This window comes from Pseudomonas sp. BP8 (genome assembly GCF_017875955.1).
Taxonomy (GTDB): domain Bacteria; phylum Pseudomonadota; class Gammaproteobacteria; order Pseudomonadales; family Pseudomonadaceae; genus Aquipseudomonas.
Genome location: NZ_JAGINK010000001.1, coordinates 4862443 through 4977785, shown reverse-complemented (window position 1 = coordinate 4977785; position 115343 = coordinate 4862443). Strand labels below are relative to the sequence as shown.

Genomic DNA, 115343 nt, shown 5'->3' with positions numbered 1-115343 from the left:
GGCCGAGTGGAGGTCTTGCGCAGGGAGGTGGAGGCCATGGATGGCCGGAAAGCGCTGAGGCCCAGGATGGGCCGTACAGCGCGGTCCTCCCGGAGCAAGACCGGAGCGAGGGGACCCGCAGCGCAGCGAAGGGCCGGATGCAGGAGCAAGCGGTTTTTGGTTACTTTTTTCCAAGAAAAAAAGTGACCCGCCGTAAGGGCGGAAGGGGCCAGCAGCTACACCCCATCAAATGGATAAGCCCCCAACCTACAAGCCCCAGCCCCCAGCCAATCCGTGAAGAAACTTGGTCGTCTGCGCACATCGCGGCACCCGCGTTCTGGCGCTTCAGTCAAACCGATAGATATCCATCCCCAGCGCCCCCAGGGTAAACCCCTGATGCACGATCCCCAGCTTGCCCCCCGCACCCAAAGCAAAAAACAGCGGCAACAGGTGCTCGTCACTCGGATGATTACGCGCCGCGTGTGGCGCCTGCCGGCGATAGTCGAGCAGGGCCTCACGGTCATCCGCCTGCAACCGCTCCACCACCCAATCACGAAACGCCAGCGCCCACGGCTCGATCGCATCCGGCCCGGCATGCCAGTCCAGCTCACCGAGGTTGTGGGTGATGCTACCCGAGCCAATCAGCAGCACCTGCTCTGCACGCAGTGACGCCAGTGCCTGACCCACCTGCAACTGCAAAGCAGGCCCGGCCTGGCTGGGCAGCGACACCTGGATCACCGGGATGGCGGCGTCGCGGTACATCAACGACAACGGCACCCAGGCCCCATGGTCGAACGGACGCTGCGGGTCAAGCCGTGCCGGCAGGCCGGCCGCGGTCAATTGCTCACTGACGCGCTGGGCCAGCTCAGGCGCACCCGGTGCGGGATACTCGACGGCATACAGCGCCGGCGGAAAACCGTGGAAGTCATGCCAGGTCTGTGGGTGCGGGTTGCTCATCACCAGCAGCTCACGGCTTTCCCAGTGCGCCGACACCACCACGATCGCTTTGGGCCGGGGCAGGGCGTTGACCAGCCCGGCCAGTGCCGGCCCGCTGGCGCCGGGTTGCAGGGCAAGCATGGGCGATCCATGGGAAATGAACAGGCTGGGCAGCATGGCGGGGTCCTGACAGTTAAGATGCAATCATCTTCGATCAGATCTAGATCGACATCCAGACCAAGTTTTCCCACTGAACCATCGAAAAATCGGGAGTGAACATGCAGCCGGCGTTCTGGCACAAGAAGTGGGCGGATAACCAGATCGGTTTCCATCAGGCCCGGGTCAACCCCTATCTGCAGGCGCACTGGCCCGCGCTCGGCCTGACGCCGGGCAGCCGTGTGCTGGTGCCGCTGTGCGGCAAGAGCCTGGACATGCTCTGGCTGGCGGGGCAGGGCTATCAGGTGCGCGGTATCGAGCTGTCGCGGCGGGCGGTGGAGGCCTTTTTTGCCGAGCAGGGGCTGCAGGCCGAGGTATCTCAGCGCGGGGCGTTCGAGGTGTGGCGCAGTGGGGCGGTGGAGCTTTGGTGTGGCGATGTGTTTGCCTTGCAGGCGGCGGATATCGCCGAGTGTGCGGGGTTTTATGACCGTGCCGCGTTGATTGCGCTGCCGTTGGCGATGCGTCAGCGCTATCAGGCGTTGTTGAAGGAGGGGCTGCCGGCCGACTGCAAGGGTTTGCTGGTGACGCTTGATTACGATCAGGCGCTGGTCGAGGGGCCGCCGTTTTCGGTGGGGGATGATGAGGTGCGGGAGGGCTTTGCCGGTTGGCGTGTGGGGCAGCTCGAGGCGCCAGAGATTATTAGCCAGAGCCCTAAATTTTCGCAGGCTGGAGTAATCAGTTTGCTTGAGCGGGTCTATCGCGTTCAGCGTTGAGAATGCCGGGGGCGCAAAGCGCCCCCAAAATAGAAAGGGCGACCGAAGTCGCCCTTTTTTATCACTGTACCGATCAACCGCGACGACGCAGCGCCTCGATGCGGTCTTCCAGTGGCGGGTGGCTCATCAGCAGGCCAGCGAGGCCCTGCTTGAGGCCGCCGTTGATGCCGAACGCCTTCAGCGTATCAGGCATGTGCACCGGCATGCCTTGCTCCACGCGCAGGCGCTGCAGCGCACCGATCATCGCGGCAGTGCCGGCCAGGCGGGCGCCGGCTTCGTCGGCACGGTACTCGCGACGGCGCGAGAACCACATGACGATGATGCTGGCGAGAATGCCCAGGATCAGCTCGGCGACGATGGTCGCGATGTAGTAGGCAATGCCTTGGCCTTCTTCGTTTTTGAAGATCACCTTGTCGACGAAGTTGCCGATGATCCGCGCAAAGAACATCACGAAGGTGTTCACCACGCCTTGCACCAGCGCCAGGGTGACCATGTCACCGTTGGCCACGTGGCCGATCTCGTGGGCCAGCACGGCGCGCACTTCATCGGGTGAGAAGCGCTCCAGCAGGCCTTGCGAGACCGCAACCAGGGCGTCGTTGCGGTTCCAGCCGGTAGCGAAGGCGTTGGCCTCGTAGGCCGGGAAGATACCCACCTCGGGCATCTTGATGCCGGCTTCGCGAGACAACTCTTCGACCGTCTGCAACAGCCATTGCTCATGGCGGGTACGTGGCTGGGTGATGATCTGGGTGCCAGTGCTCATCTTCGCCATCCACTTGGAGATGAGCAGCGAGATCAGCGAGCCGGCAAAACCGAACACGGCGCAGAAGACCAGCAACTGGCCGAGGTCGAGATCAACCCCGTTGGCGGCCATGAACCCATTGAAGCCGAACAGGCTCAGGGTAATGCTTGCAACCAGCACCACCGCAAGGTTGGTGGCTACAAACAACAAGATGCGCATCATGGTTGTTACGTTCTCCTGACGGATGAAAATATCGCTTACTGCGGGGTATATAAGGGGGCTGTCGCGGGGATTCAACCGGTCGACTGTTTCAAGCTGTGTAGCGGGGAGTATGGCAGAGGATTTTCGCGGGGCTGTGGGATAGAGCGTTGCAGGATGTAAGAGAAGTTCCGGGGCCGGCAGGAGGCGCGCAGTGCGCGCCCCCGGCTATCTTACTGCTGGTAAGTACGCAGGAAGTTGCCAATGCGGCCGATGGCCTGCTCGAGGTCGTCCACTCGCGGCAAGGTCACCACACGGAAGTGGTCCGGCCACGGCCAGTTGAACGCCGTACCCTGGACGATCAGCAGTTTCTCAGACAGCAACAGGTCGAGGGCGAACTTCTCGTCGTTGAGGATCGGGCACACTTTGGGGTCGATCCGCGGGAACGCATACAGCGCGCCCATCGGCTTCACGCAACTCACGCCGGGGATGGCGTTGAGCAGCTCGTAGGTGCGGTTGCGCTGCTCGAGCAGGCGGCCCGGCGGCAGGACCAGGTCGTTGATGCTCTGGTAGCCGCCCAGGGCGGTCTGGATCGCGTGCTGGGCCGGGACGTTGGCGCACAGGCGCATGTTGGCCAGCATGTCGATGCCTTCGATGTAGCTCAGGGCATGGTGCTTGGGCCCGGAGATGATCAGCCAGCCGGAGCGGAAGCCTGCCACCCGGTACGACTTGGACAGGCCGTTGAAGGTCAGGCAGAGCAGGTCCGGGGCGAGCGAGGCGGTGCTGATGTGCACGGCTTCGTCATACAGGATCTTGTCGTAGATTTCGTCGGAGAACACCACCAGGTTGTGCTGGCGGGCCAGCTCGAGCATGCCCAGCAACAGCTCCCGGGAGTACACCGCGCCGGTCGGGTTGTTCGGGTTGATGATCACCAGGGCCTTGGTGTTGGGGGTAATCTTGGCCTTGATGTCTTCCAGGTCAGGGAACCAGTCGGCCTGCTCGTCGCACAGGTAGTGCACCGGCTTGCCGCCGGCCAGGCTCACGGCAGCGGTCCACAGCGGGTAGTCGGGCGCCGGGATCAGCACCTCGTCACCGTTGTTGAGCAGCGCCTGCATCGACATCACGATCAGCTCGGACACGCCGTTGCCCAGGTAGATGTCTTCGATGGTGACGCCTTCGATCTGCTTTTGCTGGCAGTACTGCATGACTGCCTTGCGCGCGCTGAACAGGCCTTTGGAGTCGCTGTAGCCCTGAGCGGTGGGCAGGTTGCGGATCACGTCCTGGAGGATTTCGTCCGGCGCCTCGAAGCCAAACGGTGCCGGGTTGCCGATGTTCAGCTTGAGGATGCGGTGGCCTTCCTCTTCCAGGCGCTTGGCGTGCTTGAGCACTGGGCCGCGAATGTCGTAGCAGACATTGGCAAGCTTGTTCGATTTGCTGAACTGCATGATGTGATCCCGATTGATAAGTCGCGGGCGCGTCGCCGTCGAAAGGTTTGAAAGGGCGCGGCGCGGGTGCCAGACTTGGAGCCTTGCGCACGAAGCCAACTAATATACGTGCCACCCGCGCTGCGGAAAAGCCAGTGCGAGGTGAAATTCAGCCTGCCGAGGTCACCTTATGCAAAAGATCGAGAAAACCCTGGAAGAATGGAGCGCGATGCTCGACCCGGCGCAGTACCAGGTGTGCCGCCTGAAAGGCACCGAGCGACCGTTCAGCGGCAAGTACAACAGCCACAAGGCCGACGGCACCTACCTGTGCATCTGCTGCCAGGCGCCGCTGTTCGACTCAGCCACCAAGTTCGATTCCGGTTGCGGCTGGCCAAGCTTCTACGCGCCGATCGCCGACAGCGCCATGATCGAGATCCGTGACACCACCCACGGCATGATCCGCACCGAGGTCACCTGCGCTCACTGCGATGCGCACCTGGGCCACGTGTTCCCCGATGGTCCACCGCCGACCGGGCTGCGCTACTGCATCAACTCGGTATGCCTGGACTTCAAGCCGCGTGACTGACCGGAGAGCCGCCATGGCCGATTCGTTGCTGGATATTCCTTGCATCACCCTCACCGGCGAGCACAAGGTCCTCGGTGATTTCGCCGGCAAGGCGCTGCTCCTGGTCAATACCGCCAGCCAGTGCGGCTTCACCCCGCAGTACAAGGGCTTGGAGCAGTTGTGGCAGGCCTACCGCGAGCAGGGCCTGGTGGTGGTTGGCTTCCCGTGCAACCAGTTCGGCAAGCAGGAGCCGGGTGAGGCGCGCGAGATCGCGGCGTTCTGCGAGGCGCGCTTTGGCGTGAGTTTCCCGCTGATGCGTAAGGTCGAGGTCAACGGCCCAGGTGCGCATCCGCTGTTTGTCGAGCTGAAAAAACGCGCGCCAGGCCTGCTCGGCACGCAGAAAATCAAGTGGAACTTCACCAAGTTTCTGGTCGACCCGGCCAGTGGCGAGGTCACCCGTTTTGCCCCTGCCACCAAGCCTGAGGCGCTCAAGGCGGCCATCGAGCCGCTGCTCAGGCGCTGACCGGCAGCCAGTGCTCGATGAGTGCCAGCAGCTCTTCGCGGCGAAACGGCTTGGCCAGGTAGTCATCCATGCCCGCGGCGCGGCAGCGCTCGCGCTCCTCGGGCATGGCGTTGGCGGTGAGGGCGACGATCGGCAACTGCGGCCAGCGCCCGCTCTGGCGAATGCGCCGGCTGGCCTCGTAGCCGTCCATGACGGGCATGTTGCAGTCCATCAGGATCAGGTCGAAGGTGTGCAGTTCGAGCTGCTCCAGGGCCTCGGCGCCCTGGTTGGCGACCACCACCTCGCAGCCGAGCTTGGCCAGCATGCCCTTGGCTACCAGTTGATTGACCGGGTTGTCCTCGACCAGCAGGATGCGCGCGCGGTGTGGCAGCAGGCTGGGGTGCTGGTCGGCAAGCGTGGCGTTTGGCGCTTCGCCCTGGAGCATCCGGCGCAGCGTCTGGTACAGCGCGTTGCGTGCCAGGGGGCGGGCCAGTTGCACCAGTGGCGCGAGCCTGCTGGCCTGCTCGCCGGGAAGAAAACTGCCATAGGCGGTCACCAGCAGGATCGGCACCTCGAGCGCTGGGCGCAGTTCAAGCAGATGCTCGAGGTCATCGGTGATCAGCAGGTCGAGCGCTACGCCCTGCAGCGCGGCGGCGCTGTTCAGTTGCTGGTAATCAAGGCCCCAGCCAGGCAGCAGGCCGGTGAGCAGTTCGGCCAAACCGCTGCCCGATTTGCTCAAGGCCACCACGCGTCCGCACAGCGCTGCCGGGGGGATGGCTTCGGTGTGCGTGCGCAAGGGCAGCTCGGCACTGAAACGGCTGCCAAAGCCCGCTTCTGACTGAATATGCAGGTGGCCTTGCATGGCCTTGCACAGTTTGCGTGTGAGGGCCAGGCCCAGGCCGGTGCCACCGTACTGGCGGGTAATGCCGGCGCCGGCCTGGGCGAACGGCTGAAAAATCCGTGCCTGGGCGTCTTCGGCGATGCCGATGCCGGTGTCGCAGACCTCCAGGCGCACACCGCCGACGATCGGCGTCAGGCGTATGTCGACCCGGCCGAAGCGGGTGAACTTGAGGGCGTTGGACAACAGGTTGCTGACAATCTGGCGCACCCGGGTCGGGTCGCCGAGAACCGTGCTCGGGAAGTTGCTGGCGATCAGGCAGGTCAGTTCGACACTGGCGGCGGCATTTTGCGAGAGCAGGTTGGCGGTGTCCTCGACCATCGCGCCCAGGTCGAAGGGGATGCTTTCCAGTTCGAGCTGGCCGGCGTCGAACTTGGACAGGTCGAGAATATCGTTGAGCAGCTCCACCATGACCTTGCCCGAGTCGTGGGCAATCGACAGTTGCTGGCGCTGTTCGCCCGCCAGGCCGCTGTCCAGGGCGAGGGCAATCATGCCCAGCATGCCGTTCAGGGGGGTGCGGATCTCGTGGCTCATGTGGGCAAGGAAGGCGGCGCGTGCCTGGGCCATTTCCAGTGCGCGCCGGCGCGCCTCTTCGAGGTCCTGGTTGGTCTGGCTGAGGCGGTTGTTGCTGGCCTTGAGCTCTTCGGTGCGCGCCGAGACGGCGTCTTCCAGCTCGTTCAGGTACTGCGTCAGGCGGTTTTCCGCGGCGCGGCGCTGCTGGATCTCGGTGGCCATGCTGACGAACTGCTGGTTGGCAACCTTGACCAGCACCCCGATTTCGTCGCGCTCGTGGCCCTGCGGGCAGTCCAGGCGAGTCTGCTGCGGCTTGCGTGGGTCGCTTTTGCTCAGCGCGGCGATCACCGTCACCAGCGGCTTGGTCAGCATCATGTAGAACAGCGCGAGGAGGATCCCGGTGAGGATCAGGCTGCGGGTAAAGCCATTGAGCAGGGTCACCCCTGAGCGGTCGAGAAAGCGCCTGCCGAAGGTATAGGTGTCGACGTCCAGGTACAGCATGCCGAGGTACTCGTGGGGCATGTGTGCCAGGTACAGGCGGTCCTGGAACTGGCGCTGCTCGCCGAACAGGAAGTCGCTCAGCGGCCGGTAGCGGTCTTCCAGGCGTGGCCGCTGCACGTCGGCGAGCACCGTGTCGTTGTTGTCGATCAGCCGGGCGCGGAATACCGCTGGCGATTGCAGCAGACCGCCGGTCAGCTCCTGGGCCAGCTCGGCGTCGATGTTGTAGGCGATGCGTGAGGCCGGGTTATGGCTGATTTGCAGCAACGCCTGCACTTCGCGGTTGATGGACGCGTCTTCGCTGGCATAATCGATGCCGATCTGGATGAGACTGAGCAATGTTCCCAGGATGAAGCCGACCAGGACTGTCAACCGGGCTTGCTTGTATGACAGGCGATTGGTGAACTTGATATCCATGTGTCCCGATTCGGTTTGTCGCTCCTGCGCTGCGAAGCATAGCCGATGTACCCCGGCTACTGGCGGGTCTGTCGTACATTCAGCTGGAATATTGTTGCGGGCAGTGCCCGCCCTATACGTCTAAGGAGTCACCATGGACCCCCGCTTGACCGCCTTCCTCGACCGTGCCGAATCCGTCCTGGCGCGCCTCGAACCCTTGTTGCCCGCCCCGCGTCCGCACATCGACTGGCACAGCACCTTGGCGGCCCGTTGGCAGCGTGACGGGCGCAGCGGTTACCTGATGCCGCTGGAGGTTAGCCTGGACATGCGCCTGAGCGACCTGATCGGCGTCGACAAGCAGCGTGATCAGTTAGGCCGCAACACCGATCAGTTCATTAATGGCCTGCCGGCCAACCATGCCTTGCTGTGGGGCTCGCGCGGTACCGGCAAGTCGTCGCTGGTGCGCGCCTTGCTCGCCGAGCATGCCGGGGCTGGGCTGCGCCTGATCGAGATCGAGCGCGACCACCTGGCCGACCTGCCGCGGGTGGTCGAGCAACTGCACAGGCTCGAACAGCGTTTCATCCTGTTCTGCGATGACCTCTCGTTCGAAGCCGGGGAGGGCGACTATCGGGTGCTCAAGAGCGTGCTCGATGGCTCGCTGGAGCAGGCCCCAGACAACGTCCTGTTGTACGCCACGTCCAACCGCCGGCACCTGGTGCCGGAGAAACAGAGCGACAACGAAAACTGGAAGATGGTCGACGGCGAGCTGCACCCTAACGAAGCGGTGGAAGACAAGATTGCCCTGTCTGACCGTTTCGGCCTGTGGTTGTCGTTCTATCCGTTCAGCCAGGAGCATTTCCTCGACGTGGTCGAACACTGGATCGGCCAGTTGGCCAGCGCGGCCGGGCTGGCCTGGCAGCGTGACGAAGCGCTTGAAGTCCTTGCTGTGCGCTGGGCGACCGGCCGTGGCAACCGAAATGGCCGTTGTGCCTATCAGTTCGCCCGCTACTGGGTTGGGCTGCAATTGTTGGAGCAGAAATAAATGATCGACCTTAATGCCAGTGGCGCCGGCCTCGATGGCTACAACCTGCTGGCTGCTCAAGTGCAGGCGCTGTTTGCCGACGAGCGTGATTTCATCGCCAATGCCGCGCAGTTCTCGGCCTTCCTTTATAGCCAGCTGGATGACCTGAACTGGGCAGGCTTTTATATCAACCGCAACGAGGAGTTGGTGCTGGGGCCGTTCCAGGGGCAGGTAGCGTGCGTGCGCATTGCCTTCAGCAAGGGCGTGTGCGGCGCGGCGGCGGCCACCCGGCAGACCCAGCGGGTTGACGATGTGCATGCCTTCCCCGGGCATATTGCCTGTGACAGTGCGTCGAACAGTGAGCTGGTGGTGCCGCTGGTGAAGGCGGGCAGGCTGGTTGGCGTGCTGGATCTGGACAGCCCGAAGCTGGCGCGCTTCAGTGAAGTGGATCAGCTGGGCATCGAGCGGTTGGTGGCGATCTTTCTGGAATTGACCGACTGCTGATGGGCTGGGCTATCGCGACACAAGGCTCCCACAAACACAGCGCCAGTCATGAGGCATGCGCGATCCCTGCGGGAGCGGCCTTGTGTCGCGAAATGAGGGCGCAGCCCTCACCGGCATCCTATCCAGATACGCTCCGTTCGCCGGCTGCAATCCGGTCACGCTCTCATAGACCAAAACGCTAACGCATTGATTTAGTCGAGCCCTGTAGGCGCGGGCTTGTCCCGCGAAGAGGCCCGCCCAGCCAACCGATCAGTCGTAAATGACCTTCTTCTTCCAGGTCTCATCCTCGTCTGTCTTGAGCCCTTCAGTCAGTTCGTTCTCATCTGCCTGGGCGGGCTCCATCTGGTCCAGCACCATCGCGTTGGCCCTACCCAGCAGTTTCTCCAGATAGGTCAACTGCTCCTCATATTGCTTGGGCTCGGCCTGCTTGCGCAGATACTGCACGCCACGTTCGAACGCGAGCCGTGCATGCCCGGGCTGATTCTGCTGAAGCGCCTGCTGCCCCAGGCTGTTGAAGAACTCTATATGCAGCAGGACCAGGATGTGGCGGATTTCCTTGACCCAGTACTTGCCCTCGTTGCTCGCCAGAAAGCTTTCCTGGGTGGCCCGCACGATCTGGTTGTGCAGTGCCTCAAGCAGAAAGCGCACGTCCTTGGCCTTGGCCTCGGTCTGGATGGGGCTTGGCGGGTTGTTCAGCGGCAGCTTCTCTCCCAGCGCAATCAACCCCTCCAGCTCAGCCAGGCGCGCCTTCAGCTCAGCGTTGTGCTTGTCGACCGCCAACTGGCGCTGGGTGACGTTCAGTTCCAGGCGGGTCATCAGCAACTTCAGGGCGGGCGTGGTCAGCTGGCCTGGGAAGGTTTCGTTGAGCTCCGCGCAGCGGCGAGCACGTTCGGCCAGCTCGATCTTGAGCCGCGCGCGATCAAGCTTGGTGTTCTCAACGATGTTATTGAGGTAGCCGATCACGATCAGCAATGCGATACCGGCCACGATGAGCAGGGTGATCAGAAGTGGTGTCACCGTTAACGCCTCGGAAGAAGTTGTGCATTAATGAGTGTAGTGAGTTCCCCGGGCAGCGAACAGTGCAGGCCGGCGGGATCTACGCTCTATTTAGCAGGATAATGGCACTTTGCTTGGGAGCTTGCCGCCACGCCGTCAGAAAATCAACGCCAATACCCGGACGCCCACTGCCAAGGCGGTCGCCGTCGGCCGAAGTCATTGATTTAAATAAATTTATACAAAGGGGTTGACGACTATCCACGGCATCCCTAGAATGCGCGCCACTTGCAGCGTAAAGCACACAGCGATACGAGGCAGGGAGTGAAAGCAGCATGAAAATGCTTGCAGCGTGTCCCCTTCGTCTAGTGGCCTAGGACACCGCCCTTTCACGGCGGTAACAGGGGTTCGAGTCCCCTAGGGGACGCCATATGCGGGAATAGCTCAGTTGGTAGAGCACGACCTTGCCAAGGTCGGGGTCGCGAGTTCGAGTCTCGTTTCCCGCTCCAGTTTTACGGCAACGCTTAGCGGCGGGGCTGGAAAAAAGAAATCCAGGACATTACGAAAGGAAGTCCTGGTGCGCTGAAAAGCGTTGTGTGTCCCCTTCGTCTAGTGGCCTAGGACACCGCCCTTTCACGGCGGTAACAGGGGTTCGAGTCCCCTAGGGGACGCCATTTGCGGGAATAGCTCAGTTGGTAGAGCACGACCTTGCCAAGGTCGGGGTCGCGAGTTCGAGTCTCGTTTCCCGCTCCAGTTTTTCAAACTGTGGCGTTCATGACGTAACAGCGGTGGTGCAGGGCAGTACAGCCTTTCACGCCGACAGCAACACGCTTCACTTTGCGGGAATAGCTCAGTTGGTAGAGCACGACCTTGCCAAGGTCGGGGTCGCGAGTTCGAGTCTCGTTTCCCGCTCCAAACACGAAAAACGCCACTCATGCGAGTGGCGTTTTTTTTTGGGGTTTTTCACGGATTGTTGGGCGGATGATCTGTTGGCTTGGCTTGGCTTGGCTTGGCTTGGCTTGGCGGGCTTAGAAATTGGTGGGCTTATCCATTTGATGCGCTGGCGCTTCTGGCCCCTTCCGCCCTTACGGCCATCCCTTTCAAGGTCTTCTGAAATTGCGCTTGGCGTGAGCTCGCCGGGGCCGCTGCGCGCCCCTTTCGCGACACAAGGCCGCTCCCACATGGACGGCGCCGGGCAGTGACTTTCATGTATTGAACAAAAAATGGGCAAAACTCCACCCTGTGGGAGCGGCCTTGTGTCGCGAAAGGGCTGCGCAGCGGCCCCGGCGAACTCAAGCCAAAGGAAAATTCAGAAAAATGCAGAGACCTTGAAAGGGATGGCCCTTACGGCGGGTCACTTTTTTTCTTGGAAAAAAGTAACCAAAAACCGCTTGCTCCTGCATCCGGTCCCTGCGCTGCGCTTCGGGGTTCCCTCGCTCCGGTCTTGCTCCGGGAGGACCGCGCTGTACGGCCCCTCCTGGGCCTCAGCGCTTTCCGGCCATCCATGGCCTCCACCTCCCTGCGCAAGACCTCCACTCGGCCTCCTGACGTCGCGAAGTTACGGGTGGCGTCTGGGCTGGCGTTGTCTTCGATAGTGGCAGGTGTGGTGGATATTCGGGTCTCTTCGCGGGGCAAGCCCGCTCCTACAGGTATCGCGCCGAATCCAAAATCTGCGCCAATCCTGTTGCTGCGGCGGTGCGGCGATCCGACATGCCCCGCGAAGAGGCCGGTACAGCGCCGAATTCAAAATCTGCGCCAATCCTGTTGCTGCGGCGGTGCGGCGATCCGACATGCCCCGCGAAGAGGCCGGTACAGCGCCGAATTCAAAATCTGCGCCAATCCTGTTGCTGCGGCGGTGCGGCGATCCGACATGCCCCGCGAAGAGGCCGGTACAGCGCCGAATTCAAAATCTGCGCCAATCCTGTTGCTGCGGCGGTGCGGCGATCCGACATGCCCCGTGAAGAGGCCGGTACAGCGCCGAATTCAAAATCCGCGCAATCCCTGTAGGAGCGGCGGTGCGGCGATCCGACTTGTCCCGCGAAGAGGCCGGTACTGCCAATGCAAATCGCAGGGCGCAGCCCTGCCAGCCACCCCACAAATCCGCTGGTAAATAAACAAAGCGAGAGCGCAGCGATTCGCCTGCCGTTGCCCTGGCTGTTGATCTTGATCTGGCTCTTGATCTACCAGCGACTTCAGGAGGCCGAGCGCAGGTCTTGCGCAGGGAGGTGGAGGCCATGGATGGCCGGAAAGCGCTGAGGCCCAGGAGGGGCCGTACAGCGCGGTCCTCCCGGAGCAAGACCGGAGCGAGGGAACCCCGAAGCGCAGCGTAGGGGCCGTATGATGGAGCAAGCGGTTTTTGGTTACTTTTTTCCAAGAAAAAAAGTGACCCGCCGTAAGGGCGGAAGGGGCCAGCAGCGCCACCCCATAAAATGGATAAGCCCCCAGCCTAAAAGCCTAAAAGCCCCACCCCCACCATCCCCGCCAATCCGTGAACAACCTTTGTTACCTTCGCCCCGCCCCACGTATCACCGGTAGCTCACGGTAAAGCTCAACGTACCTTCAGCACTCCCAGGCGTCACGCTCGAGTGAGTCTGGTAGTAGCGCGCCTGAAAATGCAACTGTGTGTCGCCAACGGTCAATGGCTTGATTGCCAGGTCTTGCTGGAGCCTGACCGGCGTACCGTCAGCGTGTAGCAGCTGGATACCAATACCCGTGGCACTGGCGACGCTGTTAAGACTGAACAGCCCCAGGTCATGCTGGATCGGGATCGATCCGCTTACACCATCAAAGTTGATATAGGCAGTGGCAGTGCTTGCGGCGGGGTCGTCTTCACAATCGTTGAGGGTGATGTGAAAAGGTACCGAAGGCGTGGTCGTATGCTCCGCGGTGAACACGCTCAACTCATGGTCCCCCAGATCAACTGGGTCTGCGCTCACAGCATCCGGGCGTAAGGTGCATTCTGCCCTGGTGACGGTACCGTGCAGGTGGGCACGCATGACCGTGCCGACATCGCTGTAGGTGCCGCTGAGCAATTTCTGGCCGTTGAAACTGTTTGGACCTGGGGGAATAGCGCCAGTTTTGATCAGGGTCAGGTAGACGCGCAGGTTGGCCATTTCGATCGCAAGCGGGCCAGTAGCACTGTTGTGGTGACCTGTATACGGGACTGAAGTCCAGCTGTCGGGAGTCCAGTAGTTAGCGAAACCGCCGCCGGTATAGGGGTTATCGAGGCGGACATGGATGCCTATGCCGGGTACATCCGTTTGCAGAACCCGGCCGTTGAGGTCTTGCCCGCCAATAGGGGGCAGGGAGCCAGCGAATATCGGCGCGGTATTGGCTACCTGCGCGGTCAGGTACTCGGTGCCGGTGACGTTATTGCAGTTGACGCCCAGGCGTGCATCATTCCCTACGTTATAGCGCTGTTCGAGTGGACCGATCACCGTGCCTACTGGCGCATCGCGGGGTACCCATAGATTCGCGGTGAGGGTGAGATTGTGCACCAGCTCCCCGGAAATACCCCCGCGCCACTCGCAAATGGCCAAGGCGGGCGTACTGCAGCCGAGGGCTGACACCAGGGCGATCAACTGGGTTGGCGAAAGTCGTTTCATGCTGCGGGATTCCTTGCAGGATCTGAGGTCGATAGGCAGCTCAATGTCTGCATTCGGTAGCCTTGCGTTTGCGGCATCTGCCCAGGGTCGATGTCCAGTTGGCAGTTTTCGGGCTGCTCGCCCCACTGCAAGTGCAGTTGCTGCTGCTCAATGTTGGTCGCGATCAACGCTTGGCCGCCCTGGCCGACCACGGCAAGCGGCTTGCCTTGCGCATCGCTGACCTGGGCGCCGAACGGCAGCGGTTGGCCATTGGCTTGCAGCAGGGTGAGGATCAGCCGCGCGACCTTGCGCGCAGCAAAATCTGCGCGCACTACAGCGCCACGGCGCGGGACGACATGCAGGCTGGCGTTGTCGATGTCGACTTCCGGGCCGGCTTGGTCGGTGTCCAGCACCAACTGATTGGCGCGGTAGGGGCGCAAGTACGGCACTACCATGAAGCCGTCGGCGTTGGTGCGACCGGCTGTTGCGTTCTGCAAGCCGACATTGGCGATCTGCGGCACCTGGACCAGTGCATTGGTCTCGCCCAGGTACGGCCCCCAGACGACGCCCTGTTCATGCAGGAGCAGGCTGCCGCTGGCGTTGAGCGACAACGACCGATAGTTGCTGCCCTCGGTATAGCCCAGGCCATAGTTGCTGGTATCGCCTTGGTAAGCTAACGATACAGCGCCGCTGTGTTGGCCCTGTTCGCTGCGGTTGGCCGAGGTCACATAGCTCAGCCGGTTGTCCAGGGCACTGCCGGTCAGGCTGGCACGCTGGCTGAAGCGGCTACCATTGGCTTGCGCATCGAAGCTGAGGTTGGTGTTGCGAATGATGTCCAGCGGCATGGAGATGCTCAGGCCCAGCATTCGGTCATCCTTGCCGCGGGCGCTGAGCGCCTGGGAGGCGAACAGGTTGTAACTGACCTTGCCTAGGTAGGTGCTGAACTGAAACTGATAGTTGCGACGGCGCAGGTTGTTGCGCCAGTAATCGTCCTGCGACAGGTTAAGGCTGAGCGAGCTGCGCTGGCCGATCTGCTGGTGGGCGCTGAGATCGACGCGGCTGCGTCGGTTGCCCAGATAGCCGGCGTAGGCATAACGCTCGCGCACGGCTTCGTCAAAATCCCGATAGCCCTGGGTGGAATAGCGATAGCCGGCAAAGCGCACGTTGGTCCCGCTTTGGAAGGTCTTGCCGTACCGGGCTGCAAAACTGCGCCCCTGAACCTCGCCCAACTGTTTGCCCAGGTCACTGTGTGACTGGGTGACATCGAATGACAGGGCGCCGAGCTCGCCCAGGTCGCGCGCTGCGCCGAAGGTTGCTGCGCGGTAATAGTCGCCGCCCTGGACACCGCCGTAGAGGGTGGTGTTCCAGGCGCCGCCGCGGGCCAGGGTCGCTTGCAGCAACAGCGGCTCATCAATGTGCTCGGCGCCGTTGTAGCGCCCGGCCGTGGCACTGTAGCGCCAGGTACCGTCGCGCAGCAGGTTGGCCAGGCTCGAGTAGGGCTGGAAAAACCGCGAGACTTTGCCGTCGGCTTCGGTGAGGACGACTTCCAGTTCGCCGCTGCCAGCGCCGACGCTGAGGTCATCGATCACATAGGGGCCAGGGGCGACGTAGGTGGAGTAGAGTGGGTAGCCGTTTTGCAGCACCTCAAGCTTGGCGCGGGTTTGCGCAACGCCACGGATCAGCGGGGCATAGTTTTGCATGATGTCGGGCAGCATGCCCAGGTCGGAGTTCACTTGCACGCCCTTGAAGGGCAGGCTGCGAAACACCGTGCCGTCGCTGAAGGTCTCGCCCAAGGTCAACATGCTGCGGTTGTCGGGCAGGTCGCGCTGCACGTAGGTATTGCTTTGCGTCCAGCGCCGTTGCCCGGTTTGGTCATCGCGCAACACCTGGCTGCTGCGCAGGCGCCAGGGGCCGAGATTGACGCCGCTGTTCAGGTGCAGGTCATGGCTGGTCTGGCTGGCGCTGCCGTTGCGGCTGCGCGCCTGTGTCGAGACCTGGTAGTTGAGGAATGCTGCGTTGATGCCCTGGCTCCAGCGCGCTGGGTCGATGGCGCCAGCAATGTCGCGGCGCAGCACGGCCTGGGGAATCGACAGATTCAGGCTGAGCGTGCGCGGATCGAACTGCGCTTGCGCGTCGCTGATCAGTGCGGCCAGGTTCAGGCACGGGTCCTGTTCGTCCAAAGCTGAACTTAGCGCCTCTTCACGCACGCCAGCCTCGCGCACCAGGTTGGCGTTCAGGCATGCCTGTAAGCCTTGGCCATGTGATCCTTGCTGAAATTCAATCTCACGGTAACCGAGATAGGCCTGATTGACGCTCAGCGCTACCTGATAGCGCCCTGGTGCCAACGGCATGTTGGCGGCGAGTGCCTGCAACGCGACAGACCCGGCCTCGGCCTCCTGATCGGGGGCTTGGCGCATGAAACTTGAGTTGAATTGTACGGGGGAGGTTTCGGCAAATGCTGTTTTGGTGAGGGTCAGTAGCAAGCAGCCGCCACTTATGGCCAGCAGTGGTGCAAAACCAGGGCGTGACGGCACAAGCAAGCGCCTATGGAGCGGGTGCATGGAGAGGGTCCTATCGAGGCCACCAGCTTGACAGGCGCCTCACACAGACCAGGCGCCTCGTCAATGACGTGGGCGGTTAGGCCTTGCATGCCAATTGCTCGGCAGCGCGGCTCAGAGCGCTGCACGATAGGGAGAGGAGTAAAAGGGCGATGTAGGTTGTGTCTCTAACTGAATCGGATTAATCATCAGGGCCTGTCGCGGCAGGCCCTGATGTCCATCAGAAGGTTTTAAAAGGGGGGTTTATTAACCGTGCCGCGTCCCCCGTTTCGTATACCGTCGTCGTGCCAACTGAAGAACACTTTTCTAAGTCCCCGCCATCCCGTTGGCGATGCTTGTGCCACTGGCTCATTCGCCGCAGGTGGCGGAGGTGGGGCAGACCCCCCTTGCTCCTCTGGTGGTGATACAAAAGTGCGCTGAGGGGGTGGGGATGGTGGTGGCGTGATGTCGTAATCCGGCTCTGGGGTGTCCACAATCTGTCGTGCAGTTTCGCCAGAGCTCCGCTGGGAGTTGTTGCTTCTAACGGTGCTATGGGGTGAGTCAAATGACGAATCCATAGACCTGTTGAAATTTGAACTCCAGCTATTGGAGCGGGTGACACTCGGGGTACTGGGTGGAGGGGTCGGCACCTTCACCGTAGCGAACTTCATCTTCAAAAATTGCGACCCTCTCCAGGCCGCCGGACCGGACATGAGGCCCCCTATCGCAGTCGCAGCCATACCGGCGTACGTCAACCATTCACTCGTCGCTGGGTCATCGACGAGAATGGCGCCTATTTGCATGCCCAACCCCGCCGTTTGCAACGCAACACCGGCCAGGCCAATGGCCATGGTCGCGGTCATCGCCGCACCTGCTGCCAGCGCACCCACAATAGGAACCACCGACAGCAAAATGAACAGCGCGCTGAGACCCACCCCAATCCACACGGCGTTGTTCTTGGCAACACCAGGCTGTTCGACAGGGTCCTGGATCGGCGGCCTTGGATCGCGCAGGGGCGCCGATGCTGCGCGGTGGCCGCTAGGGTCGCGCCAGCTGACCGGGTTGCCTAGCGCATACAGGTAAGGGTTGAGCCCGGATTGCTCCGGATCAAGTGAGTCAGGGCTGTGGAAGCGCATCAGCCCCGGGTTGTACGTGCGATAGCCGCGTCCCAGCAAATACCAGCCGAATAGCTGCTCGCGCACCTCGCCATTGAACGCCAGCAGGCTGTGCAGGGCCTCGTCTTCGGCACGTTCACCGTAGACGCTGTAGTGCGCGGTGTGCAGGCCGTCTTCGGCGTATTCACCGATCACGCTGTCGCTGACGTCGGTCAGCAGCAAGCGTGAGTCTACGCCCGCACCCTGTCCGGCTTCACCGCTGACCGGAGCCACCTGGTGCCGCTGCAGACCCAGTGGGCGCTCGCCGTCATACAGGTACTGGGTAAGGGTATTTCCTTGTACGGTCGCGCTCAGGCGGTAGCCCTGATAGCGGCGCAAGACTTCCCCAGCATTGCCGTGGGTTACCCCAAGCAGGTGGTCGTGACCGTCGTAGCGATAGCGGGCAAGCAATTCGCTGCCATCGACGCTGCGTACTTCCAGCAAACGACCGCGGTCGTCATAGCTCAGCGCGCGACCCCACTCGTCATTGAGCATGTTGCCGTCCGGGTCATAGCTGAAACTCTGACTTGCCTGGTAGTCCGGCTGCAGGCTGTGTGTGACGGACTTGAGCTGGAAGCTGCCGTCAGTCGCATAGGTGAACACGGCATTGTCGCGTTGACTGTCGGCGAAGTCGCTCCGGCACTGGGTAAGGTTGTCCAGGTCGTCCCAACGCATCTGCTGGCTCTTGAGCGCCCGGCCGGCAGCGTTGCAGGGCAGCTCGGCGCCTTCGTACTCGACCTTGGTCAGGCGGTCGAGCGTGTCGTACTGGAAGGTCTCTTTGAGCAGTAGCGTTGCCCCCTGATGCAGGCTGCGCTGGTGCAACTGATCGTCATCACGCCAGGTCAGTTGCAGGGTTTGCTCGGTGCCATCGTCCAGGCTCAGTGTGCGGGTATGCTCGCGACCCAGACTGTCGTAGGTCTGCACGCAGGTGACGGTGCGGTCGCTGGCAGTGTCGGTGGTCAGAGTGGTGGCGAGCCGGCCATCGTCATCGTAGCTGAAGGTGGCGTGCAGATTACCCTGTACGGTGGTTTTCAACCGCCCCTGCGGGTCATAGGTATGCAGCGTCTGCTCACCATTGCTGGAGCTGCGCTGGTAAGGCCGGCCTTGCACCGACATGCGGTGTTCGATGGTGTAGTTGTCGGCGGCAGTTGTGCCTTGCCAGGCTTCCTGGCTGACGAACCCCTGATCGGTATAGGTGTAGAGGCGCTCACCTTCGGGGTTTTTTGCTCGGGTGATTGCCGCGTCGTCTTTGGCGTAGCCGAATTCGGCTTGGGCGTCAGCTTTCCAGCTGATGGCGGTGGGCTGAGAGGTCAGCTCGGGCTGATAGCTGAAGGTGTAGGTGCGGCCGCTGGCGCGGGTATGCGTGTGGACCAGCACCTGCTCGTTTTGATAGGTGTACTGCTCGGTGCGAGGTCCGACTGACAGGCTGGACAAGCGTTCGAGGCCATCGAACTGGCGTGCGCAGATGGTTTGCCCGGCCCCAGGTTGTGCATTGGGCGCCAGCAGTTCAAGGCGCGTGGTGAGCGCATTGGTGGTGTGGCTGGCAAAGTGGCGGACCAGACTGGTACCGTTTGCCCGCTCGTTGCGTGTCATGCGGCCCCACACGTCGTAGCTGTAACGCTGGCTGCGAATGATGGGTGCGGCTCGGGTCGCCAGCGGGTCACGCAGGGTGCGTACGTCACGCACGCAGCGGCCGAGGCCGTCGTAGTAGTACTCAAGGCTGCCTGCCGGTTGTTCATCGACGTCCAGGCGGCGATCGTGCAGCGGTTTGCCGAACCGGTTGTATTCACTGACCTGCAGTTGCTGACGAACCCCAGGCTGGTTGGCGCGCTCTTGCCAGGTCTTGATGATGTCGCCCTCTGCGCCAAAGGGGGAGCGCTCGCGGCGCTGGATCACGCCATCGGCGCCGGTGGTCTTGCACACATCGCCCCAGCCGTCGTATTCGAAGCGGCTGGTGAGCGCCAGCTGGCGATCCTGATAGTGGTCGTAGGTTACTTGCGCAGAGGTCCTGCCAACACTGTCATAGCGTGTCTCACTGACCTTGAACCACTGGCGCGTAGAAGCTGCGTCGGCGGTTCGCGTGTCCTCTACTTCAACTTCACGTTCTTCCCACAGGGTGCGGTTGTAGCCATCGAACCAGGTTCGGGTTCTCACCCCTTTGACGTCAGTGCTGATCTGGCTCGGCTGTTGCCCGGCGCTGCTCAGGTTGTACTGGTAATGCTGGCTGGCTTCGAACGCAGTACCTGGGGCGATGGTTTGGGTTACCAGGCGTCGCATAGCATCGTAGCGTTGATGGACGTAGACGCCGTTGAGGTCCTGACTGCGCACATGCAGCCCGGTGTAGCGCGAGTGCGCGCTGTACAGGCTCTTCTGGGCCAGGTCATGGCCTTGTACGGTGGTTTTGGTCTGGACCAGGCTTTGCTGGTCGTTGTCGTCCTTGATCAGGCTGTAGAAGTAGCTGGTGCGCGATGTCTTGTCCTGGCGTCGGTCCGCGCCATGCCTGAGTGTCTCCAACTGGAAGTCTACCCGGCCGTGTTGAAAGGGCGTGTCCGGTTTGTCCAGGTAGGTACGCTGGGTGCGCCGCAAGAGGATTTCCTGTTCCGCCTCGACCTGCAGGTGATCCTCTTCGCTGGCCACCAGCCAGGCGCTGCTTTGCGTGGCCTGGCCCAACGGCGCTAGCGCGGTGTAGCGGTAGCGGGTACGCAGGGTTGGCGCTTCGCCCTCTGCGGCAGCCGCCGGATGGATGGTCATCTCTTTGATCGTGCGGACAAAACCGTGTGGATCGGCTGGGCAGAGTTCGACCGGCTTGCCCTCTTCGTCCTTGCCCTGTTCGCCCGCGCTTGGGTAATAGGCATAGGTCGTGCGGATGCCGTTCGCCTGGGTTTCTTCCACGAGGTTGCCGTGGATGTCATAGCTGTTGAGCAACGACTCCTCACGGTACTTGGTCTGGTCAGAGGCGAGCTTCCAGCGTTTGAGCACCTTGTGCGGCAACTGGAAATAGCTCGGTTGCTGGTCGAAGCTGCGGCCTTCGACTTCAGGGTAGGTGGTTTCGGTTTCTTCGATGCAGCCCGCTTCTTCGGAGCGCTGCAGGGTCAGCAGGTGAAAGCGGTTGAAGCTGCGGCTGACTGTACGCAGGGCTGTACCGGCTTGCAGATAGCTGACGGTACTGCCGTAGCTGAAACCCGTGCCGGCAAACTGGTAGAGGTTGTCCTCACCGTCTTCGCGCCAGACCACGCCGGTGGCGCCACGCCCGAGGAAGTTGTTGGTGGTGTAGGCGTATTCGGTAACCATGTCCGGCTGGTCGAAGCCGGGTTCGATAACGTGGCGGGTCACCCGGGGCAACGGCGCGGGGGTGAGGCTGGGGTTGGCCGCCTCAGGGAAGCGGTGGCCGTCGTCCAGGTACTCGATGCGCTCCGTGCCACCGACTGGCGTATGTACCGTCTTCAGGCAGGCCAGCTGCTGCAGGTTGCGGTCCTCGAAGTGCTCGTATTCGAAGCGCCAGCTGGCATTGTCTTCGCTGGGCAATACCACCTCGAAAGGCAGGCGCTTGTTGGCGCGGCCGCGCTTGTCGAGCTTGACCTGATAGCGCGCCAGCGGTGTGCCGCCTGGGCCGGCTTCAGGGTGCAGGTCGATCAGCACCTGGCCATCGCTGTAACTGAGGGCCAACAGCTTGACGCCACTGCCGTCAATTATGGAGGTCAGGCAGGGGGCGCCGTAATAGTCGCCGTAGCTCAATTCGATCCAGTGCCCGGAGGGCGCCTCGACACGGGTAGGCAAGGCCACGCGGTTAGTGCTCGGGCCGCGGCTTTCGAGCACTTCCACCAGTCCGGATTTATGCACCACGCGAAAGCGCTCGGCAGCGTCCTTGTGAAAGTGGAACGTTTCCAGCTTGCGTTCGCGGATGTCTGGCTGGTCGCCGCTGCCGGTGACCTTGAAACTGTCGCCGGTGTGCAGGCTGAGCATGTTGGTGGCTGGCACGTACTGGCTGAGGTTAAGGCTCCAGCCGTGACCGAAGCCGGAGTCCTGGTCGTTCATCGGGTTGAAGGCCAGGCGCAGCGGCAGCGACGGGCCGCTGAGGTCGTTGCCGACCAGTTCGGGCAGTTCGATGCCCAGGGTGTACTGGCCGGTGCGCGGGTCGACACTGTGTTGCAGGAAGCTGAGGAAGTTGAACGCGTTGGATTGCGCTGTGGATGAAATCGTCATGAGTACAGTGCTCCAGATTCAGGCAGGGTTAGCGCACAGTTGCGCAGCGGTAACGGGTCGAGCCCTTGGTGTCTTCATCGCCTCGGTGCCAGCGACCGACCATGACTTGGTCCGGCGCGCATTTATGTTCGCTGTCTGTCTCGTTCATGCCTGCACTCCAGTCACCCGGGATTACGTCAAGTTGGCGACCATTTACCGTCAGCGGTGCACACTCGTACCGTGTGTCACCGTTTTCGTCCCCCCAATGTTCGCGGCCGGTCATTACCTGATTAAGGGGGCAGCTGAAGTAATACCCTTCGTCCCACTCGTTATTGCCGACTCTGTCAGACTCACTGAATTTTATCGACCAGCCGCGAGTGCCCACCACGGCGGCATTGCCGTCTTGTGAAACAACCCCGCATTCGTGTTTGGTCTGCCCTCTATCGTCGCCACGATGATTGCGCCCGGTCATCACCGTGTTGCCCTCACAGGTGATTTTTGAGTCGTATTCGCTATGCGAATCGCCCCAACTACGTGAGCCGACACTCGCGGTCGGGAATACTGGCGTATCAGGGCCTGCGGATGTAGTAACTCTGATACACGACAATGTGTCATGTTGCGGCGTGCCGGACCGTGTATATTTATCGAGCAGTTGTAATCCCGGGGTAATGATCGAGCCGTTACTGTAAGCGTACCAGTCATGGATGCCATAGATTTCGGTGGTCGTGGGTCGGCGGGTCGTGCGAAGTTTGATCCAGTGATCTTTGCTGTCGTAACTATCCTGTGGCTCAGTTGCTTCATTGCACCAGTAGGCATCGGTCATCAGAATCTGGGTAGCAGACGGCAAGTTGGTAAGTTGTATTTGCCGCGGCAAGACGTTGTAGCAGCTTGAACCTACGGTATTCAGGTCAAACTTCCAGGTTTTGCCGGAGGCGCCGGCTGGCACCTCCAGTGTGCAGGTTTTGTTGTCCTTGTCGAACAATACGATAGTGCCGGCTTGCGTCGGTGCTGCGTGGGCGGTCATCAAGCCAGCCCAGAGTAAGGCACCGGCCGAAACAAGAGAGAAGGGCGTGTGCTGCATGGTAATACATCCTTTCAGGCGATGCCTGTTCAATGCCGCTATTAAGGGCGTTCACTGAGCGCTAAGTCATTGCGCACGTTATGTCTCCTCAGGTTGCACGTTCATGGCATTAACACGCCAGCGTGCTGAGGCATAAGGCCGTTCCGAGAGTAGCTTGCGAGGGAGAACAGCACACCTGTCAAAACTATTAGGTGGGGCGACGTCTTCTGACGCTAGCGTGGTCGTTCATGGCGGGTGTGAAAATGCACCTAGTAGAAATGTCAGTTGCGCCATTTGAGTAGAAGGTGTAGCGCCAACTACCTGTTATTTTTGATAGTTGGCGTGAGCGGGCCTTGGTTCTATAAGTACATCCAGTCTTATCTGAAGAGAACCAATGCAATGACAATCTCCGCCAGGGGCCGTGATCTTCATGCACTGCCTGCCGCGCCAACGATCCCGGTCCGTAATGCCTATGACGAGATTGATCTCGATGACGTGGGTGATGCTGACCTTGAAACCTTGATTCATTACGAGGGTATCGCGCTGGGGGATAGACTCAGCATTCAGTGGACTGGTGCCTCGGCACTGGGTGAGCCGCTGGATGTTCCCAGGTCTGAGTTAGAGGTTGAACCGGACAACTTTGATCCTGTGAGCAAGTCTGTACGCGCCTATATTCCCAACCATTTTCTGCGCAGCGCCGACCAGGGCTACGCGTTCTACTCCTATGAAGTTACCGCGCCTGCCTTGGGCGCTTCATTGCGCACATTTTGTTTTGTCGGCGTGCGCACGCACCGCATGGAACATATGCCGGTCGCCCAAGCCGTTGAATCTCATGCGCTGCACATCGACTTAAGCACATTGCCTTCAAATGGTGCGACCTTCGTGGTGCCGCCCTACCAGGCGATGCAGGTAAACGACAAACTTACGTTGACCGTCTTGAGCTATGACGACACTGGCGCTTTCGACCAGACCTGGAACAAAAGCGTAACCGTTGATGATAAAGGTGTGGGCAAGTGCGTGGACTGGCAGGTCGATATCGAGGTGTTCGACTGGATCGATGGCGGCCATATCGAGGTGTACTACACCATCGACTTCGCTGGAGCGGGTGGATCAATACAAGGTCCGACCCAGGTGTTTCAGATTGACCCGGTGCCCGCAATACCAGGGCTGTTGCCCGCACTCGAAATCGATGACTACAGCGGTGGCCAGCTGGATCCGAGGTTGTTTCCCAATGGGCTGACGCTCCGTGTTCCAGGCCATGCCCAGTTGCATACGGCTGACTGGACCGTGCTGCACTGGAACGACACGTTGGGCCTGGCTGCGGCGCGCGCCGACCTCACTACCCTGGAAACGGGGATCACCACCTTCCAGGTCCCAGCCAAGGAGCTGGAGAATCTGACCGACCTGCGTTTGTCCTACCAATGCGCCAGGGAAGGGCTGGGCCTGATGTCACTGCCACTGGATATCGAGGTGCTGCTGCCGCGGGACTTGCAACCGCCGCAAGTGGACAAGGCCACCAGTGAACTGGGCGACGAGGAGTACAGCGCTCGTTTGAATGCCAGCGATGCGACTGGCGGAGCCTTTGTCGAAGTGCCCGCACTTGTCTTGCGCCCTGATGAGGTCCTTGAGTTGCATTGGGTGGGGCGCTCCGAACGCGGTACTCACGTAACGCGTACAGCGGAGTCAGGGCAACCCCTGCGCTTCAGCGTCCCGGCCAGTGTCGTCGCCGCCAACATGGAAGCCCGCGACAAGGAAACCTTCAAGCGTTTTCCGGTGTTTTACCGGATCGTCCAGGCCGACGGCCGCTATGAGGAATCGCCCAAGCTGCACCTGAGTATCAACCCGTTGGCGCGTGATAGTTACACCGTGATTCAAGCGACCAACAACAGTGGCACTCAGCTGTCTCTGCGCAATGTGCCCGGCACGGGTGAGGGTCTGACACAGGCCAGATGGCCATTCATGGCGCCCGGTCAGCTCATCAGAATCCAATACCGCGGCATACAGAGCACGGGCGCAACACTGGTTCAAATGCTCAGGAACAGTGCCACGACTGAAGCAGAGTCCTCGGCCGGGCAAGTGCTGGCGGTCATTCCACGGGACGTGCTGGCAAAACAAAAGCTCGGTGAACTGTTCGATGTCAGGGTCAGCGTCAATTTTGAGAACTCTGGCAGTGCTCAGGATACCTGGGTGGATTTCAACTATTTAAGTTTGACCCTGGTCGCCTGAGTACGCCCGGGCACCTGAACTTATCAATCACGATGGGAAGATAATCATGAAGCGCGAGTCACTTGCGGAATTTCTGGAGTCAATGAAAGAGGTCAATCTCTATAACTGGGATGCCCTTGTTGTATACGACCGTAATAAAACCAATCTCCTGCTGATGCAAGAGTACATTGATCGATTTGACCAAGAACAGTACTTTGAGCCGCTGAGTTTTGTGACGGAGATCACCCCGGGGATGCGCTGGGAAAAGACCTTCGATCAGGTTCTGGACGCCCCGCGGCTCTCGTTTGAGAACGCGAGCATCACGTACTCGCGAGCCGACCTGGCCATGCGCATCGTTGGCGGCAAGCAGATTTCCATCAGTCAGCAGCAAGGTGCAACGTACAAACAGGTGACCCGACTGAAGTTGGCGGACGCTCTGAATGGATCCGTGCTGCATGCACGGGTGAATCTGGACGTCGCAGGCGGGGGGGTAAATAGCGCAGGTCAGGTCGTTCTGGACTTGAAAAAAGTCGACGAATTTTACCTGAAGTTTGCCGACACCGATGAAGAAAATCGTATCGGTGGTGCACGTTTCAAGGACATTTTCGATAACTGGCCAGACGCCAAGAAAGTATTTGAGCTGAACAGGTTGGTTGTCAATAAAGATGAAGTTGTACAGCCAAAAAAATTCTCTATCCGTACCCACGCGGCGCCCGACAGTCAGGTGCTGAATGGGCCGAATCAGGGTGGCGGGGCTGTGGTCCTGTTTGTGACGATGGAGGGTGGAAGTGAAGGCAGCTTCCCCCCTGATGACGCGGCGTTTCATTACCTGCTGCCTGACGGGGAGGACGGCCCGTTTAGCGCCAACATCGTCCTGGGTAACCAGTACGTACTCCAGCCTTTAATGAAGGACGCACTGGCAAAATTTGGCGAGACTATAACCGTCAGGCCGCTGCTTGAGGGAAACAAAGTCATAGGAGTAGAGGCAAAGACAGGCAAACGATTTGTTGAGGGGAAGTTCCATCGGGACCAGGAGCTCTTCAAGGCAACGAGCAGTCCCGGTTATTTGCCAGTGCAACCATATAATAACGCACCTGGGTTCAGTATGATCGCGGATGGCACCCGCCTGAAGTGCCGCTGGAGGGGTGAGGTGTTGGGGTGGTTTGTGTATCAGATAAAAACATACCCTGAATATATCGGCGCTATAGTAGCGGTATTTGATTGCGAATTTTACTACGTGCCGAGCGTTGCCGTGGGAAGCGATGGCGAACGTCGAGTAGTGTTCGAATTTCTTGAGGGGAAACCGGTTGAAGTCACCGCGACCATGCTGACTACGGATGAGCCCCCGCCCAACTATGGAGAGACACTTTATCCTGACTTCGAACGCCTATACGCGGACTACATCAAAGAACTCATAGAGTCTGCCATTCAGGAATTGTCTCCCGCGTACGACGCTATCAACGCTTTTAAACTCAATGGGTTGCTGTTCCGCGGCGGAAATGAAACCGTCGAGCCTGCAGGCGCCTATATGCCCTTGGATTTGACCCTGCCCGGCTACCTCGCACCCACGCGTACCAAGTTCCAGATCGACAAAAGTGAAGTGATCGTCGCCGCCGGTCAGCAGCATACGTTCAGCATTGTTCCCGCAGGCGCAGATGTGCAGTGGTCGGTGGCAAATCTGCCAGGAGAAACGGGTGCAGCCGGCAGTATCACAGCCGCAGGCGTGTACACCGCGCCTGCGGTCACTGAGCTCCCGCTCAAGCACAAGCGTGTGATCGTTACCGCCAAGAGCAAGAACTCCGACCATTTCAGCAAGGCAATGGTGGGGGTGGTTACCCGCAGCATCGGTATCGACCCACTGGTGATGGCCGTTTCAACAGGTGGCAGCCGCAGCAAAGTCACCGCCACTGCCCTTGGTAATCAAACCATCACGTGGCAGATGTCTAAGGATTCCAAGGGGCAAATCATTGACGATCCGGACGCTGATCCTGATGTCCAGTACGCCAAAATTTATGTCTCGCCCCCAGCCAGTGCCAGCACGTTGCAGGTAGGCGAAGGCCGCAACGTGGCCCTGGCAGCGCGCAAGTCAGACGCCTGGCTGGCGCGCCAGGAGGATGACGAGATCGAGGAGGTCCTGTGGGTCGACCAGATTGAGGCCAAACTGGCGGGTGGTGTCACGGAGAAGGTCGATGTACTGGTCCCTCTTGAGCCGCAGACCAACTGGTTCACGTTCGAGGCACGCGGCACGGGTGTGCAACTGAAGTTCTGGGCCAAGTCCAAGAAAGGCGAGTACGAGGTTGAGCCTGACAACACCACCTGGTACCTGGTCGCAGGTAGCGGGACCTTTGTCAACGGCCTGTATACCCCACCTGCGGTGGGCGCCGAAGACTATGCGGTGGTTGCCGCAATCGAGTATGACAACAGGAGCTGGTACTGGGCCTATGCCATCTTGCCGGTTCCGTTCGTCACCGCCGACACATTCGTGCAGCTCTTCGAGGATTGATCATGTTGACTCTTAACAACAAAGCCGCGCTGCTCGAGCGTTTGGCCCAAGGCAACATCATGAATGGTTGGGGCGCGATCCTGGCCTTTGACCAGGCGCAGATCAACGACCTGCTCGAGCAGCAATACTTGTCGGCCTTCAATGATCTGAGCTTTCTCACGCCGATCAGTGAAAGTTTTTCCACCGATGACAGTGGCGAAGAGCGGGTGACGCTCGACGGTCTGGTGTTCGGGGTGCCGCACTTGTCGTTCGAGCAGGCGTCGCTCAGTAACGCCAATGCCACCTTGACGCTGAATCTCATTGCCGGCACCAGTACCACCATGCTGCACCTTCCCGGCCGCCCCCCGCAGTTGCTGCGCGTGCAAAGCCTGCGTGAGAGCATGGGCTACCACTTGAAAATGACGGTGGACCTCAATGTGCGCAGCAGCCAGGTCGGTGACCGTGGCATGCTGCTGCTTGATTTGACGCGTAGCAAGGGTTTTGCCAGTAACCTGGGCATGGTGCCTGAGGTTGCGATTCGCATTGGTGAGCTGCTGGGGGCCAAGATCAACGCCCACCCGGCCTACCGGCAGCTGTTCACCGCAGCAATGCTCGACTTGTCTGACTATGGCCCGCTGAGCCCCACCTCGTTTGCCGTGCGCACCCAGCCACATCCGGCAGCTAACGATGTGCTGTCTGCCCAGCATGGCAAGGGGGCAGTGGTGATGTTTTGCCAGTTGCGCATGAACGAACGGCCCGGCGGGCTGCCAGGGAGTGGCGCCGACTTCCCTTACCTGATTCCTGACGACGTCACTGCGCAAGGCGCTGCGGCCTTCAACGCGACGTTGCTGGTCGACGCCAGGCTGCAAGGGTTCATCCGTAACCAGCAGCCGGATATCGTCGGGCAGCTGAAGTTGCCCAATGCCCACGGGCTGCAGTTGAGCGAACATCATCAGCCTTTGGACTGGGTCAGCTTCGGTCGGGTCATGCCCTCGGCCAAAACCCTCAACGTCGAGCCGCGCCGGGCCGAAGTGGTTGCAGGACGCACCCAGTCGTTCACCTTGAGCAACCCCGCTGCCCCAGCCGCGGCGCTTGGCAGTTGGGATGCCGCCAGTCTCTATCTGCCAAGCGCAGCAGGCACCATCAGCGCGGATGGAGCCTACAGAGCATTGCCGCCGGAGCGCTTCAGGTCGCCGCAACAGGTCACCGTGGTTTCGCATGGTGAGGGCGCACAGACGCGCACAGCCCTGCTGGTTGAGGTGGCTCAGGCGATCGATGTTTCACCGCGGGTGTCCAGTGCTGCGGGTGGGGTGAAGATTGACCTCTACAGCAATTCGGGGGTTACCTGGGAGTTGCTACCTGACGAAGCAAACGGCGGCAAAATCTACGGGAAGTTGGACGATCAGGGTGGAGGCTATGCGATCTTCACGGCGGATCAACCCGCAGAAGAGGTGCCGGAGATTCTTCTCCAGCGCATCCGCGCCAGCAATGCCTCCGACGGGACCAGCGGCGAGGCAGTGATCTTCATCATCGCCTATACCGCCGACGTTGAGGTCCAGCCTGCCTACGTGCCATCAGTGGATGCCGGGGTACCCCTCCAGTTCAACCTGGCCAAGGAGGATGACCGCGTTTCCTGGAGCGTATTCGGCGAAGGCCAGATCGATGGTACTGGGTTGTTCACGCCCCCCAGGGAGGCGTCGACGATAGCCAGCGTGATCATGGCCGATATCAATGGCAGGTCAAGTGGTTACGCGCTGGTCGAGTTGGCGGACAAGGCGGTAGCACCGCCAGACTGGACAGATTTGACCGCCTTCAGCGTGGTGACCCGTGGCACGGATCGCTGCTATGCCAATGGCATGCAGCAGATCGAGGTGTTGGTGACGATCGAAACCAACAATGACGATGTACCGTTGACCCCGGTCGAACTGTCGTCTTTGAAGTTCTACAACGTGATCGGTAATAGCGTGTTACCGGTTATCGAAATTGATCAGGAAGGCTTGGACCCGACTGTTGGCGCGCCCGTGCCATGGGCGGTCAACAACGTGCGCAATCGCTTCGATCAGCGCAGCGCCTTGGCGGGTGAGCGCGCCGAGGTACGCTCGGAGTTCTCCACCAGCCGTCGGCTGTTCTACTTGCAAAGTGCCAAGGCCGGCCAGGGAGAGTTCTATGTCAAATTCACCAAGTCCGACGGCCGAGAGTTCAGCTCGCAGAGCAAGCAATTCACGGTAAAAGTCTCCAGTGACGCACCGCCTGTGCGCGCGGCAAGTAACTATAAGCTGGACAGGAAGCGGGTATTCAACGGACGTGGGGAAAAGATCAAGGATGATGAGTTTAGCTATTACCTGGAGTCCATCGACTACTGGACGCTGACTTACGAACATCAATTAATGCCGGTCAAGTTCAAGACGTGCAAGATTGAAGGGGCCTCTTCCTCGGTGCGTTGGGAGAGTGAACAGTTTGAAGAAACGTTCTTCAGTTACCTCGGGGTTGCCTTCAATCCGGTGAGTGGCGAGGAGGCGGTGGCGCCCAGCAGATTGGCGCTGGATGGTTATCTACTCGCGTTGGCCAAAGAACAGAAGTTTACCTTGAAGGAAGATTTCATATCTGGCCAAGCCCCTGATCCAGGCGATCTGCTCATTAGCCTGCACCGGGTTGACAACATGCCGTACTGGCACGACTCCATGGCTAAAGGCGATGACACCAAGGCATATCGCAATCACCTTGATGCACCGCTGAAGTTCGAGTTGCGTGATATCAACGGCAACCTGCACCGGGTGCAAATCAGCTTCCTGCCGCCGAGTGTCGATGACAATCGTAACACTCTGCAACTGGCCGTGTATTGATCGGTAGGCTCGCCGACCTTTGTCGGCGAGCCGCCTGCGCCCCTTCAAGTGCAACTTCGGAGAACCTTTCATGACGACCACTACGGTTGTGCATTCCAACGCGTTCAACTTCCTCAGCTTCCTGCAACACAGTGTCGACCCGCGCACCGGCCAGTACACCCTGGGCATTGAACTGCCCGAACTGGTCGGCAACGACCTCAGCGGCCCGTCGCTGCCGCTGCGCCTGGGCTTCAACCCGATGAACGACCAGGACTCCGGCTTCGGTCACGGCTGGAGCCTTAACCTCAGCCAGTACGTGCCAGCCACCAACATGCTCAGCCTGCACACCGGCGACAGCTTCAAGGTCACCGGCAGCGGCGACCAGCCAGACATCCGCGAACGCAAGCTGGAAACGTTCCACTTTCACAAGGAGACTGCCGAGCGCTTTCGCGTGGTGCATAAATCCGGACTGGTGGAAGTGCTCGAAAGCCGCGGCCCGAGCACTAACCGCGTGGCCTTGCCTACCCGTGTCGAGGCGCCCTCCGGGCACTGGATCGAATTGAGCTACGGCGACTACTACGGTGCCCCCTGCCTGACCTCCATAATTGACGGCAGTGGCGTCAAGCTGTTGGCCCTCAGTTACAGCGATGGCCAGGTGCTGATCGACCTGCACCCTGAAGCCGGCCCAGGCGGCACACCGCTGGCGCGCTATCAGGTCAAGCTCGACAAGCGCGGCCGCGCCAACAAGCGCCTGCCTTTCGAGGTGGTATTGCCCAGCGAAGACAACGCCAGCTGGCGCTTCGAATACGAGCACTTCGAGGGCCGCAACCTGCAGCAGCTGGCCTGCCTGAAGACGGTGCATACGCCTGTCGGTGGCACGGAGCGCATTGAGTACCTGGACGACGGCCACCGGTTCCCTGAGGCGGCCAAGCCCAGCCTCACCCCCGCGCCGTTGCCCCGGGTGACCCGGCACGTTATCGAACCCGGCTTCGACCAGCCGGACATGGTTACCGAATACGCCTACACCACCAACAACTTCCTCGGGCGTGGCGCCACCGGCGTGGTCTGGCGCGAAGACGGTGAGGACAACCTCTACCAGTTTGCCGGCACGGGTTTCAGCTACGGCAGTACCGTCAGCTATCTGCAAGCCGGTAAGGCGTTGCGCACGGTCAGCCGCAGCTTCAACCGCTTTCACCTGCTGACCCTGCAGCGCTCCGAAGAAGCGGGCTGCATCGAAGAAACCGAAACCACCTACGCTGAAGTCGAAGGCCGCAGCTTTGAGCAACAACCGAACTATTTCCAACTACCGCATCGCGTGCTCAAGCGCTGGCGCAGGAGCGAGAGTAATATCCCTCCTCGCGAAGAAGTCACCAGCACGCTCTATGATGGTTACGGCAACCTGACCGAAGAAGTTCAGGCCAGTGGCCTGCGCACGTTCTATACCTACTACCCCCTCGGCGGGGAGATGGGCAAGGATGCCGAGGGTAATCCGGTCGAGCTGTGTCCGGCGGACCCGCACGCGTTCGTGCGCTCCATCAAAGCGATGACCGTTGAACCCTCGAGCGACGGTGAAGGGGAGGCTGCGAGCCTGCGCACCGATTATCGCTACAGCAAGCTGGAGCCGATTTCCCAGGCCAATCCTGAGACTTGGCGCACGGGCTGGCTATTACCCGACCACGAAGATCAATCTGCACTTCAGGGCGCGCAGCTCACGCCGCTGGAGCAGATCGTGCGCACCTATGTGCAGGCGCCGACCGATGCGCTGCGCCATGGTCGAATCGAGCAGGAAACGATCACCCGCAACGGGCTTGCCACACGCATCGAATCTGCCTACCAGACCGGTGCTGATGTGGGCTACGGTGTGCTGCAAACCGTGCAAACGATCACCGGCTTTGACCACGACAGCGAACGCCACGCGCGCAAGGTCGTTACCCTGCGCCAATCGGTATTGCTCAACCAGCCGCTGCTCAACCGTGACGACAACGATGTCGAGATCGCTTATGAGTATGATGCGCTGCGTCGGGTCATCAAAGAAACGGTCTCGCCCAACGAGCCCGACTTCACTGCGTCACGCCACTACCGTTACAACTTGGTCTCGGGAGGCTCGCGGCAGGCGCTGCAGACTATGGTCGACGTCAAGGGCGTGACCACCCGCAGCTGGGTTGACGGTCTCAACCGCCTGGTGCTTGAAGAGCGTCAGGATGCCGACAACCCCTCGTTGCTGGCTGCCGAGCAGTTTCGGCGTACCCAGGTAGTGCTGCATGACAGCTTGGGCAATGTGGTCGAGCACACTGAGTTCGACTGGCTCGATGATATCGAAGGCGGCGAATGGACGCCGCGCGAGCTGGCCCTGAAGACCCATTTTGAGTTTGATTCCTGGGGGCAACAGTACTGCGAAACAGGCCCGGACGGTGTGCGGCACTTCGAGCAGACCGACCCGATCGGGACCCTGCAGTCCAAAGGCCCGATAGTGCGCGCATGGAGTGAATCGGCGAACGGCACGCTCAAAAGCGGGACCATGGTCACCTGGCTCAACCTGTTCGAGCAGCCGACCCGGATCGAGCGCTTCACTCAGGACAACCAGGCTTACAGCGTTGAAGAGCACTTCTATGATGGCTTGGGGCGCAAGGTGCGCGAGGTAGATGCGCGCAAAGCGGTCAAACGCTATGCCTATGATGCCTTCGACCGTCTCCTGGACGAGACCCTGGCCGACAGCGCTGTGGTTCATCGTGACTATGCTGCGCACAGTCGTGAGGACTTGCCGGTGTTGATCAAGGTCAACGATGTGGTGCTCGGAGAACAGCGCTTCGATGGCCTGGACCGGATGATCGAGTCGGTCACCGGTGGCCGTCTCCGCCAGTTCACCTTTGCCCCTGGGCAACGTCAGCCGGCATCGGTGCTGACACCTTCTGGCCAACTCATCGAGTATGTTTACCAGCCTCAGTTGGGCGAGGAGCCGTTGCAGCGGCGCATTGCAACAGCCAACGTGCAGGCCGATTATCGATACGACAGGCACAACGCCCGCCTGCTGGCGTGCGAGGAGCAGGGTCAGACGCTTGAGAGGGAGTACTTCAGCACCGGTGAGGTCAAGCTGGAAACCGTCGCCAACCAGAGCGAGCCCTATACCATGCATTACCGCACCAGCCTCCAGGCGCGGCAGTTGGCCTACGTCGATGTGCTGGGGCAGACCCAGACTTACCGTTACGATTCTGCGGGAAGGCTGGTGTTCACTCAGTTGGGCAGCACCGAGTCGACCTTTGCCTACGATGAGTTGGGGCGTCAGTGCCTGATCAGAACGCAGGATGGCCAACAGCAACTGAGCACTCAATTGCGCTACGACGATTTTGATCGGGAGATCTCGCGCACCTTCGACTTCGGTGAAACCACCCAGGTGTTGACGCAGAGCTACGACGTGCGGGACGCGCTGGTCACCAAGACGCTGCAGGAGGGCGACGAACTGCTGCGCTACGAGACCTACCAATATGATGATCGTGCGCGGTTGACCCGCTACGAGTGCGAAGGTCCCCAAGCGCCGGTTGATCCCTATGGCCAGGTAATAACCACGCAGCTTTTCCGATTGGATGCGTTGGACAATATCACCCGAGTACGCACGACCTTCCCCGGTGGTTCGAACACCGCAACCTATCTGTTCGATAACGCCGACCCGGTGCAATTGAGCGCCATCACCAACGATGCTCCGCAACACGGCTATCCCGCACGTATCGACCTGGAGTACGACGCCGATGGCAACCTGACGCGGGACGAGGTCGGGCGAACGCTGAGCTATGACGGCCTGGGGCGCTTGACCTCGGTAACTGTGCCTGAGGGGCAGGCCAGTGAGTATGGCTATGACCCGTTGGACAGGTTGGTCAGCCAATCTGCCTGAGTGGTTTTGTGCTGTTTAGAAACAGATAAGTTAAATGTATCCGCAAAGGGCACCGATGATGAATCGACTGCCCTTTTGCGGCATTCGGTTGCGCAGTTCCACCCACCGAGTGTCGATTTCACTGCTCGATATGTCAGTCATCGCGGTTATTCAACTGATAGAAATGCCAGTTGTGAATAGCGCAGGCGCGCGGCAATGTGAATTAACAGATGAGTGTATTCATTCAGGTCCACGCTCTATACATGAGGGTTGCACATGAACAAGTATGCAGGTCACCAGATTACTGCGCAGCACGCTCGCCAGGCGGTGCGCAGTGCGCGTGCACAAGCGGTGGGGACGGATGCGCAATTGGCGCCACCCGGTATTCCCGCGGCATTGATTGCAGATGCCACCGACAACACGGTGCTCGCCGCCTACTTGAAAGATGATGACAAGGATCTGTCGATCACCATCCCTAAATGGGATTTGGTTGCACCGAGCCGTGATCCGGATAAATTTATTTTATCTGTCGACGACGGTAAGGATGAATTGTATAGCGGAGAATACACCTCAGACGATGAGAGCCTGTTTCCGCTTGAATTAAAGCTGGATAGAGCCAGAGTTCGTGCGTGGGGGGATGGTCCGCGTACATTCAAGTATACGGTCGAGCGCTACAACGGCGCGCTCGACGAATCGACTGAGTTGGTCTTGAGGCTCGATACGCGCCCGCCGTATCAGGACAAGCCCCCTACCGTTTTCCCCGTTATCCCCAACGTACTGGACGGCAACAAAGGCACGGTGACGGTGTCGCTACCTGATTACACTGATCGGGCGCCTAAGGATCATGTCTGGGTGTTCTGGGTCAAGGGCGTGCCGGAGGATCCGTGGTCAGTGGAACCTGTTGCAAAGGTTGAGGTTACCGCTGCCGATCAGTCAATAACGATCCCTGTGGATAAAATCGAAGCCATTGGCAATGGTGGAGTCAACGCGTTCTATGTACTGCTCGACAAGGCCGGCAACGTCAGCCACATGTCCGACTATCGGCAAGTAGGGGTGGCGTTGGGCGCCTGGCCAACTGTATATGAAGATCCGTCCGTGCCGCTGGCGAACGACTTGCTCATCGATCAGGAGGACGTTGCCCTCGGTGTCGAAGTCCATGTAAAGGCATTTGACAACAGCGATCCCCTTGATGAAGTACAGGTGACCTGGGGGGCTTACAGCTCGCCATGGACACCCGTTGGTCCCCCAAAATTTCCGATGATTTTTCCGATTGCAGGGTTGGACATCTGGGCGGCCTATGGCAAGGAGACTGGAGCCGGCAGCGTTGATGCGCACGTCACCTACTCGGTGCGACGCGGATCCGTCACGATGGGGACCAAAGCGATTGATGTCGCCGTCAACCTGGAACGCATCGGGCCTGTTGATCCAGGCCCGGACCCGGATCCGGATTGGCCTGACCCGATCAATTCGAAGATGCTCCCGGCGCTCATCCAGGGCAAGGTCTCGGCCACCGACAATGTACTCACCGAAGCCGACGAAAACCAGCCAGCAGAGCTAAGCGTAGACATCGACGCGGCTTTTCAAGAAAACGACATCGTCAGTTTCTATTGGGCTGGCAACCATGTAGCAGAGGCCGATATCACGCTTGGAGCTGGGCAGCCAGGTACCACTCTTACGGCTGAGATTCCCTGGTCATACATCATGGGCAGTGGCAATGGGACTGTTGCGGTTCACTACCGGGTGACGCGTACCGACAACCCAAACCCGCCGCAGTCACCGATTACCAATGTTGCGGTCGATGCCATTGTCCTTCGCCCGGACGCGCCGGCTTTCGACATTCCCTCGGGGCGCTATCTGAACTGCAGTGCGCTGTGGACACCTGGAGGGGATCATGCGGACGATCCGGCGTTTCGCGTTCAGGTTCCAGACCTTTCTGTTCATGGCGTTAAAGCTGGAGACACGGTAACCCTCAAGTGGCGAGCAACTACCTTCGATAAAGAGACAGCGATCCCAGCGGTCGATCTGGAAGAGACCATCGAAGTAGATGCCACTACCGTCAAAGGATTCATCTGGCGTGTCCAGCCCTACGCAGATCACATCTTGCCTATCGACCAGGCTGACCCGGCAGATCGAGATGGATATGGCTATGCGCATTACGAGTTCGAGTTGGGCGGCAAGACGGTGCGCTCTCTGGACGCCAAGGCGCCTGTCTCCATCAATGGCCCGGCGGGCACTTGTGATTTGACCAGGCCCTAGGCTGTGTATCACCCGGGAGCGTATCGAACGCTCCCGTTACCTTTCAGGCAACCTTCAAATGAATGCTGATTTTTCCTACATAAACATCAGGAAGAAGTTTGTAGATTCCGCGCCATAAATCTACGGGTAAGATTTTTCTTAGTGTCTTGAAAGGTAAGTCGACATGAGTAGTGCTAGAAACTATCAACTTCATCCGCTGGCGCGCGCGTTGCTGCAAGCTTCGGCAATGCTCCTGCTGACGTCCCCCGCCATGGCAATAACCGTCGTCGATGGCGAATTGGCTATCGACGCCAGTACAGTCCGCGACAATTACCGCCTCAACGAACGTGCTCGTCTCGAGGCCGAGGGCGCCAGCACCGACCGTATCGTGGTGGGTCGCGAGGCTCAGCTTGATATGCGCCAAAGCACGGTGATCACCGCGGGTTTTGATGCAATCGCCTTGTCAGCCGGTGCCAGCGCTAATATCAGCGGCAATTCCCGGCTCATCACTGACCGGCTCGGCCTGAACCTGCTGCGCACCGGCACGGTCGGATCGACGGCCACGGTCACTGACAGTTACGTTGAGGGTGGCCGAGGCGGGGCGCGGATATCGGCTACTTCGACGCTCAACCTGCAACGCAGCTCACTGGTGGGCACCGGCAGTGCAGCGGCAGCGACTTTGTTCGGCAGCGCTGTGCTCAATGCTGAAGACAGTAGCCTGATCGGCGCGAGCAATGGCTTGTTGATTTTTGCCGACCCCGATCTTGCTGATCCTGCCAAGGTAAATCTGATTGGTTCGCGGGTAGAAGGCCTGGACGGTTCGGCAATCGTCGTTGGCAATGAATTTGCTCCAGCCAACGCAAACATTGAAGTGAGCGCCGGTTCGAGCCTGGTTGGCAGTAATGGCACGCTGCTCGAAGTGGTCGGTAATTCAACCGCGACGATGACGGTCGATAACAGCGATCTGGTCGGTGACGTGCGGGTCGAAGCCGGCTCCAGCGCCAAGCTGGCCCTGAACAACAACGCCAGCCTGACCGGACGCCTGGAAAACGTTGAGGCCATGGCCCTCAACAGCGGGGCGCGCTGGAACATGGTCGAGGACAGTCAGCTCGGTGAGCTGTCGATGAATGGCGGGTCAGTGCGCTTTGGTGAGGCTGACCAGTATCAGCGCTTGACGCTGGGCAGTCTGGCGGGCAGTGGCACCTTTGTCATGGACGCTGATTTCAGCACCGGCGACACCGATTTCCTCGAGGTCACTGGCACTGCCACCGGCAATCACAGTGTGCTGGTCGGCAGTAGTGGTGCCGACCCGCTGTCTGCCAGTCAGTTGCACCTGATCCAGACCGGTGGCGGCGATGCCAGCTTCGCCCTGGCCGGTGGTCCGGTCGACCTGGGCGCGTTCTCCTACGAGTTGGTCCAGCGTGGCAATGACTGGTTTCTGGATGGATCGAGCAAGATCATCAGCCCCGGTACGGCTTCGGTACTGGCCTTGTTCAATACAGCACCAACCATCTGGTATGGCGAACTGAGCAGCTTGCGTGCCCGCATGGGGGAATTGCGCCTGGATGAGCGCAAGTCGGGTGGCTGGATGCGTGCCTATGGCAACAAGTTCAACGTCGCCGAAGGCGCCGGAACGGCTTACCAGCAAGTCCAGCAGGGCGTCTCGTTCGGAGCTGACGCGCCCTTGCCGATTGGTGACGGGCAGTGGCTGGCGGGGGTATTGGGCGGCTACAGCAGCTCTGACCTGAACATCGCCCGCGGTGCCTCGGCCGAGGTCAAGAGCTACTACCTGGGGGGGTATGTGACTTGGCTGGATGCGCAAAGTGGCTATTACTTCGACGGTGTGCTCAAAGTCAACCGCTTCGATAACAGCGCTGATGTCAGCTTGAGCGACGGCAGGCGCACCCAGGGTAACTACGACAACCTCGGCGTGGGCGCCACGGTGGAATTCGGCCGGCACATCGACCTGGCCGATGGCTACTTCGTTGAGCCCTATACCCAATGGTCGGCGGTGGCTATCCAGGGCAAGGACTATCAGCTGGACAATGGCCTGAGCGCCGAGGGTGAAGACACCCGTTCGTTGCTCGGCAAGGCCGGTGCCACGGTTGGTCGTACCTTTGACCTGGGGCAGGGCAAGTACGTGCAGCCATACGTGCGCCTGGCTTACGCCCATGAGTTTGTCGGTGGCAGTGATGTGGAGGTCAATGGCAATCGCTTCGACAATGACCTGTCCGGTTCGCGCGGCGAAGTGGGTGCTGGCGTTGCGGTATCGCTGACCGAGAGGATGCAGCTCCATGCCGACTTCGACTACAGCAACGGCAAGCACATCGAGCAGCCGTGGGGGGCCAACGTCGGGCTGCATTACAGCTGGTAAGTTGAATAGAGAGGGTGGGCATTGGCCTGCCCTTTTTTTGCGTGAATCATCGGAGAACGCATCATGCTGGAGGATCAGAAGCTGCAACCCGAGGACGTCTTGCTTGCGCCACCCAAGGTCGTTGGGATGCTCGATGACATCGCGGGGGGCGAGCCCAACCTGCTCCCTGTCACACTGCTGCGCAGCCCCTTGCGGGTCGATGTACCCAGATGGCTCAACGCCGATCCGAGTCCGGGCAAGGCGCAGACACTGAGCCTGCGCTGGGATGGCCAGCTCGTCGATGAAAAGACTTGGGAATCACCGATAGAGGACGATGAGCTGTTTATCGAGGTGCCTGTGGCGCTTCTGCGCGAAGGACAAGCGCGTGTCGACTACACCGTGTCTTTCTGGAACGGCAACGACGACGCGTCTGAGGCACTGCTGCTGACCATCGACAAGACGGCGCCCGAGCTGGGCGGCGCGCGAGGTGAACTGTCGTTTCCAGACCTGGGCGCTGCTGATCTGACCGATGCCTACCTCAAGGCCCACGACAACCTCCTTGAGGGCGTGATACCGACGTATGACCAGCCTGGCGCGGGCGATACGGTGATCTTTTACTGGAATACCGAGCCCTTCGAAAATGTCGAGGTGGGCAGGCGAGTGCTCGCTGTCGAAGACCTCTCAAAGCCGCTGACGATCGACTATGACGGCGACATGATCCGTGAGCGTGGCGACGGGCAACGTTATGCGTTCTATGAGGTAGAAGACCGCGCGGGTAACCTCAGCCGTCCGTCGAGTCCGCTCACGCTGACGGTTGCCGCCAGGCCCATACCGCGTGTGCTGCCTTGGCTGGAAGTTCCGCAAGCGGCTGGTTCGTCGCAAACGTTGGTGCTGGCATTGGAGACCGTGCGCGACTCGGTCGAAACGATCATTCCGGACGAGGCGGTGATTGCTGCTGGGGAGGCTTTTACTGTTCAGTGGGGTGAGCCAGAGCTTGTGGGTAGCCTGTCGATGACGGGCATGCACCCGGTGCGAAGGTACTCCGTGCCCGTGCGTAATGCAGTCAACATGAGCGGCAAGACCCTGTCGGTGTATTACCAGGTGCAGACTACCGATGGCCCGCAGACGTCCGTCATCCGCAAGGTCAGTGTCACGCCGATACCACGCGAGCAACTGCCCACACCGCAATTGGCCGGGCACCGTTCGGGCGAGATATTTCGCTTGGGCGATCACCGAAACGATCCGCCGCTCAGGCTGGAAAAATGGTTGCACAGCAGTACTGACCAGCGGGTGAACATCATGCTCGAAGGGGTCAGTGCATCGGGGGGCAAGGTTCACGCGGTGATGCGCAACCATGAAGTAACGGCCCAGGAAGTTACCGACGGTATCGGTAAGGCGGGTGATGTGTTGGTACCACTGAGTTTTTTGCAGCAGCTCACCCGCGGTCAAGTGTTCTATATCAAAGTGTCAGCCAGTTTCGATAAAGGTAGTAGTTGGCCTGCTCAGCCCAACTTCCCAATTCTTGCGCTTACGTTGCAGAACTGATCCCTACCGACGTGGGAGTTTTCGCGTCACAGTTTCGCTCACGGCGCCATAATCATTGACGATATTGAAAGTTACCTGAGCCGTACTCGCCGTGGCAACGTGCTTCAGCGGGTAGCTCTGACGGTTTTTGGGGATGGCCATGGCCCTGGCTTCCAGAGTTTCGGTCTGCCCGCCCTGGCTGAACTCGAGCGTGCCAAACGTGTAGTAATAGGGGGTCGGGTTGTCGACGACCAGATGGGTTTTGCCGTCGATCGTTTGTAACGACCACTCAACCGCCTTGAAGTGATCATCGGGCCTGCCTTGAAGTTGGCTTGGCCGATAAAACAGTTTGATGCGGGTGCGCAGGGCGATGGTCAGGGTGTTGGGCGCATTGTCTTGGGCCTGGGGGATTTCCTGCACGTTGAAGTAGAACAGGGTTTCCCGGTCCTGCGGCAGGTCGTTAGGCAAGCGATTGATCTGCACCGTCTGCTCACTGTCCGGGTCCAGTCTTGTGAGGGCGGGTGAGGCGATCAGTGGCACGGTGGTCGTCGTGTCGTCGGCCTCGGTGTTGACCCAGATTTGCGCCGCATAAGGACGCTTGCTCGGGTTGGCGACGATCACCGAACTGCTGTGCCGGTCACTGTGCTGGACAATGCGCGTGGAACTGATCGTCAACGCGGCCTGGGCGCTAGGCAAGAAAGTTGCGAGGCAGGCGCAAGCCGCGATCACGCGTGACCAGGATCGAGAACGAGAGGGGGAACGCATGTGAAATACCTGAAGGGACGCAGTTGTTGGGGTGAGGCTCCAGGCGATTGCAATCACGCCTGGAGCAGGCTGTTACTTGATGTCTACGAGGAAGCTGACTTCCGAGTGCGCATCGCCCGGTGAGACGGCGTTAGTTAGGGATTGGTACATCGCGTAGAAGATCATCTCGGTGGGCGCGGCGTCGTTCAGCGCATATTCGGCAGACGCCTTGCCAGGGGCGAGATTGCTGAAGCTTGAATCCTGGATTGCCAACGCAAGGTTTCTCGCGCCGCCAGGACGTAGGGCATACAGGTCAGTGCCTTGAATACCGTAGATTGCGGCAAAGGTAACCGTGGCCTTCCCACCCGCCGGGATAGTGCAACCTGTGCCAGGTGTGACCCGCATCGCGAATGGGATTGCGCGGGTTTTTATTCCGGCGGCTGTGAAGAATTCTGGGTGGTAGCTACCCACCACTACACGAGGTAGTACGGTGCCACCAGTACCAGGTTCGACGATTTCGATCGGGCAGGTGCCGCCCGGGGTAATGCTGCCAGCGAAGTTGATGTTGCCGGTGTTGGCCAAGGCCGCATTGCTGAGCATGCACAGAGCAAAAGCGGTAAGCGTCTTTTTCATAAGGATTCCACAGTAGCGAAGTTAAACGGCCCGCGTCGTCCCTGCGTTGAATGGGGCTGACGCGCGTCACGCAGAGTACGGATCGGATGGGCTTCGATCTGTAGGGCGACTTCGCTACTGCGGGTGGAAAACGCGGACGTCTACCACCCTTTGCTGCTGGCCTCGAGCAAAGGCCATCGGGCACTGTCAGTGCTGGACGTGTTGCTGACTGAGGTTCAGCAGCTGTTTTTCGCTGTGCCAGTCGAAGGACTCGTCGTTCTCCTCGGCCTCGAAGCGGCGTTCTTCCAGCTGCTGATACAGGTCGAGTTCGTCATCCGGCATGAAGTGCAGGCAATCGCCGGCAAAAAACCACAGCAGGTCGCGTGGGACCAGGTGGGCGATTTGTGGGTAGCGTTGGATTACCTGGCAGAGCAGGTCCTGGCCAAGGTACTGACTTTCCAGCGGGTCTTGCGGCAGCAGGGTGAGCAACTCGTCGAAGCGCTCGAGGAACAGCAGGTGGCTTTCTTCCGGTACTTGCTCGGCTTCGCCCAGGGCCACCAGGATGGTGCGCAGATGGTGCAGCAGTTGCAGGTGGTACTCCAGGTGCGGATTGGCCATGGAAAGGGTCCTCGGGGTTGCTGAAAACGGGGCGCGGAGTATACGCCCGATTGATCCACCGCTGGTCAATTCATGGTGACAGTCTAGCCGAGACGACAGCAGAACCTGCCAGCCGGCTGCGTAAACTGGCATTTCTGCCAGTTGAGAAGGGCGGGCGTGAGGGCGTTCAATCCTGGCAGGTTTCAACGGCAGGGTGATGACCATGAGCACTGAAGATCAAAGCAGCGAAACGCAGGTAGAGGGATGGGATTTGCACGGGTGGTGTGGCGTCGTGCAGATGGATCTGGGGCAATTGCGCACAGCCTTGGGGAAGGCTCACGATTCGCAGGTCCGCCGGCCATTGACCTTTGAAACGGTCATCACGCCCGGGGCTGCATGGTTTGTTTTCCACGGGCAGGTGGGTGCGCCGGTGCTGGAGTTTGCCGGCGTCGGTACAGACGCTTTTGTGTCTGTGCGTCGTGTTGTTTCCGATGCGGTGCACCTCATGCTGGGCAAGGAGCAGGGAGGGCAGGTAAGAGAAGTCCGTCAGGTGGATGTGTACCCGGCCGATGCCAGCGTGAGCGTCGAATCCGAACTGCACAACTGTCGGGGCGTCTATCAGCCTGATGGATCTGTTGTCTTGAATTGGCAGGCTGCGCCCCGGTATCGCTTCGTTCGCAATGAGCATGACGACGCGCTGATGGCCAGCAGGTTTGTCCAAGGCCTGCAGAGCGCAGGTGAGCCGATTGGCTGGCTGGGCAAGCAACAGTACATTTCCAAGATGATGACCGGAGCCCGGTTCAGGCTGTATATCGAGTATCGAACGCTTTGGGCAGAGCTGTGGCTCTATTTCGCCGCCCTAGGTCATCCGGAAGGGCGCTCGCCCACAGCGTTGCCGGCGCGTGCGCAGCCTGCTGGTGGGCAAGGTACGACCATACCCGGGTCGGTGGTCGCCTATTTTGATCTGGATAAATACACCACAGAATTCGGTCCCAGGGACTTGCTCGACTTGCCCTACGTCATTTATCCGTATGCCCGTTTGCGCCCCGGGGCTTTCCAGGAACTGCCAGGCCGCCTGTATCACATGACCTACCTGCCACTTTTGTCTGCTCCGCAAGACTTAGCCACGCCTGTTCAACAAAGGGCCTTTCTTGGTGCGGGTATCAATCCGGCTATGAAATCGATCCAGCGTGGGACGTCGCGTTTCCCGTTGCTACTGGCGCGGCTGCCAACCAGCAATGTGACGATTTCTAGCGGCAGCGAAGGGCAAGTGCTGAAGGTGGATGAGCTGTGGTACTACCAACCCCCGCCCGCCCTTGCTCCTGCTGCCGTCTACGATGCAGACAGCAAGACTGTGCCGACGGCGGCATTGAAGAGTAGCGTTGACACGCTCGTCAGCGTTGATACGGTCAGTGCACGGCATAACGTGGTCTGGGCCAAGGCGGCCTACCTTGTTTACAACGCTGCACCGACTCATTACTTGCGTATGTCCAGGCTTGGGGAGCGGCTGCAATTGACGTTGTGCTACCGGGACAAGCGCGGTGATGAGCAGGTGGTCGATCCGGCGGATATCGAATGGACGGTACTGGCCGGTAACGGCTCTGTTTCCCGTTATGGGATATTCACGCAGGGCAACGCTATCAGCGGCTGCACGGCTTTGTTGGCGGTCGAGCCGGACGATCGTAGATGGTACTGGGCAGCAATGATCGTGCCGTCGCTGGCCATTGATGAGCTGCTTGAGCTGCAGTAGGCCTACCCGCGCTCCGAGGCTTACTAAGCTGGGAGCGCGGGCGGGTATCCACAGGTTCTAGCGCACATTGTCAGCCGTTCGCAGCAGTGCTTCCTTGTCGAACGCATCGACATCGATGACTTTGCGCCGTGCGTGCTCGGCCTGTTGCAGTCGTTGCCCTTCGTCTGCCGTGAGGACGCCTGCCTCCACCGCTCTGTCAATTGGCGATTGCCCTGGCGCGGTTGCAAGCTTGCCCTCCTTGATGGCCTGATGCAGTGCCTTGTGCAGCGGTGCGGTCTCGTCCAACAGGTCGCTGGCACGCTGCAGTGCGGCCACAGGGTCATCTTCACCCTCGGGGCGGAAACAGCCGCTCAACAGCTCTTCGAGTGCTGGATCGCCTTTGCGCCGGCCAATCAGCTCGGCAACCTCGGCGTCCAGTTCATCACTAGGCCCGGTGTGCCGACGCCCGAACGGGAACACCAACACCCGCAACGCAGAGCCGACGAAGCGATTGGGGAAGTTATCGAGCAGGCGATCCAGGGCTTTTTCTGCCTGGCCCAGGCTTTCTTCCATGGCCCAGCGCAGCAGCGGTTGCAGGTGTTCCGGTGAGCCAAGGTCGTGGTAACGCTTGAGCGCGGCGCTGGACAGGTACAGGTAGCTCAGGACATCACCCAGCCGGGCGCTCAGCCGTTCGCGGCGCTTGAGCGCGCCGCCCAGCAGCATCATCGACAGGTCGGCGAGCAGGGCAAAGGCTGCGGCCTGGCGATTCAGGGCGCGGAAGTAGCCTTGGCTCAAGGCATCACCTGGTGCCCGCTCGAAATGCCCCAGGCCAATGCCCAGGACAAAGGTGCTGGCCGCGTTGCTGACGGCGAACGAGATGTGCTTGAGCAGCAGATCATCGAACGTCCTCAGCCCCTGCTCACGGTCTTCGTGCCCGGCCGCGGCCATTTCCTTGAGTACGAACGGATGGCAGCGGATGGCGCCCTGGCCAAAGATCATCAGATTGCGCGAAAGAATGTTCGCGCCTTCGACGGTGATGAAGATCGGTGCACCCTGCCAGTTGCGGCCCAGATAGTTGTTCGGGCCCATGATGATGCCCTTGCCACCGTGCACGTCCATGGCGTGCTGAATGCACTCGCGGCCGCGCTCGGTCAGGTGGTACTTGAGAATCGCCGACAGCACCGAGGGCTTCTCGCCGAGGTCGACCGCCTTGGCGGTAAGCAGGCGCGCGCTATCCATCAGCCAGGCATTGCCGCCGATGCGCGCCAGCGATTCCTGAATGCCTTCAAAGGCGGCCAGGGGTACGTTGAACTGCTCGCGGATGTTGGCGTACTGGCCGGTGACCAGGCTGGTGTACTTGGCGGCGCCGGTGCCGACCGCTGGCAGGGAGATCGAGCGGCCGACCGACAGGCAGTTCATCAGCATCATCCAGCCTTTGCCGAGCATGGCTTGGCCGCCGATGAGGAAGTCCAGCGGGATGAACACGTCCTTGCCGCTGTTCGGCCCGTTCATGAACGCTGCCCCCAGCGGCAGGTGGCGCTGGCCGATGTCCACGCCGGGGGTATCGGTGGGGATCAGCGCCAGGCTGATACCCAGTTCCTCTTCCTCGCCGAGCAGGTGCTCGGGGTCGTAGGCCTTGAAGGCCAGGCCGAGCAGGGTGGCGACCGGGCCGAGGGTGATGTAGCGCTTTTCCCAGTTCAGGCGCAGGCCCAGGACTTCCTCGCCTTGCCATTGGCCTTTGCAGATGATGCCGGTGTCAGGCATGGCGCCGGCATCGGAGCCGGCCAGCGGGCCGGTGAGGGCGAAGCAGGGGATGTCATCGCCCCTCGCCAGGCGTGGCAAGTAGTGATTACGTTGCTCATCGGTGCCGTAGTGTAGAAGCAGTTCCGCCGGGCCGAGCGAGTTGGGCACCATCACGGTCGAGGCGAGGTCACCGCTGCGGGTGGCCAGTTTCATCGCGACCTGGGAGTGGGCGTAGGCGCTGAAGCCCTTGCCGCCATATTCCTTGGGGATGATCAGGGCGAAGAAACCGTGCTGTTTGATGTATGCCCAGGCTTCGGGGGGCAGGTCCAGGTCCTGGCCGATCTGCCAATCACTGACCATCGCGCAGAGCTCGTCGGCGGGGCCGTCGATGAACGCTTGCTCTTCTTCGGTGAGTTTCGGCGCGGGGTAGTCGAGCAGGGTATGCCAGTCCGGACGGCCGCTGAACAGCTGGCCGTCCCACCAGACGGTGCCGGCCTCGATCGCCTCACGCTCGGTTTGCGACATCGGCGGCAGGGTGCGCTGGAACCACTTGAACACCGGTCCGGTAAAGACCTTGCGGCGCCATTCGTGGAGCACCAGCAGGGCGGTCTTGGCCGCGAGCACGAGCCAGATGAGCGCCAGCAGCCAGCCAGGGGCCTTGCTGAAAATGCCCATCAGCAGGGTATAGGCGGCAACGATGGCGAGAATCTGCAACGGTGGCAGACGCCGGTGGGTGAGGTACGCCGTGCCGATCACCAGGACCAGCAACCACAACAGCAACATAATCCTTCCTCCTTGGAAGTTGGGCTTGAGCCGACCCCAGCAGCATAGACGGCCTCGTCTGTTCAGTGACCGGTCGTGGCGCCAGGAGTTCGCCGGGTGTTGTCAGGGCATGTTTCCTGGGTGTCCGCTGGAGTAGACTCCAGGCTCTGCATTCATAAGGACGTCGTCATGCTGAAGATCTGGGGTCGCAAGAACTCGAGCAACGTGCGCAAAGTATTGTGGGCTGCCCACGAACTCGGCCTGGATTTCGAAGCGATCGATGCCGGCGGCGCTTTTGGTCTGGTCAATGAGCCGCACTACCGTGCGCGCAACCCCAATGGCCTGGTGCCGATGCTCGAAGACGACGACCTGACCCTGTGGGAATCCAACACCATCGTGCGCTACCTGTGCGCTCAGTACGGCCGCGAGCAGGGCTGGTATCTGGACGACCCGCGCCAGCGCGCCCTGGCGGACAAATGGATGGACTGGACTACCTCGTCCTTCGCCACGCCATTCCGGCCGCTGTTCTGGGGCCTGCTGCGCACCGCTGAAGACCAGCGCGACTGGGTGGCGATCAATGCCGCGCAAAAGGCCTGTGCCGAATTGCTGTCGATCGCCGACCAGACCCTGGCGCAGCAGCCGTACCTCTCGGGTGAGCAGATCGGCATGGGTGACATTCCGCTCGGCAGCTTCGTCTACGCGTGGTACGAAATGCCTATCGAGCGCCCCGCCATGCAGCATCTGCAGGCCTGGTACGAACGCCTCAAGGCGCGTCCGGCCTATCAGGCCGCAGTGATGACGGCGCTGACCTGAGCGAACCCCGCAGCCCGTGCGACGCTCCTATCGATAGCCACTATCAATACGGATGACTGTACTTAAGCGGCCCAGGCTTGCACCATGGGCCGCACTCACTGCGCCAGTGACCTGATCTGGCGTGTCCTGAACCTCTTCATATGGTACGTGACCCGCTATGAGTTCTGCCCTGTCCATACGACAGCTGACCAAGACCTACGGCAACGGCTTCCAGGCCCTCAAGGGTATCGATCTGGACGTCGCCGAAGGTGACTTTTTCGCCTTGCTCGGCCCCAATGGCGCCGGCAAATCCACCACCATCGGCATCCTCTCGACCCTGGTCAACAAGACCAGCGGCACGGTGAACGTGTTCGGCCATGACCTGGACCGCGAGCCCTCGGCGCTCAAGCGCTGCCTGGGCGTGGTGCCGCAGGAGTTCAACTTCAACCAGTTCGAGAAGACCTTCGACATCGTCGTGACCCAGGCCGGTTACTACGGCATCCCGCCGAAACTGGCCAAGGAACGCGCCGAGCAGTACCTGACCCAGCTTGGCCTGTGGGACAAGCGCGATGTGCAGTCGCGTTCGCTGTCCGGGGGCATGAAGCGCCGCCTGATGATCGCCCGGGCGCTGATCCATGAGCCGCAGCTGTTGATTCTCGACGAACCGACCGCGGGCGTGGACATCGAACTGCGCCGCTCGATGTGGACCTTTCTCACCGAGCTGAACCAGAAAGGCATCACCATCATCCTCACCACCCATTACCTCGAAGAAGCCGAACAGCTGTGCCGCAACATCGGCATCATCGATCACGGCACCATCGTCGAGAACACCAGCATGCGCAAACTGCTGGGCAAGCTGCACGTCGAGACCTTCGTCCTCGACCTCAGACAGGACCTGGTCAGCGCTCCGGTGCTGCAAGGTTACCCGTGCCGGCTGCTCACCCCGCATACCCTGGAAGTGCAGGTGGACAAGGACATCGGCATCACTGCGCTGTTCGGCCAGTTGGCCTTGCAGAACATCGAGGTGCAGAGCCTGCGCAACAAGACCAACCGTCTCGAGGAGTTGTTCGTGTCCCTGGTTGAAAAGAACCTGTCGAAGGTGGCGGTATGAGTGTCGAGCTGCGCACCAACTGGGTCGCCCTGAATACCATCGTCTACCGTGAAGTGCGACGCTTTCTGCGCATCTGGCCGCAGACCCTGCTGCCGCCGGCAATCACCATGGTCCTGTACTTCGTCATCTTCGGTAACCTGATCGGCCGGCAGATCGGCGACATGGGCGGTTTCACCTACATGCAGTACATCGTGCCGGGGCTGATCATGATGTCGGTGATCACCAACTCCTACGGCAACGTGGTGTCGAGCTTCTTCGGCAGCAAATTCCAGCGTTCGATCGAAGAGCTGATGGTCTCGCCGGTCTCGCCGCACACGATCCTGGTCGGCTACGCCCTCGGCGGTGTATTGCGCGGGCTGGCGGTGGGGGTGATCGTGACTATTCTGTCGATGTTCTTTACCGATCTGCAGGTGCATCACCTGGGTGTCACGGTGATCGTCGTGCTGCTGACAGCGACGATTTTCTCGCTATTGGGCTTCGTCAACGCGGTGTTTGCGCGCAACTTCGACGATATCTCGATCATTCCGACCTTCGTGTTGACGCCACTGACCTACCTGGGCGGCGTGTTCTATTCGATCAACCTGCTGCCGCCGTTCTGGCAGACCGTGTCGATGGCTAACCCGGTCCTGCACATGGTCAACTCGTTCCGCTACGGCATTCTAGGGGTGTCGGATATCAGCATCGGTACGGCGATCACCTTCATGCTGGTCGCCACGGCGGTGCTCTATACCCTGTGCATCCGCCTGCTGGTCAGCGGTCGCGGCATGCGCGCCTGAGGCTTTGTGCTTGCGCCGGCGCCACTGCCGGCCCACCCACCAGCGCCAATAGAACATGGTGGTGAAGTAGGCCAGGATGCCCAGCACCACGCCGCACACCACCGAGCCCAGCAGGAATGGCTGCCAGACGGTCGACAACTGGTCGGTGATCCACTCGAAGGTAAGGTCGTCGGGCAGGCTGCGGGGCGGCGTCTGCAATAGCCAGGCGCCGGTCATGTAGGTGACGAAGAACACCGGCGGCATGGTCAGCGGGTTGGTCAGCCAGACCAGGCTGACCGCGATCGGCAGGTTACCGCGTAGCGGAATCGCCAGGCTGGCGGCCAGCAGCATCTGCATGGGGACCGGGATCAATGCCGCGAACAGGCCTACGCCCATGGCCCGCGCAACTGAATGTCGGTTCAGGTGCCAGAGGTTGGGGTCGTGTAGCAGTTTTCCGAAGAAGCGTAAGGATTTGTGTTCCCGAATGCTGGTCGGATCCGGCATGTACCGTTTGAACAGGCGGCGCGGCATGTAGGCTCCCCGGGTCTGAAGGCGATCAGTATGCCTTGATTGCCTGACCGGCTTGTTCAGAGTTTGTGACAATTGTTGAACAAGGCCGGCCCGTGGATGGGCTATTACTCTGGGGGCTATTCGGCTTCTGGAGCTCTACCTCATGCGCACAGGGATGTTGGCGCTCGTGCTTGGGCTACTGTGCCTGGGCTTTCTCCCCGTTCTGCCATCGGTCGGATGGCTGTTGTTGCTGCTCGCCCTCGGCTTGGTCGCGCTGTGCAGCCGTGTCTGGCCTCTGGGCCTTTTCCTGCTGGGTTTTTGCTGGGCGTGCTGGTCGGCGCAGCAGGCGCTGGACGATCGCCTGGCGGTCGAGCTCGATGGCCGTACCTTATGGCTCGAACGGCGGGTGGTGGGCTTGCCGGCGCAGTCTGCGCGGGGCGTGCGCTTTGAGCTGGACGAAGCGCTTTCGCGTCGTGCCGAACTCCCCAGGCGATTGCAACTGAGCTGGTTCGAGGGGCCGCCGGTGTTGGCGGGCGAGCGCTGGCGCCTGGCGGTAACGCTCAAGCGCCCGCGTGGCCTGCTCAACCCGCATGGGCCGGACCGCGAGGCAACATTGCTGGCCAAGCGGATCGGCGCTACCGGCACGGTCAAGGCGGGGCAACTGTTGGCGCCGGTCAGCGGCGGCTGGCGCGACAGCTTGCGCCAGCGCCTGCTGGCAGTGGATGCCAACGGTCGTCAAGCGGCGGTGGCAGCTTTGGTGCTGGGCGATGGTTCGGGGCTGGCGCGCGAGGATTGGCAGGCGCTGCAGGCCACCGGCACGGTGCATCTGCTGGTCATTTCCGGGCACCATATCGGCTTGGCGGCGGGGTTGCTGTATGGCTTGGTGGCGGGGCTCGCTCGCTGGGGGGTGTGGCCGCCGCGCTGGCCGTGGCTACCGTGGGCCTGCGCGGGCGCCATGGCGGCAGCACTGGGCTATGGCGGGTTGGCCGGCTTCGGCGTGCCGGTGCAGCGGGCTTGCCTGATGCTGGCGGTGGTCATGTGCTGGCGCTTGCGCTTTCGCCATCTTGGGGTCGGTTTGCCGTTGTTGCTGGCGCTATGCGCGGTGCTGTTGGGCGAGCCCTTGGCCAGCCTGCTGCCAGGCACCTGGCTGTCGTTCGGGGCTGTTGCGGTATTGATGTATTGCTTCGCGCACCGGCTCGGCGGCTGGCGACCCTGGCAGGCCTGGACCCGCGCGCAGTGGGTGATCGCCATTGGCCTGCTGCCGGCGATGCTGGCATTGGGCCTGCCGATCAGCCTGAGTGCACCTTTGGCCAATCTCTTGGCGGTGCCGTGGATCAGCCTGGTGGTCCTGCCGTTGGCGCTGCTCGGCACGTTGCTGTTACCGCTGCCGGGTGCAGGCACTGGGCTGCTGTGGCTGGCCGGTGGTGCGTTGGAGCTGTTGTTTCGGCTGTTGGCGTGGCTGGCGCAGTTGCAGCCGGCCTGGATTGCCCAACCACTGCCGCTGGTGGCCTGGCTGCTGGTCGCTGTTGGCGCGTTGGTGATCTTGCTGCCGCGCGGAGTGCCGCTGCGAGGGCTGGGCGCGCTGATGCTGCTGGCACTCTGGGTGCCCAAGGAGCGGCTGCCGGCGGGCCAGGCTGAAATCCTGCAACTGGATGTGGGGCAGGGCTTGGCAGTGCTGCTGCGCACCCGCAATCACACGTTGCTCTACGACGCCGGCCCGGCACGCGGCGAGAGTGACCTGGGGCAGAGCGTGGTGCTGCCGACGTTGCGCAAGTTGGGCGTCAATCACCTGGATCTGATGCTGATCAGTCATGCGCATGCTGACCATGCCGGTGGCGCGGCGGCCATTCATCGAGGGCTGGCGATCAAGCAGGTGCTGGCGGGAGAACCGGCTGAGCTGCCTGAGCCGTTGCATGCTCAGCCGTGTGTGTCGGGGGAGGCCTGGCAATGGGATGAGGTCAGCTTTTCGGTGTGGCAATGGGCGCACGGCCCGAACAGCAATGAACGCTCTTGCGTCCTGTTGGTAGAGGCGGGCGGCGAGCGCTTTCTGCTTGCTGGCGATATCGAGGCCGGGGCCGAGCGGGCCTGGCTTGCGGCCCATCCGCAGCTGCGCATCGATTGGTTGCAGTCTGCCCATCATGGCAGCCGCAGTTCGTCGACCGAGGCGTTCATTCGGGCGACGGCGCCGCGTGGTGCGTTGATTTCGCGAGGAATGCACAATGGTTTTGGGCACCCGCATCCGCAGGTGATCGAGCGCTACCAGCGGCATGGCCTGGCGATTCATGACACGGCGGTTGAGGGCGCGTTGAGGTTGCGGCTGGGGAGTAACGGCGAAGTGCAGGGGCAGCGGAGCCAGCGCAAGTTTTGGCGTGACCCGTAGAGACCAGGGGAATCTCCTTCCACGTAGCTGTAAACCAGCCTGGGCCGGGTAGAGTGCTACCGATCTTGCGACCTCTGGCAGCTGAGCCGGTCACGATCCTATGGTAGAGTGGCCGCCTTTTTCGAGGGGATGATTACTGTGTGGGAATTGGTCAAGTCCGGTGGTTGGATGATGCTGCCGATCATTCTGAGTTCCATCGTCGCCATGGCTATCGTCGCCGAACGCCTGTGGACCCTGCGCGCCAGCCGCGTGACGCCACCGCACCTGCTCGGTCAGGTATGGAAGTGGATCAAGGACAAGCAACTCACCAGTGACAAGCTCAAGAGCCTGCGCGCCGATTCGCCGCTGGGCGAGATCCTCGCGGCGGGCCTGGCCAATTCACGGCATGGCCGCGAGATCATGAAAGAGTGCATCGAGGAGGCGGCGTCGCGGGTCATCCACGAGCTGGAGCGCTACATCAGCACCCTCGGCACCATCGCTGCGATGGCGCCGCTGCTCGGCCTGCTCGGTACCGTGCTGGGCATGATCGATATCTTCAGTGCCTTCATGGGTTCGCAGATGACCGCCAATGCCTCGGTGCTGGCCGGGGGCATCTCCAAGGCCCTGGTGACGACTGCTGCGGGCCTGATGGTCGGTATCCCGGCGGTGTTCTTCCATCGCTTCCTGTTGCGCCGCATCGACGAGCTGGTGGTGGGCATGGAGCAGGAGGCGATCAAGCTGGTCGAGGTCGTGCAGGGTGACCGTGAAGTGGAAGTGGCCGGAGAAAAGGCGTGAAGTTTCGCCGCAACCGCCAACGCGAGAACGTCGACATCAACCTGGCGTCGTTGATCGACGTGGTGTTCGTGTTGCTGCTGTTCTTTGTCGTCACCACCACTTTCACCCGCGAGAACCAGTTGCGCGTCGAGCTGCCTGAGGCGACTACCGCTGCGCCGCCGAGCGCCGATGAGGGCAAGCAGGTGGATATCACCATCAGCGCCGACGGTGTCTATTCGGTCAACAACCACCTGCTGCCCAAGAGCGACCTGGCCACCCTGACCGAGGCGCTGCAGCAGGAGTCGGCGGGTGATAACACGCTGCCGCTGTCGATCAGCGCCGATGGCAAGACCCCGCACCAGGCCGTGATCACCGCAATGGATGCCGCCGGCAAGCTCGGTTTCAGCCAGCTGCGCATGACCACTGTCGAGGCGGCAGCGGAGGCACCCTGATGGCCCTGGGCGACCGCCTGCTTGCCGCCTGGTACGCCGGGCATCCTGCATTGGCGCTGCTGCGCCCGCTGGAACTGCTGTACCGGCGCGTGGTGTTGCGCAAACGCGCACGTTTTCTCAGTGGCGAAAGTGCCAGTTACCGTGCGCCGGTGCCGGTCATCGTCGTTGGCAATATCACCGTCGGCGGTACCGGCAAGACGCCGATGATTCTATGGCTGATCGAACACTGCCGTCGCCAGGGGCTGCGGGTTGGCGTGGTCAGCCGCGGCTATGGCGCCAAACCGGATCAGTTGCCTTGGCGGGTCGAGGCGGGTCACAGCGCCGAGCAGGCCGGCGACGAGCCGCTGCTGATCGTGCAGCGCACCGGCGTGCCGTTGATGATCGACCCGGACCGCTCGCGCGCCGTGCGGGCGCTGCTGGCCAGTGAACCGCTGGACCTGATCCTGTGTGACGACGGCATGCAGCATTATCGCCTCGCCCGCGACCTGGAACTGGTGCTGATCGACGCCGCGCGCGGCCTGGGTAACCGCCGCTGCCTGCCGGCTGGGCCGCTGCGCGAGCCGGTGGAGCGTCTGCAGGAGGCCGATGCGGTGCTGTATAACGGCGCCGGCAGTGACCGTGACGACGGCTTCGCCTTTCAGTTGCAACCCTCGGCACTGGTCAACCTGCGCAGTGGCGAGCGTCGCCCGCTTGAGCATTTTCCCGCCGGCCAGGCCCTCCACGCAGTGGCCGGCATTGGCAATCCGCAACGTTTCTTCAATACCCTGCAGGGGCTAAACTGGCAGCCAGTGCCGCACCCATTTGCCGATCATGCGCAGTTCAGTGCCGAGGCGCTGAGTTTCAGCCCCGCGCTACCGCTGGTGATGACCGAGAAGGATGCGGTCAAATGCCGTGCGTTTGCCGCCGCTGACTGGTGGTACCTGGCGGTCGACGCCGTGCCGTCGCCGGCATTTGTCCGCTGGTTCGACAGCCAGCTCGAACGCCTGCTGCCGGCGCATTGCCAGCCCTGAGCTGTATCAACTTTCCTCAAGGAAGCTTTCATGGACACCAAACTGCTCGATATCCTCGCCTGCCCGATCACCAAAGGCCCGCTCAAGCTCAGCGCCGACAAAAGCGAGCTGATCAGCAAGGGTGCCGGTCTGGCCTATCCTGTTCGCGATGGCATTCCGGTCATGCTGGAAAGCGAAGCGCGTACCCTGACTGACGATGAGCGCTTGGACAAATGAGCCTGGATTTCACCGTTGTAATTCCTGCCCGTCTGCGCTCCACGCGCCTGCCGGGCAAGCCGCTGTTGCTGATCGCCGGCAAGCCGATGGTCCAGCACGTGTGGGAACAGGCGCGCAAGAGCGCTGCCAGCCGCGTGGTCATCGCCACCGATGATGCGAGCATCTTCGAAGCCTGCCAGGCGTTTGGCGCCGACGTGCTGATGACCCGTGTCGACCATGAATCCGGTACCGACCGCTTGGCTGAAGTCGCCGAGCAGCTGGGTTTGGCCAGCGACGCGATCGTGGTCAACGTTCAGGGTGACGAGCCGTTGATTCCGCCAGTGATCATCGATCAGGTGGCGGCCAACCTGGCAGCCCATCCTGAGGCGGGCATCGCCACCTTGGCCGAGCCGATCCACGACCCCGAGACGGTGTTCAACCCCAATGCGGTCAAGGTCGTCAGCGACAAACATGGCCTGGCCCTGAGTTTCAGCCGCGCGCCGCTGCCGTGGGCGCGCGACGCGTTTGCCAAGGATCGCCAGCAACTGCCTGCGGCGGTGCCGTATCGCCGCCACATCGGCATGTACGCCTACCGCGTGGGCTTCCTCCAGGACTTCGTCAGCTGGGGCCCGTGCTGGCTTGAGCAGACCGAGGCGCTGGAGCAGCTGCGCGCGCTCTGGCATGGCGTGCGCATTCATGTCGAGGATGCCCTCGAGGCGCCTGCCGTGGGTGTCGATACCCCTGAGGATCTGGAGCGCGTGCGGCGCTTGCTGGAGGTTTGATGCGCGTCCTGTTTGTCTGCCTGGGCAATATTTGCCGGTCGCCGACTGCTGAAGGCGTCCTGCGTCAGCAATTGCAGGCTGCGGGCCTTGCCGATCAGGTTCAGGTGGCCTCGGCCGGTACCGGCGACTGGCATGTGGGCAAGGCGCCCGATACGCGCACTTGCCGGGCGGCGCTGAGCCGTGGCTATGACCTGTCGGCGCAACGAGCCCAGAAGGTCAAGGCAGCCCATTTCGCCGAGTACGACCTGATCCTGGCCATGGACGCCAGCAACCTGGCCGATCTGCGCGCGCTGCGCCCGCACTCGGCGCCTGCTGAGCTGGATCTGTTCCTGCGTCGCTATGGCGCGGCGCTGGACGAAGTGCCTGACCCGTATTACGGCGGTGCTGACGGTTTCGAGCAGGTCCTGGATTTGATCGAGGCGGCCTGCCAAGCGTTGGTCGTGGAAATCAAGGGGCGGTTATGACGGCGGCGTGGCAGGAGCGGGTCTCGCTCAAGCCCTTCAACACGTTCGGCATCGACGTCGATGCGCGCTATTTTACCCAGGCGCACAGCGACGACGAGGTGCGCGCTGCGCTGGCGAGTGCTGCTCAACGCCAGTTGCCGGTGTTGGTAATCGGTGGCGGCAGCAACCTGCTGCTGACCCAGGATGTCGACGCCCTGGTGCTGCACATGGCCAGCCGTGGTCGACGCGTACTGAGCGAGCAGGGCGAGCGGGTGGTGGTCGAAGCCGAGGCCGGTGAGCCTTGGCATCCGTTCGTACAGTGGAGCCTTGAGCAAGGCTTCAGCGGCCTGGAGAATCTCAGCCTGATCCCGGGTACCGTCGGTGCGGCACCGATGCAGAATGTCGGCGCCTATGGGGTGGAGATCAAGGACGTGTTTGCCGGGTTGACCGCCCTTGACCGGGAGACCGGTGAGCTGCGCGATTTCACCCTGGAAGAGTGCGCGTTTGGTTATCGCGACAGTGTGTTCAAGCGTACTCCTGGGCGTTGGTTGATCTTGCGGGTGCGTTTTGCCTTGGCGCGTACCCTGCAGGCGCACCTGGACTACGGGCCGGTGCGTCAGCGCTTGCAGGAGCAGGGTGTCGAGCAGCCCAGCGCACAGGATATCAGCGATGCCATCTGCAGTATTCGTCGTGAAAAGCTGCCTGATCCGCTTGAGTTGGGCAATGCGGGGAGCTTCTTCAAGAACCCGGTGGTGAGTGCCGCGTTGAGCGAGCAGATTCGCGTGTGGTATCCGGGTGTGGTGGCTTATCCGCAGGGTGAGGGGCAGGTGAAGCTGGCGGCGGGCTGGCTGATCGAGCAGGCTGGCTGGAAGGGGTACCGTGACGGTGATGCCGGGGTGCACCGGTTGCAGTCGCTGGTGCTGGTCAATTATGGCCAGGCGTCGGGTGCGCAGTTGCATGCCCTGGCGCGCAAGATCCAGGCGGATATTCTTGAGCGGTTTGGTGTGGAGCTGGAGATGGAGCCGAATCTGTACTGATTTGGTTGGCTGTTCGGCTTTGGCTTGGCGTTTTTTTTGGGGGGGCTTATCCATTTGATGTGGTGGCGCTTCTGGCCCCTTCCGCCCTTACGGCCATCCCTTTCAAGGTCTTTGCGTTACCTTCGGATTTCTCATGGAGGCCAGCAATGCCGGGGGCGCTGCGCGCCCCTTTCCGACCGGTCCGGCGCCCCGGCAAGGCCGCTCCCACAAGGGCGAACCGCGCCGCTCTTGAGGCATGCGCTATCCCTGTGGGAGCGGCCTCGTGTCGCGAAAGGGCTGCAAAGCAGCCCCGGCTCACTCAAGCCAGACCAAATTTCAAAGACCTTGAAAGGGATGGCCCTTACGGCGGGTCACTTTTTTTCTTGGAAAAAAGTAACCAAAAACCGCTTGCTCCTGCATCCGGCCCTGCGCTCCGGTCTTCTGAAGTCGCGAAGTTACGGGTGGCGTCTAGGCTGGCGTTGTTTTTGATAGTGGCATGGGTGGTGGATATTCGGGCCTCTTCGCGGGACAAGCCCGCTCCTACAGGTATCGCGCCGAATTCAAAATTTGCTCAATCCCTGTAGGAGCGGGCTTGCCCCGCGAAGAGGCCGGTACTGGCGATGCAAATCGCAGGGCGCAGCCCTGCCAGCCACACCACAAATCCGCTGGTAGATAAACAAAGCGAGAGCGTAGCGATTCGCCAGCCGTTGCCCTGGCTGTTGATCTTGATCTTGATCTTGATCTTGCTCTTGATCTTGATCTACCAGCGACTTCAGGAGGCCGAGTGGAGGTCTTGCGCAGGGAGGTGGAGGCCATGGATGGCCGGAAAGCGCTGAGGCCCAGGATGGGCCGTACAGCGCGGTCCTCCCGGAGCAAGACCGGAGCGAGGGAACCCGCAGCGCAGCGAAGGGCCGTATGATGGAGCAAGCGGTTTTTGGTTACTTTTTTCCAAGAAAAAAAGTGACCCGCCGTAAGGGCGGAAGGGGCCAGTGGCACCACCACATCAAATGGATAAGCTCACAACCCCAAACCCCAGCCCAAAAGGCCCCCCCCCCCCCGACAAATAGCGAACCAAGAAAAAGCCCCGCCAGTTCACACTGGCGGGGCTTTTTCATTCAGCCGTTGCAATCAACCGTGATGAGGCTTGTGCTCTTCGGTCGTTTCCAAGGCTTCAGGCGCCGTTGCCTGGGTAGCAGCAGCCTGTGCAGCGGCGGCAGCAGCCTCGGCTTCGCGCTTGCGACGACGCACTTCACGCGGGTCGTTTGGCGCGCGGCCATTGGCGGGCTTCACTGGCGCTGGCTCGGCGGCAACAGGTGCAGCCTCGACAACTTCAGGCTTGGCTTCAGCGACCTCGATAACCTCGGCAGGTTGCTCGACTGCAACGGGTTCGGCGACAGGCGCTTCTACCGGTGCGGCTTCGACAGCCTCGGCTGGCTTCTCGGCTTCACCCGACTCGACCACTGCCGCTTGTTCAACAGTCGCTTCAGCGACAGGCGCTTCAACTACAGGCTGTGGCGCGACCTCGACAACCGGTTCGACGGTCGGCTCAACCACGGCAACCGGCTCGCTGACGGGCTGCTCGACCACGGGGGCGATCGCCACTTCCTCGGCCTGTGCAACCGGTTCGGCTGGCAGGGCGATGACTTCGCCGGTCGCGGCTTCAGGCGCTTCGCTGGTCGCAGCTTCAGCTACTTCAGCTACTTCAGCTACTTCAGCTACTTCAGCTACTTCAGCTACTTCAGCAGAGGCTACTTCAGCCTGCTGATTGGCCTGGGCTTCGGCTTCGGCGCTGATGTTGCTGGTAGCAACAGCGGCAGTCACGGCCAGGCCGGCAGCCAGGTCCGCGCCAAGCTCGCTGGCCTGATGCTGTTGCGGCTGCTGCTCTTCGGTGCCTTCTTCATCACCGTCGATCAGCTCGCCATTGGCATTGCGCTGACGCTCGCGGCGGTTGCTGCGACGACGCTGGCCGCGGGAGCGGCGACGTGGACGTTCGCCATCGGCGCCTTCCAGTTGCTCGTCCTGTTGCAGCTCTTCGTTTGGCAGTTGCTCCTCGGCGATCTCCGCAGCCTGCTCGGCGGCTTCATCGGCTGGGCGCAGCTGGCGCTCTTCACGAGGAGCACGTTCTTCACGAGGCGCACGCTCTTCACGAGGGGCGCGTTCTTCACGTGGCGCTCGCTCTTCGCGAGGGGCGCGTTCTTCACGTGGCGCTCGCTCTTCGCGCGGTGCACGTTCTTCACGAGGTGCACGCTCTTCACGTGGGGCACGTTCTTCACGAGGCGCACGCTCTTCACGTGGGGCGCGTTCTTCGCGAGGCGCACGTTCTTCACGCGAGGCGCGCTCTTCACGAGGCTGACGCTCTTCACGGGCAGCCGGAGCAGCGTCCAGAGGTTCGCGCAGTTCACGTACCGGGCGCTCGTCGCGGTTACCGCGGCGATCCTGGCGCGGTGCACGCTCTTCGCGTGGTGCGCGTTCTTCACGTGGCACACGCTCTTCGCGCGGTTGGCGTTCTTCACGCGGCTCGCGGGCTTCACGTGGCGCGCGCTCGGCACGCTCTTCGCGTGGCTTGCGCTCTTCGTCACGACGACCGTTGCGGTTGCGGCTCTGCTGACGACCGTTACGGCGCTCCTCGTTGCGCTGGGTGCGCTCGGCGGCAGGCTTTTCGGCCGCGGCAGCCGGGGCAGCAACAGGCTCGTCCTTGCCGGCGAACAGGCTGACCAGCGACTTCACCAGGCCCTTGAACAGGCTAGGCTCGGGGATGCTTGGAGCAGGCGCTGGCGGCGCGGCGGCGGCGACAGGCTGCTCTTCAACAGCAGTCGGTACCGGTGCGTTGGTGCGCGGCGGGGCGGTCTTGACCGCAGCTTCCTGGCGAACCAGGGTGCGGGTCGCGGCCTGTTGCGGCGCTTCCTCGGTTTCGGTGGTGGCGATCTCGTAGCTGGACTGGTTGGTCAGCACGTCCGGGTTGTCGTCGCGCAGGCGCTGGACTTCGAAGTGCGGGGTTTCCAGGTGATCGTTCGGCAGGATGATGATGCGCGCGCGGGTACGCATTTCGATCTTGGTGATCGAGTTGCGCTTCTCGTTGAGCAGGAACGCAGCAACCGGGATCGGCACCTGGGCGCGTACCTCGGCGGTACGGTCCTTGAGGGCTTCTTCCTCGATCAGGCGCAGGATCGCCAGCGACAGCGACTCGACGTCACGGATGATACCGGTGCCGGAGCAGCGCGGGCAGACGATGCCGCTGCTTTCGCCCAGCGACGGACGCAGGCGCTGGCGCGACATCTCCAGCAGGCCGAAGCGCGAGATGCGGCCAACCTGGACGCGGGCGCGGTCGGCTTCGAGGGCCTCACGCACACGCTCTTCGACGGCGCGTTGGTTCTTCGCCGGGGTCATGTCGATGAAGTCGATGACGATCAGGCCGCCGATGTCCCGCAGGCGCAGCTGGCGGGCGATTTCTTCAGCCGCTTCCAGGTTGGTCTGCAGGGCGGTTTCTTCGATGTCGCTGCCTTTGGTGGCGCGCGCCGAGTTGATGTCGATGGACACCAGGGCCTCGGTCGGGTCGATCACGATCGAGCCGCCGGAAGGCAGTTCGACCACGCGCTGGAAGGCGGTCTCGATCTGGCTTTCGATCTGGAAACGGTTGAACAGCGGCACGCTGTCTTCGTACAGCTTGACCTTGCTGGCGTACTGCGGCATCACCTGGCGGATGAAGGTCAGGGCTTCTTCCTGGGCCTCGATGCTGTCGATCAGCACTTCGCCGATGTCCTGGCGCAGGTAGTCGCGGATCGCGCGGATGATGACGTTGCTTTCCTGGTAGATCAGGAACGGCGCGGTGCGGTCCAGGGACGCTTCCTTGATGGCGGTCCACAGCTGCAGCAGGTAGTCGAGGTCCCACTGCATCTCTTCGCTGCTGCGGCCAAGGCCTGCGGTGCGAACGATCAGGCCCATGTCAGCCGGAACGGTAAGGCCGTTGAGGGCTTCGCGCAGTTCGTTGCGCTCTTCGCCTTCGATGCGACGGGAAATGCCACCGGCACGCGGGTTGTTCGGCATCAGGACCAGGTAGCGGCCAGCCAGGCTGATGAAGGTGGTGAGGGCGGCGCCTTTGTTGCCGCGCTCTTCCTTCTCGACCTGGACGATGACTTCCTGGCCTTCGCTGAGCACTTCCTTGATGTTGACGCGGCCTTCTGGGGCCTTCTTGAAGTACTCGCGGGAGATTTCCTTCAGCGGCAGGAAGCCGTGACGGTCGGAGCCGAAGTCGACGAAGGCGGCTTCGAGGCTGGGCTCGATCCGGGTGATCTTGCCTTTGTAGATGTTGGCCTTTTTCTGCTCACGGGCGCCGGATTCGATATCCAGGTCGTAGAGGCGTTGGCCATCCACCAGGGCTACACGCAACTCTTCGGGTTGAGTTGCGTTAATCAGCATTCTTTTCATGTTGTACCGTCGGTTTCCGGGCTGCCGGAAACGGCGTTCGGCACACACGACGTCTCAAGGTCGGTGCCAAGGTGCGCAAAGGGTAGCGAGCCACCCCCGTGTCGACGACGTTCGGCACCAGCCGGTTGCCCAGCCTGCCGTGATCGCGACGACGCGTCCTGTTTTGCGGTGCACAACCACCTGGGGTATCCGAATCAACCGAATCGACCTTGCAGAGCTTGTGCACTCCGTTCAGGAGGAGGAATCAACCGTCAGCCGTGGACGCCAATGAGGCATCTGTACAGGACCTTATCCGCTCGCCGCCCAGTACTTGGGCCGGTGGCCGGACGCGGTGCTACACGGTCCGAGGGGCTGTGCGTCTCCACCCTGCACGTATCCCTGATAATTCGGGTGCTGCCGCGCGCTGAATCCGCAACGGGTTGCATTTTTCGCCAGCTTCGATTCGGAAGCTGGCGCCATTCATGTCCAAGGCAGGTATTTCCGAAGCGTTCGCCGGGTGCAGGGAGGAAGCGACGGTGGCGGGGCAGAGGCACTGCGAAAAAGAACAGGAAGGAGGTTAACTACCGCACTTATCGTTTTTTTTCGGTCTTCTCTACACGGCGCTGGTGGCGATTCCAGGTATTTCGGTAAACTGGCGAAAGCCCCGTAGGACGGCCTCGCGTCCTCGAGAATTGCGTTGGTCAGGGGCTGGTGTAGTACCAGGTGTCGCTGGCCTACCGCTTTTGGCGGCGTTCGCGACTATAGCAGTAATGATTAAGTGCTTCAATTCCATAAAAAATTGTTATGATCCCGCCATGACGACCAATACCCCTCCGACTTCCGGCGTTCAGCTGATCGAAGTCGCGCCGGAGCTTGCCGGCCAACGCATCGACAATTTCCTGATCACGGCCCTCAAGGGCGTGCCCAAGACCCTGGTCTACCGCATCCTGCGCAAGGGTGAGGTGCGGGTCAACAAAGGGCGGGTCAAGCCTGAGTACAAGATCCAGGCCGGCGATATCGTCCGGGTGCCGCCGGTGCGGCTGCCCGAGCGCGACGAACCGGTGCCGGTGGCGCAGGCGCTGCTGCAGCGTCTCGAAGCCGCGATTGTCTACGAAGACAAGGCTCTGATCGTGCTCAACAAGCCTGCCGGCATTGCTGTGCACGGCGGCAGTGGCCTGAGCTTCGGTGTCATCGAGGCGCTGCGTCAGCTGCGCCCGGATGCCAAGGAGCTCGAGCTGGTGCATCGCCTCGATCGGGATACGTCCGGTCTGTTGATGATCGCCAAGAAGCGCAGCATGTTGCGTCACCTGCACGCCGCCCTGCGCGGTGACGGGGTCGACAAGCGTTACATGGCGCTGGTGCGCGGCCACTGGCCGACCGCAAAGAAGCAGGTCAATGCGCCGTTGCAGAAGAGCAACCTGCGTTCTGGCGAGCGCATGGTCGAGGTCAACGATGAGGGCAAGGAGGCGCTGACGATGTTCCGCGTGCTGCGCCGCTTCGGTGAGTTTGCGACCATGGTCGAGGCACGTCCCATCACTGGCCGTACTCACCAGATTCGCGTCCATACCTTGCATGCCGGGCACATGATCGCCGGTGACAGCAAGTATGGCGACGAAGACTTCTCCCGCGAGATCCGCGACCTGGGCGGCAAGCGGCTGTTCCTGCATGCCTATGCGCTGACCGTGCCGTTGCCGGATGGCGGTGAGCTGAAGATCGAAGCGCCGGTTGACGAAATGTGGGCCAAGACCGTGGAGCGCTTGAGTGCGACCTGAGTGTTCATGAAAAACAACTACCAACTGCTGATTTTCGATTGGGATGGCACGCTGGCTGACTCGATCGGGCGGATCGTCCAGGCGATGAATGTCGCCGCCGAGCGCGCTGGCGAGGCGCCGAGCGAGGAGGCTGCGGTCAAGGGGATCATCGGCCTGGCGCTGGCTGAGGCTATATCCACGCTATATCCGCACCTCGAGCCGGCCCAGGTTGAAGTCTTCCGTCAGCACTACGCTGATGTCTACACGGCCCTTGATCAGCAGCCTTCGCCACTGTTCGAGGGTGTGCTCGAGTCGCTGGATGCCTTCCGTGCCGAGGGCTATCGCCTGGCGGTAGCGACCGGCAAGGCCCGCCGTGGCCTGGATCGGGTGCTCAAGGCCAATGGTTGGGAAGGCTTCTTCGATATCACTCGGGCTGCCGATGAGACCCGCGGCAAGCCGCACCCGCTGATGCTTGAAGAGATCCTCGCCCATTGTCAGGTCGAACCTGGCCAGGCGCTGATGGTCGGAGACTCTGCGTTCGATCTGCAGATGGCCAATAACGCGGGCATGCATTCGGTGGCGGTCGGTTATGGCGCGATGTCGCTGCAAGCGCTGGCCGAGTTCGGTCCGCAACTGTGCATCGATCATTTTTCCCAGCTGCGCGAGTGGCTGTCAGGTTCGGCGCAAATTCAAATTCCAAGGTAGGTAAGCATGGCTGACGAGTGGAAGGCACCCGAGACCGAAGTTGTCGACGGTGAGGAACGCAAGAGCTGGAAGCTGCTGGAAAAGACCCTTCTGGCCGGTGTCCAGGAGCAGCGTCGGGCGCGGCGCTGGGGGATCTTCTTCAAGCTGCTGACCTTTGTTTACCTGTTTGGCATCTTGTTTCTGTTCTCGCCGCTGATGAGCATGGACAACGCCGCTTCGCGCAGTGCCAGTCATACGGCGCTGGTCGAAGTGCGCGGGGTGATTGCCGATCAGGAGGCCGCCAGCGCCGACAACATCGTCAAGAGCCTGCGTGACGCCTTCAAGGACGCCAAGACCAAAGCGGTGGTGATGCGCATCAACAGCCCGGGTGGCAGTCCGGTGCAGGCCGGTTACGTGTATGACGAGATCCGCCGCCTGCGTGCCGAGTATCCGCAGATCAAGCTGTACGCGGTAATCACTGACCTGGGTGCATCTGGCGCCTACTACATTGCCAGTGCCGCAGATGAGATCTATGCCGACAAGGCCAGCCTGGTCGGTTCGATTGGGGTTACGGCAGCGGGTTATGGTTTCGTCGGTGCGATGGACAAGCTTGGGGTCGAGCGTCGCCTGTATACGGCGGGTGAGCACAAGGCGTTTCTCGATCCTTTCTCGGCGCAAAAGCCTGAAGAGACCGCGTTCTGGCAGGGCGTGCTGAATACCACGCACCAGCAGTTCATCGCCATGGTCAAGCAGGGGCGGGGTGATCGCCTCAAGGACAAAGAGCATCCTGAGCTGTTCAGTGGCTTGATCTGGTCTGGCGAGCAGGCCAAAGCGCTGGGTCTGGTCGATGGGCTGGGCAGTGCCAGTTACGTGGCGCGGGATATCGTTGGCGAGAAAGACCTGGTCGACTTTACCGTTCAGGAGTCGCCGTTTGATCGCTTCTCCAAGCGCATCGGTGCCAGCGTGGCCGAGCATCTGGCCATGTGGATGGGCTTCCAGGGGCCGACCCTGCGCTGATTTGCCGAGCCTCTTCGCGGGGCAGGCCTGCCCCTACGGGATCTGGGGCGCGCCATCGCCCCTCCTACGGGGTCTGGGTTGCGCCATCGGCCGCTCCTGCGGGATCTATGGTACGCCATCGCCCCTGTAGGAGCGGGCTTGCCCCGCGAGGAGGTCAGTACAGTCCCGATCAAAGCCTCAGGGTATCTGCACCCCTTCCTTTAGCAGCATATCCACCAGCCGAATCAGCGGCAGCCCGACCAGACTGGTCGCATCGCAACCGTGCGTACTCTGAAACAGGCTCACCCCCAACCCTTCCGCCTTGAAGCTGCCAGCGCAGTCGAACGGCTGCTCAGCGTGCAGGTAGCGCTCAATCCGCTGCAAGTCCAGTTCACGCATGGCAACGGTGAATGGCACGCAGTCGACTTGGCAGTGCCCTGTGCTGCTGTTGAGCAGTGCCAGACCGGTCAGAAAGGTCACGTGCTGGCCGCTGGCAGCCAATAGCTGTTCGCAGGCGCGCTCGAAGGTATGAGGCTTGCCGAGGATCTGTTCACCGAGCACTGCCACCTGGTCGGAGCCAATGATCAGGTGGTCGGGGTGGCTGACCGCCAAGGCCTCGGCCTTCTGTCGCGCAAGTCGTCTGACCAGCTCGACGGCGGGCTCTTCATTCAGGCGCTGTTCGTCTATATCGGGGCTTGCCGAGGTGAAGGGCAGGCGCAGTCGCGCGAGCAGTTCGCGTCGGTAGGGAGAGCTGGAAGCCAGTAAGAGGGGAAGCATGATAGACTCCTGATCAGATCATCCGATTCTAACATCTCAGATGGGCCCTAATTTCCTTTGACAGGGACGGGGGCCATCCCTAGAATGCTGCCCCTATGTTGAATGACCCGATTCCACCTCACGTTGACCCGCGCAAATTAGCCGATCGTGGCGTAACCCTCCAAGGTTCGCTGCAACTCGCTGATTTGGAAAGACTCTGCGACCCGCTTTCCGACAATGTCGGTACGGTGCAGGCGAAGTTCGATTTTGAACGAGACGAACAGCATGCCGTGGTCATCCACAGTGAGCTGGATGTCGAGGTCAAGATGGTTTGCCAGCGTTGTCTTGAGCTGGTCACCCTACCGATCCATAGCGAGTGTTCTTACGCTGTGGTGAAGGAGGGTGCGAATACCCAGTCGTTGCCGAAAGGCTATGACGTGCTGGAACTGGGCGAAGATCCTTTGGATCTGCAGGCGCTGATCGAGGAGGAGCTTTTGCTCGCCTTGCCCATCGTGCCTGCTCATCATCCGGAAGAATGCCAGCAGCCGGCGGGCGCTGATGAGCCCGAATCGAGCAAGGACGAGGTAACGCGGTCCAACCCGTTCAGTGTCTTGGCGCAGTTAAAGCGTGACCCAAACGTTTAGGAGTTAATCAATTATGGCTGTTCAGCAGAACAAAAAATCCCGCTCTGCCCGTGACATGCGCCGTTCGCACGACGCTCTGTCCGAAAACGCACTGTCGGTAGAAAAAAGCACCGGTGAAATTCACCTGCGCCACCACGTTTCGCCAGAAGGCGTTTACCGTGGTCGTAAAGTGATCGACAAGGGCGCTGACGAGTAAATCTTGTCCGCTCAGATCATCGCGATCGACGCAATGGGCGGGGACTTCGGTCCCCGCAGCATTGTCCAGGCAAGTATCGCTTGCCTCTCGGCTACTCCCTCGCTGCACCTGACCCTCGTCGGTCAACCCTCCCTTCTTGAAGATCTCGTCAGTGGCCTCTCGGCTGCGGATCGCGCGCGCCTGCAGATTGTGCCGGCCAGTGAAGTGGTGGGTATGGACGAGCGGCCTTCCCAGGCGCTGCGCGGCAAGCCCGACTCGTCGATGCGCATCGCTCTCGAACTGGTGCGTGACGGCAAGGCCCACGCCTGCGTGAGTGCCGGCAATACCGGTGCGCTGATGGCGTTGTCGCGCTTCGTGCTGAAGACCCTGCCGGGCATTGATCGGCCGGCCATGGTCGCGGCAATTCCGACCCAGTCAGGCTTCTGTCAGTTGCTCGACCTGGGGGCCAACGTTGATTGCAGTGCCGAGAACCTTTATCAGTTCGCCGTGATGGGCTCGGTCGCTGCCCAGGCGCTGGGCGTCAATCGTCCACGCGTGGCGCTGCTCAACATCGGTACCGAAGACATCAAAGGTAATCAGCAGGTCAAGCTGGCGGCCACGCTGCTGCAGAATGCCCGCGGTTTGAACTATGTTGGCTTCGTCGAAGGTGACGGCTTGTACCGGGGGGAGGCGGATGTAGTGGTATGCGACGGTTTCGTCGGCAATATCCTGCTCAAGTCCAGCGAGGGTCTGGCGACCATGATCAGTGCGCGCATCGAGGCGCTGTTCAAGCGCGGCGTACTGGCGCGGGCGGTCGGTGCCATGGCCATGCCGCTGCTCAAGCGCCTGCAGGCTGACCTGGCGCCCGCCCGGCACAATGGCGCAAGCTTCCTGGGTTTGCAGGGCATCGTGATCAAGAGCCATGGTTCGGCCGGGGTCGAGGGTTTCCAGAGCGCGATTCAGCGAGCGCTGATCGAGATCCAGGAAAACCTCCCCGAGCGCCTGCATGGCCGTCTTGAAGACCTACTCCCTTAGGCATTCTGGCCATGAAGTGCTTAAATGTGACCGCTTGGTTTTCGTTTTCATCCAAGTTTTCAGTTCACGCGTCTAGTCTTGGGCTCGACGCGCTCTTTCCGACGACAAGATCATAAGGGCTTGTTCAATGTCTGCATCCCTCGCATTCGTCTTTCCCGGTCAAGGTTCCCAGTCGCTGGGCATGCTCGCCGAACTCGGCGCAGAGCAGCCGCTGATCATCGAGACCTTCAAGGAAGCTTCCGAGGCTCTGGGTTATGACCTGTGGGCACTGGTTCAGCAAGGTCCGGAAGAACAACTCAATCAGACCGACAAGACCCAGCCGGCGATCCTCACCGCGTCGATCGCGCTGTGGCGCCTGTGGCTGGAGCAGGGTGGCGCACAGCCAGCCTTCGTCGCCGGTCACAGTCTGGGCGAGTACAGCGCGCTGGTTGCCGCTGGCAGCCTGAGCCTGAAAGACGCCGTGCGCCTGGTAGAGCGCCGCGGCCAGTTGATGCAGGAAGCCGTACCGGCCGGCCATGGCGGCATGGCGGCTATCCTTGGTCTGGACGACGCCGTCGTGGTCGAGATCTGCGCCGAAGCGGCTGAGGATCAGGTGGTTAGTGCGGTCAACTTCAATTCCCCGGGCCAGGTAGTCATTGCTGGCAACAAGGCTGCGGTCGACCGCGCCATCGAGCTGTGCAAGGCCAAGGGCGCCAAGCGGGCCCTGCCACTGGCAGTCAGCGTGCCCTCGCATTGCGCCCTGATGAAGCCGGCTGCAGAGCGTTTCGCCGAGGCGGTCAACGCCATCGAGTGGAAGGCGCCGCAGATCCCACTGGTACAGAACGTGTCCGCCGGGATCGCGGCTGACCTGGCGGTGCTCAAGCAGGACCTGCTGGCTCAGCTGTACCAGCCGGTGCGCTGGGTAGAGTGCGTGCAGACCCTGGCCGCCAATGGCGCGGTCAACCTGGTCGAATGCGGCCCGGGCAAGGTCCTGGCTGGCCTGAACAAGCGTTGCGCCGACGGCGTGACCACCTACAACCTCAATACCCCTGACGCCGTCGCCGCCACCCGTGCGGCGCTGGCCTGAATTTGGAGAAGCTTGCATGAGCCTGCAAGGTAAAGTTGCACTGGTCACCGGCGCCAGCCGTGGCATCGGCCAGGCCATCGCCCTCGAGCTGGGCCGCCAGGGCGCTACCGTCATCGGTACCGCCACCTCGGCCTCGGGCGCAGAGCGCATCGCCGCCACCCTGAAAGAGCACGGCATTGCCGGTACCGGCATGGAACTCAACGTGACCAGCGAAGCATCGGTCACTTCCGTTCTGGCCGCCATCCAGGAACAGTTCGGCGCCACCGCGATTCTGGTCAACAACGCTGGTATCACCCGTGACAACCTGATGCTGCGGATGAAAGATGATGAGTGGTTCGACGTGGTCGACACCAACCTCAACAGCCTGTACCGCCTGTCCAAGGGCGTGCTGCGTGGCATGACCAAGGCACGCTGGGGCCGTATCATCAGCATCGGCTCGGTTGTGGGTGCCATGGGCAACGTCGGTCAGGTAAACTACGCCGCTGCCAAGGCCGGCTTGGAAGGCTTCAGCCGCGCCCTGGCGCGTGAAGTGGGTTCGCGCAACATCACCGTCAACTCGGTAACCCCGGGCTTTATCGACACCGATATGACCCGTGAGCTGCCAGAAGCACAGCGTGAAGCGTTGCAGACCCAGATTCCGCTGGGCCGCCTGGGCCAGGCAGAGGAAATCGCGAAAGTGGTGTCCTTCCTGGCATCCGACGGCGCTGCCTATGTCACCGGTGCGACCGTACCGGTGAACGGCGGGATGTACATGTAACACTGCAACTCAATGTGACGGATTGCTTCAAAAAAGAGTCATACTGCGAGCTTAAAATCCGTTATAAAGCTGCAACCAGATTCCGGACAGAGGGTTGAGTGACTGGGTGGAGGGCGCATTACGCTTGAAAAGCAGGTGTCTTCCTATAAACTTGGTCACCGGCCAGCTGCCTGACATATGTCCATTAGGAGTGAAAACTAGGTATGAGCACCATCGAAGAACGCGTCAAGAAAATCGTCGCCGAGCAACTGGGCGTCAAGGAAGAGGAAGTGACCAACGAGAAGTCCTTCGTCGAAGACCTGGGTGCCGATTCGCTTGACACCGTTGAGCTGGTGATGGCTCTGGAAGAGGAATTCGAGACCGAAATCCCTGACGAAGAAGCCGAGAAGATCACTACCGTACAAGCTGCCATCGACTACGTCACCAGCCACCAGGCCTAAGACGTTTGTAGTCGACGCTTCTTGTCGGGAAAAACCGCACTGCCTTTGCTGGCGTGCGGTTTTTTCTTTGCGAGCAGCGTGTAGCGAGAACCAGGAGCCGGTTGCCATTGCCTTTTCAGTCAAGAACGCAATGGCAAAAGACTCTGTTATTAGAAAATGAGGAGAGTGCTGTGTCGCGTAGACGCGTCGTGGTCACCGGTATGGGTATGCTGTCGCCGCTGGGTACTGATGTACCGAGCACCTGGCAGGGCATTCTGGCTGGCCGCAGTGGCATCGGTCCGATCGAGCATACGGACCTGACGGCTTACTCCACCCGTTTTGGCGGCTCGGTGAAGGGCTTCGAGGTCGAGCAGTACCTGTCGGCCAAGGAAGCGCGCAAGCTCGATCTGTTCATTCAGTACGGCCTGGCGGCGGGCTTTCAGGCGGTGCGCAATGCCGGCCTGGAAATCAACGACGCCAACCGCGAACGGGTCGGCGTGGCCATGGGTTCGGGCATTGGTGGCCTGACCAACATCGAGGAAACCAGCCGGACCTTGCATGAGCAAGGGCCGCGGCGCATTTCGCCGTTCTTCGTGCCGGGTTCGATCATCAACATGATCTCCGGTTTCCTGTCGATCCACTTGGGTCTGCAGGGGCCGAACTACGCCATTGCCACGGCCTGTACCACCGGTACTCACTGCATCGGCATGGCCGCGCGCAACATCGTCCACGGCGAAGCCGACGTGATGATCGCCGGCGGCGCCGAGATGGCAGCCTGTGGCCTGGGCATGGGTGGCTTCGGTGCTTCGCGTGCACTGTCCACGCGCAACGATGAACCGGCGCGTGCCAGCCGTCCGTGGGACAAAGGCCGCGATGGCTTTGTGCTCTCCGACGGTGCCGGCGCGCTGGTCCTCGAAGAGCTCGAGCACGCCAAGGCGCGCGGCGCGACCATCTATGCCGAGCTGGTTGGCTTCGGCATGAGCGGCGATGCCTACCACATGACCTCGCCACCCGATAGCGGCGAAGGGGCTGCCCGGTGCATGGCCAACGCCCTGCGTGATGCCGGCATCGCGCCTGAGCAGGTCAGCTACATCAACGCTCACGGCACCTCGACCCCTGCGGGCGATATTGCTGAAGTGGCGGCGATCAAGCGGGTGTTCGGCGAGCACGCCTACAAGTTGGCGGTCAGCTCGACCAAGTCGATGACCGGCCACTTGCTGGGCGCCGCCGGTGCGGTGGAGGCGATCTTCAGCGTCCTGGCGATCAACAGCCAGATGGCGCCGCCGACCATCAACCTCGACGAGCCCGACGAAGGCTGCGACCTGGACTTCGTGCCGCACCACGCCCGCAGCATGCCGATCGATGTGGTGCTGTCCAACTCGTTCGGCTTTGGCGGTACCAACGGTTCGCTGGTGTTCCGCCGGTTCGCCGACTGATGCACAGCTGGATCGATGGCCAGCCCGCGACTGCAGTCAACCTGCACAACCGCGGGCTGGCCTACGGTGATGGTCTGTTCGAGACCATCGCCGTGCGCGACGGCAAGCCCAGCTTGCTCGAGCAGCATCTGCAACGCCTGGGGTCGGGTTGCCAGCGCCTGGCGATCGACGTCGATCTGGCGCTGGTCCGTGATGAGCTGACGCGCTACGCCAGCCAGTTAGGGCAGGGTGTGGCCAAGCTGATCCTGACGCGCGGCGACAGCCAGCGCGGTTATGCGCCGGCTCCGGGCGCGGCGCCGCGGCGCATTCTGCAGGGCGGCCCGCTGCCTGCCTATCCTGCCGCTCACAGCGAACACGGCGTACGCGTGTTTGCCTGCCAGACCCGTCTGGCGGAACAACCGCTGTTGGCTGGCCTCAAACATCTCAATCGCCTCGAGCAGGTGTTGGCGCGTGCCGAATGGCAGGACGCCGAGCATGCCGAGGGGCTGATGCGCGATAGCCAAGGGCGACTGATCGAAGGCGTCTACAGCAATCTGTTTCTGCTGCGCGATGGCCAGTTGCTGACAGCCGATCTCAGCCGTTGCGGGGTCGCCGGGGTCATGCGTGCTGCATTGCTCGAGCAGGCGCCCGCGCTGGGTATTGCGGTGCAGGTCAGGGACCTGGCGCTGATCGACCTGGAGCAGGCCGACGAAGTCTTCCTTTGCAACAGCGTGTATGGAATTTGGCCCGTGCGCGAGTGCCCTGCGCACACGCTGAACTGGCCGTTGGGGCCGCTCACCCGTAAACTGCAGGCCGTTGCCCGTACGTTACTGGATACCTGATTCGTGAGACGCAAATTCCTGCTGCTGCTGGAAATGGGCCTGATCATTGCTGGTCTGGCATTGGGCTGGTCGGCCTGGAAGGTCCATTCGGTCCTGGAGCAGCCACTGCACGTCGAGCAAGAACGCATGCTCGATGTGCCCAACGGCACCAATCCCAATCGCATGTTCTATCGCATGGAGAAGGAGGGGCTGCTCGACGACGCCTTCTGGCTGCGCCTTTACTGGCGCTTCAATATGGCTGGTACACCGTTGCATACCGGTGAATATCGCCTGACGCCCGGCATGACCGTGGAGCAGCTGTTCGATGCCTGGCGCCGTGGCGATGTGGTGCAGTACACCATCACCCTGGTCGAGGGCTGGAATTTCCGCCAGGTGCGTGCAGCCGTCGCCAGGCATGAAAAGATCAAACAGACCATTGATGGTTTGTCAGACAGCGAGGTGATGGACAAGCTCGGTCATACCGGCGTGTTCCCTGAGGGCCGCTTCTTCCCAGACACCTACCGTTTCGTGCGCGGCATGAGCGATGTCGAGTTGCTCCAGCAGGCCTACATGCGCCTGGAAGAAGTGCTGGCCAAGGAATGGGCCCAGCGGGTCACCGACTTGCCCTACCGCGACCCTTACCAGGCGTTGATCATGGCCTCGCTGGTCGAGAAAGAGACCGGCATACCGCAGGAGCGCGGGCAGATCGCCGGGGTGTTCGTGCGCCGCTTGCGCCTGGGCATGATGCTGCAGACCGACCCCACCGTGATCTATGGCATGGGTGAGCGCTACAACGGCCGCATCACCCGGGCTGACTTGCGTGAGCCGACGCCGTATAACACCTACACCATCAGTGGTCTGCCGCCGACGCCGATCGCCATGGTCGGGCGCGAGGCGATCCATGCCGCGCTTAATCCAGCCAACGGCACCAGCCTGTACTTCGTTGCCCGCGGCGATGGCAGTCATGTGTTCTCCGACGACCTCGACGATCATAATTCGGCGGTGCGCGAGTACCAGCTCAAGCGCCGTACCGACTACCGTTCGAGCCCTGCACCGCAGGCGCCAGCGGGTGCGCCGGAGCAGTCAGCGCCCGACCAGCCGCCGGCCGACAACAGCGTGGCACCGTCCGAGAGCAGCGAGCAGCCCGCCACCGAGCCTGCGCCGCAAAGCCAGACCCCTGCCATTGAATCCGCCCCGGCCGAAGCGCCGGCGCCTGATCAACCGAATTAAGGACTGCCCGTGAGCGGCTTGTTTATTACCCTGGAAGGCCCCGAAGGCGCGGGCAAGAGCACCAATCGCGAATACTTGGCGCAGCGCCTGCGTGAGCAGGGTCTGGATCTGGTCCTGACCCGTGAGCCGGGTGGTACGCCTTTGGCTGAGCAGATCCGCGAGTTGCTCCTCGCCCCAAGCGATGAGCGCATGGCTGCCGATACGGAGCTGCTATTGATGTTCGCCGCCCGCGCCCAGCATTTGTCCGAGGTCATTCGCCCCGCTTTGGCCCGTGGCGCGGTGGTATTGTGCGACCGTTTCACCGATGCCTTAGTTTCGGTTGGTGGTAAAGGTAAACGTAGAAAACGCTCACCCCACCAACCTGTCAAAACTGTTCTTGCTGCCTAGAACCCATATAAATAAAGGGGTCTGGTAAGAAGTGTCTTGTTTCGTGTCTCTAGTTTAACACCAGACAAATCAAAAAAGTAAACCCCCTAGCGAAAAAAAAGCGCTTGGAGGGCAAACGTAAACCCTAAAAGCCCGTTTCACCCTCAAAACCCTTCTCTGCAGCTCATCCTCAAATACCGCGAATTCGCCTAAGCCCAGTAAATACGGGCCTTCTGTGGGTTTACGTTTTCCTAATCAGACCCTTCCCGAGCGCCTTCACAAAACGCCACAAAACCCTCCGACGATGGCCAGCCGATGCGAATCCCCATCACCAAGCCGCCTCATCTCCCGGCCTCAAAAAAAGTTTCGCACCCGAGAACGCCATCCCATAATACCCTCCAAAAACACGCCGCGAACCTCTCAAGCAGGCGACATCTTGTCGCCCTGACCGTCACGCAGCGGGTAAGCGAGATGACCGCCAATCAAGCCTGGGAAATCGATACCCCACCCGCACCCCCACACGGCCAAACAGAACACCAAAACCGCACTCAAACAGTTCATCCAATGGAGCAGCTTCCCAGCAGCTTGAACGAGCTTGGTTGGACACCGGCTGCTCTGATGGATCGAATAAGCGCCCTGGGGACTACCGAAAGCTCAGGACGATCCTGAGGGGTATTCATCGCGTCCTGGATGAGGGGGTGAGGCCATCCGGTGAGCTTCTCGCCTTGGTGAGGTAGATGGTGTACTTCCAGCGCCGCCTGCTGCGCACGTACAGTGACACCGCCTAGTCGACGCTCGCTGACGGTTCATACACCGCACGGGTGGATGACTTCAGATTGACGTTGATGCCGAAATCTCGTGCACGCTGGGTAGTGGTCGTCAAGCATGCGGATGTATACAGCCCGCCTTTCCCGCGCTGGCAATCCTCGGTTGAGGCGGCCAAGTGGATGGCCTATCTCACACTTGATGATGCTCAAGATTGGGTGCATGAATACGCACGCACCGCTGAAAACTCACCCTTGAATGAAAAAGAAACACCAGGAAAAGCAGGGAAAGCCTATGGAAAAGCACACCTTCATCGACCGGTATTTTCACAGTCAACGCGAATTGCTGGATGTCCGATATTCCGAAGAGCGCGACATAAATACGCTATTTACTTATCTCAATAACCTCCATTCAGCAGCGGATAAACTGCATGAGTTGTTTGACTGCAATATCAAGACTATCCCTGAATTCAAGCTCCTCAGAATCATCAGAAACTATTTTCACCACGTTGGCGATGTCGATGAGATCCGGCTGCACGTCAAGGTTCAAGAAAATGTATTGGTTAGCCATAGTCAACATATTTTGATACCGCTCGAAGTGTTTGCGAAGAGCGTTAAGTCTTTTGTGGATAAAAACGTCCCTGATCCAAAGAGCAAAAGTTACCAGTACAAAATTAAATTTGTATCAGGCGAGATGGCCGCTGTAACTGAAGTGTTTGATTATACTACTACATTGATGAGGGATCTTCTGTTTTATTGCGAGAAGCCCAGCCTGAATCTGGATGGTACAAACTACGAGTTAGGTTTTGATATGTACAAGTTTGTTTTTAATATAACCAATATTATCGCGGATAAGTGCAGAGAAATTCCCGAGTTGGAGAGGAAGAAGGTTATCCAGGATCTGGGCTTGTCCTACAGTGCGGAGATGAATATTCCCAAGCACGATGTTTACTGCAGTCCGTTCAGCGTCCCAATCACCACCACTGAAGGGTTCATCTACGCAGAGGTTGTCACATCATCCCAGCCGTCAGCGGTCTCCCCATAGCACCAGTACGCTCCCGGGCAAGCCCGCATGACAGCATGACAGCCTCTGTCGGAAATGCGATTTTAAACCGGAGGATGGCCGTTCGCCATTACTCGACAAGGTCACTCAATACGAGGCTTTAGCATTACAAATGCATGCACCGCTGGTCACCCTAAGCAGGCGCTAATACCGGGAGCTCAGCCTGGAGAGGCACATGGCCAGTACCGGATCCTGGTGAACCTTCCGCGCATCCGGCAGTCGAAAAAGGTAGCCGTAACAGGGAGTTAGGGTTTTTCCCCAGTAGGGGTATGGCAATATGCCAGTATTCATTGTAAGATTTAGATGGACTTCGTGCGCCTGTAGGAAGGTGCACGGTGCGGCGGGTGAGGACACCTACCGCTCAACTTCAGCTCTCAATGGATACGCGGCAGCTATGATTGGTAGGACAACGGACTGGAGGTACGCACACATGACTATCGACACGATTCTCAAAACCTTAGGGCTTCGCCACAAGTCGCTTGCGGAAAGAATCAACGACAAGGTCATGTCGGGCTACATTCCCAGCGACATGGCCAAGGCAATTGTCGGCAAGCTTTCCTCCAAAAAGATCAACGATTTCATGATCGAAGCGCGCGACAAGTACAATCGAGAGAATGAGAACAAGGTCTTCAAGGATGAGTGAAAAGTACAACCAGATGCATGAGAAGCTGGTTAGAAACAAGAAAGACTTTGTTGGCATGATCGCCTACTCGATCTACAAGACAGAGAAGCGGGAAGCTGTGAAAGGTGGCATGGATATCAGTGCATTCACACGAATCAAGAGCCAGCAGCACGAGATCAAGAAGTACCGTGCCGAGGCCGACGGCCTTGCTACCCTATTCCTCCACGCTACGGCAGATGAGAAGCTGAAGGGGGTTCAGTCCCGCTTGGCCGACCAGATCAATAACCTGACCTTGGACTCGCTTCCCAAGAGCGGCATGTTCAAAAGGCTTTGGAAGTGGCATGCCTCGGGCTCCGCTGGCATCATCGGGAACTTCTGGACGGCAGTTTTTGTGGCGGTTTTTGTGTGGGCCTTCTCTGATCCCTCGATTTGGGGTGAGGCGAAGGACAGTGCGCTAAAGACAATCGCCTCACGCGTCAACGGCCAGCCCCAAGCGCCTTCAGTGTCTGAGGCTGCTGCGCTTCCAGCCCAGTAACTGCTCCCAGGTCATTTCATGTGCTGACACCCTCGGTGGCGTTGTCGGCGCATGCTCATCTTGATCTGTATCGCTAACGGTTCCTCCAGGGTAGGCCTCTCAAAACCCAGCCTCCCAAAGCGAGCAACTCAATAGCAAGCCACGCCAAAGCACCCCATTCCACATATACGCACATCCAGTCGAATACTCATTATCTCCGCCGACCTAGCGTGCGATCTCGAAAAGGCGCGCTCAGATGGCGCAATCGTGAAAACTCGCACACTTTCCTTACCTGCCAGAGCAAAAACTCCTACACTCCCACAGCCTGGGAAAGCGAAAAGTCTTACACTCCTCGGGCTACGAAGACGCATGGAGCGCACTGGAGATCATGAAAAGTCGCACACTAAGGTGAAAACTAAGGGCTCAAGGCTGCATGCGGCTATGAGTGGTGGTGGCATAATGATATTCTGGAGAGCATGTCAGTCCCGCATTGCGTCATAGGTGTGAGGGCCGCTCAGAATGAGTACTGAGCGTTACTAGGGATTTGGATCAGGAACGATTCTTCAATGCGTCAAGCCGATCACGTTGCACATCTTCCAGCGGAAAACGCGAAAGGGGAGAAGTTCCTATTGGGTGTTCATTTTGTAGATATGACGCCGGAGCTTATCAACACGTGGATGGAAAAAGTACAGCCTGTGATCAATGAGCATTATTCTCGATCCACTACGTCTCCCGTCATTTCCGAGCAAGCATCCACCCAACGTAAACCAACGCCAAAATTGGCGGTGGTCGCAGATGTGAACGAGCAGTGTGCTTCAGAGAAAGCAGTAGCAAAGGTGGTGCAGGATGCCGTCGAGCAGATCGAAACGGTAGTCAACGCGGGCATGCTGAATCAGCTGGAGTGTGCCGTTGGCTCCGGTTTAGTTCAGGCTCCAGCGTCTTCAGGCTCGGAGGTGATTGCGCCCCGTGCGGCCAGCCTGACTGTGGGCGTTCGCAGTCGGGCGGATATTAAGTGGTCTTGGAGATTTATTTACTATCTTCATCTTGTCTATAGCAAGTGGCGTAAGAGTTACCACAAGAAAGGCGAGTCCAAGGCTGTTTGCATGGTCGTAGTGAAAAACGGGCGATATATACCTATAGGCATGCTCACCCTTGTTCCGGATTTTAAGTGCAAAATCCAAGAGCTTACCAAAGAGCGAGCCTACACGTGGTACCTGTCCGACGCTCCGCGTGAGTTTTATTCTCGTGCACTAGGTTTAAGTAAAATTAGTCTCATCGCCCATGCGCTGGTCGATTATACGGTTCAAGCTGGTATTGAGGTTAACCAAGAGGCAACTCTCGTATTGCGTGCCGATGCAGAGGGAGGCGAGCGCCTCAAGAAGTTTTACCTGCGGATCGGTTTGGCCCCGCTTCCAGATGATCATCCGGCGATCTCGCCGGGAAGGCTCTGGTCGCATGGTGGCTACTTTAAGCTTATGCCAGATAAGTCAAAGGAATTCTGCAAGGCCATGGATGTCTATCGAGCTTCACGTACAAGTCACCTTTCGTCAGTCGGCCATGCTTGAGGAGGTATATGATGAATCCATTTTCAGATGACAACCTTTCGCGAGTGTTCCGAGAGGCGATGGGTTTAGGGCGTGAGTCGAATGAGTCTCGGCCTGCCTCCGAGACTGCCTTGGAAGCGGATAAGGTAAGAGCCGAATTAGAGGCTTTGCAGAGCAATCCACTCGGGAAAGTTGGTAGAAAGCTTTATCGGCTCATGATGAAACAATGGCCAAAGGCAGAGGAAAACTACGACTGGGTTTATAGTCCAGGAGCGCTTGAGTTGATCCCTTTGGAGAAGTTTGAGGCTTCATCAGTTGAGAGCGCAGAGCGAAAAGTAAAGCTTGTTCAGCCTGTCGCAAGTAGCATTCTTCCTGTAGAGGTGTCTGCTGGTAAGGTCAATGCGCTTGTTGTTCAAGCCTCCAATTCGAGCCTTGAAGATGAGTTGCGAGCCACAATGATCGATGCAATACGACTTAATTATGCACGGCGTGAGAATATAACGCGTGCGATTGCTGAGCTATGCCTAAAGGCGCAGCAAAAATCTTTGGATATGCAAGTCGTATCGAATGTTACCCAAGGTAGCCAGCAGGTAGCTGGTTCTGACATCGTCAATTTTGTGAGCGCGACCCGTCACTCTGCAAATTGTGCCCATAGGGTAGGGGATTTTCAGCATCAACTGGCCATCGAGGCTTTCTCGAAAATGCTGCCTCAGTTACAAAGGCTAGCGCTTGGGGTGTCCACTCCTCGAAGGGGGGGGAACTTTTCCAAAAGCCATGATGAAGAGCTTTCAGACCTTTACTCCGATTTCATGGGCTATCGACCTCCTACCGTGGATCAAGTAGCAGATGAAGCTATGATAATTCTGGATGAGGCTCACCGCATAAGTGCAGTTCGCTTGGCTGAAATGAAGACGATTCTAGAGGTGCTGAATCAAGCGATGGAGTCTTATAAGCCGACTCCTCTTAGCTACGCCGCAAGCCCACGCAATCCGTTCAAGGTCGCGTATGAATGTATTCTGGGGATTTTTTCTTCCAAGAAAGAAGAAGTCAAGAATACTGATGGTAAAGAGCGTGCTGTCATCTGTGTCAAGGGATGGGATGCCGATGTGGTCGACTGGAAATTTGATGTGGATCCCTCCTCAGATATCGCATTGAAAGGGTCGGTGGGGCATCTGCAGGATTATTGGCTTAAGCTTACTGATCATAGGCTCTCTTTAAAATGGCAAAATAAGGCAGATCACGGCCAGCCGGAAACCATTTTCAACGTTGATAATGCACAGCCTACTCTTGCAGCTAGTGTGATGGTCGCGGCATTCCAGAATGCTCACATGGAGCATGAGAAGGCAAAGCGGCTTATTGGCTCCGTCAGAGAGTTCGTTGAGCGGCAGCAGTTCCACGTGCATTGATGGCCGCCGGGAGCATTTTTGGAGAGACTGCTCTCGAAAATCCTCTCGGCCATCAAAAGTTAAAGTTGTGGCTATGGATTTACAAGTAACGCAAGAACACATGCCCCTGATGTTCACTGCGCTCAAAGCTCAACTCGTCCGGATATCCATCCAAACCCACTACCTTGATCGAACCAGGCGCGGGGGAGTGCATGCAGACCAAGGTGCAAGTGGTGAGCCCTGGGGAAGGCACTGCTTCATGATACGTATGGCGCTCGATCCGGTAGCTGTCGCCGGCCAGCATCAATGATCGCTCCTCAAGTCTCAGGTCGACCCGGGCATCCGTCTTGCGCAGCACGTTCCTGGTGTGTTGCTGATACCTGTCACCTTGGTAATGCGCTTCGTACAGCGGCGCGCCGCAGCTTTCGACTTCGTTCACGGTGTATTGCAGGTTGGACAGCGTGCCAATCAGGATGCGGCTGTCGACATGCTTGTCGTGGGTATGCACTCGGGCAGGCATGCCATAACCTTCACCTCGATCGCTCGGCCACAAATGCAGCCGCCATTCCTCACCATTTTCCCGCTTCAACAGCAGCACATAAAAGCCATGTGGGTGCATCAGGCAGGTCGGGTTGCAGGCTGCAATCCACTGCTTGAGTGCCCGGAGCAGTTCGCCGCGATCGCATGAGGTGAAACGTTCACGGCAGAGCAGCTCTGAAAGATCAGCGGGCATACGGTGCAGGGGACTTCATAGTTTTTACGGCCTCCGCTCGGAGTTCGGGTGACACCTGATCACCGAACATTGCCGTCAAGATCGCCGAAGGATCAGCATCAGCTGTTGCAGGGACTTGGATCTGCTCTGCCTCGTTTTTAACCCAGTTGAACTCGGTCAGCAGCCCTGAAAAATCGCGATGCTTATGGTGGTAGCAGTAGGCGTAATCTTTGGGATCTTCGCGCGTAACCATCAGCTCTTGGGCATTGCCTTCGATGCGGAACACGGATAGGCGGGAACTCAAGCGCAAATCCAGCTCTATGAATGGCCGGTTGAGATTCACGGCCTGGGCGAGGGTAGCGATAGTTGCGAGAATTTCCTGCTCAACGTATTTCCTGCTCCAGACTTTGCCATCAAATGATCCCGACTTGCGAAACTCGGCGTATCGCTGGCACACCTCAATATTCCTGAAATCCAACAGAACGACCTCTAGGCGGATCGGCTGGCGGCTTTCGCGGGCATGGTTGATCAGGGTAGGTAATGCCTTCGCGCGAAATTGACGGCCTGTGCGGACATAGATCCGGTAGTCGTGCGCGCCACTGGCCAGACGATGCAGGTTCTCGGTGACATCCTGCGGCAGGATCAGCGTTTCCAACCTAGCTACCCTGGGATCAGTGAAGTAGGAGAGGCAGAGCGTCGAGATGATCGCAAACGCGCCGCTGGCCACAATCGAGATGAAGAAATTGTTGACGACTTCCCACATCGGCTGATCATGTTTGAAGTACGCGATCAGCATGATGATGGCGCAAGAAATCCCGATTGCGAGGAAGCTCGCGCCGAGGAATTGCCGACGCTGGTAGCGGGAGCTGAAAATGCCAGAGAGCGACACGGTCTGTTTGAGTCCGAGGAGATTTGCCGGGATTCTGCGCACCAAATGAACTCTGTGCAAGTCCGAGCAACCTACGGCTCAAAGCCCCGGCGGATCAGAATGGTGGAAACGGACATGTACCCCCACACACCCGATGGTCGCTACTTCGTGGTTAAGGGCCGACTGTGGCGCTGCAGCAATCCTGGGCTCGACCCGGATGTCAGGCAGCGCCTGGTTTCGGAGCTGATGAGCGCCCGGCGCGAGGTGAGACAGGCCAAGGTAGGGCAGGAAGCCTTGCGGCTCAAAAAGGCAAGAGCACGGGTTGATGCTGCCAAGGTGGCATTGGGTGAACGGGGCCCGGTGTGGTGGATCGACGGCAGTCCTGATTACAACCGGCAGTTGGTAAAGAACACGCCTTATGCGCAATGGTACCGATCCTTGCCCGGGAGCGACGGCTCCGTGCAGCTGTAGCGTGCCCAGAATGTACGCGCACCTGTTTGGTTGACATATCCGCAAATCTGCATAGAATTCGGGTTGACACTTTTTAATATTTGCAGACTTTTGGAGAGGCAGCCTGATGCATGTGACACAACATCCCAGTCATTTCGAGCCTAGGCTGCTGCCTGAGTATGTGGATCGGTTCTGCCAGGAGGTCGCTGACGTAGCCTATAGCGCGTTGGAGGACTCCAGTAGCGCATACGACACTAACTACACGCGCGGCACCCTGCTGTTTGGTCGACAGCAAGGGCTGTGCAAGCTGTTGGCGGCTGATAAGTCGATGCCTTGGCTGCAGCTGCGCAACGCCACCCTGGATTTTACGGTGGCCATTAACAATGTGCTGCTGCAGATCGTGACCGATAACCCGAATGAAATGAAGAAGGCTTACCGCATCAAGCCGAATCCGCTGGAGCAGCATCAGCTTTCACTGTTTGAGAGGTCGCCTGAGATCTGCACCTGGCGAGTCTATGTTTCCAGCAACAATGATCTGGAGTTTCCCAAGGTCGAGGTTGCGATCGTAGGCTTCGATGCCAACCTCAACGTGATTTGCTTGTGGAAGCACGAGGAGCGGTCTCTGCTTTCCGTGAGAGCGACTGTGCAGCATGATGCTGTGGACGTACCGGAAGCTGAAGTGCAGCGTAAGCGTAAAGATGTTGATAGCAATGCCACAGACAATGATGAACCCGTAGATGGATGACAGAACACAACAGCTCGCTTTTGGGGCTGAATTTTCACCTGACAAGCTGAGGTTGGCTCGGTGTGCAGCCGGCTTGTCGCTTGCAGAGCTGGGCGATTTGCTGGGCGTAAGTCGGCAGTACGCGCACAAGCTCGAAATCAATGCGGTGCCAAACCCGTCGCAGATTCAATTGCTCACCAGGGCCTTAGGAGTGACGGAAGAGTTCTTGTCGAGCCCGCGTCGTGGCTCGGTGGAACTTGAACAATGTCATTTCCGTAGCCTGCGATCGTCGACCCAGACTATCAAGAAGAGCATCGCGTCTCAGGTCGAGCTTTTTGAGTTGCTCGTCAACGAGTTGGAACACGAGGTGGATTTCCCTCCGGTGGGGTTCGATCCCTTTGAAGTCCCGCTTGTCAGTGACGATGTAATCGAAAAGGCGGCGGAGGGCTTTCGGAGGGATCTGTCGATCGGCATCGGCCCCATTGCCAATGTCACCCGTCTGGCTGAGAAGGCCGGTGTGCTGGTGGTAAACCTGGCGGATGCGGATGACCGTATCGATGCATTTTCATTATTCAACAAGCGTCCTTTGATCGTTCGCAACACGGCCAAGGTCAATCCTTGCCGGCACCGGTTCGATATTGCCCATGAGCTTGGCCACCTGGTCATGCATCAGGGGATCGAGACGGGCTGTAGGACAACTGAGGCACAGGCTAACCAGTTTGCCAGTGCGCTATTGATGCCCAGGGCGAGCTTTGGTGGTGAATTTCCTACGATGCGTGGGCAATACCTGAACTGGACAGCATTGGGCGAGCTGAAGCTTCGTTGGAAGGTTAGTTTCAAGGCCATCATCTATCGCGCTCAGACGCTGAATCTGATCACGCAGGATCAGGCTCGCTCGGGCTTCACCTACCTGAGCCGCAACGGTTTCACGAAACGGGAAGAGCTGGACGAGCTTCTTGAGCAGGAGACCCCAACCCTTGTCCAGCGGGCTGTGGATCTTCTCGATCACGTCAGTTGGCGGAAGATTCTGAAGGCTTCGGGGCTGTCCGATGAGTTAGTCAGGGAACGGTTCATGTTGAAGGTTCCCACCTCGCCGCTGGCCCTGGTGAAGTAGTCAGCTCAGGCATTGAGGGCGTACGTCAGATCATCCCGCTGACGTGCGCCAAAAGGCTTGAGTCCGAGGAGATTCTTCTTTAGAAACGAGTGGGTACTGCTTCTTAAAGGAACCCCCTATGCCGTTGACCGCATACTCTGCTTCGCGTGAGATGGAGCTGGACGTCGATCAACTCCTGACACACCTGGCCCATCAGTCGCAGCATCCCCAGCTTCCGTCAAACGTTGCCATTCCTGATGCATGGAAGCTTGCGATCGCTCAGGACATCTCCTGTCCCTCGTGCTTCTGTCAAGGCGCTGAAGTGGTGAGGGGCACTACAGCTGGAGCGAAGAACAAGCGACAAGCGTTCTTCCGCTTTACCACAGGCGGTGGTAATCCTGGCCATCATCCGTTCTGTGATTTCTCCGGCAACGTGCCGGCAGGCCATGTGCCCGAAAACCTGGTGCAGTTCTCCAATCCGAAAGATGGCCTTTCCAAGGCGGTGCGCGTCCTTGTTTGCAAGGGCATCAGCCTAGGCACTTTTCATCAAAGAGACATCCGCGCGATGCGGGAGTGGTTCTTTCACAAGAAGGTCGGGTCGCAGTTTGTCGTCAGCCTTGACCCACGGATCGTCAAGTGGATTGCCGTCCTTCAGAGGCAGCGGCTGTGGATTCACGATGGGGTGGATGAGGCGCTGGATTTCACACCCGAGCTCATGGCTCTTCCAGTTTTCGATGCCAAGCATGCTGCTCGCGTGATTTTGACCAATCAGCACCGAGCGTTGCTCGACCTTCTCTTTGAGAATCGAATCCACGTGTTCCAAGACGTTGAACGGATTACGAAATCAGTTGAGCAGTCTCAAGCGCAGTCGGTGTTTGACCCCTCAATCCTGCAAACAGAATTTCGCAAAACCCTGCAGCTCGCGCGTTTCATCGGGACGAGCTATTTACCTATCTCCACACATGTGAAATCGCACAGCTGGGTGCATACCCCCAAAGGTGGCCGTTTCATGCTGGCATTTACGTCGCTGCTGCTCTTCGTTTCGGATTGGGACATGAAGCGGGCATGGGAAGCGTTTGTGCGCATTGCGAAAGACGACTCTGTAGTGGATGAAACCTTGGGGAACGCCATAGGACTGAATCCCTTTCACGATTTTGAAGTATGGCCGATCATCAAATTCCTTCAGGAACTGCCCAGGGACTTGTTGCCGACTGAAAAGGAAATGCTTGAGCAGCCGGCCACGCTCGATGGCTTGGTAGCGAGTCTGCGTCAAGGCAGGTAGCCGTTAGGATTTTCAGGAAAAATGAACACGATGGCTCGTGAAGGCGATGACTCAGTCAGTCCTGGCGAGAGTGGTTGAGCGTCGCAACGACTCTGTTTTGCAGTTAAACAGGGTTTAGCAAAACGAAGACCTGGAGGGGGCCTCCGTCAATACGTTGATCACGAGTTTGGGCTAGGATTGGCCCGCTGCAGCGTCACTCATTAACGGAGCGTGCCTGAATGCCTGGGCCGCCGGTCTTGCTTAGCCAGAAGGGACTCAAGCGTTGATACTCAAGCAGATGCGGGTGTGTGGTTTCCAGTCGTTCGGCGCTGTGCCGGTGACTATCGACTTTCAAAATCTGAGCTTCCTGATCGGGCCAAACGGATCTGGGAAAACTGCCACCCTGCAGGCGCTCTGCCGGCTTTTTTCTATCGATCCCAACCAGAGACGGCTGCGCAAGTCCGACTTCTTCGTTGCACATGATGAGGAAGAGCAACCTGAGGAGCGCACGCTGTGGATCGAGGCAGATTTCTACTTCCCTGAAATCGCCGACGAGACCAAGGAACACCCCACGATTCCATGTAACTTCGGGCACATGCGGCTGGACAATATCAATGGTGTGCCACGTGTTCGGTACCGCCTCGATGCATCGCTGGGAATGGACAGTGAGATCGAACAGACCCTGCGCTACGTCTCAGAGGTGGATGAGGATGACAAGCCATTAGCGATGTCACCCGTACCGCGCGATGAGCGTAACCAGATCCAAGTCCACTACCTGCCTGCACGTCGTGATCCGGCTGAGCACATCACCTATGGGACAAATGCACTCCTAGGTAGACTTCTTCGGGCGGTGAACTGGGCGGAGCAACGCGAAAAAATCAGCCAGCTCTCCGCTGATATTACCGAAAGCCTCAACACGAACCAGTCAATCATCAACCTGGGTGACGGCATTGCGAATGCGTGGGGAAAACTGCACAGAGGCAAATTTTTCAAAGACCCGAGCCTGACATTTGTAACGCACGAGATCGAGGCTTTGCTGAGGCACCTCTCGGTGTCGTTTACCCCAGGGCACGGTGAGCAGCAGGTCGACTTCTCGCGCTTAAGCGATGGGCAGAAGTCGATGCTTTATTTGACCTTGGTGCTTACCTCGCAGGCAATCGGTAGGGCGGTGCTAAAGGGGGATGATGACTCCTTCGATCTAGACAAGCTCAAGCCTGCTGTTTTCACACTCATAGCACTGGAAGAGCCCGAGAACAGCCTATCGCCCCATTACTTGGGGCGGATTGTGTCGTCGCTGAAGGCGTTGGTACTTGATGAGGAAAACTCAGACGCCCAGGCGATGATAGCTACGCATGCGCCTTCGATGCTGCGGCGTGTTGAGCCTGAGCAGATTCGGTACCTGCGGCTTGACGACTCGCGGTGCACGGTCGTGACCCAAATCACGATGCCGCCGAACAAAAAAGGTGAGGCCTACAAATTTGTAAGGGAGGCTGTGCAAGCCTTTCCTGAGATTTACTTCTCCAGGCTCGTGGTTCTAGGGGAGGGTGATAGCGAAGAAATTGTTCTCCCTCGATTGCTTGCCGCCGAAGGGCTCATGGTCGATGAGGCGGCTGTTTGCATTGCACCTCTGGGTGGTCGTCATGTGAATCATTTCTGGCGCCTCCTGAGCGGACTGAAAATTCCGTATGTGACGCTACTGGATCTTGACGTAGCGCGGAATGGGGGTGGCTGGGGCCGGATTCACTATGTGGCCACCCAGCTCAACACGCATCGACCAGAGCAAACGTACGTTGCCGCAGATAAGTTGAACACGATTCCTCCCTGGAACAGCCCAGTCTTCAAGATCTTGAAAATTGAGAAAAGCCGGAAATACAGGTCGTACATAGCTGAACTGGAGGCATACGGCGTGTTTTTCTCCAACCCAATGGATCTCGATTTTTCCATGCTCACCGCTTTCCCGGATGCGTTCGGCATTGAGGCAAAGCATCTAGTCACGCCGAAGGTTGGCCAACTGAGATCCGTGCTGGGCGACAACTTCTTCGATGAGACGCAATACAGCGTGGATGAACGCAGATATTTCTCTGCCTACCACCGCTTGTTCAAGGTCGGCAGCAAACCCAAAGCGCACATTGAAGCCCTTTCAAAGCTTTCTGATGATGATCTGAGAGAAGCGATGCCCCCTTCGCTCAAGAGCCTGGTAAAGCACGTAATGAAGCTGGCCAAGGAGCTCCACGAATGATCAAGGTCGACGTATGGAAGCCATCTGACGGAATCGTGCTTGAGCCCAATGCGGCGTTTGCGGCAAAGGAGCAAGTGCGCTGTGTGGCCTTGACTGCAGGCCCAGGTTCAGGGAAATCAGAGTTACTCGCTCAGAGGGCCGACTTCCTGTTGACCACTGGCGTATGTCGTTACCCCAAACGCATCTTGGCAATTGCTTTTAAAGTCGACGCCAGCAATAACCTGAAAGAACGCGTTCGACGCCGGTGTGGTGCAGCCTATTCTGTTCGCTTCGACAGCTACACCTTCCATGGGTTGGCGAAGAGAATCGTCGACCGCTTCCGACCTGTGCTGACCGATGCTGATGCTTTGAACGCTGGTTTCAAGGTCGTCAACAAGGGTAAAGCCCATCCTGCGCAGACGGAGTTCAAGGAGCTTATTCCGCTAGCCATCAAGATCCTGAATGCCTATCCGCCGGCAGTGAATGCGATTCGCCAGACGTACAGTGATGTCTTCTTGGACGAGTTTCAGGATTGCACGGGTGATCAGTATGAACTGGTAGCGACATTGTTCCGAGGATCAGGCCGTCGCGTGACTGCGGTGGGGGATGTGAAGCAGAAGATCATGGGATGGGCCGGTGCCCTTGATGGGGTCTTTGCCCGATTCGTCGAGGATTTCGAAGCCCTGCACCTCAACATCTATCACAATTTTCGGTCAGAGCCGCACCTGCTCAAGCTCCAGAACGAAATCATCAAGGTACTTGATCCGGACTCGGAAATGCCTGCGCATTTGCTAGAAGGGGATGGTGGAGAGGTTCATGTCTTAGGCTATGACGATTGTGAGGAGGAGGCGAAAGACCTGGCCGAACGCATCAACAGTTGGATCAATGTTGAAGGCATCGCTCCCGCGAAGATTGCCATCCTGACCCGTGCTCAGCCTGAGGCCTATTGCGAACGATTGGGCATGGAGTTGGACAAATTCGGTATCAGCTACAGGAACGAAAACAAGGCCCAAGACATCTCCACGGAGCCCATTGCCCAAGTCATCGTGGATTACCTGCTGTGCATCTATGGCCTTAGGGAGCCCAAAGCCTGGACACGCCTTACTCGCCGGATTATTCCGGCAGAAGACGATGCCGAAGGCAAACTGAAAGCTAACTGGAACCGCTATATCAAGGAGGCACGTAAGGCTGGCGCCGGTGACCTGCTAACGAAAACGTTCGCTCAGCGGTGGGAGCTCCTGGAAGAATTCTTCGCGATGGTTGGGCCCACGCTGCTGGCCGGGTTGTCTCACGACTATGAATCCCGAGAGCATCTGCGTGAACTCATCGAAAGCGTGAAAACGTACATTGACGAAGCAATGGTCAAGGAGCCAGACCTTCTGGTGGCTTTGGGGCAGCTTTCCAATGACCAGTCGATCAGGATCCTGACTGTGCACAAGAGCAAGGGGTTGGAGTTCGACACGGTCGTGTTGCTTGGTGTCGAAAATCAGGCCTATTTCGGTGACGCTCATGAGAGCCGCTGCACATTCTTCGTGGGCGTATCACGCGCGGAGCGAAGGCTCGTGGTTACGACGACACGTCGCCGGGAAAATCTCAGGGAAATAGCTAGCTGGAAAGTGATTCGAACGCCGCAATCAGAGTTCCTGGGCTACGTAAATCTCTGGAAGAACCGCCCTTGACCGCAGGCGTAGGGTAGGCGCTATCAAGAGCTGTTCATGGCTGCGCTTAACCGCCCCCCTGAGCCGAGAGGCCGCCGTTGCGCTGCACAGAGAGGCGGGCGGCCTGCTTGGTGTGAGCCATTATTCCTTCGCCCGAGATGAGCGGGACGGGCAAATGCTGCGGAGCCAGTGCTCTGAAAACGCTTTCTAATATGCTGGGCAAGGACGGCAAAGGCTGCCTTCCATTTCGTGCGATCTTATAAGTCCGATCCTCGCGATTCCTAATTACGGCCAATAGGCTCTGCCCCCAGGCACCGTGAAACTGTGCAAAACAACACAGTGGAACCCATCCCATGCGCCTGGCCTCTTCTCGCCCGCTGACGCGTAGCTTCTGGCGTAAGTGGCCGGCGAACACACCTTCCCGATGCCTCCGCCGAAGGCCATGGTGTCCACCTAATTTAAGTGGACACCCTTTCTGGCCCATCAGGCGGATTCTCCATGCACCTTCAGCGCCGTACCTACAGCAAATCCTTTAAAACCCAGGTCATTCAAGAGTGCTCCGAGCCCGGCGCCTCCATCGCCAACATCGCCTTGGGCCACAGCCTCAACGCCAACCTCGTGCATAAATGGATACGCCTGCACACGCAGAAATCCACCGCGTTGCAGCCCGCGTTCATCCCGCTGCATACCCAGATGCTCCCGACCGGATCACAAGGTCCAACCACCGACATTTGCCTTGAAATCCAACACCCGCGCACACCCATCAAAATGAGTTGGCCCGTCGACAGTGCCGCCGCCTGCGCAGCCTTTCTTCGAGAGCTGTTGCGGTGATTCGCATCGACACCATCTGGCTCGCTACAGAGCCTATGGACATGCGAGCCGGTACCGACACCGCCATGGCCCGCGTGATTTCGGTATTCGGTGCGGCGCAGCCGCACTGTGCTTATCTGTTCGCCAACCGCCGCGCTACTCGCATGAAAATTCTAGTACATGACGGACTGGGTATCTGGCTGGCAGCACGCCGATTACATCAAGGCAAGTTCACCTGGCCAGGCACTCGGCATAGCGCGCAGATCGAGCTGAGTGCTGAACAGCTTCACGCCTTGATACTGGGTTTGCCTTGGCAAAGAGTCGGGCCCGGCAATGCCATTTCCATCCTTTGACCCAAACAGTGCTTATCTATCAGCGCAATTGTCCGATAAGCCTGTCGTCGTGTTTAAGCTGATCTGGCAAGATCAGCGCCATGACTTCTCTTCCTGACCTCGACCAACTCAATCCCGAACAACTGCGCGCCTTGGCTGCGCAGCTGCTGCAACGTGTCTCGACGCTCGATGAGCAGGTCGAGACGATGGGCAAGACAGTTCGGATCATGGACAAGAAGATCCATTTCGACAAAACGCTGATCGAGAAACTCAGCCACGAGATCGCCCAGCTCAAGCGCTTCAAGTTCACCAAGCGCAGCGAGCAGATGAGCCCGGAACAGGCCAGTTTACTCGACGATCTGATCGATACCGATATTGCCGCCATCGAAGCTGAACTTGAGTCACTGCTGCCAACACAAGCACTGCCCCAAGAAAAGCAGAAACCCAAGCGCCGTGCATTGCCGCCTGAGTTTCCCCGCACGCTGATCCACCACGAACCGGACAACACTGACTGCGCCTGCGGCTGTGCAGTCAAGCGCATCGGTGAAGACGTCAGCGAGAAACTCGACTATACGCCCGGCGTGTTCACCGTCGAGCGCCATATCCGTGGCAAATGGGTCTGCGATGATTGCGAAACGCTGATCCAGGCCCCGGTGCCGGCTCAGGTCATCGACAAGGGCATTCCAACCGCAGGCCTGTTGGCCCACGTCATGATCGCCAAGTTTGCCGACCACCTACCGCTGTACCGTCAGGAAGCCATGTTTGGCCGCGCCGGCCTGGCGATCCCGCGTTCAACCCTTGCGCAGTGGGTCGGTACTTGCGGTGTGCAGTTGCAGCCGTTAGTCGATGCGCTGCGCGAAGTCGTGCTTGAGCAGCAGGTCGTTCATGTCGATGAAACGCCAGTGCAGATGCTTATGCCAGGCACCAAGAAAACCCACCGCTCTTACGTCTGGGCTTACGCCACCAGCCCATTTTGCGAAACTTCGGCAGTGGTTTATGACTTCAGCCTCAGCCGTGCCGGCGAGCATGCGCGCAACTTCCTGCAAGACTGGAAGGGCAAGCTGGTCTGCGATGATTTTGGCGGCTACAAGGCCAGCTTCGCACTGGGCGTGACAGAGATCGGCTGTATGGCCCACGCACGGCGCAAATTCTTCGAGCTGCATGCGACCCACAAGAGCACGCTGGCTGAGCAAGCCTTGCGTTACATCCAGCCGCTGTACGAAATCGAAAGTGAAATTAAATACCTGGAGCCGGATTCACGTCGCCGAATACGGCAGGAAAAAGCGGTGCCGGTGATGGATGCGTTACATGCCTGGATGATTGCCCAGCGCGATATCGTGCACAACGGTTCGGCCATCGGCAAAGCCCTGGATTACAGCCTGAAACGCTGGACGGCGCTGTCGCGCTACCTCGATGACGGGGCTGTGCCCATTGACAATAATTGGTGTGAGAACCAAATAAGGCCGTGGGCGCTGGGGCGCAAGAACTGGCTCTTCGCCGGGTCGTTGCGCAGTGGCAAACGCGCCGCTGCAATCATGAGTCTGATCCAGTCGGCGCGCAACAACGGGCATGACCCGTATGCCTATCTCAAAGATGTGCTGACGCGCCTGCCGACGCAACGGGCCAGTGAGATTGCCGATCTGCTGCCGCACAGGTGGCGTCCGGCTTAGTCGTGCAAGACGGTTTGCCCGTACGCTTACGTTGGATCTACTTGAAGATCTGTTCAAAAAATATCGCATCTCGCAGCAGGATCTCGGTATCACCCTACTTTAGGAGTTACTGCAGCTGCGGCGAAGGGAGTGGATGCTTGAGGCGCATTCGTCAAGGATCACTGACTGATTCATGCACGGGGCTTTAAGCTGGGGCAGCATAGTTGTGACGTGTTCGACGTGACTTCCTTTTCAGTCAATTGACACCGAATCGCTATGTCTGTGGTGCGTTCTACTAGCTTACGAATGAAGTTGTATTGATTGTTTTGAGTCTGTCGGTAATTCCATTTGGATGGAGGTGCGTTTAGCTATGTCGGATCTAATGAATGTAGTTCCCGCGAAGCTTGATGGGTTTAATATTTGGAGCGCTTTGGTAAAGCTGGTCTCAGCCAGTGTGACATTGACTGGTTTGGGTACTCTCGTAACTTTTTTTGTTATCTTCGCCTATTTGCATGCAATAGGAACGCCTGAGCTCATAGGTAAGGCGTTGGAGGCGCCTTCGGAACTCTGGCCTTGGATAATCGTGTCAAGTCTTTTGCTGCTTTTTTATCTGGTGTTGCTGCTATTAACTACACTGACTTATGCTCTGGCTATCAATTTATTCAAAAAGACGCCGAGCGTTCAGCCTATAATGGCGATTTACCTGCTTATCCCTACGCTCGCTGGTGTTGTTGCCACCGTCTACTCGACGCTGGAGAGCCATAATTCAAGTGTTGTCGGCGTGTTTGTTGACTCCGCTGTGTGGGTGGTGGTCGGTATGATTGTGTTGTTTTCAATGCCGAAATTCAATGTATCGCTTGTGGGCGCTATTTCAAATGGGGGCGCTAAGACTGTTCATCGGCTATCCTATCTAAAGCACATGTGGGGTTTAGCGATGAGCACGTGGTTTGCAGCCATAACCGCCACCTTTCCGATGCTGGCTGTTATGAGTTCGCCTTCGGTGCTTTATAATGCGGGTAGCATGACCAAGGTTGTGTGGATTTCAATATTGTTGACTGTCTTCGGTTTTACTCCCGCCATTGCGTACTACGTATCGAAAGGTGCGGCGTTAACGCGGGTGCGCAACGCGTTAATCGGCGTTGTGGCTCTCATCATTGCTACGCTTGTTATTGTTCCGTCGGCGGTGCCCACGGCGGTTGATCAGGCGGCAGTTATGGCGGGTATTAAAGATGAGAGGGTGTTTTCTTATATGCTAACGGAAACCTACGCTGCCGAAGATTTTGATGCTGGGTGGGGTGAGGTCGTCACAAAGAGAAACTATCCAGTAGTCGAGGGATTCATACTTTTTACTTTGGGTGGGGTTACATTGCTGTGCCCGAAAATACTTGAGGGCTCAAATTTGTCTGAATGGGCTTCCAAGTCAGGTGCCTGTTTGACTATGAGCAGCAAGATGGTTAAGCGAATGCCGTTGAAACAGTAATAGGGGCGCTCTTACGCGTGTGGCCGATCGGCCTGAGGTGTTCCGTCACTTCAGGTCAACTTACGGCCAAAGGAGGCTATGTGTCGAAAGTTGTGTGCTCAGAATGCGTGACTGAAGGCTATCTCCAGAACTCCTTGAATTTCGATGATGCCGACGAGTGCAGTTACTGTCAGAATGAGAGTGGTGTCGTGCCGCTTGAAAGGCTCGTCGACCTGTGTCGGGAGGCCGCGCTTTCTTCGTTTGAGTTCGTTGAACAGCCGCGTTCGGTTTATCTCTACAACCAGGCGCCGATCGGGGAGCACTGGACGGACGTTCTCCACCGTGTTCTGGGCTGTTCGGATGAGCTGATAAACGATCTTGGTGAAGTCCTTTGGGACGGCTGGAATGATGACGACCCGTACTTCAAAGAGGGCGTTTCAGCGAGCATCGACATGACGCATGACTGGAGGGAGATGGAGCGTAGCCTTCGGGATCAAGCACGGTTCGTGAACCCAGTCGTCACGCGTGTCTTGGAGCAGGTCTTTGGCAAGGTCGATCAGTTACGCCTTCGAGGCTCAGAGTCAGCCATCTTCATGATCGGGCCTGGTCAGCCCCTGCATGCCTTTAAGCGGGCGAGAGTGTTCTCCTCTGATACCAGTGTTGAGGAAGCATTGCTCCATCCCGAGCGTTCTTTGGGCCCACCTCCATCGGGGGTAGGGTCTGCAGGACGAATGAATGCTAAAGGCGTCTCCGTATTTTATGGTGCTACAAACGACAGGACGGCCATTGCCGAGGTTCGACCACCCGTTGGAAGCTACGTGGTAACCGCTGCATTCCAGGTGACTCGCCCCCTGCGGCTGCTCAATTTGGGCGCATTGAACGAAATGTGTCCAGATAGTCGTCTCAGTTACTTCGACCCCCAACGCGTCGAGCAGGCGAAGCGATCCGCGTTTCTAGCAAGCCTGCAGAACCAGTTGCTGAAGCCGGTCATGCCAGATATGGCGGATCACGGCTACTTGATCACGCAGGCGATAGCAGACTACCTGTCGATGCATCCCACCCTCAACTTGGACGGCATTTATTTCCCGTCAATCCAGCTGGGTAAGCGTGATGATGAGGCTCCTGGACACAACGTGATCCTCTTCAATAAGGCATCCGGTGTGCACCATACCGAGTCAACGCACAAAGCCGAGTATGCCTCTCTTTGGGTAACGGTCGATGACGGTGAGCACTACTTTCCGCAGATCTGGGCGGCCAGGAAGAAGGGCGAGGATCAGCCGAGCTGGTGGGATGAGCAACCTCCTGTGCCTCGCTACGAACCTGCACTGGTTTTAGATCGTGAGGAAATCCGAGTTCATCGTATCCAGTGGATCGATTTCGGCACGGATGAGGAACGCGTTGGCTACAACCCATGAGGTCGAGGCAGGGCGCGAGTAATGGGTAAAGGCGGGCAAAAGTACCCGCCTTCCTGGAACTGTCGACTTGTTCAGTGTCTGTTAAACCAGCGTTTCATCAGACCAGCCATAGGCTTGCTTGTGCCAAAAGCAGTGTTGATGATTTGCAGGTCGCCTTCTGATAACCGTTTAGGATCGAGCTCCTTGAGCAGCGCTTCGGTTCCGAACGATTTCGCCCAGGCAGCCATATACCCCTTGGCTGTACCTGAAGCCGCTTGCGGAATCTCACGGAGTAGAAGGCGTGCATATTCCAAGCGCTGTTCATGGCTAGCCAGCTGATTCTTGATTTCAGCGCGCAGTTCATTGACAGCTGTCCAGGTGAGAGGGCTCTCCGGAATCTTCAATAGCTGAAGAGCCAGCGATGGCAGCTTTTTCGATTCCTTCTCATCCTTGTTTGCTCGCAAGATGTGGCCGTAGACCCGTTTGCGCTGCTCGTCAGTGATCTCGCTGTTCAACAGCATTGATTCGAGATTGTTGAACGCTTCGATTCCTAGAGCTCGGCACCAGACGGAGAAGGCAAGATCAGGGTCATTCACGTTGCCACGTGGGCCTTTGAGCAGCACTGCTTTGCCGGCGTCCACGTATTCGTTCCCTGGCAACTCAGGAATCAACGCCGTCCAGGCGCGTTCAAGCATTTCAACCTGTGCTTCGTCGTTGAAGTCGACGCCATCAGTCAGTGTCGTTAGCTGAGTACTGCTCAGCCGGACATGCCCGGATGTCAGAGAGTCGATGGCTTGTGCGGAATTTTGTTGCCACACGGCACAGGCTGTCTCGACCAACTGGGCACCTTGTGCCGACGGTACGATACCGCTGGTGATCATGCTTTCCATGGACGCTAGCGTGTACTTGCCGACAGTCCCAGTTGATGAAAGAGCCTGTTGCCTTGCTTCGTTAAAGAGCGCTTGGGGTGAGTAGCCGTGGGGAAGCTGCTCGATCGTTGGCCAGCGTCCACAGAAGTGCTTGTGCAGGCTCTCGAAGGCATCCTTGTGCCCCTTGGCGGCGCTGAACAATTTCTGTAGCGCTGGCCCAAGCACTGTCGGGGTCGCCTGCATGAACACCAGTGAGATGCCGGGTACAAGCTGTCGCAGGAAATTATCCCACGAGGCCAGCTTGGCTGGGGCGGCCAACATCAGTGCATCCACGTGAGGGCGTAGCTGTTTGTCGCCCCAGTGTTGCAAGGGGATATGCGAGGCTGCGTCGGTGTAGAGCGCCCCTTGTTGGTCGTCCAGCTCCTGGCTGCTCACGAGCGCGGTCAGTTGATTGGCCAGCGAGCTTTGGTCGTGCTCGTCGAGTGATCCGAATACTGCAAACACCAGATTGCGGCACACGCTTGGGATGGCGCTGAGCGAGCGACTGATCCAGTGGTCGAGCACTCTTGCAAGACTGCGCGGATGCTCCACTACAAACTCTCGAAGAACCTCTGCCGCATCTTCGTCATGCCCGGCGGTTGTGCTCAGCGCGATGGCAAAATCGGTATAGCTTTCTCGCCACTCATCGTTGAAGTACGCCTTGCGCTCTGCGCCAAGATCTACAATCAAGCGATACGCGCGACGGTATGCAATCGGCTGGTTGTCGAGGTCGGCAACACGGATGCTGAACCTGGCCAGGCATTTCAGTAGCTGTTCTTCATCCGAATAAACGGCGTGTTTCTCCAGCGCCCGGATTACACAGCCGATTATCAGTGGTGAGGTCATGGTCGACAGGTTGGTGACCTGCTCCCAAAGCGCATCGCGGCTCTCATCACCTTCGGTCGACATGCGATCCCAGACGCTGTTGATCCGGTCAACCGTCTGCTGCATATCCAAACCGTCAATCAGATCATCTTCATCGTGTGGGTCTTCATGGCCGTGCAGCGCCGTTGTCAATTGCTCCACATAAGCCATGCCTACCTCTGGCAAAAGCGAAGTCTCGAACGCGTCCATCCAGCCTTGCAGGCGGGCAAAAGGCAGCGTGACAGAACCTGAGGCGGTTTTGACCGTACGCGCTTTGAGCCATGCCATCAGTCGGTCTTTTGAGAACGATGGAAGACCATGGTTGGCAAACACGGTAAGTGCAATTTGCGCTGCACGCTCAACCATGCTGATGGTTTCGTCCAGATTGGGCATCTGCCCAGACTCAAGGCGCATGGTGCAGGCTTTGTCTGTCGTCAGCAGTGAGTCGATAAGCACCGACGCAATTTGCTTCTGATCCGCTGTATTAGATACGGCAGCGATGCGACCTATCTTCTCTACGCCTAGTAGTGAGCGCAAGGCGGTTGACGTAACGATGTCGTTGTTGAGGATGCCCAGGACTAAATCGCGGGTACGCAATGGCAAGCGATCAATGAGCTCGGCCACGACGCGCATCGCATTGAACTTGAGTGCATCTTCGGTTCGGTGCAGCTCGCTCAGCATGCCGTGTAGCAGCTGCGTCTCTTGGTCGCTCAAGCTTTCATTGGCACGTGGAGACAAAGCTTCCAGAAAACCTTGCGTGTCACCAGAAACCAGATACCCATAGATCCGCGAGGCATGGGGGCCGTACTGTCGGGTCGCAAAATCCTCAGATAGCAACAGCAAGCTCTGAAGTGAGTCCGGCCACTGGATGCCTACCAAGCTGGCCAAAAATTGGCGCAGATCACGATGCTCATCAATGACGCTGGTATTGTCCCCATCATCTATTTGAATCACATAGCGCTTTAGAACATGGCGCGTTTGAACGGGTTCATCCTTGAATGGTGTCTTCCTCACCATCAAATTTGTCAGGCGCTGCAGAAGCTGAGGGTCGCTTTGAAGATCCTGATAGAACCCAGGAAAGCTCACCCGCGCTGCGCTCAGTGCTCCAAGGGCAACAGGGTGGTTCGTGACGGCGCCTTCATGCAGCCCACCGGGCCGCTGGCTGCCGATGGCGTCAAGCTCACGAGCCTTGGCCAGCCACCAGGTCTGGGTGAACGCGTTCACGATCTGAAGGGCATTACGCGGATCGGTGACATTGATGTGAATCATCCGATCCACCACCTGTTCAACAGAGGCACCTTTATCCGAAATGTCTTTCACCAGATCGGGGAAATTCTTGAGCTTGGAAAGCGCGAACTGACGCATGTCGCTTCGCGGCGGAGGTGGAATCTCCAGCCTGAATTGGAAGATGCGATCAAGGTAGCGCCGGGCATCAGTGGGATTGAACACCGAGCCTGGTTGCTCAGGGTTGCCACGTCGACGAGATAGCGCATCCGCGACTTTGCCCTCATCGCAAGAAATCACGAACACCAGGCCGAGGTTGTCCGGAAGCTTGTTGACCGGAATCTCCATGAACGTCCGCACGGCGTCCAGGCCTAGCACCATTTCCTCCGCCGACAGCCGATCGAGGTCGTCCACGAAGATGACGAGTCGCTCGTAAGGCACCACATTACTTTTCGACGCTTTGAATATGCGCAACTGCTGCAGCAGCATCTCTTCGTACTGCTCTGCGCTGGCGCTTGGCAGGTGGACGCGAGTGATGGTGTTGAATGGGCTGACCGCCGACGGTTTCATCACCTTGATCAGATACGCATAGATCCCAGTGACCGCTGCAACGAAGAGCGCCTGGACGACGGCATTTTCCAGCGGCAGCCATTTCAAGCCAGCAGCCACGAATAGCAGGTAGGTGACCACTGCGATAAGGAACGCTGGTACGGGCGCAACCCAGCTCATCAAGTGTTGCTTTGTGAGTTCTCCTACACCCTTGTTGACCGTTTCTGTGTGGGTGACATTGCGATAGAGGTCATCATGAAGCTTGCTCTCATCACCACCTAACTCCAGGAACACGTGGCGCAGGAGTGCACGCTTGATATCTTGCTCCTTGCCGCCGAACCGCCAGGCGTTGAACGTGATGCTCTTGAATCGCTGACTTCGAGGGCGGCGTCCTCCCGCCGTCGAGGTGTCATCAGCCAGTGCGTGCGTATACATCTCTTTGATGGAGCTCTTGCCGGTTCCCCAGCCGCCGAGCAATCCGATGCTGAATGGCGGATGATGACCTTCATTTTCAATGAGGCTTCGGAGCGCCTGCGCATAGTGCCGGTGCCCGAAAGCATCATCCTCTTCTTTCTCGATGTGGCGATCCAGCACTGCAGGCATGGAGCGGCGTGTATCTAGCATCCCGTCTTCCTAGTGGCATATGGCATTTGGCTACCCTCGGGAAGCTTACTTGCCCTGCCAACCAGTCGCTAGCGCTACTCAACTACTCCTCAAATCGAGCTGGCCTCCTGATGTCAGGTACAAGTGGACTGAAGAGGGGGGGCAAAGTGGGCAGCATTCAGGGTGAGGAGTACAAATGTATCCTTCACGTTTCTTGGCATCCGTCGCCTATATCACAGCCTGCTGGCTGGGGCCCGATACAGATACGGTTGGGGTAGGCAGGTCTTTACCTGATGATATCAAAATGATATCTAGTGATTTGCACAATCAGGAAGTGGTGAGCACATGGCATTTGGTGACAAAGCAGCAGCGAGTTCTGCAATAGCTACAGGGGCAGCGGCAGGCGTAGCTAATGCCTCATTGGTTTACGGGGGCGCAGTTGCAGCAGCCAATGCTGCCGGCCTGAGCGGCGCAGCGGCGACCAGTTCTGCGCTCGCAGCATTGGGCGGTGGTGCCGTTGCGGCGGGTGGTGGCGGGATGGCGGCGGGTGTCATGGCTGTAGCTACAGCGGCTGCATGGCCAGCCGCTGCAGTGGCTGTGGCTGGCTACGGTGGTTATCGCCTTTACAAGTGGCTTCGATAGCTTCCACCCCTGCTAACCTGGTTGACCAGCAGAAGCAGTTGAGCCTGCAGCGAAGAAACGCTTGATGAGAAAGCTCATAGGTGCTGGGACGACAGCCCTATGAGCTTATCGCTCAGACTGCAGAGGAGCTGTCTGGTATGCATGTCCACGCGCGGTCATGCCAAAACGACCGGTCGTCGGGGCGATGGGCTGGCCGTGTGGTTGGAGCCGTTTCTGAGCATCACGCTGCTTCTTCGGCTCCTTCATCAGAAGGCTCACCTGCGGCAATGTCCTTCGGCAGGTCTAGGTCTTTGACAAAGCCTCGAATAGTCTGAACGGGCGACTCAATGAGGTCGAACGTTTTGCCTTTGTGCACCATCATGATCACCCGTGCCATATCGATGTAGTATTTGTAGGTCGTCTCGATGTCCTCATGTCCAAGCTGCTGGATGATGGCCTGTGACGTGGCGGCGTAAAGTACTTCCATGGGCTCGGTAAGCAGTCGGTCGCCAAAGGTTGCGATGATGTGCTGTGTCGGCCACCAGTGTCTGTTTTGATAGAACGTGATGTGGTCTCGGAATGGCTTGCCTTGTTTGAGTAGTTTTACTTTTGCGTCATTAGTGCGTGAGGAAATCATCGATTCGGTGACAGGCTCGCCCTTTTTATTGAGGAAAAGGATGCCTGGTGGGCAATCATGTCGGTACTTCTTTTTATAGAGCTTTTTCCGAATCGAATAGTAAGGGATGATATAGTTGTCTTCCAGGGCTTTCAGGTCGTCCATGTTTATGACGATCTGTCGGTCTTTATTCCCTTTGCTCTCGATGACTTCATATCTCGTACTTGGCCCCGTATGATCCATTTCAGAATACGGCATGATATGAATGTTTTTGCCGTTCCCATACAGCGGGAACTTTACAAGATCCATGGGGCGCATGGCTGTGCCCAGTCCCAAATTGAATAGAACCGCATAGACGGGATCAGTGTATGCTTCGAGCAGTAACTCAATTTCTTGGTCGGTGATAAGGAAGTCGGATTGTCGTTGACGACTTTTCTTTTCCAGAACCCTAATGTTGTCACTGTCGATCTTCATGCGACTGCGGGCCTGAATATAGTTGAGCATCCTTGTGCTGCGAAAATTTGCGCGCCAGGTCTTGAAAACTACATCGACATTGGTCAGGAAACCTCTGGTGTTCAGCCAGTAAAAATAACTCAAAAGAATCTTGGCGTCTTCAAATGTTGTTTCCAGGTTGGGGCTCAGCGATTGTTTTTGAAGTCGCTCCACCTGTCGCTGAACCTGCCAGCGCATGATGTCGCGATTGTCGGCAAGCATATGGTACACGCCTAGTTCCTGCCCCTTGAACTTCGGTTGGGTTGAGAGAAAACGGTAGAACATCGAGATGATCGACGCATATCGATTTGAAGTTCTCAGCGAGCTGCGTGTTCTTTGATAAAGAAAAATGTTTGGGTGGCTAAGGAGGATTTTTTGACCACGCTGCTCGGCAATCAAGATGGTATGAGTCACCTCCTGAGAAGTTTCCAAGCTGTTGTAAGTGATGTCTTTGGTTGTGATGTTTAGCATGTGTGAATATCCTCTGTCGCTGATCAATCGCCTTGCTTTATTTTAAAAAATACAACTTCGTCGACGCCCCACTCGATGCTAGGATTACTGGCCGTATCGGCCCCCTTGATCTCCATTGGGGGGGGTTGTATTTTTTGAAAATTAAAGGTGCGCTGAGCCTTTCTCTCACTTTCAGAAGGAGTGTAGGGGATGTGAATACTTCGTTTGAACTCAGGGGGAATTTGTTTTATGAAGTTTTGGAACTCGCTCCGGCCAAAAAGTGGGAGCCGAATGATGAGGCTGAGCTCGTTACGCAGGCTTATGTAGTTATCGGCAAAGGTACTAAATCTCGATATGTAACGGTCGGCAAACATCACAACGCGCACGTCGCTTGCGCCTTGGTATTTAGCTAGCTTGTCGCGAATGACGCGAATTTCGTTGGACTTGGACGTTTCAAACTCTTCAAGTGTCGAGCCGCGCTGGTACGACATGCTCAAGGTTTCGATATCGACGTTGAACACCAGTTTATTTTGGTCTGGCAGCGATTTACTTGGGGTAGACGCTCCCGTCACCAAGCCATGCGACTGCATCAATTTGAGCTCCAGACGGCTGATCTGCTTCAGCAGTTCGGCGTTGTGGAGCGTCTGCTTCTCTATGGCGCTGCGCATCTTGTTGCTTTCAAGAAGCACGATATCGCCATTCATGAGCGAGGTGATATGCGAGCTCAAAGCCTTGTCCAAGGCCTTTTCGTGGGCGACCTGCAGCTTCTCCAGCTTTTTCTCGTACTTCGTTTCAATCTCGTTAATTGCCGCTTGCGTTTCCATTTGCTCGCGCAGTGGGGAGCCTTCAACCAGCTCCACCACATCACGTTTGCCAGTTATGTAGGGCTTGAGGTCGCCATAGTAGCGATCCAGAGCCTGCCGGCTGATGCCGGCGAGTTTGGCGAGCTCAACCAGCTTCAGCTTAGTTTTATTGCCCGTCAGGTGGTGGTCAACGATCAGCTGAACGAGCAGGGCCCGCCGATCGGCCACCCCTGGATCACCTGATGCGGCTGGGGTCGCTTCGCTTGACTGGAGCGGTGTGTCCTTGGAGTCAGACATGCGTGACTCCGATCTTCTGCGAGGACGAATGACCGGTCGCTTTCAGGTTGGCCAAGTGCACTTGGATGGAGGCAATCCGGCGCTGGAGTTCGTACTCCACGTGATGCGCGAGCTTGCCATTGCCGGCCTGGAGCACCTGGTTGTAGAAGGTCTCATTGTCGACCAGCGCTTGCTTGGCCGTTTCGAGCACGATGATCTTCTTGCAGTCCAGTTGGCAGTTGCTCGGATCCGGCATGATCAAGTCACCCTCAATCTTGCGTCCGTGCAGGCAGGGCGGCAGGGTTTCACTGGTGAAATGCTCGCCCGTCAGGCAATAAGTCCCAACCGCTGTTCGCCGCACAAACAGTGGCTCGCCGCTGGCCAGGATGTGGGAGATGTAGCTCAGCAGTGACAGCTTGAACTGCTTGCCGGCGAACTCGTCCGGGCGCTTGAAGATCTGGCTGTAGATGCGTTTAGCTGCGTCGCCTGAGTGCGCGCCCAAGCGAATGCCGGCAACGATTTCGTGGAACTCCCGCGTATAGCTCTGCTCGATCGCAATCGCCACCGTGCGCACCATCAAAGGGTTGCGGGCGATGTAGCGCAGGGTCATGGCGTAGCTGTGATGCCCGAACAGTGCGCGGATGATGTCGATGTTGCGTTCGTCCCGGTTGATCAGGATCTCGGCGATGGTCTTGCGGAAGCGGTGGCAGTGCAGGCGCTCAATTGGGAGGGCTTTTTTCAGATGAGCGATGACGAAGCCCACCAGATTTGGCGTAGCGTTTTTGACCACGCGAACTGAGCGCTGTGCTTGGAAAAGCCAGCCTTGCTTTTTAAAAGGCTCGATGCTGCGGACGTCTTCGTATTGCCGGATCATGTCACCCAGAAACTTAGGAATCGGGAGGTGATCTTCCTCCCCATGTTTTGGATTTTTGGCGGTCTTGAAGCGCACGATACGCATCCAATAATCGCCTTTTGCGTCCTGGGTGAGGTCATCAAAGTGCATGATTGCAAGCTCTGATTTCCGAGCGCCTGTGATCAGTGCAGTCAAGATGAAAATGCCGCTACAGATACCGTCCAGCACACGGGTATAGCCGTCGAACCAAGTGTACGAATACTGCTGGATGCCCTCTTTGATGTGATCGCGTATCTGCGGTGTCATCACGTTCTTCTCATCGACTGTGATGGTCATAAGCTCTTCTAACGATGTCTGTCGCGTAGAGCGCGTCAGTACGCGGTCAGAAAGGTAGGCCGCTTTGGTGTCAACCAGGTAGTCCTTGAGCGACTTGAGTTTTGGCAACACGCCTTCGAGCCAGAACATCGCGTGATCCATCAGAAGCTCAAGCTCCTCTTCTGAGTAGCTTACCCAGCCGTCCATAGTGCCCTGGAAGCGGCTTTGGATTACTTCCTTGCGGCGTTCGGTGGTGTCAATTTCCTCTAGCTGGATATCGAGGCGCAATTCTTCTGGTATCAGCTTGTGTTGGGATAGGTTGATCCAGAGTCGTACTGTTGAGAAAAGCGCGAAATAGTGGTGCCTCGATCCGGTATTCTTGGCCGTCTCGAACGCTTTCAGCACCATAGGTGTAGAAACTAGCTGAATGTGCTCGGGACTTGCTGTGATTTTATTCGGCTCGAACAGGTACTGCTCCAGTTTGTTGTAATCGTTACTCCAACTTTTTGTAGTCGTGTAGGAGCGCATGTAGCTGAAGGGGGAAAATTCAGGAATGACATGATAGATCAGTGCCCGCTTGAGAGCATTGGAGCCAGGCAGCTCACGGTCAAAACGGATGTTGTTGGGAAGTGCATGCTTGCCGTGAGGAAGTCGCCAGATAGCGTGGTCATAGTTGGAGTGCTCGGAAACTGGGAAGCTTCCGTTTGCAACCTCCAGCTTTTTCACCAGCGTGATGGACGGCTCTATAACGGCAGCGTCGAGCACCTCGCTTAGCCCTTCAACTTCTTCCAGCTGCGATTCGGCAGAGTCCTCCTCGACCTCTTGAAACAGACGCTCCTCCTCGCTGAGCTCGCTATCTTCTTCTGGTTCGTCTATTGGATTGTCGTCGTTGTCTAGTTTTCGTTGGTGGTTGTTAGACTTCTGATTTTGCTTTTTCTCTTGTTTTTTTGCCTCCACATTACGGGAGGCCTTGGACGATTCAGGTCGATCAGGCGCCGCTTGTGCTTTGTTGGCAGCAGCAGCCTGATGAACATCTTTGGTGTGCTGTAGGTCGAATTGGTCGGTGTTATTAGACATTTTCGGCCTCGCTCTCAAAGATGATTTCCAGCATGTTCAGGTCGCGTGGAAGCAGGGGGGAGTGGTACCGGCGATAGCGTTCAGCGGCCTCAACATCGTCCTCGTCGCCCCATTCGTCAAGGATGTATCGGATGACCTCCCTTTCTTGGGCAAGACGTGAGCGGAAGCCGTCCACAATTTCTTCGTTCAAGAGCTCTGACAGGTGGGCCTCACGTTCCATCAGGTACGGCAGCGAGTCAGCAAACAGACGCAGTTGGCTGCAGAAGATGCATTCATGAATGGCGAAGCACTTCCGGCCCGTGCTGACAATGATTTCAGACCCTGCCCAATCGGGCCTCATCTGGTTGGCGCAGCCCCACAACGGCTGGGTTTTTCCGGGAATGTGAAATATCTTGAGGTTGGCCTTCGCGTCAGTCTGCGCCTGCTTACCCAGCAAGCCTTTAAATTGTCGCGTTCGGAGCAGATTGATAACTTCTTCAAGTTCTGAACGCAGGCGCTTTAGTCGATCCATGTGCGCTGCACTGGAGTTGTCGTAAAAGAGATCAGTTGTCTCCCGGTCGGCATGGCCCAGGGTCTGGGAAAGCAGAGCAACGGGATTGTATTTCTTTTTGTACAGGAGCCACGTTGGCCGGAAGCGACGTGTCAGTTCAGAGGCTAATGTCAGCCTTTTGCCACTGTCGATGACCTTATACTTCTGTAAGAATTGCTGCACGCCGTTACGGAACGACATGCGGTGAGCTGCGGAAGTGTGGCGGCCACCTTTCTCCCATTGCTGCAATGGCCGGATGCACGCAAACATTGGATTCATCCGCTCTACCGTATTCAAAACAGGGATCACATCGAATGGATAGTCTGCAAGCGGTGCAGAGAGATCTTTGGCCATCTCAATCAGGGTGTAAAAGCTCAGGGGGTCGCCTTTGCGTGTTGGCAAGCTGATGCGTTTTGGCGACTCGAATGGTTTATGGATGCCCTGAGCCCGATTTTTTTCCGACCATACAACCTTGATAGCTTCTTCAATAGTGCCCGTAAGAATGTGCTCAAAGTCATTCTGATCAATAGCCAAAGCCGTCTCTTTGTTCCAGCCGCTCTGGAACATCATGAACATCACTATGGCACTCATGTCCATAATGCTTGGGTAGTAGAGGTTGAGCATTTCATCCATGCCCAGTACTGGAGTGGATTTCCCGCTCGTTCGATTTGCAGTAGTGACTCGATGGATGATCATCTTGATCACATCATCACTCTCATACGGAGCGATGATTGTTGTGCTGCCTCGATATTCTTTGTACAGAAGCGCCCGGTCGTACGAGAATGGGAAGCCATGTACTACGAACGTTTTTATTGCTCGTGCGTAATCCAGATCCCAGCGCCCGAAACCACCGGTGTCGAAAGGGTCAACTGTGCCGGAGAGGGTATAGTTACCCTTGTCGCGCTGATAAATATGCTTAAATTTTGTGACGCAATGAACGTCTTCGGCCAAAGCGCGGATTTCCGGGTCATCAGAGCGTAAGAAGCGCGCGGCATACACTGTTCGTCCCCGCTGAAATTTTTTATTTTTTTCAAGGTAATATTGCCATTCGAAAAGCCTTTGCTTCGTAGCAACTGGTTTTATCGTGTCCAAGACCTCAGACGCTGTGTATGGCGAGGCAGTTTCGACTTCCGTCCGAAAGCTGAGTTTGGCATTGAGCGTTAACATGTGTTCTCGGAATGCTTTTTCAAAGCTTTCGAAACCATCAGTAGTCAGAGGAGGGGTGCCTTTACCTCTCTTTACCGGGACAATTGGGAGTAGAAGGCGTGGGATCTTTCCCGTATCTGCAGCCACGGCTTTTCCCGCTGTTTTAAATTTTTCAGCTGTCCTGATCGGGATTTGGTTGTCTTCCAGGTAGTTAATGTAACCCAGGAAAACTTCGCTCGTGATGTCTGAGTATTTTTTGACGTGCAGCGGTGGTGGATTTCGGTCGTTGTGTTTCTTAACGTAATCAAGCATGTGCTCGATAGAAGACCGCAAGAGGTAAGCGTGGGAATATGCCCTGTCTGGAACGTAGTGGATGAAGATGAAGTGCAGCTTCTGGCACAGATCACTCCTTGAGTCGTAATGTGGGCTGAGCATGTACCTGCAAGGAACTGCAAAATCATCTAATGCAATGACGCGCGGAACAGGTTCACCGTCCTCTATGAAGGTTGCCGGCGGTTCGATAGGCTCTAGTTCTGCTTGCTCAACCTCTGAGACGCTCAGGTTAGCTTCGCTTGGGATGCTTAGTTCGTTTTCAAAGGCTGTCATCGGTAATCTCCTTATTCTTGTTATTATTCTTTGTTCTTATTCTTATTGGTCGTGTTGCTTTGTTGGGTGGTGTTGAATTGTTGCCATGCATTTTGAACGGCTGTCTGCAGATCGACTAGGGAGCCATCGTTATTGATCAGAAGATCGTCGAGGGCTCGGGCGATGCCATGCTCGGATGAGTGGGCATTCACCCTCTGGAGGTTAGGGCGGGCGATGTGCCAGATCTGGCCGTTGTGCGCACGAAGAAAGGCAGCTTCGTTTTCGAAGCGGATGTCCTTGAAAATCACCGTCGTGGCGTCCACGGGGATCTTGTTTCTCGGCTTTAGAGGTTCAACAGGACGCTGGGCTCGCCGGGTGTCGTAGTCAGGGTACAGGGCATAAGCGTGGCTTTTGAGCAGGTCGATTGCTTCGCCGGGCGTGAGCCCCCAGGTCGTGTCGAAGGTACTCAGGAGTGCCGGGTTAGTCAGTTGCTCGTGCGTGAAATCGAAAATGGCACGGGCGGCAAGGGTGAACGGGGTGTCCTCTGCCTCTGAACCACTGGCCGTGGCCGCACCGGTCAACGAAGCTGCAGGTGGATTGATTTCGCGTTCTGCTCGGATCAACCAGTGGTCTGGGTTATGATTGCGCATCCATTCGGTACCCACCGTTTGGAAGAACTCTCTAGGCGAGCGGCCCCACAGCTCGATCGTTTGTTCCTTGATGTCGTCGCACCAGGTTTCGTCTTCGGTTAGGCCGAACAGAGCCTGACAGCCGAGCTTCAACGGATCAGCGAGAGCATAGGCGGCTACACCCGGGTAGCTCAGCAGCATCGACGCCACGGTGTCTTTTCCTGACCGCGCCAGGGCAGCTAGGCCGATGATCTTTCTCATTGGTACTCCTTGTTTTCGGCGCCTAGGCCCCGGATTTCATGGCTTGAAGGGCGTTTACGTTTCCAAAAAAGGATTATAACCCTACTGTGTTTACATTTGGTGAAAACCGAAAACAAGATGCCACCTATGCCTACCAGGGCGGCGGTCGTGGCCTGTCGGTGGAGCGGATCGCCATCCTCGAAAGCTTCGTCCAGGGCGAGCTGCGCCCGGACCTGACGCTGATCTTCGACTTGCCGATCGAAGTGGGCCTGGCGCGGGCAGCTGCACGGGGTCGCTTGGACCGTTTCGAGCAAGAGGGTCAGGCGTTTTTCGAGGCGGTGCGCCATGCCTACCTCGAGCGCGCCCAGCAGGCGCCACAGCGCTACAGCATCCTTGATGCAAGCCAGAGCCTGGACGCCGTGCAGCGGGCCATCGATGGCCTGTTGCCCGCTATTGTGGAACGTTGCCGTGGCTGAAGCCTATCCATGGCAGGCAGGCTTATGGCAGCAACTTGCTGGACGTAGCCAGCATGCCCATGCCTATCTGCTGCATGGCCCACAGGGTATTGGCAAGCGGTCCATGGCCGAACGACTGATGGCGCGCCTGCTGTGTCAGCAGGCGCAGGGGCTGGACGCGTGCGGGCAGTGTAAGTCGTGCCTGTTGCTCAAGGCCGGCAGCCATCCGGACAATTACGTGCTGGAGCCGGAAGAGGCCGACAAGCCGATCAAGATCGACCAGGTCCGTGATCTGGTGTCGTTTATCGTGCAGACGGCGCAGTTGGGTGGGCGCAAGGTTATCTTGATCGAGCCGGTGGAGGCGATGAACATCAATGCCTCGAACGCCTTGCTCAAGAGCCTTGAGGAGCCTTCTGGCAATACCGTGCTGTTGTTGGTCAGTCATCAGCCCAGTCGCCTGCTGCCGACCATCAAGAGCCGCTGCCAGCAAGTCACTTGCCCGCAGCCGAGCCTGGCCCAGAGCCAGGCCTGGCTGGCCACAGCTTTGCCCGACACTAGCCAGGACGAGCGTGATGAGCTGCTGACCCTGGCCGCCGGCTCGCCGTTGATGGCGGTCAGCTTGCAGGCCCAGGGCGTTCGCGAGCAGCGCGCGCTGGTCAGCGATGGGGTGAAGAAACTGCTCAAGCAGCAGCAGTCGCCCACTCAGCTGGCTGAGTCGTGGAACAGCGTGCCGCTGCTGCTGCTGTTCGACTGGTTCTTCGATTGGTCGCAGTTGATCCTGCGTTATCAGTTGACCCAGGACGAGGAGGGGTTAGGCTTGGCAGATATGCGCAAGGTCGTCCAGTACCTGGCGCAGAAGAGCCGCCAGGGCAAGGTTCTGGAGGTTCAGGCGTGGATCCTCGAACAGCGTCAGAAGGTGCTGGGCAAGGCCAACCTCAATCGTGTGCTGCTGCTGGAAGCCTTGCTCGCCCACTGGGTGCAGCTGCCGGGCTCGCGGTAATTTTTCCTTCGTTTCTTTTTTATGTGTCGTGCGCCCATGCTCGTAGATTCCCATTGTCATCTTGATCGTCTTGACCTCACTGCCCATCAGGGCTCGCTCGATGCTGCCCTGCAGGCCGCCCGTGGCCGCGGCGTGGGGCATTTCTTGTGCATCGGCGTGAGTGCCGATAACGCCGGCGCGGTGAAGGCGCTGAGCGAGCAGTACGCTGACGTGGATTGTTCGGTGGGTATCCATCCACTCGACCTGGCACCGGGCGAGACGCCTGCATTGGAGTGGTTGCTGCACGAGCTGAACCATCCGCATGTGGTTGCGATTGGCGAGACTGGGCTGGATTATCACTACGAGCCTGAGGCGGCTGAGCTGCAGCAGGCATCTTTTCGCCTGCATCTTGAGGCGTCGCGGCAGACCGGCAAGCCTGTGATCGTGCATACCCGTGCGGCGCGGGCGGACACCCTGGCCTTGCTCAGGGAGGTGAGCCTGCCGCAGGCGGGGGTGCTGCATTGCTTTACCGAAGACTGGGATATGGCCAAGGCTGCGCTTGACCTGGGGTACTACATTTCGTTGTCCGGCATTGTCACCTTCCGCAATGCTGATGCGTTGCGTGAGGTGGCTCGGCAGGTGCCGAGCGATCGCTTGCTGGTGGAGACGGATTCGCCCTACCTGGCGCCGATTCCGCACCGGGGCAAGCCGAACCTGCCGGAGTATGTGCGGGATGTGGCGGAGTACATTGCTTCGGTTCGGGGGGTGGGGTATGAGCAACTGGCTGAGCAGACCACGGCGAACTTCAAGCGCTTGTTTCCGTTGGCTCGGGTGATGTGATTTAAAGGTTTACGTGGGCTGGGGCTTTTAGGTTGGGGGCTTATCCATTTGATTTGGTGGCTTTTCTGGCCCCTTCCGGCCTTACGGCGGGTCACTTTTTTTCTTGGAAAAAAGTAACCAAAAACCGCTTGCTCCATCATACGGCCCTTCGCTGCGCTACGGGTCCCCTCGCTCCGGTCTTGCTCCGGGAGGACCGCGCTGTACGGCCCATCCTGGGCCTCAGCGCTTTCCGGCCATCCATGGCCTCCACCTCCCTACGCAAGACCTCCACTCGGCCTCCTGAAGTCGCTGGTAGATCAAGAGCAAGAGCAAGATCAACAGCCAAGGCAACGGCAGGCGAATCGCTGCGCTCTCGCTTTGTTTATTTACCAGCGGATTTGTGGGGTCGCTGGCAGGGCTGCGCCCTGCGATTTGCATTGGCAGTACCGGCCTCTTCGCGGGGCAAGCCCGCTCCTACAGGTATTGCGCAAATTCAAAATCTGCGCCAACCCTGTAGGAGCGGGCTTGCCCCGCGAAGAGGTCCGAATATCCACCACCCATGCCACTATCGAAGACAACGCCAGCCCAGACGCCGCTCGTAACTTCGCGACTTCAGGAGGCCGAGTGGAGGTCTTGCGCAGGGAGGTGGAGGCCATGGATGGCCGGAAAGCGCTGAGGCCCAGGATGGGCCGTACAGCGCGGTCCTCCCGGAGCAAGACCGGAGCGAGGGGACCCGCAGCGCAGCGGAGGGCCGGATGCAGGAGCAAGCGGTTTTTGGTTACTTTTTTCCAAGAAAAAAAGTGACCCGCCGTAAGGGCGGAAGGGGCCATCAGCTACACCACATCAAATGGATAAGCCCACAATCCCCAAGCCAAGCCAAGCCAAGCCAAGCCAAGCCAAACCCCACCCAAAAAAAACCCGGGTTCTGGGGGGGGAATCCGGGTTAAGACCATTAGGAGTAAACAAAGGCACTCGCTCCCTGGGCACCTTTATCGGTACAGCACTTGGGGGGAAGTGCCGCATCAACACTTCAAGTATTGGCCAGCTTTGGCACAGTGCCAGCGACAGTTGGTCGTTTTTTAAACAGATTTGGAATACGTGCACGATCCATAGCGCACTCATTGCATGGAAAGCTGCCTATCAACCTCCCGCTTTCCCCAATCACCACCCATATCACACCCTCCGACGCCTGCCGGAACTCATCATGAAACATAGACATGGTTGGATGATCCGTGCAATTTGCTGCAAGTTAGGCATAATAAACCGCTTCGATTGTCATCCAGTCCTTCCCATGCAGAAAGAACCTCGTAAGGTCCGTGAGTTTCGCCGCCGCGAACAAGAGATCCTTGATACCGCCCTCAGGCTGTTCCTCGAACAAGGTGAAGACAGCGTCACCGTCGAGATGATCGCCGACGCCGTGGGTATCGGCAAAGGCACGATCTACAAGCACTTCAAGTCCAAGGCAGAGATCTACCTGCGCTTGATGCTCGATTACGAGCGCGACCTGAACGCCTTGTTGCACTCGGCCGATGTCGACCGCGACAAGGAAGCCCTGTCGCGCGCCTATTTCGAGTTCCGCATGCGCGACCCGCAACGCTACCGACTGTTCGACCGCCTTGAAGAAAAGGTGGTCAAGGGCAATCAGGTACCGGAGATGGTCGAGGAGCTGCACAGCATCCGCGCCTCCAACTTCGACCGCCTGACCCAGCTGATCAAGGGCCGCATCAGCGAAGGCAAGCTTGAAGACGTACCGCCGTACTTCCATTACTGCGCCGCCTGGGCCTTGGTTCATGGCGCCGTGGCCTTGTACCACTCGCCGTTCTGGAGCAACGTGCTCGAGGATCAGGAAGGCTTCTTCCAGTTCCTCATGGACATCGGCGTGCGCATGGGCAACAAGCGCAAGCGCGATCCAGAACCCGCGAACTGAAACACTTCGCCGGGTTCTTCCGGCAGTGTCCGACAGTGAGGCTTGCAAAAACCTGATTTATGAGTCAGGTTTTGCACGCCCCATTCTTCCATGTCGGAGTCACCATGATCGTCGATCACCAAGGCAGGCGCTTTCGCAACCTGCGGGTCAGCCTCACGGCTGCCTGCAACTACGCCTGTACCTATTGCGTGCCCGACGGCAAGCGTTTGGTGGCGGCGCAGGATGAACTTCCAGGGGACGTGCTGGCCAAGGGCGTGGCCTACCTGATTGAAGCCGCCGGTATCGAGCGTCTGCGTATCACCGGCGGCGAGCCCTTGATCAGCCCGAGGCTGGAAGGCTTTCTCGCGGCAATTGCCGGCCTTGACCTCAAAGAGGTCAGCCTGACCACCAACGGCCAGTTGCTGTCGCGCAAGCTGCCCCTGTTGCTCGGTGCCGGCATCCGCCGTTTGAACGTTTCGCTCGATACCCTTGATGCGGGTGGGTTTCGACGTATTGCCCGCGGTGGAGATCTGGCCACGGTGCTGCAGGGCATGCAGCAGGCCAGCGCGGCGGGCATGAGCATCAAGGTCAATATGGTGCCGATGCGCGGGCAGAACCTCGACCAGGTACTGCCCTTGCTTGATTACTGCCTCGAGCACGGCTATGAGCTGAGGTTCATCGAGTTGATGCGGATGGGGCATCTGGCCCGCGACAGCAACGCCTTCCTGCAGCAACTGGTCAGCCTTGAGCAACTGCTTGCGCTCATTGGCCAGGCCTACAGCTACCAGCAGGCCAGCGCGCCCATGGATGCCACTGCCCTGCGCTACCAGATCCCAGGCAAAGGATATTTTGGCGTGATTGCCAACGAGAGCGTACCGTTCTGTCGCGCCTGTTCGCGGCTGCGTCTGTCCTCCACCGGTTGGTTGCATGGCTGCCTGTCGTCAGGTAACCGTCACTACGTCGGCGATCTGCTGGGTAAACCTCGCCACGAAGCACTACCGAGCTTGCAGCGGTTGCTGGTCAAGGCATTGGCCGACAAGCAGGATATGGCATTTTCTGGCGGGGTGATGGTGATGAAGGTGATCGGCGGCTGACTCTGGCGCAAAAGCTGCATCTGGCGGCTATTCGCCGGTTTTTCGTCACCGGCTACTGGAGGAAAGATGCGTAGCCTGGTCTTGCTGCTGGCGCTGATGGTGCTGGGCGGCTGCATGAATGTCAGCGATATGGGCGAGGGCGTTCGCTATCACATGAGCGATGCCGGTTTGCTGGATCACAGCGATACCCAGCGCAACCTGTCCGTTCGCCTGCAGCCGGATTCATTCATCTATATTGGCCAGGGTGCGTTCGTGCCGCCCGGCAAAGGCCCGCTGCCGCAGCAGAACGTCGTCGCTGAAGAAGCTTTCAAGGGCTTTATCGAATACTTCCCGCTGGTGCGCCGCGCCCAGGCCCCGCTCGGTCTCGAAGAGGCGATTGGTGAGGCCCGCTCGGTAGGCGCGCACTATGTGCTGTACACCCGCTTCGCCCGCACCGACGACCGCATTGGCAACGGTGATGAGTGGTATGACGAACAGGCTGTCGATCGCCTGGGCTGGGATACCGGGGTGGTGCAGATGATGTTGATCGAGACCAGCACGCGCTACCTGATCGACACTGCCCGGATCAAGAGCCGTGGCGGTTTGTTGACGTTCCACGACAATGCGCCGCAGGATTTGCTCGCTGCCCCTATGCGCGAGTACGCTCGTAGCCTATTGGGCATGAGCCGCTAAGAGGAGAGGGTGATGACAGAGTCCGCGAAGGCCAACGACCTGCTGGCGCAGATCCCCAAGGCCAAGGGCCCGGCGCCGGTGCATCTGTGGAATCCGGACTTTTGCGGCGACATCGACATGCGTATCGCCCGGGATGGCACCTGGTTCTACCAAGGTACGCCGATCGGGCGCAAAGCGATGGTGCGGCTGTTCTCGAACATCATTCGCCGTGACGGTGATGATTATTTCCTGGTGACCCCGGTAGAGAAGGTCGGCATTCGGGTTGACGATGCGCCTTTTGTTGCGCTGTCGCTGGAGGTCGAGGGCAGTGGCGAGCATCAGCTGCTGCGCTTTACCAGCAATGTCGAGGATCAGGTCGAGGCGGGTACCGAGCATCCATTGCGGGTTGAGATTGACCCTGTGAGCCAGGAGCCTTCACCCTACATCCTCATGCGCAGCAACCTCGAAGCGCTGATTCACCGCAATGTGTTCTACCAGCTGGTCGAACTGGCAGTGCCGCGTGAGATCGAGGGGCGCGAGTGGCTAGGCGTCTGGAGCAATGGCCAGTTCTTCCCGATTGGCCGCGTCGACTGACCGGGCCGCTTAACTCATCCTGGCGAAGGCCAAGAATGAAAAAACCTCCAGTGCTTGCGCAACTGGAGGTTTTTTAGTGTTTGGCTCCACGACCTGGACTCGAACCAGGGACCCAATGATTAACAGTCATTTGCTCTACCAACTGAGCTATCGCGGAATCTGCACGTATCTTACTGATAACAAAGGGGAAGTCAAGACTCCCCGTGCTACCGCGTGGCTTACAGAACCTCGACGATTGCCTTGGTTACCACGTGGATATTGTTCTGGTTCAGCGCCGCCACACAGATGCGGCCGGTATCCAGCGCATAGATGCCAAACTGGTCTTTCAGGCGAGCGACCTGCTCGGCAGTCAAGCCCGAGTAAGAGAACATGCCACGCTGACGGCCAACGAAGCTGAAGTCGGTTTGCGCGCCGTATTGGCCCAGCAATTCGACCATCTGCTTGCGCATACCGTGGATGCGGTTGCGCATTTCACCCAGCTCGGCTTCCCACATCTGACGCAGCTCAGGGCTGTTCAGCACGGTGGCGACGATGGTCGCGCCGTGGGTCGGCGGGTTGGAGTAGGTGGTGCGGATGACCCGCTTGACCTGCGACAGCACGCGGGTGCTTTCATCCTTCGAGGCGGTCACGATCGACAGCGCGCCAACGCGCTCGCCATACAGCGAGAACGACTTGGAGAACGAGCTGGACACGAAGAAGTCCAGGCCCGACTCGGCGAACAGACGCACGGCAAAGGCGTCTTCGTCGATGCCATCGCCAAAACCTTGGTAGGCCATGTCGAGGAACGGTACGTGGCCCTTGGCCTTGACTACTTCAAGGACGTTTTTCCAGTCGTCCAGGCTGAGGTCGACACCGGTCGGGTTATGGCAGCAAGCGTGCAGGACGATGATCGAGCCGGATGGCAGGTTGTTCAGGTCTTCAAGCATGCCGGCGCGGTTGACGTCGTGGCTGGGTGCATCGTAGTAGCGGTAGTTCTGCACCGGGAAACCGGCGGTTTCGAACAGGGCGCGGTGGTTTTCCCAGCTCGGGTCGCTGATCGCAACCACGGCGTCTGGCGACAGGCGCTTGAGGAAGTCTGCGCCGATTTTCAGGGCACCGGTGCCGCCCACGGCTTGCACGGTGACCACGCGGCCAGCGGCCAGCAGCGGCGACTCGGCGCCGAACAGCAGCTTCTGTACGGCCTGGTCGTAGGTGGCGATGCCATCGATCGGCAGGTAGCCACGGGAAGCATGCTGGGCGGCACGCTGGGTTTCGGCTTCGATCACCGCGCGCAGCAGCGGAATACGGCCTTCCTCATTGCTGTAGACGCCTACGCCCAGGTTGACCTTGTCGGTACGGGGATCGGTGTTGAAAGCTTCGTTGAGGCCCAGGATAGGGTCGCGGGGTGCCAGCTCGACAGCGGAAAACAGGCTCATTGTTACCTTGGCTCTGAATGGTGTGTGATAGGACGAGCACCCTTCAGCCGAAATGCACTGAAGCGGTGCACAAACGGGGAGTCAGTATAGTGATACCCATCCGTCACTGCGACACTCTGGCGCAGCTTTTCTGGCGTTTTAGCGGAAATATTTTGGACCATTGGTCGAATTGCCGGGTCCACTGACACATACGCTCATTCACCTGTCCTGAAAGGGCGGCAGATCGCGCCCGTTTCGGTATAGACTACTGGCTATATTTACAGTTGCTCGAGGTCAGCCATGTCCGAGTTCCAGCTCGTCACTCGTTTCCAGCCGGCAGGCGATCAGCCCGAGGCGATTCGCCAGATGGTCGAGGGCATCCAGGCCGGGCTCTCGCACCAGACCCTGCTCGGTGTGACGGGTTCGGGCAAGACCTTCAGCGTTGCCAACGTCATCCAGCAGGTGCAGCGCCCGACCCTGGTGCTGGCACCGAACAAGACCCTCGCTGCGCAGCTTTACGGCGAGTTCAAGGCGTTTTTCCCGAACAACGCGGTCGAGTATTTTGTTTCCTACTACGACTACTACCAGCCTGAAGCCTATGTGCCGTCATCGGACACCTTCATCGAGAAGGATGCCTCGATCAACGACCACATCGAGCAGATGCGCCTGTCGGCGACCAAGGCGCTGCTTGAGCGGCGTGATGCCATCATCGTCACCACGGTGTCCTGCATCTATGGCTTGGGTAGCCCCGAGACCTACCTGAAAATGGTCTTGCACATCGATCGCGGCGACAAGCTCGATCAGCGTGCGTTGTTGCGTCGCCTGGCCGATCTGCAATACACCCGCAACGAGATGGACTTCGCCCGGGCAACCTTCCGTGTTCGTGGTGATGTGATCGACGTGTTTCCGGCTGAATCGGACCTCGAGGCGATTCGTATCGAGCTGTTCGATGACGAGGTGGAGAACATTGCCGCCTTCGATCCGCTGACCGGCGAAGTGATTCGCAAGCTGCCGCGTTTCACCTTTTATCCCAAAAGCCACTACGTCACCCCACGCGAGACCCTGCTTGGTGCGGTCGAGGGGATCAAGGAGGAGCTCAAGGAGCGGCTTGAATTTCTGCACAGGACCAACAAGCTGGTCGAGGCCCA

General features: G+C 59.0%; 84 protein-coding genes, 6 tRNA genes and 2 pseudogenes (1 of these 92 running past the window's edge). 66 read left to right on the top strand and 26 right to left on the bottom strand.

Annotation, left to right across the window (positions count from 1 at the left end; translation table 11 throughout):
• Positions 1-324: 324 nt before the first annotated feature.
• The gene (locus J3B00_RS21780; protein ID WP_209871753.1) at positions 325-1092 is read right to left on the bottom strand and encodes a class III extradiol ring-cleavage dioxygenase; all 768 of its coding nucleotides are present in this window, start codon (positions 1090-1092) and stop codon (positions 325-327) included.
• Between the two features lie 101 nt (positions 1093-1193).
• Here J3B00_RS21780 and J3B00_RS21775 point away from each other — a divergent pair, with 101 nt between their 5' ends.
• Positions 1194-1844: a thiopurine S-methyltransferase gene (locus J3B00_RS21775; protein WP_209871750.1), complete on the top strand. Its 651-nt coding sequence runs from the start codon at positions 1194-1196 to the stop codon at positions 1842-1844.
• 73 nt (positions 1845-1917) lie between these two features.
• Here J3B00_RS21775 and htpX read toward each other — a convergent pair whose 3' ends face one another.
• Together htpX and J3B00_RS21765 are read right to left on the bottom strand one after the other, a co-directional pair.
• Positions 1918-2805 carry a protease HtpX gene (htpX, locus tag J3B00_RS21770; protein ID WP_209871748.1) on the bottom strand — a complete coding sequence of 296 codons (888 nt, stop codon included), beginning with the start codon at positions 2803-2805 and terminating at the stop codon, positions 1918-1920.
• Between the two features lie 209 nt (positions 2806-3014).
• Entirely contained in the window at positions 3015-4226 is a 1212-nt protein-coding gene (locus J3B00_RS21765) for a pyridoxal phosphate-dependent aminotransferase (RefSeq protein ID WP_209871745.1), read from the bottom strand.
• A gap of 169 nt (positions 4227-4395) precedes the next feature.
• Between J3B00_RS21765 and msrB the strand changes: the two genes are divergently transcribed.
• Both msrB and J3B00_RS21755 read left to right on the top strand, forming a co-directional pair.
• Positions 4396-4791 (top strand): peptide-methionine (R)-S-oxide reductase MsrB, encoded by a 396-nt coding sequence (gene msrB / locus J3B00_RS21760; protein WP_209871743.1) that lies wholly within the window; start codon positions 4396-4398, stop codon positions 4789-4791.
• A 13-nt stretch (positions 4792-4804) separates the two neighbouring features.
• Positions 4805-5293, top strand: a complete 489-nt coding sequence (locus J3B00_RS21755) for a glutathione peroxidase (protein WP_209871741.1) — start codon at positions 4805-4807, stop codon at positions 5291-5293.
• On the opposite strand, the gene J3B00_RS21750 is transcribed toward J3B00_RS21755, so the two are convergent.
• Positions 5283-7598 carry a response regulator gene (locus J3B00_RS21750; RefSeq protein WP_209871738.1) on the bottom strand — a complete coding sequence of 772 codons (2316 nt, stop codon included), beginning with the start codon at positions 7596-7598 and terminating at the stop codon, positions 5283-5285. The two genes, J3B00_RS21755 and J3B00_RS21750, sit on opposite strands and share 11 nt — an antisense overlap.
• Before the next feature lie 133 nt (positions 7599-7731).
• Between J3B00_RS21750 and J3B00_RS21745 the strand changes: the two genes are divergently transcribed.
• Positions 7732-8619, top strand: coding sequence for an ATP-binding protein (locus J3B00_RS21745; RefSeq protein WP_209871735.1), 888 nt, complete (start codon positions 7732-7734; stop codon positions 8617-8619).
• Positions 8620-9102 carry a GAF domain-containing protein gene (locus J3B00_RS21740; RefSeq protein ID WP_209871731.1) on the top strand — a complete coding sequence of 161 codons (483 nt, stop codon included), beginning with the start codon at positions 8620-8622 and terminating at the stop codon, positions 9100-9102. It begins immediately after the preceding gene.
• A 249-nt stretch (positions 9103-9351) separates the two neighbouring features.
• On the opposite strand, the gene J3B00_RS21735 is transcribed toward J3B00_RS21740, so the two are convergent.
• Positions 9352-10119 (bottom strand): hypothetical protein, encoded by a 768-nt coding sequence (locus tag J3B00_RS21735; RefSeq protein WP_209871728.1) that lies wholly within the window; start codon positions 10117-10119, stop codon positions 9352-9354.
• Between the two features lie 330 nt (positions 10120-10449).
• Between J3B00_RS21735 and J3B00_RS21730 the strand changes: the two genes are divergently transcribed.
• The 5 genes from J3B00_RS21730 (at position 10450) to J3B00_RS21710 (ending at position 11010) form a co-directional block, all read left to right on the top strand.
• Positions 10450-10525 (top strand) — tRNA-Glu (locus J3B00_RS21730).
• Positions 10526-10528: 3 nt separating this feature from the next.
• Positions 10529-10604: transfer RNA gene (locus J3B00_RS21725), tRNA-Gly, on the top strand.
• Between the two features lie 89 nt (positions 10605-10693).
• Positions 10694-10769, top strand: a tRNA-Glu gene (locus tag J3B00_RS21720).
• A 3-nt stretch (positions 10770-10772) separates the two neighbouring features.
• Positions 10773-10848 (top strand) — tRNA-Gly (locus J3B00_RS21715).
• Between the two features lie 86 nt (positions 10849-10934).
• Positions 10935-11010 (top strand) — tRNA-Gly (locus J3B00_RS21710).
• Between the two features lie 1610 nt (positions 11011-12620).
• Here the strand turns inward: J3B00_RS21710 and J3B00_RS21705 are convergent.
• The 4 genes from J3B00_RS21705 to J3B00_RS21690 form a co-directional block, all read right to left on the bottom strand.
• Positions 12621-13700, bottom strand: coding sequence for a fimbrial protein (locus J3B00_RS21705; protein WP_209871725.1), 1080 nt, complete (start codon positions 13698-13700; stop codon positions 12621-12623).
• Complete coding sequence (locus tag J3B00_RS21700; RefSeq protein ID WP_209871723.1) at positions 13697-16240, bottom strand: fimbria/pilus outer membrane usher protein; 2544 nt, start codon at positions 16238-16240, stop codon at positions 13697-13699. Before J3B00_RS21700 ends, J3B00_RS21705 begins: the two co-directional genes overlap by 4 nt.
• A 227-nt stretch (positions 16241-16467) precedes the next feature.
• Complete coding sequence (locus tag J3B00_RS21695; RefSeq protein WP_209871719.1) at positions 16468-21573, bottom strand: RHS repeat-associated core domain-containing protein; 5106 nt, start codon at positions 21571-21573, stop codon at positions 16468-16470.
• 28 nt (positions 21574-21601) lie between these two features.
• Complete coding sequence (locus tag J3B00_RS21690) at positions 21602-22633, bottom strand: hypothetical protein (protein WP_209871716.1); 1032 nt, start codon at positions 22631-22633, stop codon at positions 21602-21604.
• A 378-nt stretch (positions 22634-23011) separates the two neighbouring features.
• On the opposite strand from J3B00_RS21690, the gene J3B00_RS21685 reads away from it, so the two are divergent.
• The 7 genes from J3B00_RS21685 (at position 23012) to J3B00_RS21655 (ending at position 40119) form a co-directional block, all read left to right on the top strand.
• Positions 23012-24838 (top strand): hypothetical protein, encoded by a 1827-nt coding sequence (locus tag J3B00_RS21685; RefSeq protein WP_209871713.1) that lies wholly within the window; start codon positions 23012-23014, stop codon positions 24836-24838.
• Positions 24839-24884: 46 nt separating this feature from the next.
• Positions 24885-27320: a hypothetical protein gene (locus J3B00_RS21680; protein WP_209871708.1), complete on the top strand. Its 2436-nt coding sequence runs from the start codon at positions 24885-24887 to the stop codon at positions 27318-27320.
• Positions 27321-27322: 2 nt separating this feature from the next.
• Positions 27323-30142, top strand: coding sequence for a hypothetical protein (locus J3B00_RS21675; RefSeq protein ID WP_209871705.1), 2820 nt, complete (start codon positions 27323-27325; stop codon positions 30140-30142).
• A 70-nt stretch (positions 30143-30212) separates the two neighbouring features.
• Positions 30213-34007 (top strand): RHS repeat protein, encoded by a 3795-nt coding sequence (locus J3B00_RS21670; protein ID WP_209871702.1) that lies wholly within the window; start codon positions 30213-30215, stop codon positions 34005-34007.
• A gap of 255 nt (positions 34008-34262) precedes the next feature.
• Positions 34263-36242, top strand: coding sequence for a hypothetical protein (locus J3B00_RS21665; protein ID WP_209871699.1), 1980 nt, complete (start codon positions 34263-34265; stop codon positions 36240-36242).
• Positions 36243-36405: 163 nt separating this feature from the next.
• On the top strand, positions 36406-38595 hold the full coding sequence (locus J3B00_RS21660) for an autotransporter outer membrane beta-barrel domain-containing protein (RefSeq protein WP_209871696.1): 2190 nt from the start codon (positions 36406-36408) through the stop codon (positions 38593-38595).
• 63 nt (positions 38596-38658) lie between these two features.
• Positions 38659-40119: a hypothetical protein gene (locus tag J3B00_RS21655; protein WP_209871693.1), complete on the top strand. Its 1461-nt coding sequence runs from the start codon at positions 38659-38661 to the stop codon at positions 40117-40119.
• Between the two features lie 3 nt (positions 40120-40122).
• Here J3B00_RS21655 and J3B00_RS21650 read toward each other — a convergent pair whose 3' ends face one another.
• The 3 genes from J3B00_RS21650 to J3B00_RS21640 all read right to left on the bottom strand — a co-directional run bounded on the left by J3B00_RS21650 (position 40123) and on the right by J3B00_RS21640 (position 42072).
• A complete protein-coding gene (locus tag J3B00_RS21650; RefSeq protein WP_209871690.1) occupies positions 40123-40863 on the bottom strand; it encodes a molecular chaperone in 741 nt (246 codons plus the stop codon).
• A gap of 72 nt (positions 40864-40935) precedes the next feature.
• Entirely contained in the window at positions 40936-41475 is a 540-nt protein-coding gene (locus J3B00_RS21645; RefSeq protein WP_209871687.1) for a type 1 fimbrial protein, read from the bottom strand.
• A gap of 186 nt (positions 41476-41661) precedes the next feature.
• A complete protein-coding gene (locus tag J3B00_RS21640) occupies positions 41662-42072 on the bottom strand; it encodes a PA2817 family protein (protein ID WP_209871684.1) in 411 nt (136 codons plus the stop codon).
• Positions 42073-42274: 202 nt separating this feature from the next.
• Between J3B00_RS21640 and J3B00_RS21635 the strand changes: the two genes are divergently transcribed.
• Positions 42275-43801, top strand: a complete 1527-nt coding sequence (locus J3B00_RS21635; protein ID WP_209871681.1) for a hypothetical protein — start codon at positions 42275-42277, stop codon at positions 43799-43801.
• 57 nt (positions 43802-43858) lie between these two features.
• Here the strand turns inward: J3B00_RS21635 and J3B00_RS21630 are convergent, their stop codons facing one another.
• Entirely contained in the window at positions 43859-46306 is a 2448-nt protein-coding gene (locus J3B00_RS21630) for an acyl-CoA dehydrogenase (RefSeq protein ID WP_209871677.1), read from the bottom strand.
• A gap of 168 nt (positions 46307-46474) precedes the next feature.
• On the opposite strand from J3B00_RS21630, the gene J3B00_RS21625 reads away from it, so the two are divergent.
• From J3B00_RS21625 to J3B00_RS21615, 3 genes are all read left to right on the top strand, one after another.
• Positions 46475-47098, top strand: a complete 624-nt coding sequence (locus tag J3B00_RS21625) for a glutathione S-transferase (protein ID WP_209871674.1) — start codon at positions 46475-46477, stop codon at positions 47096-47098.
• Between the two features lie 157 nt (positions 47099-47255).
• Complete coding sequence (locus J3B00_RS21620) at positions 47256-48188, top strand: ABC transporter ATP-binding protein (RefSeq protein WP_209871671.1); 933 nt, start codon at positions 47256-47258, stop codon at positions 48186-48188.
• Complete coding sequence (locus J3B00_RS21615; RefSeq protein WP_209871668.1) at positions 48185-48964, top strand: ABC transporter permease; 780 nt, start codon at positions 48185-48187, stop codon at positions 48962-48964. The genes J3B00_RS21620 and J3B00_RS21615 overlap by 4 nt, the downstream gene beginning before the upstream one ends.
• Here the strand turns inward: J3B00_RS21615 and J3B00_RS21610 are convergent.
• Positions 48848-49474 carry a DUF2062 domain-containing protein gene (locus tag J3B00_RS21610; RefSeq protein ID WP_209871665.1) on the bottom strand — a complete coding sequence of 209 codons (627 nt, stop codon included), beginning with the start codon at positions 49472-49474 and terminating at the stop codon, positions 48848-48850. The two genes, J3B00_RS21615 and J3B00_RS21610, sit on opposite strands and share 117 nt — an antisense overlap.
• Before the next feature lie 142 nt (positions 49475-49616).
• On the opposite strand from J3B00_RS21610, the gene J3B00_RS21605 reads away from it, so the two are divergent.
• The 8 genes from J3B00_RS21605 (at position 49617) to murB (ending at position 56505) form a co-directional block, all read left to right on the top strand.
• On the top strand, positions 49617-51833 hold the full coding sequence (locus J3B00_RS21605) for a DNA internalization-related competence protein ComEC/Rec2 (protein WP_209871662.1): 2217 nt from the start codon (positions 49617-49619) through the stop codon (positions 51831-51833).
• 138 nt (positions 51834-51971) lie between these two features.
• Positions 51972-52607 carry a MotA/TolQ/ExbB proton channel family protein gene (locus tag J3B00_RS21600; RefSeq protein ID WP_209871659.1) on the top strand — a complete coding sequence of 212 codons (636 nt, stop codon included), beginning with the start codon at positions 51972-51974 and terminating at the stop codon, positions 52605-52607.
• Entirely contained in the window at positions 52604-53038 is a 435-nt protein-coding gene (locus tag J3B00_RS21595) for a biopolymer transporter ExbD (RefSeq protein WP_209871656.1), read from the top strand. The genes J3B00_RS21600 and J3B00_RS21595 overlap by 4 nt, the downstream gene beginning before the upstream one ends.
• Positions 53038-54048: a tetraacyldisaccharide 4'-kinase gene (gene lpxK / locus J3B00_RS21590; protein WP_209871653.1), complete on the top strand. Its 1011-nt coding sequence runs from the start codon at positions 53038-53040 to the stop codon at positions 54046-54048. Before J3B00_RS21595 ends, lpxK begins: the two co-directional genes overlap by 1 nt.
• Positions 54049-54078: 30 nt before the next feature.
• On the top strand, positions 54079-54264 hold the full coding sequence (locus tag J3B00_RS21585) for a Trm112 family protein (protein ID WP_209871651.1): 186 nt from the start codon (positions 54079-54081) through the stop codon (positions 54262-54264).
• A complete protein-coding gene (kdsB, locus tag J3B00_RS21580; RefSeq protein ID WP_209871649.1) occupies positions 54261-55025 on the top strand; it encodes a 3-deoxy-manno-octulosonate cytidylyltransferase in 765 nt (254 codons plus the stop codon). The genes J3B00_RS21585 and kdsB overlap by 4 nt, the downstream gene beginning before the upstream one ends.
• Positions 55025-55489: a low molecular weight protein-tyrosine-phosphatase gene (locus tag J3B00_RS21575; RefSeq protein WP_209871645.1), complete on the top strand. Its 465-nt coding sequence runs from the start codon at positions 55025-55027 to the stop codon at positions 55487-55489. Before kdsB ends, J3B00_RS21575 begins: the two co-directional genes overlap by 1 nt.
• Positions 55486-56505 carry a UDP-N-acetylmuramate dehydrogenase gene (gene murB, locus J3B00_RS21570; RefSeq protein ID WP_209871642.1) on the top strand — a complete coding sequence of 340 codons (1020 nt, stop codon included), beginning with the start codon at positions 55486-55488 and terminating at the stop codon, positions 56503-56505. The genes J3B00_RS21575 and murB overlap by 4 nt, the downstream gene beginning before the upstream one ends.
• 1107 nt (positions 56506-57612) lie before the next feature.
• Here murB and rne read toward each other — a convergent pair.
• Positions 57613-60909: a ribonuclease E gene (gene rne, locus J3B00_RS21565; protein WP_209871639.1), complete on the bottom strand. Its 3297-nt coding sequence runs from the start codon at positions 60907-60909 to the stop codon at positions 57613-57615.
• Between the two features lie 794 nt (positions 60910-61703).
• Here rne and rluC point away from each other — a divergent pair.
• From rluC to J3B00_RS21550, 3 genes are read left to right on the top strand one after another with little or no spacing between them, the layout of a single operon-like run.
• Positions 61704-62660, top strand: a complete 957-nt coding sequence (gene rluC / locus J3B00_RS21560; RefSeq protein ID WP_209871636.1) for a 23S rRNA pseudouridine(955/2504/2580) synthase RluC — start codon at positions 61704-61706, stop codon at positions 62658-62660.
• 6 nt (positions 62661-62666) lie between these two features.
• Positions 62667-63344, top strand: a complete 678-nt coding sequence (locus J3B00_RS21555) for an HAD family hydrolase (RefSeq protein ID WP_209871633.1) — start codon at positions 62667-62669, stop codon at positions 63342-63344.
• A 6-nt stretch (positions 63345-63350) separates the two neighbouring features.
• Positions 63351-64340 (top strand): S49 family peptidase, encoded by a 990-nt coding sequence (locus J3B00_RS21550; protein ID WP_209871630.1) that lies wholly within the window; start codon positions 63351-63353, stop codon positions 64338-64340.
• Positions 64341-64517: 177 nt separating this feature from the next.
• Here J3B00_RS21550 and J3B00_RS21545 read toward each other — a convergent pair whose 3' ends face one another.
• Positions 64518-65096 (bottom strand): nucleoside triphosphate pyrophosphatase, encoded by a 579-nt coding sequence (locus J3B00_RS21545; protein WP_209871627.1) that lies wholly within the window; start codon positions 65094-65096, stop codon positions 64518-64520.
• Between the two features lie 95 nt (positions 65097-65191).
• On the opposite strand from J3B00_RS21545, the gene J3B00_RS21540 reads away from it, so the two are divergent.
• The 15 genes and pseudogenes from J3B00_RS21540 to J3B00_RS21470 all read left to right on the top strand — a co-directional run bounded on the left by J3B00_RS21540 (position 65192) and on the right by J3B00_RS21470 (position 78916).
• On the top strand, positions 65192-65719 hold the full coding sequence (locus J3B00_RS21540; RefSeq protein ID WP_119144693.1) for a YceD family protein: 528 nt from the start codon (positions 65192-65194) through the stop codon (positions 65717-65719).
• Between the two features lie 13 nt (positions 65720-65732).
• A complete protein-coding gene (rpmF, locus tag J3B00_RS21535) occupies positions 65733-65915 on the top strand; it encodes a 50S ribosomal protein L32 (protein ID WP_119144691.1) in 183 nt (60 codons plus the stop codon).
• A gap of 3 nt (positions 65916-65918) precedes the next feature.
• Positions 65919-66929, top strand: a complete 1011-nt coding sequence (gene plsX, locus J3B00_RS21530; RefSeq protein ID WP_209871625.1) for a phosphate acyltransferase PlsX — start codon at positions 65919-65921, stop codon at positions 66927-66929.
• Positions 66930-67056: 127 nt separating this feature from the next.
• Entirely contained in the window at positions 67057-67995 is a 939-nt protein-coding gene (gene fabD / locus J3B00_RS21525) for an ACP S-malonyltransferase (RefSeq protein WP_209871623.1), read from the top strand.
• Between the two features lie 16 nt (positions 67996-68011).
• Positions 68012-68752, top strand: a complete 741-nt coding sequence (gene fabG / locus J3B00_RS21520) for a 3-oxoacyl-ACP reductase FabG (RefSeq protein WP_209871621.1) — start codon at positions 68012-68014, stop codon at positions 68750-68752.
• 203 nt (positions 68753-68955) lie between these two features.
• Positions 68956-69192, top strand: a complete 237-nt coding sequence (gene acpP, locus J3B00_RS21515; RefSeq protein WP_209871619.1) for an acyl carrier protein — start codon at positions 68956-68958, stop codon at positions 69190-69192.
• A 170-nt stretch (positions 69193-69362) separates the two neighbouring features.
• Positions 69363-70607, top strand: coding sequence for a beta-ketoacyl-ACP synthase II (gene fabF, locus J3B00_RS21510; RefSeq protein ID WP_209871615.1), 1245 nt, complete (start codon positions 69363-69365; stop codon positions 70605-70607).
• The gene (pabC, locus tag J3B00_RS21505) at positions 70607-71428 is read left to right on the top strand and encodes an aminodeoxychorismate lyase (protein ID WP_209871612.1); all 822 of its coding nucleotides are present in this window, start codon (positions 70607-70609) and stop codon (positions 71426-71428) included. Before fabF ends, pabC begins: the two co-directional genes overlap by 1 nt.
• A gap of 3 nt (positions 71429-71431) precedes the next feature.
• Entirely contained in the window at positions 71432-72637 is a 1206-nt protein-coding gene (gene mltG / locus J3B00_RS21500; RefSeq protein ID WP_209871610.1) for an endolytic transglycosylase MltG, read from the top strand.
• 9 nt (positions 72638-72646) lie between these two features.
• Positions 72647-72946: pseudogene (gene tmk / locus J3B00_RS21495) on the top strand (dTMP kinase); the annotation flags it as partial.
• Between the two features lie 1116 nt (positions 72947-74062).
• Complete coding sequence (locus J3B00_RS21490) at positions 74063-74812, top strand: hypothetical protein (protein WP_209871606.1); 750 nt, start codon at positions 74063-74065, stop codon at positions 74810-74812.
• 448 nt (positions 74813-75260) lie between these two features.
• On the top strand, positions 75261-75473 hold the full coding sequence (locus tag J3B00_RS21485) for a hypothetical protein (protein ID WP_209871603.1): 213 nt from the start codon (positions 75261-75263) through the stop codon (positions 75471-75473).
• Entirely contained in the window at positions 75466-75987 is a 522-nt protein-coding gene (locus tag J3B00_RS21480; RefSeq protein WP_209871600.1) for a hypothetical protein, read from the top strand. The genes J3B00_RS21485 and J3B00_RS21480 overlap by 8 nt, the downstream gene beginning before the upstream one ends.
• A 545-nt stretch (positions 75988-76532) precedes the next feature.
• A complete protein-coding gene (locus J3B00_RS21475) occupies positions 76533-77531 on the top strand; it encodes a hypothetical protein (RefSeq protein WP_209871597.1) in 999 nt (332 codons plus the stop codon).
• 8 nt (positions 77532-77539) lie between these two features.
• A complete protein-coding gene (locus J3B00_RS21470) occupies positions 77540-78916 on the top strand; it encodes a hypothetical protein (RefSeq protein WP_209871594.1) in 1377 nt (458 codons plus the stop codon).
• Positions 78917-78995: 79 nt separating this feature from the next.
• Here the strand turns inward: J3B00_RS21470 and J3B00_RS21465 are convergent, their stop codons facing one another.
• Together J3B00_RS21465 and J3B00_RS21460 are read right to left on the bottom strand one after the other, a co-directional pair.
• On the bottom strand, positions 78996-79628 hold the full coding sequence (locus tag J3B00_RS21465; protein ID WP_209871591.1) for a hypothetical protein: 633 nt from the start codon (positions 79626-79628) through the stop codon (positions 78996-78998).
• Positions 79618-80538, bottom strand: a complete 921-nt coding sequence (locus tag J3B00_RS21460) for a hypothetical protein (RefSeq protein ID WP_209871588.1) — start codon at positions 80536-80538, stop codon at positions 79618-79620. Before J3B00_RS21460 ends, J3B00_RS21465 begins: the two co-directional genes overlap by 11 nt.
• 72 nt (positions 80539-80610) lie before the next feature.
• On the opposite strand from J3B00_RS21460, the gene J3B00_RS21455 reads away from it, so the two are divergent.
• From J3B00_RS21455 to J3B00_RS21405, 11 genes are all read left to right on the top strand, one after another.
• Entirely contained in the window at positions 80611-80946 is a 336-nt protein-coding gene (locus J3B00_RS21455) for a hypothetical protein (protein WP_209871585.1), read from the top strand.
• 106 nt (positions 80947-81052) lie between these two features.
• Positions 81053-81670, top strand: a complete 618-nt coding sequence (locus J3B00_RS21450; RefSeq protein WP_209871582.1) for a hypothetical protein — start codon at positions 81053-81055, stop codon at positions 81668-81670.
• The gene (locus J3B00_RS21445) at positions 81663-82763 is read left to right on the top strand and encodes an XRE family transcriptional regulator (RefSeq protein WP_209871579.1); all 1101 of its coding nucleotides are present in this window, start codon (positions 81663-81665) and stop codon (positions 82761-82763) included. The genes J3B00_RS21450 and J3B00_RS21445 overlap by 8 nt, the downstream gene beginning before the upstream one ends.
• Positions 82764-82881: 118 nt before the next feature.
• The gene (locus tag J3B00_RS21440; RefSeq protein ID WP_209871575.1) at positions 82882-84024 is read left to right on the top strand and encodes a hypothetical protein; all 1143 of its coding nucleotides are present in this window, start codon (positions 82882-82884) and stop codon (positions 84022-84024) included.
• Positions 84025-84286: 262 nt separating this feature from the next.
• Complete coding sequence (locus tag J3B00_RS21435; RefSeq protein WP_209871572.1) at positions 84287-86242, top strand: AAA family ATPase; 1956 nt, start codon at positions 84287-84289, stop codon at positions 86240-86242.
• On the top strand, positions 86239-87900 hold the full coding sequence (locus J3B00_RS21430; RefSeq protein WP_209871568.1) for an ATP-dependent helicase: 1662 nt from the start codon (positions 86239-86241) through the stop codon (positions 87898-87900). The genes J3B00_RS21435 and J3B00_RS21430 overlap by 4 nt, the downstream gene beginning before the upstream one ends.
• A 477-nt stretch (positions 87901-88377) precedes the next feature.
• Entirely contained in the window at positions 88378-88710 is a 333-nt protein-coding gene (locus tag J3B00_RS21425; RefSeq protein WP_209871565.1) for a transposase, read from the top strand.
• Positions 88707-89042, top strand: coding sequence for an IS66 family insertion sequence element accessory protein TnpB (gene tnpB, locus J3B00_RS21420; protein ID WP_348635970.1), 336 nt, complete (start codon positions 88707-88709; stop codon positions 89040-89042). The genes J3B00_RS21425 and tnpB overlap by 4 nt, the downstream gene beginning before the upstream one ends.
• A gap of 80 nt (positions 89043-89122) precedes the next feature.
• Entirely contained in the window at positions 89123-90691 is a 1569-nt protein-coding gene (locus J3B00_RS21415) for an IS66 family transposase (RefSeq protein ID WP_209871561.1), read from the top strand.
• Positions 90692-91040: 349 nt separating this feature from the next.
• Positions 91041-92150, top strand: coding sequence for a hypothetical protein (locus J3B00_RS21410; protein WP_209871558.1), 1110 nt, complete (start codon positions 91041-91043; stop codon positions 92148-92150).
• A gap of 80 nt (positions 92151-92230) precedes the next feature.
• Positions 92231-93544, top strand: a complete 1314-nt coding sequence (locus tag J3B00_RS21405; RefSeq protein WP_209871554.1) for an RES family NAD+ phosphorylase — start codon at positions 92231-92233, stop codon at positions 93542-93544.
• A gap of 71 nt (positions 93545-93615) precedes the next feature.
• Here J3B00_RS21405 and J3B00_RS21400 read toward each other — a convergent pair whose 3' ends face one another.
• From J3B00_RS21400 to J3B00_RS21375, 6 genes are all read right to left on the bottom strand, one after another.
• Complete coding sequence (locus tag J3B00_RS21400) at positions 93616-97692, bottom strand: P-loop NTPase fold protein (RefSeq protein WP_209871551.1); 4077 nt, start codon at positions 97690-97692, stop codon at positions 93616-93618.
• An 841-nt stretch (positions 97693-98533) separates the two neighbouring features.
• On the bottom strand, positions 98534-99871 hold the full coding sequence (locus J3B00_RS21395; RefSeq protein WP_209871548.1) for a site-specific integrase: 1338 nt from the start codon (positions 99869-99871) through the stop codon (positions 98534-98536).
• Between the two features lie 23 nt (positions 99872-99894).
• On the bottom strand, positions 99895-100950 hold the full coding sequence (locus J3B00_RS21390) for a hypothetical protein (protein ID WP_209871545.1): 1056 nt from the start codon (positions 100948-100950) through the stop codon (positions 99895-99897).
• Positions 100943-103174: a tyrosine-type recombinase/integrase gene (locus J3B00_RS21385; protein WP_209871541.1), complete on the bottom strand. Its 2232-nt coding sequence runs from the start codon at positions 103172-103174 to the stop codon at positions 100943-100945. The genes J3B00_RS21390 and J3B00_RS21385 overlap by 8 nt, the downstream gene beginning before the upstream one ends.
• Positions 103167-105455, bottom strand: coding sequence for a hypothetical protein (locus J3B00_RS21380; RefSeq protein ID WP_209871538.1), 2289 nt, complete (start codon positions 105453-105455; stop codon positions 103167-103169). Before J3B00_RS21380 ends, J3B00_RS21385 begins: the two co-directional genes overlap by 8 nt.
• 23 nt (positions 105456-105478) lie before the next feature.
• On the bottom strand, positions 105479-106324 hold the full coding sequence (locus J3B00_RS21375; protein ID WP_245362600.1) for a deoxynucleotide monophosphate kinase: 846 nt from the start codon (positions 106322-106324) through the stop codon (positions 105479-105481).
• A gap of 116 nt (positions 106325-106440) precedes the next feature.
• Here J3B00_RS21375 and J3B00_RS21370 point away from each other — a divergent pair.
• From J3B00_RS21370 to J3B00_RS21340, 7 genes and pseudogenes are all read left to right on the top strand, one after another.
• Positions 106441-106779 (top strand): annotated as a pseudogene (locus tag J3B00_RS21370) (dTMP kinase); the annotation flags it as partial.
• Positions 106772-107758, top strand: coding sequence for a DNA polymerase III subunit delta' (locus J3B00_RS21365; RefSeq protein WP_209871535.1), 987 nt, complete (start codon positions 106772-106774; stop codon positions 107756-107758). The pseudogene J3B00_RS21370 and the gene J3B00_RS21365, both read left to right, overlap by 8 nt.
• A 36-nt stretch (positions 107759-107794) precedes the next feature.
• The gene (locus J3B00_RS21360; RefSeq protein WP_209871532.1) at positions 107795-108577 is read left to right on the top strand and encodes a TatD family hydrolase; all 783 of its coding nucleotides are present in this window, start codon (positions 107795-107797) and stop codon (positions 108575-108577) included.
• A 1270-nt stretch (positions 108578-109847) separates the two neighbouring features.
• The gene (locus J3B00_RS21355; RefSeq protein ID WP_209871529.1) at positions 109848-110483 is read left to right on the top strand and encodes a TetR/AcrR family transcriptional regulator; all 636 of its coding nucleotides are present in this window, start codon (positions 109848-109850) and stop codon (positions 110481-110483) included.
• Positions 110484-110587: 104 nt separating this feature from the next.
• On the top strand, positions 110588-111556 hold the full coding sequence (locus J3B00_RS21350; protein WP_209871524.1) for a radical SAM protein: 969 nt from the start codon (positions 110588-110590) through the stop codon (positions 111554-111556).
• 66 nt (positions 111557-111622) lie between these two features.
• Positions 111623-112228, top strand: coding sequence for a DUF4823 domain-containing protein (locus J3B00_RS21345; protein ID WP_209871521.1), 606 nt, complete (start codon positions 111623-111625; stop codon positions 112226-112228).
• 12 nt (positions 112229-112240) lie between these two features.
• Positions 112241-112801 (top strand): DUF1285 domain-containing protein, encoded by a 561-nt coding sequence (locus tag J3B00_RS21340; protein ID WP_209871518.1) that lies wholly within the window; start codon positions 112241-112243, stop codon positions 112799-112801.
• A gap of 81 nt (positions 112802-112882) precedes the next feature.
• Here J3B00_RS21340 and J3B00_RS21335 read toward each other — a convergent pair.
• Positions 112883-112958: transfer RNA gene (locus J3B00_RS21335), tRNA-Asn, on the bottom strand.
• 61 nt (positions 112959-113019) lie between these two features.
• The gene (locus J3B00_RS21330; RefSeq protein WP_209871515.1) at positions 113020-114216 is read right to left on the bottom strand and encodes an amino acid aminotransferase; all 1197 of its coding nucleotides are present in this window, start codon (positions 114214-114216) and stop codon (positions 113020-113022) included.
• A 279-nt stretch (positions 114217-114495) separates the two neighbouring features.
• Here J3B00_RS21330 and uvrB point away from each other — a divergent pair, with 279 nt between their 5' ends.
• Positions 114496-115343: the 5' portion of an excinuclease ABC subunit UvrB gene (gene uvrB / locus J3B00_RS21325; RefSeq protein WP_209871511.1), read on the top strand. 1168 nt of this gene lie beyond the right edge of the window; only the first 848 of its 2016 coding nucleotides appear in the window; it begins with the start codon at positions 114496-114498; the stop codon falls past the right edge of the window.

Bases quoted from the DNA above. Each gene is read 5' to 3' on its own strand.
- J3B00_RS21780 (WP_209871753.1), bottom strand. From the start codon at position 1,092: ATGCTGCCCAGCCTGTTCATTTCCCATGGATCGCCCATGCTTGCCCTG.
- J3B00_RS21775 (WP_209871750.1), top strand. From the start codon at position 1,194: ATGCAGCCGGCGTTCTGGCACAAGAAGTGGGCGGATAACCAGATCGGT.
- htpX (WP_209871748.1), bottom strand. From the start codon at position 2,805: ATGATGCGCATCTTGTTGTTTGTAGCCACCAACCTTGCGGTGGTGCTG.
- J3B00_RS21765 (WP_209871745.1), bottom strand. From the start codon at position 4,226: ATGCAGTTCAGCAAATCGAACAAGCTTGCCAATGTCTGCTACGACATT.
- msrB (WP_209871743.1), top strand. From the start codon at position 4,396: ATGCAAAAGATCGAGAAAACCCTGGAAGAATGGAGCGCGATGCTCGAC.
- J3B00_RS21755 (WP_209871741.1), top strand. From the start codon at position 4,805: ATGGCCGATTCGTTGCTGGATATTCCTTGCATCACCCTCACCGGCGAG.
- J3B00_RS21750 (WP_209871738.1), bottom strand. From the start codon at position 7,598: ATGGATATCAAGTTCACCAATCGCCTGTCATACAAGCAAGCCCGGTTG.
- J3B00_RS21745 (WP_209871735.1), top strand. From the start codon at position 7,732: ATGGACCCCCGCTTGACCGCCTTCCTCGACCGTGCCGAATCCGTCCTG.
- J3B00_RS21740 (WP_209871731.1), top strand. From the start codon at position 8,620: ATGATCGACCTTAATGCCAGTGGCGCCGGCCTCGATGGCTACAACCTG.
- J3B00_RS21705 (WP_209871725.1), bottom strand. From the start codon at position 13,700: ATGAAACGACTTTCGCCAACCCAGTTGATCGCCCTGGTGTCAGCCCTC.
- J3B00_RS21700 (WP_209871723.1), bottom strand. From the start codon at position 16,240: ATGCACCCGCTCCATAGGCGCTTGCTTGTGCCGTCACGCCCTGGTTTT.
- J3B00_RS21695 (WP_209871719.1), bottom strand. From the start codon at position 21,573: ATGACGATTTCATCCACAGCGCAATCCAACGCGTTCAACTTCCTCAGC.
- J3B00_RS21690 (WP_209871716.1), bottom strand. From the start codon at position 22,633: ATGCAGCACACGCCCTTCTCTCTTGTTTCGGCCGGTGCCTTACTCTGG.
- J3B00_RS21685 (WP_209871713.1), top strand. From the start codon at position 23,012: ATGACAATCTCCGCCAGGGGCCGTGATCTTCATGCACTGCCTGCCGCG.
- J3B00_RS21680 (WP_209871708.1), top strand. From the start codon at position 24,885: ATGAAGCGCGAGTCACTTGCGGAATTTCTGGAGTCAATGAAAGAGGTC.
- J3B00_RS21675 (WP_209871705.1), top strand. From the start codon at position 27,323: ATGTTGACTCTTAACAACAAAGCCGCGCTGCTCGAGCGTTTGGCCCAA.
- J3B00_RS21670 (WP_209871702.1), top strand. From the start codon at position 30,213: ATGACGACCACTACGGTTGTGCATTCCAACGCGTTCAACTTCCTCAGC.
- J3B00_RS21665 (WP_209871699.1), top strand. From the start codon at position 34,263: ATGAACAAGTATGCAGGTCACCAGATTACTGCGCAGCACGCTCGCCAG.
- J3B00_RS21660 (WP_209871696.1), top strand. From the start codon at position 36,406: ATGAGTAGTGCTAGAAACTATCAACTTCATCCGCTGGCGCGCGCGTTG.
- J3B00_RS21655 (WP_209871693.1), top strand. From the start codon at position 38,659: ATGCTGGAGGATCAGAAGCTGCAACCCGAGGACGTCTTGCTTGCGCCA.
- J3B00_RS21650 (WP_209871690.1), bottom strand. From the start codon at position 40,863: ATGCGTTCCCCCTCTCGTTCTCGATCCTGGTCACGCGTGATCGCGGCT.
- J3B00_RS21645 (WP_209871687.1), bottom strand. From the start codon at position 41,475: ATGAAAAAGACGCTTACCGCTTTTGCTCTGTGCATGCTCAGCAATGCG.
- J3B00_RS21640 (WP_209871684.1), bottom strand. From the start codon at position 42,072: ATGGCCAATCCGCACCTGGAGTACCACCTGCAACTGCTGCACCATCTG.
- J3B00_RS21635 (WP_209871681.1), top strand. From the start codon at position 42,275: ATGAGCACTGAAGATCAAAGCAGCGAAACGCAGGTAGAGGGATGGGAT.
- J3B00_RS21630 (WP_209871677.1), bottom strand. From the start codon at position 46,306: ATGTTGCTGTTGTGGTTGCTGGTCCTGGTGATCGGCACGGCGTACCTC.
- J3B00_RS21625 (WP_209871674.1), top strand. From the start codon at position 46,475: ATGCTGAAGATCTGGGGTCGCAAGAACTCGAGCAACGTGCGCAAAGTA.
- J3B00_RS21620 (WP_209871671.1), top strand. From the start codon at position 47,256: ATGAGTTCTGCCCTGTCCATACGACAGCTGACCAAGACCTACGGCAAC.
- J3B00_RS21615 (WP_209871668.1), top strand. From the start codon at position 48,185: ATGAGTGTCGAGCTGCGCACCAACTGGGTCGCCCTGAATACCATCGTC.
- J3B00_RS21610 (WP_209871665.1), bottom strand. From the start codon at position 49,474: ATGCCGCGCCGCCTGTTCAAACGGTACATGCCGGATCCGACCAGCATT.
- J3B00_RS21605 (WP_209871662.1), top strand. From the start codon at position 49,617: ATGCGCACAGGGATGTTGGCGCTCGTGCTTGGGCTACTGTGCCTGGGC.
- lpxK (WP_209871653.1), top strand. From the start codon at position 53,038: ATGGCCCTGGGCGACCGCCTGCTTGCCGCCTGGTACGCCGGGCATCCT.
- J3B00_RS21585 (WP_209871651.1), top strand. From the start codon at position 54,079: ATGGACACCAAACTGCTCGATATCCTCGCCTGCCCGATCACCAAAGGC.
- kdsB (WP_209871649.1), top strand. From the start codon at position 54,261: ATGAGCCTGGATTTCACCGTTGTAATTCCTGCCCGTCTGCGCTCCACG.
- J3B00_RS21575 (WP_209871645.1), top strand. From the start codon at position 55,025: ATGCGCGTCCTGTTTGTCTGCCTGGGCAATATTTGCCGGTCGCCGACT.
- murB (WP_209871642.1), top strand. From the start codon at position 55,486: ATGACGGCGGCGTGGCAGGAGCGGGTCTCGCTCAAGCCCTTCAACACG.
- rne (WP_209871639.1), bottom strand. From the start codon at position 60,909: ATGAAAAGAATGCTGATTAACGCAACTCAACCCGAAGAGTTGCGTGTA.
- rluC (WP_209871636.1), top strand. From the start codon at position 61,704: ATGACGACCAATACCCCTCCGACTTCCGGCGTTCAGCTGATCGAAGTC.
- J3B00_RS21555 (WP_209871633.1), top strand. From the start codon at position 62,667: ATGAAAAACAACTACCAACTGCTGATTTTCGATTGGGATGGCACGCTG.
- J3B00_RS21550 (WP_209871630.1), top strand. From the start codon at position 63,351: ATGGCTGACGAGTGGAAGGCACCCGAGACCGAAGTTGTCGACGGTGAG.
- J3B00_RS21545 (WP_209871627.1), bottom strand. From the start codon at position 65,096: ATGCTTCCCCTCTTACTGGCTTCCAGCTCTCCCTACCGACGCGAACTG.
- J3B00_RS21540 (WP_119144693.1), top strand. From the start codon at position 65,192: ATGTTGAATGACCCGATTCCACCTCACGTTGACCCGCGCAAATTAGCC.
- rpmF (WP_119144691.1), top strand. From the start codon at position 65,733: ATGGCTGTTCAGCAGAACAAAAAATCCCGCTCTGCCCGTGACATGCGC.
- fabD (WP_209871623.1), top strand. From the start codon at position 67,057: ATGTCTGCATCCCTCGCATTCGTCTTTCCCGGTCAAGGTTCCCAGTCG.
- fabG (WP_209871621.1), top strand. From the start codon at position 68,012: ATGAGCCTGCAAGGTAAAGTTGCACTGGTCACCGGCGCCAGCCGTGGC.
- acpP (WP_209871619.1), top strand. From the start codon at position 68,956: ATGAGCACCATCGAAGAACGCGTCAAGAAAATCGTCGCCGAGCAACTG.
- pabC (WP_209871612.1), top strand. From the start codon at position 70,607: ATGCACAGCTGGATCGATGGCCAGCCCGCGACTGCAGTCAACCTGCAC.
- J3B00_RS21490 (WP_209871606.1), top strand. From the start codon at position 74,063: ATGGAAAAGCACACCTTCATCGACCGGTATTTTCACAGTCAACGCGAA.
- J3B00_RS21485 (WP_209871603.1), top strand. From the start codon at position 75,261: ATGACTATCGACACGATTCTCAAAACCTTAGGGCTTCGCCACAAGTCG.
- J3B00_RS21480 (WP_209871600.1), top strand. From the start codon at position 75,466: ATGAGTGAAAAGTACAACCAGATGCATGAGAAGCTGGTTAGAAACAAG.
- J3B00_RS21475 (WP_209871597.1), top strand. From the start codon at position 76,533: ATGCGTCAAGCCGATCACGTTGCACATCTTCCAGCGGAAAACGCGAAA.
- J3B00_RS21470 (WP_209871594.1), top strand. From the start codon at position 77,540: ATGATGAATCCATTTTCAGATGACAACCTTTCGCGAGTGTTCCGAGAG.
- J3B00_RS21465 (WP_209871591.1), bottom strand. From the start codon at position 79,628: ATGCCCGCTGATCTTTCAGAGCTGCTCTGCCGTGAACGTTTCACCTCA.
- J3B00_RS21455 (WP_209871585.1), top strand. From the start codon at position 80,611: ATGTACCCCCACACACCCGATGGTCGCTACTTCGTGGTTAAGGGCCGA.
- J3B00_RS21450 (WP_209871582.1), top strand. From the start codon at position 81,053: ATGCATGTGACACAACATCCCAGTCATTTCGAGCCTAGGCTGCTGCCT.
- J3B00_RS21445 (WP_209871579.1), top strand. From the start codon at position 81,663: ATGGATGACAGAACACAACAGCTCGCTTTTGGGGCTGAATTTTCACCT.
- J3B00_RS21440 (WP_209871575.1), top strand. From the start codon at position 82,882: ATGCCGTTGACCGCATACTCTGCTTCGCGTGAGATGGAGCTGGACGTC.
- J3B00_RS21430 (WP_209871568.1), top strand. From the start codon at position 86,239: ATGATCAAGGTCGACGTATGGAAGCCATCTGACGGAATCGTGCTTGAG.
- J3B00_RS21425 (WP_209871565.1), top strand. From the start codon at position 88,378: ATGCACCTTCAGCGCCGTACCTACAGCAAATCCTTTAAAACCCAGGTC.
- J3B00_RS21415 (WP_209871561.1), top strand. From the start codon at position 89,123: ATGACTTCTCTTCCTGACCTCGACCAACTCAATCCCGAACAACTGCGC.
- J3B00_RS21410 (WP_209871558.1), top strand. From the start codon at position 91,041: ATGTCGGATCTAATGAATGTAGTTCCCGCGAAGCTTGATGGGTTTAAT.
- J3B00_RS21400 (WP_209871551.1), bottom strand. From the start codon at position 97,692: ATGCTAGATACACGCCGCTCCATGCCTGCAGTGCTGGATCGCCACATC.
- J3B00_RS21395 (WP_209871548.1), bottom strand. From the start codon at position 99,871: ATGCTAAACATCACAACCAAAGACATCACTTACAACAGCTTGGAAACT.
- J3B00_RS21390 (WP_209871545.1), bottom strand. From the start codon at position 100,950: ATGTCTGACTCCAAGGACACACCGCTCCAGTCAAGCGAAGCGACCCCA.
- J3B00_RS21385 (WP_209871541.1), bottom strand. From the start codon at position 103,174: ATGTCTAATAACACCGACCAATTCGACCTACAGCACACCAAAGATGTT.
- J3B00_RS21380 (WP_209871538.1), bottom strand. From the start codon at position 105,455: ATGACAGCCTTTGAAAACGAACTAAGCATCCCAAGCGAAGCTAACCTG.
- J3B00_RS21375 (WP_245362600.1), bottom strand. From the start codon at position 106,324: ATGAGAAAGATCATCGGCCTAGCTGCCCTGGCGCGGTCAGGAAAAGAC.
- J3B00_RS21360 (WP_209871532.1), top strand. From the start codon at position 107,795: ATGCTCGTAGATTCCCATTGTCATCTTGATCGTCTTGACCTCACTGCC.
- J3B00_RS21355 (WP_209871529.1), top strand. From the start codon at position 109,848: ATGCAGAAAGAACCTCGTAAGGTCCGTGAGTTTCGCCGCCGCGAACAA.
- J3B00_RS21350 (WP_209871524.1), top strand. From the start codon at position 110,588: ATGATCGTCGATCACCAAGGCAGGCGCTTTCGCAACCTGCGGGTCAGC.
- J3B00_RS21345 (WP_209871521.1), top strand. From the start codon at position 111,623: ATGCGTAGCCTGGTCTTGCTGCTGGCGCTGATGGTGCTGGGCGGCTGC.
- J3B00_RS21340 (WP_209871518.1), top strand. From the start codon at position 112,241: ATGACAGAGTCCGCGAAGGCCAACGACCTGCTGGCGCAGATCCCCAAG.
- J3B00_RS21330 (WP_209871515.1), bottom strand. From the start codon at position 114,216: ATGAGCCTGTTTTCCGCTGTCGAGCTGGCACCCCGCGACCCTATCCTG.